The sequence below is a fragment of the Streptomyces sp. NPDC002643 genome (assembly GCF_053592555.1).
The window spans coordinates 1-115,343 of the sequence record NZ_JBSFVY010000011.1 but is presented as its reverse complement, the minus strand read 5'-3'; the positions used below and the strand labels follow the sequence as shown (position 1 = coordinate 115,343).

Genomic DNA, 115,343 nt, shown 5'->3' with positions numbered 1-115,343 from the left:
GGGACAGGACGTCAGCCGAGCGGTCCCCAGAAGGTCTCGCCGTGATAGGTGTCGGAGAGTGGCGTCAGCGACTCGGGCCACACACCGGCCTGGACCTTCCGGCGCTCCTCCTTCGGCCGCACTCGGCCGTCCCAGCCCACCTGCTCCATGTAGTAGTACAGCTGGATCACGAGGCCGTCGGGGGCGACGGCGTGGATCACGTAGTCGATCCCGGGGTGGATCTCCTGCGGCAGGTCGAGGAGCTTGACGCCCTTCTCCTCCAGGAACTCCTTCGCCGCGCGGAGCTGCTCGTAGGAACCGACCTGCACGCCGAAGGCGAGCATGGTGCTGTCCTCCCGGACACCGAGCGCGCCGCGCAACTCCAGGGGGAGCAGCGTCACGCTGTGGTGCTCGGTGTTCACCCGCAGGAAGAGGACGCGATGGCCGTCGATCTCGGCCTCCTCGCTCTTCACCATGCCGAGACGCTCGGTGTAGAAACGCTCCGCCGCGTCGAGGTCCTCGACGAAGATGCTCACCGGTCCGAGCCGTACCGGCTTGAACGGCCGGGCCAGCAGCACGCCTCCGACGTCGTACGTCTTCGGCAGCTCGTCCAGCCACTGGTGGCCCGACGTGATGTCGATACCCTCGGCGCGGGCTTCGGCGATCTCGGTCGACTCCGACTTGTACGGCAGTGGAGGGTGCTCGTTGACCCAGGGCCACATCACCTCCGGCTTGCTCAGGCCGTCCCAGCCGACCTGCTCGATGCCGTACTCCAACTCGTTGATGTGGCCGGTCGGGTCCGGGAAATAGGTGTGCCAGTTCGACCCGGGGTCGCGGCCGTAGCGCTCGATCTTCTGCCCGAGCTCGGCGAGCCAGATCCGCGCCTCGACGACCTCTCGGAGCGTGCCCACCTGCCAGGTGATCTGGTTGACCGTGATGTCGGCACGGGCCGGCGGCTCCCTGTGCTCGATCCACGGGCGCGGCATGATCACGAAGGTGTGGTGGTCGCTGTTGTGCCGAAGGAAGAACAGGCGCGTGTCGGGGACATTGTCGAGCCAGGGGCCCGGGTCGGTCTTCTGTACATCCACCACGTCGGACACCGAGAACCCGAGCACGTCCGTGTAGAAAGCGGCGGACTCGCCGGTGTTGTCGACGCTGATGCCGAAGTGGTTGAGGCGCCGGATCTTGAAGGGACGGTCGTACAGGACACCGCCGACCGGGAACTGCTTCTTGGTCATGTGCTCTTTCCTCAGTCGGTCGGCTTGACGACTTCGTTGCGGATGGTGCCGATCAGGGCGGAGGAGACCTCCACGACGTCACCGGGCTTGACGAACAGCGTGTCCGCGTGGGAACCGTCCGCCTCCTGTCGGGTCGAGTCGACCGCGGTGCCCTTGGGCGTGCCGCTGGCGATCAGATCGCCGGGCAGCAGGGTCGTGTCCCTGGAGAGGTGCTCGCCGAGCGCGGCGAAGGTGTGCACCATGGACTTCGTGTTGCCGCTCTGGCGCACCTCGCCGTTGACCCGGCATTCGACGGGGATGTCCTGCAGGTCGGTTCCCTCGTTCACGATGATCCAGGGGCCGACCGTCGCGGAGGAGTCGAAGTTCTTCGCGTACGCGAAATCGGGGCCGAAGGACACGTTGTCCCGGATCGACCAGTCGTTGAACAGGGTGAAGCCCCACACGTGCGAAGCGAAGTCGTCGCGCTTGATGTCGCGACCGGCCTTGCCGATGACGATGGCGATCTCCGCCTCGTAGTCCAACCGTTCGGTACGTGCCGGATAGCGCAGCGGATCGCCGCTCGCGGACACGGAGCGGTGGTCCTTGATGAAGAACTTCGGCCCGCCGGCGAGAAGACGGTTGATGGTGGCCTCATTGTCCTCGCCGTGAGAGTTCTCAGCCGCGCTGAGCATGTGGTCGGCGAAGTTGGCGAGCGCGCAGAGGATCCGGGACGGGCCTTCGACCGGGGCGTGCAGCCTGACCTCGTCGAGTGCGAACCGGAGTTGCTCCCCAGCCACCCCACGGTCGTCCTGCGCGTTGTCCGTCAGGTACGCCAGCGCTGCTCGGGCGCCGTCGAGGGCCCGCGCCCCCTCCTCGATGAATGCGTTGAGCCGAGCGGGTACGGCGGCGGCTGCCTCGGCGACCGGCCGGGCGGTGTCCGTCGTTTCCGCCAGGTATTTCGCGTACGCGGCGTTGATGTCGACGACGGTGTTCTCGAGCACCACACCGACCCGTCGATCCGGGCCGAATACTGCGACCTTCATGGTTCTCCTTGTGAATTGGTGGGGGGCGGCGCGAAGTGACGCGCCGGATCGCCGCGTTACTTCGCGTCGGGATCGACGCCGACCTTGTCGAAGAGGCGTCCGTCGGTGGGGGTGAGGCTGTAGATGACGAGACGCTCGATCTTCCCGTCGCGGATCGTGAAGAAGTCGGCGAGTGCCACGGCGTTCCCGTTGGCGATCAGGTCGATCTCCACGGCGACGTGCTCGCCGTCCACGACGAACCGCTTGGGCGTCGGCTTCATCGCGCCGGGCGCGAGGCCGTTCTCATACATCCGCCGGATCGCGTCGGCACCGGTCAGCGTGCCCGCGGCGTTCTGCAGTACGGCGTCCGGCGCGAACAGGTCGGCCACGGTTCCCGGATCGGCTGCGGTGACACCGTCGAAGTAGGCGGTGACGACCTCGACAGGGCTCGTCATGTCCCTTGTCCTCTCTCGTTGTTCGTCGTGGTTTCTCGCGGTCGGATCACGCCGGGAGGTACTTCGTCGAGGCGTAGACCGACTTGTACTCGAGGTACGCGTTGATGCCCTCCGGCCCGAGTTCACGGCCGATGCCCGAGTCCTTGAATCCGCCGAACGGCGCGCCGAGGTCGAGGGTGTAGTAGTTGAGCCCGATCGTGCCGGTACGGACCCGACGCGCCACGGCGAGCGCGCGGTCCTCGTCGGCGCTCCAGACGGAGCCGCCGAGACCGAAGTCGCTGTCGTTGGCGATCTTGACCGCGTCATCGTCGTCGTCGAACGGGATGAGCGCCAGGACGGGGCCGAACACCTCCTCCTGGGCGAGCCGGTCGGAGTTGTCGACATCCGCGAAGACGGTGGGCTGGACGAACCAGCCGCGGTCCAGGTGGGCCGGACGGCCACCACCAGTGATGAGCCGGGCGCTGGAGTTCTTGGCCGTCTCGATGTAGCCGAGGACGCGGTCCAGGTGGCCGCTGGTGGCCATCGGGCCCATCGTCACCGTGGGGTCGAGGGGGTCACCGATCTGGTACGCGTCCGCGAAGCCCGCGACGGCCTCGACGACCTCGTCGTAGCGGGAGCGGGCGATGAGGATGCGCGACTGTGTCGTACAGGTCTGGCTGTTGTTGAGGAAGGACGCGTTGTCCAGTCCCGCGAGCAGCGTGTCGACGCTCCCGTCCTCAAGGAAGATCGCGGCCGACTTCCCGCCCAGTTCGAGGCTGACGCGGCGGATCAGCCGGCCGCACTCCTGGCCGATGATGCGGCCGGCCGCGGTGGACCCGGTGAAGGCGATCTTGTCGACCAGGGGGTGCGACACGAGCGCGGCGCCGGCGTCACGGTCACCGAGCACGATGTTCAGCACGCCGGCGGGCAGCCCGGCCTCCTGGGCGGCGTCGGCGAAGACGTACGAGTCGAGCGCGGTCTCCGGCGAGGGCTTCAGCACGACCGTACAGCCGGCGGCGAGCGCGGGCGCGATCTTGAACATGGCCAGCGCCTGCGGGAAGTTCCACGGCACGATCGCGCCGACCACGCCGACCGGTTCGCGGCGGACGATCGTCGACCCGGCCATGCTCGGGCGCACCTCCTCCAGCGGGAGGTTCTCGATGACGTCGGCGTAGATGCGCAGCAGGACGGCGGGCGCCCCGCCGTTGAACATCTGCGAGAGCCCGATCGGCATGCCGTTCTCACGGCTGACCAGGTTGGCGGTGTCCCCAGCGCGCTTTTCGAGCGCGTCCGCGAACGCGCGCAGTATCACGGCGCGTTCGGCCGCGGTGGTACGGCCCCAGGGGCCCTCGTCCAGTGCGCGTCGGGCTGCTCGGACCGCGACGTCGATGTCCGCTTCCGTGCCGAGCGCGGCGACGCCGATGCGCTCTCCCGTGGCGGCCTCGATCTGGTCCTGCAGGCGGTCGCCACTCGGGTCGACCCAGGCGCCGTCGATGAAGAAGCGCTTGCGGTCGAGGTCACTGTGCCACTCGGCGGTGAGGGACATGTTTTCTCCTGCCTGTCACATGGCGGATATCACCCGTAAACAAAGGGTGTTGCTTTGAGTCGGAATTGGCGAGGCCGGAAATGTTGGCCCAGCTATTCATCTGGAGCATGAGGGTGTGCGCACACCGCGCGGCAGAAAGACCAGCTCGACTGTTGGTACGTCGGCTAAGGGGTCAGCCCGCGTTCCACAGAATCGCCCTCGCCCGGGCGACCACCGGCGCGTCGACCATTTCTCCGTCCACACGGGCGGCATTGCCCCCGGTGACGGATTCGACAACGCGGCGGGCCCAGCGGACCGCTTCCTCGTCGGGTCGGAACGCGGCGTGGGTGAAGGGCACCTGCCTGGGATGTATGAGGAGCTTTGCCGTGAAGCCGATCTCCTTGGCCCGTCTCAGGTCCCGCCGAAGTGCCTGGGCGTCGTCCAACGCCGTCGTGACACCGTCGACGGGACCTGGCAGTCCAGCCGCCCTCGATGCGAGCACCAGTGACGAGCGGGCGTGGAGCATCGCGCTCCAGCCGGTGTCGGCACCCAGGTCGAGTGCGTAATCGAGGTGCCCGAAGGCCAGGCGAACGACGCCGGGGGTGGAAGCGATGTCATGGACTCGGACCATGCCGGTCGCCGACTCGATCAAGGCGATCACCGGCACGCCGGCGCGCTTGGCGGCAACCGTCAACGACTCCGGTGAGTCGGCCTTCGGAAGCATCACGGCCATCAACCCGGGGACGTCGGCCAGTGCGTCCAGATCCGCGCCGCACAGCGGGCTCGACGGGTCGTTGATCCGGACGCAGGCGCGACCACCACGCGACAGCCACTCGACGGCTGACGCGCGCGCGGCGTCCTTCCGGTCTTCCGCGACCGCGTCCTCAAGGTCGATCACGACCAGGTCGGCGCCGGTGTCGACCGCCTTGTCGAAGCGCTCCGGACGATCACCGGGTACGAAGAGAAGCGACTTCGCCGACTGTACGGCGTTCTCCCGATGCGGGTGCGTCATGCTCATCGCGCCGGCCGGACCGTGTCTGTCGGGGGCTCTGCCAACGGAACCGCTCCGAACTCGGCCAGCACGGCATCGGTATGCTCGCCGACTTCCGGAACGCGGCCCATGACCGGCTTGGCACCCACGAAGGTTGCCGGCGGGATGAGCGCGCGCAGTGTCCCGGCCGGCGATTCGTAGTCCAGCCATCGGCCTCGGGCCTCCAGCTGTGGATGATCTCCGAGACCGGCCATGTCTCTCAGAAGGGCGTTCGCGATGCCCGCGGCCTCAAGCCGCTCCGCGACTTCCTCTGCCGTGCTTTCGTGGAATGCCCGCTCGATCTCGATCTGCAATTGCGCGCTGTGCTCCACTCGAGACGAGTTCCGTATGAATCTCGGGTCGGAGGCGAGCGTCGGCTCGCCGAGTATCCGCTCGCAGAACGTGACCCACTCGCGCTCGTTCTGGAGTCCGAGGAAGACCTGCCGGCCGTCACCGCAGTGGAACGGCCCGTACGGAGCGATCGCCGCATGTCGCGCGCCCGTCCGCGCCGGCGGTGTCCCGCCGTACATGGCGTAGTTGAGCGGATAGCCCATCCATTCGGCGAGAGCCTCCAGCATCGAGATCTCGATCTCGACCCCCTCACCGGTCCGGCCGCGCTGGATCAGCGCGGAGAGGATGCCGCTGTAGGCATACATACCGGAGGCGATGTCCGCGATGGATATGCCGACCTTCGAAGGCTCGTCCGGAGTACCGGTGATGGAAACCAGGCCGGCCTCGCACTGGACGAGCAGGTCGTATGCCTTCTTGCCGGCATACGGTCCGTCGCCGCCGTAGCCGGAGATCGAGACGTGGATGAGGCGAGGGTTCAGCGCCCGGAGCGCTTCGGCGCCGAGGCCGAGCCGCTCGGCCGCACCCGGCGCGAGGTTCTGGACGAAGACGTCGGCCTGGCTCACCAGAGCCGCGACGGCCGACCTTCCGTGGTCGCTCTTCAGGTCGAGCGCGACCGACTCCTTCGATCTGTTCAGCCAGACGAAGTGGCTCGCGAGCCCGCGGACCGTTTCGTCGTAGCCGCGGGCGAAGTCGCCGACATCGGGGCGCTCGATCTTGATCACGCGAGCTCCCAGATCAGCCAGTTGACGCGTCGCGAACGGCGCGGCAACGGCCTGTTCGAGGGAGACAACGACGAGTCCGTCGAGGGGGTTCATGCCGAATCCTTCGTTCATCGCCACACCGCGTTCAGACGGCGAGCAGGGACGGGGTCTCCAACGTCTTCGTGAAGTACAGGCGCTCCGCGGCGAACTCGCGGTCGCGGGACATCCGCCGGAAGACCTCAAGGTCCTGGTCGAGCTTGACCGGATCGGAGGAGTGGAAGAGCAGTCGCTTGTTCGCGGCAGCCCGCGGACTCGCCTTTTCCAGGAACGCGCGGCGGCGGACATCCGCATAGACGTCGAGAACGCTCTCGTCGGCACGCCCTTGAACCACCGCGCCGAGGGCCTCGTTCAGGACGTACGAATCGAACAGACCCATCGTCAGTCCGAGTCCGCCGGCCGGATTGGTGGCGTGCGCCGCGTCGCCGGCGAGCAGCACCCGCCCCGCACGGTAGGAGGACGCACTGCGCTGATGCATCCGGTAGGGCGAGATCGCGACGAGTTCCGTGGCCTTCGCGGCGTCCTCCCCGAACACGTTGGCGAGGAATCGCGGAAGACGCTCGGCCGCGGACTCCGCGGGCAGCGCGTCGTCCTCCATGTAGGTGTAGCGCCAGAGGCCGTGTTCGCCCGACTCGTCGATCTTGGCGATGATCGCACCGTAGACGTCGTCGACGTAGAACGTCGACTGCGCCCAGCCCGGGCGGTCGTCGGGGAAGCGGACGTTCGTCGCCACGAACCGTTCGGGCCATGTCATGCCGTCGAAGCCGAGCCCGGTCTCACCACGTACCTTGGACCCGGCGCCGTCCGCGCCGATGAGCCATGCGGCACGCAGAACCTTGTCGCCGCCTGCGGCGCGGACCGTGACCTCGACGCCTTCGGAGTCCTGGGTGACCGCGGTGACCTCGTGGTCCCAGAGGACGCGGACGTTCTCGAACGTCTCCAGCCGCCGCAGGATCACCTGCGCCAGCGCGCCCTGTCCGAGGTGCAGGTTGTAGGGATGCCGCACTATCCCGTCGAGCGCCTTGAGCCCGTACTCGATGATCTCGCCGGTCCGGTGAACGCGGTAGGCGTAGTCCTGTTTCAGGAACCCGGCCCGGCTCGCATCGTCGAGGAGATCCAGACGGGCCAGGCCGCCGAGTGTCGCCCAGTGATAGACGATCGCCCGCGGGGAATCCTGCAGGCCCGGCGCCCGCTCGATCACGGTGACGACGACACCCTGCTGAGCCAGGCCAAGTGCGTTGAGGAGCCCGGTGGGCCCCGCTCCCACCACGATCACCTGTTGTTCTTCTCCCACCAGTCCTCCAGCCTCGGAAACCGTCGGTCGACGCCGACCGCGAGCCTCAGGTCACGATGCTGGAGAGCGAGCCATTGGTCCAATGTTGTTGATTGGGCGCACCTATACACTGGATGCATGGATCTCCGCAGCATCAGGTACTTCCTCGCCGTGGCGGACGCCGGGTCCATTACGGAGGCGGCGAAGATCCTGCATCTCTCCCAGCCACCCCTCAGCATGTCCATGGCGAAGCTGGAGACGGAGCTCGGCGTCACCCTGCTGAACCGGATGCCTCGCGGCGTCACGCTGACACCGGCCGGCCGCTACCTGCAGGTCGCCGGCCAGCGCCTCATCGCCGAGGAGCAGCGGCTTTCGGCGACGTTGCGGGCGATCGGCCAAGGGCTCGAGGGAGAGCTGCGCGTCGGGGCCGAGCCCATGGGGCTGTGGCAGGTCGTGAGCACACGGGTCGCATCTTTCCTGGCCGAGCATCCCCGGGTGTCGCTCGAGCTGATGGACGCGACGCCGCAGGTTCAGCTCGAGAACCTTGCCAATGGCTACCTGGACCTCGCCGTGGTTCCCGTTCTGCCCCAGGAGCCGTTGCCGCCCGTCAACGACGTCGCTTTCACGGTGGAGATCGTTGCCACGCTGCCCTTGACCCTGATCGTGCCGCAAAGCTGGAATCTCAGCGTCTCCGAGCCTCTTCCCCTCGCGTCCTTGAGGGACAGGACGTGGATCCTGCCCGGAAGACTGCCAGGTGCGAGAAGCCTCTCCAGGCTCATCGACGACCTCTTCACCACCGCGGGCGGAAGCCCCACGAAGATCATCCCCGTCCCCACGGTGCAGACCGCTGCCACGTTGGTCGCCGCTGGTCTGGGCGTATCGGTGATGAGCGACGAGATGGCCGCGCACCACCCCGGCGTGGACCGGGTCCCTGTTGCCGGGGGCTGGCCCGAGCTGCCACTGGGCCTTGTGCGGAGGCAGGACGGGATCGTGACTCCCATCGCCGAGCGGTTTGCCGCGCTCTTCGCAGCGGACGGGGCCGGCGAGCCGGCCGGCTGAGCCGGAGCCGGGTCACGCCGACAGGAACGCAGGTGGCCCCTTGACCGGGAAACGGGCACGAGCCGCGACGCCCTGTGATCACTGAGAAGGTCAGTGCCCCGTGTGTCACCTCCGCTGCGCCTGGTCATCCGCCACGAAGCTCCGGACCTCGTCCATCAGCGCCTTCGCCGACACCGACGCACCTCTCCGCGCCATCTCCTATGCACCTGGTGAATGAAGCGGCGGAAGATCCCGGCGGTTCACACCATGCGGTCGGCACCGCACGATGGACGCACCCGGATCACGCACCGGAGGAGACCCGTGCCCAACTCCCGCACCGCCGATGACGACCACCTCGACGATGTCGTCGTAGGCCCCTTCCGACCGGGCGCCGCCTCCAGGACAGCGACCGCGACGGGGCAGCGTGGGACGCATGGCTGAGGTGCGCGGGTCGCTGTCCCGGGACGTCGTCATCGTCGGCGCCTCGGTGGCCGGGCTGCACGCGGCTCGAACCGTAGCGGAGGTCTCACCGGAGCTCTCGGTCATGGTGATCGGCGAAGAGGTGCGGCCGCGGTACGACCGGCCGCCACCGTCGAGGACAGCTCTCACCCGGCCAACGGACCTCGACGCGACGACCCTGCGTTCGTTGGGGAGGCTTCGGGACGAAGGCGTGGACCTGCGCCTGGGCACCCGCGCGGTCGGCCTCGACATCGAATGCCGGGAACTTCATCTCGGGAAGGGCACCGTCTCGTACGGAGCGCTTGTGCTCGCCTGCGGCAGCGAGTCCGTTGTTCCGGCGCTCCTGGCCGATCGGCCGAAGGTCGTCACACTCGGGCGGCGGGAGGACTTTGTGTCGCTTCGTGCCGCGCTGGCCGACACTTCGGCATCCGTCGCCGTCGTCGGAGCGGGCTTCGCCGGCGGTGAGGTGGCATCGGCTCTCGCACGGAGCGGCCGCGCCGTCTCACTGATCGATGTCTCTCCTCAGCCCCTGGGCCGATTCGGTGCGTTCGTCGCGGAGTCGTACACCGCCCTGCACGAGGAGGCGGGGGTGGCACAGTACTTCGGCGACGGGGTCGTCGACGTCCTGGAGGCCGGGCGTGACCGGTTCCTGCGGTTGAGCAGCGGAGCGGTAGTGCCGGCCGACGTGATCGTCGTCGGTGACAGGGGCCGGCCCTCGACCGGATGGCTGACGTCGTCCGGGCTCACCCTCCGCAACGGCATCGTCTGCGACGCGGAGTTGAGGGCGCGCGAAGGCGTCTTCGCGGCCGGCGACGTCGCCCGTTGGTCCAATCCGCGCTACGGCACCCACATGCGCGGGGAGCATTGGACGAACGCGGCCGAACAGGGCCGCATCGCCGGGCTGAACGCGGCGAGATCCGTCGATGGTGGGAGCACCGAGAGCTGCGCCACCGTTCCCTACCTCTGCTCAGATCAACACGGTGTGCGGATACAGTTCGCCGGTTTCCTCAGCGGGGACGAGAGAACTCTCGCCCGACGGACCGCCGACGGCTCGATCATCCTTTACGGCCGCGAGGACCAACTGGTTGGTGTACTCGCGTTCGAGCACCGCTCCCTGTTCGTCGAGCTGCGCACGCTGCTGACGGACACGGTGACGTGGGACGCGGCCATGGAACTCGTCGGAGCCGCGATCAGCACCGGCCAGGACGAGCCGCGCGACCCGCGTCTTCGACGTACCTCACCCAAGCAAGGAAGCGAGACCCGATGACGTCCACCCACGAGCTCTCCGTCGAGCAGCGCGCCCGCGAGGACGCCCTCGTCCAGCGCGTGCTGAGCTCCTTCGACAACTGCGAGAACCCCCGGCTCGACCAGATCATGCGCTCGCTCGTCGGGCATCTGCACGCCTTCGTGCGCGAGGTCCGGCTCACCGAGGCGGAGTGGTCGGCGGGCATAGAGTTCCTCACCGCCGCGGGCCACATCACCACCGACACCCGCCAGGAGTTCATCCTGCTCTCCGACGTGCTGGGCGCCTCGATGCAGACCATCGCCATCAACAACGAGGCGTACGGCGACGCCACGGAGGCCACCGTCTTCGGACCCTTCTTCGTCGAGGACTCGCCGCGCATCGACCACGGCGGCGACATCGCGTTCGGTGCCAAGGGACAGCCATGCTGGGTCGAGGGAACCGTCACCGACTCCGACGGCAACCCCGTGCCTCACGCGCGCCTCGAAGTATGGGAGGCCGACGACGACGGCTTCTATGACGTGCAGTACGACGACGACCGCGTGGCCGGGCGTGCCCATCTGTTCACCGACGAGGACGGCGGCTACCGCTTCTGGGCGGTCACGCCCACGCCGTACCCGATCCCGCACGACGGACCCGTTGGCCGGATGCTCGCCGCCGTCGGCCGGTCGCCCATGCGCGCCTCGCACCTGCACTTCATGGTGACCGCGCCGGGCACGCGCCGGCTGGTGACGCACATCTTCGTACGCGGTGACGAACTGCTCGGATCGGACAGCGTCTTCGGGGTGAAGGATTCGCTGGTCAAGGACTTCGTACGGCAGCCGGCGGGCACCCCGACCCCTGACGGCCGTCCGCTGGACGGCGACTGGACGCGGGTCAGGTTCGACATCGTCCTCGCCCCCGCCGAGGCGTCATGAGCGCGTTCGTCTACTCGACCGTACGGACGCCCTTCGGGCGGTTCAACGGCGCGCTCGCGGGCGAGCGGCCCGACGACCTGGCCGCGCACGTGATCGAGCACCTGCTCGCCAGGACCTCCGCCCTCGACCCGGCCCTCATCGACGAGGTCGTGTGGGGCAACGCCAACGGCGCGGGTGAGGAGAACCGCAACGTCGGCCGCATGGCCGCTCTTCTCGCGGGCGTCCCCGTCTCGGTGCCGGGCACCACCGTGAACCGGCTCTGCGGTTCCTCGCTCGACGCCGCCATGATCGGCTCGCGTGCCATCGAGACCGGCGACGCCACGATCGTGCTCACCGGCGGCGTCGAGTCGATGACCCGCGCGCCGTGGGTGCTCCCCAAGCCCGGCCGCGCCTACCCCGTCGGCGACGCGACCCTGGTCTCCACCACACTGGGCTGGCGGCTGGTCAATCCTCGGATGCCGAAGGAATGGACCGTCAGCCTCGGCGAGGCGAACGAACAGCTCCAGGAGAAGTACGGCATTTCACGGGAACGGCAGGACGAATTCGCGGTCCGCTCGCACACACTCGCCGCGCGGGCCTGGGACGAGGGCTTCTACGACGACCTCGTCGTTCCGGTGGACGGGCAGGAACTCCTCCGGGACGAGGGAATTCGGCCTGGCACCACCGTGGAGAAACTCGCGGCACTCAAGCCGAGTTTCCGGCCCGACGGGACGATCACCGCCGGCAACGCCTCGCCCCTGAGCGACGGCGCCTCAGCCGTGCTCCTCGGCTGCGAGTCCGCGGCAGCACAGATCGGTCTCGACCCGGTCGCCCGGATCGCCGGCCGCGGCGCGCACGCGCTTGAGCCGCAGGCGTTCGGCTACGCCCCGGTCGAGGCCGCCAACGTCGCCTTGAAGCGGGCCGGCGTCACCTGGGACCAGGTCGGTGCCGTCGAGCTCAACGAGGCGTTCGCGGTGCAGTCGTTGGTCTGTGTCGACGCGTGGCTGCGGCAGGGCCTGCGCGAACCGGAGTTGGTCAACGCCAAGGGCGGTGCGATAGCCCTCGGCCACCCCCTCGGCGCCAGCGGCGGCCGGATCCTCGGCACCCTCGCCAAGGTGCTGCGTGAGCGGGGCGAGCGCTGGGGCGTCGCCGCGATCTGTATCGGCGTCGGCCAGGGGCTGGCGGTCGTGCTGGAGAACCTGGAGACCACGAAGTGAGAAAGCAAGCAGGTCCGCGAGGAGCCCGTGGAGCCTCCCGGTCCCACGGACGGAAGAGAGCGCGGACATGAGCAGAGCACAGGTGCTGACGACCGTCGACGAGGCGGCCGCCGGGATCGAGGACGGCTCGACCGTGCTGGTCGGCGGCTTCGGGTTGGCCGGCATGCCCTTCGATCTCGTGGACGGGCTGATCCGGCACGGGGCCAAGGACCTCACGGTCGTGTCCAACAACGCCGGCAACGGCGAGGTCGGCCTCGCCGCACTGCTCGCGGCGGGCTTGGTACGAAAGGTGATCTGCTCCTTCCCGCGCCAGGTCGACTCCTACGTCTTCGACGAGCTCTACCGCGCGGGGAGGGTCGAGCTGGAGGTCGTCCCGCAGGGCACCCTCGCCGAGCGGATACGCGCGGCCGGCGCCGGCATCGGCGCCTTCTTCTGTCCCACCGGTGCGGGCACACCACTCGCCGAGGGCAAGGAGGTCCGGGAGATCGACGGCCGGATCCATGTCCTGGAGTACCCCATCAAGGGCGACGTCGCGCTCATCAGCGCCCACCGTGCCGACGAGATGGGAAATCTGGTCTACCGCAAGACGGCCCGCAACTTCGGCCCGATCATGGCCACCGCCGCCACCACGACGATCGTCCAGGTGAGCGAGGTCGTGCCGGTCGGCACGCTGGACCCGGAGGCCGTCGTCACCCCGGGCATCTACGTCGACCGGATCGTCCCGGTCGAGGCCCGCCACTACACCGTCCAGGGGGCACGATGACGATCACCCACGGTTCGAGGACCGTCGAGCACACTGACCGCGCACCGCTGACCGTCGACGAACTGGCGGCCCTGGTGGCTCGCGACATCCCCGCCGGTTCCTACGTCAACCTGGGCATCGGCAGGCCCACCAAAGTGGCGGACCACCTTCCCGAGAAGCTGGGCATCGTGCTGCACACCGAGAACGGCATGCTCGGCATGGGCCCCGCCGCCACCGGTGACCATGTCGACGCCGACCTCACCAACGCCGGCAAGGTCCCCGTCACCGAGCTCCCCGGCGCGGCGTACTTCCACCACGCCGACTCCTTCGCGATGATGCGCGGCGGCCATCTCGACGTCTGTGTGCTGGGGGCGTACCAGGTCTCCGCCACCGGAGACCTGGCCAACTGGCACACCGGCGAGCCCGACGCCATCCCCGCGGTCGGCGGTGCCATGGACCTCGCGACCGGGGCAAAGGACGTCTACGTGATGATGACGCTCTTCACGACGTCCGGCGCGCCGAAGCTGGTGCCCGAGTGCACCTACCCGCTCACCGGTGTCGGCTGCGTCAGCCGGCTCTACACCGACCTCGCCGTCTTCGAGCTCGGTCCTTCCGGCGCCAGGGTGCGGGAAACGTACGGCATCTCCACTGCCGAACTTCGCACCCGACTCGACCTACCGCTGATGCTGGACTAGCCCGGCAGCTTCACTTCTTGCCCTCGAGCGCCTGGGCCGCCCATACGCCCGCCTCGGTTCGCGAGCGGAATCCGAGCTTGGCCAGGATGTGTTCGACATGGACCTCGACCGTCCTCGGGGAGAGCACGAGCTTGGTGGCGATGGAACGATTGCTGAGGCCCTCCGCGAGGAGCAACGCGACCTCCCTCTCCCTCGGAGTGAGCAGATCGGACGCTGGCACCGCGTCCTCCTGATCACTGCAAATGGCGGCGGCTCCGCCGAGTGCGAGGCTCCTGCGCCGGCCGGGTTCCAGACGCCGCCCGCTCTCGTGCAGACGTTGGAACGTGCTCTCCCCGAGCCGGCCCTGGACGGCGCGTGTGATCGCCTCGTAGCGCGCGCCCACCAGAGGCCCGAGAGCCTGGGTCTCGAGCGAGGTCCACAGCGCGGAGGCGACTCCCAGCAGTTGAGCCGCCTTCTTGGGGTCGCCGTTGTCGAGGGCTATGCCGGCCATCAGGTTGACGACGAGTGCTGTGCCGAGGTCGTCCCGGAAGCCGAGTTTGAGTTCGAGGCTCTCCTCGGCCAACTCACCGGCGACGGTCAGGTCCTGCCGTGTCCATGCGTCGAAGGCCAGCACCCACAAAGCGTAGGAGCGGCCCCACGTCTCGCCCAGGCTCTCACTCCGTACGACGGCTTCCCGACAGGCCTCCGACGCCCCCTGGTGGTCTCCCAGCGCGCTCCTGAGGAACCCGAGCAGGAACAGCGTCATCATCAGCCCTTCCGCGTCCGACAGAGCCGTATGCCCTGCGCGGGCCACGTCGAAGGCTTCCCGGGCAGTCTGGATGTCCCCCGACGTCATGGCGTACTGGCCGGTCCACGTGGCAATGTGCGCGGCCAGTCTCGGGTCCCCGGTCTTGCGCGCGATCTCGTCGGCCTTCCTCAGGAAGCCCTCAGCACTGGGCAGTTCACCGAGGAGCGATGCGACGGACGCCGCCGCCCAGAGTGCGTTGCCGAGTTCGAGGGAATCGGTCGGGTCCGTCGCCAGTGCCCTTTCCAGCCACTGTCGGCCTTCGCGGAGATGGCCGGTGATCCAGTAGAAGCGAAGACTTGACGCGAGCTCCAGCGCGTCACGGGAGCGGTCCGGGTCCTGGAGGAGCCCGTTGAATGCCAGTTCGAGGTTGGTGAAATCCGACTCCAACCGCTGCAGGGAATCGGCCTGGCCGAGGCCGAAGAAGTCCTTCGCCGTCTGTGTCGCCCAGGCCCGGTAGTGCTCCACGTGCGCGTTTCGAGCGTGGACGTAGTCATCGCTCCCCCGGGCGCGCTCCAGGGCGAACTCCCTCAGCGTCTCAAGGAGCCGGTAGCGCATTTCTCCCCGGGTGAGCTCAGGGAGGAGGATCGATTTGGACACCAGGCCGTCGAGCGCGTCGAGGAGTTCAGTGCCTTCCAGGGGCGGAAACCCGCACACGGCTTGGATCCCCGCGAGATCGGGGCTGCCGCTGAACGCAGCCAGCCTCGCCCAGAGCAGCTGCTCCTCCGGGGAGCATAGGTCGTAGCTCCACCGCACCAGCGCGTCGAGCGAGTGGTGGTGCGGTGTCGCGGTGGGGTCGCCACGATTCAGGAGCGCGAATCGATCGTTGATGCGGTCCAGGAGCTCGTTGACCGGCAGGGACCTCAGTCTCGCCGCGGCCAGCTCGATGGCCAGCGGCATCCCGTCCAGGCGGGCGACCAGTTCCGCGACCGACGACATCTCGTGCTCGGTGATCTCGAACTGGGCGTTGACGGCCTTGGCTCGTGCTTCGAGCATCGCCACGGCCGGATAGTCACGCAGCTCGCCCACGGTGATGTCCCGGCTCTTCGGAGGTACCGGAAGAGGACGGACGACGATCACCCGCTCACCCCTGATCCCCAGCGGCTCTCTGCTGGTGGTCAGCACACGCAGCTCGCCGGAGGCGGTGAGCAAGGTCGAGACGAGTTGTCGGCATCCGGGGAGTACGTGCTCGCAGTTGTCCAGGACCAGGAGCATCGAGCGGCCGGCCGTATGACGGCGGAGTTGTTCCTCGGCGTCCATGGTCGGTGCCGCACTCAGTCCGAGGTTCGTCGCCACCGTTTCCGCGATGCTGTGCGGGCTCCGCTGGGCGCCCAGCTCGACGAACCACACCCCGTCCGGGAACGCCCGTTCGAGGTTGGTCGCCATCGCGGAAGCCAACGAGGTCTTGCCCACCCCGCCGGGGCCGGTGAGCGTCACGAGGCGGCTGGAAGAGAACAGGTCACGGGCAGTGGCGAGCTCGCCTTCGCGCCCGAACAGATCGGTCGAAGGGGTCGCCGACGGTCGAGAGGGGACTGCGTGCCTGCTCATGGAGGCCATTCTCCGCCGCCGCGCCACCTGGGCAAACCCATCTGCGCCTACCGGCCACCGCCCTGCGCCCCATCCGTTGCACAGGACGCCGGATGCCGCCGACCACTCGCGTCGGCGGCATCCGGCCCTACCGGATCGAGAGGCGGAACCACCCCGGCGTCTCGCTCCGGACGGTGGATCCCAAGCTGACCTGCACGGATCAGGGGTTACCCGCTTGCTGCAAGCACTCCGCCCGGAGCTCCCTCGCCCGGCGGCAGCTCCGCCTGCGGCGCACGCTGCGCGCTCCTTGAGACGAACCTCAGGAAGCGTCGCGCGGCCTGCCCGCTCGGGCCGCCCCGCCGGGTGACCGCCCCGTAGTGGCGGAAAGCGGGGTCACTGAACGGAATGCTGGGGAGCGGGGGTCCCGGGGTGTGCCCTGGCCTTGATGCGGGCACGACAGCCACACCCATTCCCGCCGCCACCAGAGCGCGGAGGGTGGAGAGTTCTGTCACCTCGATCGCGACACGGGGACTGAACCCCGCCTCTCGGCACAGGCGGTCCGTTACCTGGCGCAGGCCGAACCCGGCCCCGAGTGCGACCATCGGCTCGTGCGCCAGGTCGGCGAGCGCCACATGGTCGCGGCCCTCGAAGGCATGCCCCGGAGGAACATCGAGGCACAGTTGCTCCCGCCCGAGCGGAAACCAGTCCAGGTCGTCCGCGGCCGGCTCGGGAGCGACAAAGCCGATGTCGATGTTCCCTCGGCGTACGTCGTCGACAACGGTGTCACAGGCACCACCGCACAGCTCGAAGGACGTACTCGGCGCGTGCTTGCGGTAGCGGCTCAGGAGGTCAGGTATCAGCCAACCACCGAATGAATGTACGAATCCGAGCGACACCGAGCCTCGATCCGGATCGACCAGGGTGGCGATCCGTTCCTCGCCTCTGTCGATCTCGTCCATGGCCCGCAGAGCGTGGGCCCGAAAGATCTCCCCGTACTTGTTGAGCCGCAGCCCGCTCCGGTGGCGGTCGAAAAGCTTCACGCCCAGCTTGCGCTCAAGCCGGGCCAACGCCCGTGACAGCGTCGGCTGGCTGATGTTCAAACGCAATGAGGCTTCCGTCATGTGCTCGACCTCGGCCAAGACGGTGAACCATTCGAGTTCGCGCAGTTGCATGGTTACCCTCCATAACCAGACGTGGCGGCACCAGACATGACACTGCGCCCCTGCATGACCGCGAACGCGGTCTCGGCGGCCCGTCGGACTGCCCACGGCAGTCCCTCTCCACGGCTATCGGAGTCCCAGCCGATCATCGTGGTCACATCATTTCTGCATGAGTGCCTGTAGATGCACTCCACGCTCCGCCCTCCGGTTGCCATCCACATTCGGATGAACACGTATCCACTACGTAGTTCGGGGAACTACGTAGTCCGCTCCGCTCCCGGGGTGCGAACCGCCGGTTACCGCTGGTGAACACCGGGGCCACCCGTGCGTCGTCCCGCTTGTCCACAGGGCCCGGCGTGCGCCACGGCTCGGGCCACGGGTTTCGGCGGTATTCCTGTCAGACCGGGCCTGAAAGCTGCTTCAGCGCCAGGTGCGGGCTTCGGCCGGCACGTCGCCGATGGTGAGCACCGACCCCGCGGTGATGATCTCGAAGGCGTCCGGGACGAGATCGGAGACGGCCTTCTTGAGCCGGAATCCGCTGCAGTGCATGGGGGCGACCAGCTGCGGGGCGTAGGCCGCGAGCGCCTTGGCGGTGTTCTCGATCCGATTGGCGCTGATGCCGGGGTGCCCGGTGTGGAACCCGCCAAGGACGCCGTAGAGCGTGTCGGTGCCTGAGAGGGCCCGCATGTGTTCGATCGAGCTGACGACGCCACGGTGCCCGCACGGGTCGATGACGATCAGCCCGAGGCCCTCGACGTCGATACCGAGCACCTGGTGGTCGTTGATGTCGTCCACCTCGACACGGCCGTCCGCGTGGACACACAGCCGCCCGGCGGGGGCTTCGGACTCGAAGTCGGCGGTGGTCCGCATCTCGCCCGAGGTGAACAGGCCCGGCCCGAGGGGGAGGGAGTCACGCGCCTCCATGAGGTGCCCGCCGGCCTGCCGGATCCCCTCTCGCGTCAGCCCGATGTTGATCATCGGCAGAGTGGTGTGCGGTTTGACGATCATCCGTGGGTCGAACGCGTCAGGATGAACGATCACCGGGGTCGGATGGCCGATCGCCTCCAGTACGCCGTTGATGCCGCCGAAGTGATCGGGGTGGCCGTGGCTGAGCACCACAGCCTCCACCTCCCGCAGGTCCACCCCGAGTCGGTGCGCGTTGTGCAGGACCACGTCGGCGGTCAGCCCGGCGTCGAACAGGATCGTCGTGGAGCCCGCCTCGGTGAACGTCTCCACGAGAAAGCACAGCCCGTTCTCGGCGAGCAGTTCGCCGTACCGGGAGTTGAAGTGCTGATCCATGTTGTAGCGGCGAACGCGGGGCGTGGAGGGCAGCAGGATGTCGATGAAGTTCTCGTCGAGAACGGTGATGCGGGCTCCGGCGCAACGTGTCATGGTGTCACCTCTCTGTGGTCATGGACGGGCTGCTGGAACGATGACGACCCGGCCGGGAACCTGGTCCGCCACCGCGGAGCAGGCCTTGTGGCCGTCGTCGGACCGACGATGCCTTCGCCAACACCGGCATCGCCCCGGACGCCTCCTACGAGGTTGCCGACCACGTGATCACCGCTGATCTCGTCTGCAACCAGCTCGGCGTCACCCTGCACCGCCCCGGGTCGCACGGAAGCTCGATGGTGATGGGCAGCCGGGAGTTGGCGGCGTCGGGAACGGCCCGTCCCGCCGGGCGCAGCTGGACATTGCCGACGGCGAAGTCCTCGAACCGCCGGCCCTCCGAACCGTTCACCGCCGGGGCGGCGTCACCCGAAACTGTTGTCCTCGCCGATGGCCCTGCCCATATGCGAGGCGAGGCTGTCCGCCGGAACATCCTCCAGTGCGGTGGGCGACATCTGAATAGGCAGGATCTTCACCATGCCTATGCGTGGGGCGCATCAGGATGCACCGTGCTGCTTCGCACGAACCTCACGAAGCGCCGTGCGGCGTGTCCGCTCGGGCCACCCCGCCGAGTCACCGCTCCGTAGTGGCGGACGGCGCTCGGCTCGCTGAGAGCGACGGCAAGGATCGTGGGCGCCGGCCGGTTCCCGGGCTGCGGCGCGGGCACTACGGCCACTCCGATCCCCGCTGCCACGAGCGAGTAGACGGTGGACAACTCGGTTGCCTCGATCTCGATCCGTTGGGTGATCCCCGCTTCTCGGAACAGGCGGTCCGTGACCTGGCGCATGCCGTACCCGACCTTGAGTGCCACCATCGGCTCGTCCACCAGGTCGGCAACCGCGACCATGTCGCGGCCCGCGAGGGCATGGCCGGGTGGAACCCCGAGGCACAGTTCCTCGCGACCCAGCGGTATCCAGTCCAGGTCGTCCGCGACGGGCTCGGGTGCCACAAAGCCGACGTCGACGCGGCCTTGGCGCACGTCGTTCACCACGGCGTCAGAGGCTTCACCGCGCAGTTCGAAGGACGCGCTCGGGGCGCGAGTGCGATATCGGTTGAGCAGGTCGGGGACCAGCCATCCGCCGAAGGAGTGCACGAATCCGAGCGAGACCAGCCCTTGCTCCGGATCGACCAGGGTGGCGATCCGCTCTTCGCCTCGGACGATCTCGTTCATGGCCCGCACAGCATGGGCCTGGAAGATCTCGCCGTACTTGTTGAGCCGCAAGCGGTTCTGGTGACGATCGAAGAGCTTCACCCCGAGCTTGCGCTCGATTCGGGCCAGGGCTCGAGACAGGGTCGGCTGGCTGATGTTCAGACGCAGGGAAGCGGCCGTCATGTTCTCGGTCTCGGCCAGGACGGTGAACCACTCGAGTTCGCGCAGTTGCATGACCTACTTATTCATATAACGCATAGGGAACCTGAAGGTCGGTCAGTTCTCATCGCCCAGGCCGTGCCACACATCGGCTCCATGGAGCTTCATGCCATTCCTGCCAGGTGGTTGTCGTGGTTCTGAACCTCTCCGGAAATCCAGCTCGGACGCGTACCGCCCGACCGGGCCCGAACCACCACTCGCTGCCCTGGAAAGCCGCCCACTCATCACCACAACCGACCTGACGACCAGACAAACCTTCCGTCAGGTCTCGCCACGGGCGGCGGCGAGCATGCTCCCGACGGTGATCAGCTTGGTGCGGAGGCGGCCCGCGGTTCTGCCTTCGGCGCGCTCGGTCTTGTCGATACGCTGCCAGCCTCGGTAGTCGACGACGTCGAGCGCGCGCTCGGCGATGAGCCGGTCCATGCCTTCCCGGTCGCCGGGGTCGTTGAGCCGCCCGGCGGCGAAGTCGTCGGTCAGCATCCTGACGGTCTCCGCGGAGCAGTACTTGTTGGTGCCGATCACTCCCGTGGGTCCGCGCTTGATCCAGCCGGCCACGTACACGCCGGGCACGCGGGTGCCGGTCTCCGGATCAATCACCCGCCCGTTCTCGTTGGGGACGACCCCGCGCCGGTCGTCGAAGAGCAGCCCGGTCATCGGTTGCCCGCGGTAGCCGATCGAACGCAGCACCAGGCCGGTGCGCAGCGTCGTGGTGGTGTCGGACGGTTCGGCGCTGAGCCTGCCGGACGCATCCGCGACCATTTCGTTCCTGGCGACGCGCACGGATTCGACGGCGTCGGTGCCGAGAATCTCGACCGGCGACGTGAGGAAGCGCAGAACAATCCGCTTGTTCGCCGGATCGGGGCTACGCCGGGCGAGGTCAGCGACCTGCTTCACCTTGTGGCGTTGCGACGGCTCCGCCTCCTCGCCGTCGATGAACGCGCGACTGGCGGCGTCGAGCACCGCTTCTTCCGGGTCGACGACGATGTCGACGTTCGGTATGTGGCCAAGTGCCAGGAGTTCGGAGTTGGAGTAGGCCGCCTGGGCGGGGCCCCGGCGGCCGAGAACGACGACCTCCCGGATGTTGCTCACCCGCAGAGCCTCAAGCGCGTGGTCCGCGAGATCCGTCTTGGCCAGGACCTCCGGATCAGTGACGAGGATGCGGGCCACGTCGAGTGCCACGTTGCCGTTGCCGACGATGACGGCCCGCTCACCCGACAGGTCGAACGTCCGGTCGGCGTAGTCAGGGTGGCCGTTGTACCAGCCCACGAACTCGGTGGCGGCGTGGCTGCCGGCGAGATCCTCACCAGGAATGCCCAGCGCGCGGTCGCCGGCCGCGCCTACCGCGTAGATGACGGCGTGGTGGTGTGCGAGCAGTTCCTCGTGGCTCACCTGTCGGCCCACTTCCACGTTGAAGTGGCAGCGCACCGTGGGCTTGCCGAGAACCGCGTCGAACTGGTCCGTGACGCCCTTGGTGCCCGGATGGTCCGGTGCGACGCCCGCGCGCACCAGCCCGTACGGGGTGGGCAGACGGTCGAAGATGTCGACCTCGACGTGCGGGTTCGCGGTGAGTTCCATTGCGGCATAGCAGGCGGCCGGACCGGACCCGACGATCGCGACGTGGAGGGTGCCAAGGGTCTCATCGATCTGCGGGCGCTTGACAGGCTCCGGCCAGTCGGGGCCGATGGGGTGTTTGGTGTAGTACTCCGCATTGATGTCGAGGTAGGGCTTGTCTACCTCGTCGAGGTCCTTCTCCCATTGAATCGCCTCCACCGGGCACTCCTCGGCGCAAGCCCCACAGTCGGTGCAGGCGACTGGGTCTATATACAGCATTTCCGTTGTCACAAAAGGCTTCTCGTCCGGCGTGGGGTGGATGCAGTTGACCGGACAGACATTGACGCACGCAGCATCGTTGCAGCACGGCTGTGTGATCACATAAGCCACGATTCTCCCTCTCCAACAATGGGTGTCCGCTGCGCGCAACCGTCCCCGGGCGGGTAGCAGGCCAGACTGCGTCAGGTCGCTGGTGGTGGACCGGCTGCACGTCATGTTCGGCTCGCCGCGTGACGAGGAACCGCCATGCGGCGTCCGTCACTTGTGCGGTTCGAGTCGAACCGGAATGGCGGAGAAGCGCGGCATCGCGTTGATCGGCTCGATGTGGTTGTCGCTACTGACCAGCAGGTTCGTTGAGGAGCCGACCTCCTCGTAGTCCTGGTCCTCGTCCGGCATGCCTCCCCACGAGTGAGTCATCGACACCACACCGGGCTTGACGGTGGCATCGCTTTCCACGATCGCGGGGATGCGGCCGTTCTCCGACACAATGGAGATCTTGTCGCCGTCGCTCAATCCGTGACGGGCGAGGTCGTCCGGATGGATCCAGGCAGGGTTGTAGGGGGTGTGCGATCGGATCGAGGGGGATCCCTGCAGCACGGAGTTGACGACGTTGCGCATGCGCCGGCTGATGAGGCGATGGGTGAACCGCGTGCCGTCCGCCGCGACGTCGCCGTCGACTGGTTCCGCCGCGACGTCCCGCACATCGGCGACGACATCAGCGGGCGCCACTTCGAACCGCGCTGCGGCAGCCTCTGGTCGACCGGGCCCCACAGTGGCATCGATCGCGTAGACCCGGCCGCTCGGCGAGGCCTTCAGCTCGTCCAGCGGAACCTGGGCGTGCCGCGTCAGTATGTCGATCAGCTCGTCGGTGGTGGGTGCGCGGTCGAAGCCGAGCGAGACACCGGCGTAGGCAAGGGGCTTGCCCAGCCGCTTCGCCAGTGCCCAGAACGGATACCAGTCGTCCACGACGTCCGCGCCATGTGGTGGCTTCACTATGGCCGGCGTGTACTGCGAGAACGGTTCGAGAAACGGCGCCGGAAAGGCGTACGTGATGTCGGCGTGCTCGTACTGGGTGGTGGTCGGGAGAATGTAGTGCGCGTACTTCGAGGTGGCGGTCATGAACGGGTCTATCGACACCAGAAGTTCCAGCGATCTGAAGGCGCGGACCGTCTTCCGCACATCCGGGAGCGCCGCAACGGGGTTGCCGGCGGCGACGATCATCCCTTTGATCTGCCCCTTGCCCGGGGTGAGTATCTCGTCGGCCATCGCACCGCTGAGCATTTCACCGAGGATGCGTCCGGTGCCGCGGACGCGACTCTTCGGTCCGGTTTCCCACGATCGTCTCGGCGGAACGACTTCCGCCCGGACCTCAGGCCGGGGCCCGAGCGGGTGAACGCTCCAGACGCGATCACCCTCCTGGAGATATCGACCGCACAACACGTTCAGGCATTCGTAGAGGTGTTCCGAGAGGTTACTGCGTGCGGCCATGTCCGGTCCGGTCCCGGTGCTCGCCACGCCCTTCCTGGATTCGAGCGCGAACATCCGCGCGGCGCGGTAGAGATCGGCGGCCGACACGTCGGCGCGTTTCTCGACGTAGTCCGGCGTGAATGGTGCCACGGCGGTGCGCAGTTCCTCCAGGCCACTGACGTGAAGGCGGCAGAACTCCCGGTCCTCCCAACCCTCGGACAGGATGATGCGGAGCAATCCCGCCGCGACGGTCGGATCCTCTCCGGGGTGCGGTTGGAGGTGTAGGTCGGCCTGGGCGGCCAGCTCGGTCCGTCGTGGATCAATAACGATCATGCGCAGGCCTCGCGCCTTCGCCGCTCGGAGCTGGAGCGCCGGATTCGAAGCGATGCTGCCGAGCGAGAGGCCGAGTGAGACCGGCAGGTTCGTACCGGCCCACAGCCACAGGTCGGCGTCATGGAAGCGCGGCTTTCCCGCTGCCCACGTGCCCATCCGGTCAGCGCACACCACCTTGGCGGACTGGTCGATCGTCAGGGTCGAGAAGAAGGACGTCGATCCGATCGCGTCCATCCAGGCGGGCAGCATGTGGAAGGGCGCGGCTCTCGAGAAGTGCGGCGTGCCTCGGTAGCACGCCATCGCGTCCGGGCCGTCGCGACGGATGATGGTGTCGACGCGTGCCGCGATCTCGTCGAGAGCCTGCTCGCTGTCGATGGGTTGGAAGCTACCGTCGGCCTGGCGCTTGAGCGGGTGCAGCAGCCGCCTGTCGCCGTTCTCCACGTCGCCCTTGCGGCCCTTGACACAGATGTAACCGCGAGAGAGCGGACTCTGCCGGTCGCCGACCACTTTGACGAGGCGTTCGTCGTCGTCAATCGTGAGCCGTACGCCGCACGTACCGGGGCACGTCCGGCAGAATGAGACCGCTTCGCGCATGATCCGTCCTTTCCTTACAAGAACACCGGCAGCGAGGGGTCCGATCCCTGATCTGTCGACGCTGTGCTGGGCAATCGATGTGAATCGTCAAGTGAATCGGCGTCAGCGTGCTCGTGAAGCGCCGGCCGGCCCCCTGGAATCCCATCCGCCCGGCGGTGCCGTTGGTGAGTGAGAAGCCGAGCTCATTTGACGTCACCAGGCTGACCGTGCCCGTCCATGACCTCTTGGGTCAGACTTGGCCGCGCACGAGGCGGGGAGTGTTTCGGGGGCAGCGCGCCACCAAGGGGCGTTGGCCCCGGCGCGTTCCGCACAGCAGTGGATCTTCCCATCGCCGCGGCCGGTAGTGGTGCGCTCGATGAGCAGGACCTTCGTCGACGGCGCCGACCGGCTCACGACGCACGATCATCGATCCCGGCGGGCTCGTCCGCACCTCCTCTGGCGGGGAGTTCTCGATCACGTCGGCGTACATGCTCGTGAGCGCGGGCGGCTCCCCACCGTTCGTTCGGCATGTGCGAGACCCTGATGGACATGCCGTTCTCCTGACCGCCCAGGACGGAAGCGTCCTCGGCGCACGCCTCGTGCGTCGGCGAACCGGCGCATCGTCCCAGCGCGCTCAGTCGCCGGCGTGCGGCTCCAGTGACCGTGACCATGTACGTGCCACGCGGTTAGGAGGCGTCGCTGTCCTCGTCTGCCGGCGCCCAGGGCCGCGGTGCCGAGGAGCTCTCCGGTGGCGGCCCCGTTCGCCCGGTTGGTCCGGCCGCTGCGAGCATCGACCCGTTTCCCGTCGATGAGCAAGCGCTGACGGTCATGGTCTCCGTGTCGCTCGACGGTGAGAGACATGCGTTCTCCTGGATGGGCCGCGGGTAGGGACAAATGTTCCGGGGGCCGACGGTCGTTTCCGTTGGCGCCAGCATGCGGATTCGCCTGGTGACGTGTAAAGACCAGGAACTTCACCAGGAATTTCATGCCGGTGATGCACAGAACGCATGAACCCCGTTCCCGAAGAGGTCCGAGGAGCAGGCCATGGTGGCCTGCACGGCCACCTCCGATTCCCGAGGAGTTCACCTCCTGCCACCTCAACTCGTCGGTCGCGTCGAAGAGGAAGGCCGTCAGGCCGAACCAGGTACGCCGTGTTCCTAGGCCTTGACGTCGGCTGGGACGAAACCCATGCCCGAGGAACAAACACCACGCCTGCGGTCTCGCCCCGGACGGGAAGAGGCTGGACACTGCGGCACCAGTCGGCTGAGCGTCGATGAGGTTCGTCGATCAACGCAGCACGTCGGTCCACACCCTGCCCTCCGGGGTCTGCGACGGGGAAAGGGTGGAGTGAACTTCACCGGGCCGTAGCCGCGCGACCGAGAAACCCCTCCTCCACGGCCTCCAAATCGTGGACGGAACCCCTCCGAGAACTGGGTCATGCGCTTACTGCATCACCGGCATGAAGTTCTTGGTGAAGTCCCTGGTCTTTACACGTGACCTGAGTAATCCGCATGCTGGCGTGGTTTGGATCGCTGGGAGATGTCGGAGACGACATTCATCAAACCCCGCGGCGGTTATGGGAGAGGCATTATGACAAAGTCGATGAGCGCCACTGCGGCAGATATCGACAACCCGGATACCGAGTTGGTGGGCCGTGCCACGAGTCTGGTTCCGCTGATCCGCGAGCACGCGGCGCAGGTCCATCTGCTGCTGCCCATGCGGTACGGCGGCCACAAGACAACGTCAGTGGTTCGGCAGCACCTGGCGAAACAAGCACCATGATCCACCTGCGCCCCGAACCCCACATCCCCCGGGGCCCGGGGACCGACTCAAGACCCACTTCACAGACGTCCGACGCCTCCCGCCCGGGACACCCGACTGCCGGTCCGCCTGACCGGCCCCGGCGTCAAAGACCCCAGCATCTACCCCGCTCCGCACCGGCCGGGAACGACTCGAAAACCCCACCGAGCTCTTCCCCCTCCCCGGCCGGACACCACGGGCCAAAGCGCTCAGCGAAACGCTCGTGCCGCACGCACACCCCACCGCCGAGCCGCAGGTCCTTCCTTCCACAGAGCAGGACAGCGGTCACCGCCGCTCCCTCTCCCTGTAGCGGGCCGGCGGAAACGCGAGCACCAAGATCACCCCAGAGCCGCCACTCACTTTCGTGATGCCCGCGGCACCGGCCTTGCCTGACGACGCAGGCGACGGGCGATGCCGGCTCGCATTGATTCCGAGGCAGCTGCGACTCGCAACTGCTCATTGCCCACCGCAAGTTGATCGACTCTGAAGGAGCCGCATGAAAATCGCAGTGATCGGCCACACCGGAATGGGCGGCGAAGCCATAACCAACACCCTTGTCGAACGCGGCCATGAGGTTGTCGGGCTCTCCACTCACGGCGAAAAGATCCCGTCGCGCCCCGGCCTCACCAGCCGCACGCTCGACATCTTCGACAGCGAGGCCTTGACCGAGGCGCTCCGCGGACAGGATGTCGTCGTGTCCGCTTTTGCCGGCGGCCACACGATGGACCCGGCCGTCTTCTACCGTCACACGGAAGGGACCCGTCGCGTCATCAAGTCGTTCCGAGACGCGGGAGCCGGCTACCTCCTCTATGTCGGCGGGGCGGTCAGCCTGTACGTCAAACCCGGCGTGCAGATGTTCGACGACGGGCGTTTTCCGCACTGGTACTTCGGAACGGCACCTGCGGTCTTCCTCCACTGGCTCGGGGACATCACCGGGCAGGAGTTCTTCCACGAGGCCGCGGCCCGACGTGAGCGAGGCGAAATCGGAGAGTACGAACTCGACCCCGCCGTCGAGGAGTACACAAAAGCCTGGGCCAACGTGCCGCTGCCGGAGGCGTGCCGCTTGACCCTGGAGCTGTTCGCAGGACGCACCGACTTCACGTGGAGCTTCCTGTCGCCGCCGTGGCTCTACCGCCCCGGAAAGGGCAGTGGCACCTACCAGGTCGGCGTCGACTACATGATCTTCCGCGAGGGCGGCAGGCCGTCCGGCATCAACCTTCCCGACCTGGCCCTGGCAGTTGCCGACGAAGTCGAGAACCGCCTTCTCGTGCACAAGCACTGGACCGTGGCCGGCGATCAGGACGACAACTGAGCCCTGGCCGCTGCGTACCACTTCTCGATCAAACGCTCGAGGCCGCCTGCACAGCAGGCGGCCCGACACCCTCCACCGGATTCAAGTCCGCTGCACAGAAGGGATGTTGAACGATGGTGAGCCAGTCATGTGCGGTGGCATACACGCGCATCCTGGCGGCCCGGTGGTTGGCACGACCCCGACCGATTCAGCCTCACCCACGGCCCTTCGGGCCACGTCGGCTGCGGCGTGGGCCTGCACCAGTGCATCGGCCAGCACGTGGGTCCGGTTGGAGGCACCTGAATGGGCAGGCGATGCTGCGTTCCCTCGGGTTGACCTGGAGGCAGGCGTAAGTGGATTTCGCAACCCAAAGCCAGCACACCCGTCAGACATCTGCGAGTGTGCCGCCGGGTGTCGGACTCGCGGGTACCCGCAGGGCCGTCGGCAGCGCGAGGATGGCACTGCCCGGTCTGATCCCCTCACACGGCACCGTGATCGTGGGGGTACTGAACGTCACCCCGGATTCCTTCAGCGACGGGGCGCGCTATGTGGAGACCGGCCGCGCTGTTAAGCACGCCCACGAACTGGCCCAAGCGGGCGCCGACATCATCGACATCGGCGGCGAGTCCACTCGGCCTGGCGCGGACCCAGTCGATCCGCGCCTGGAGGCGGAGAGGATCATGCCGGTCGTCGCCGCTGTCGCCGCAGCAGGCATCACGGTGTCAGTGGACACGATGCACGCCACGACGGCGCGTGCCGCGCTCCAGGCAGGTGCGCGCATCGTCAACGACGTCTCCGGCGGCCTGACCGACCCCGACATGCACGCTGTCGTGGCCGAGTCCGGCGCCCAGTACATCGTCGGTCACCTGCGCGGCACGCCCAAGACCATGAACGACCACTCACACTACGACGAGGTCACCGCGGAACTCGTCGCCGAGCTCTCGCAGCGCATCTTGGCAGCGCGCACCGCGGGGATAGATCCAAGCCGGATCGTCGTCGATCCCGGGCTCGGCTTCGCAAAGACGGCCGAGCACAACTGGATGCTCCTACGAAACCTGCCCGCATTGACTGCTCTTGGCTACCCACTGATGGTGGGGGCCTCCCGAAAGCGCTTCCTCGCCTCGCTTCTGCCCTCCGGAGCGGCTATGGCCGACCGCGACCTGCCGACGGCACTGCTCAGCGCTCTCCTGGCCGACAGGGGTGTGAACGCCCTCCGTGTGCACAATGTGGCCGCGACAAGGATCGCGCTCGACATAGTGCACTTCCTCGCGAGGCGAGAGGCTCAACCCCACAGCCTTTGATGAGGGGGCACGAGGCGACACAGCCGCAGCAGCATTCACGCGACTTGGCTCCCGCAGCTGCGAAGGCCGGGGTCCGGAATCAAGTGCTACCCAGCGCATGCGACTCAAGCCCATGCCGTCGGCTAGGAAACCGACGCCATTCGCCGAGCACGCTGGACGCGCGGCTCCGGATGGAGTGCGGTGGTTCCTGGCCTGCTCGACCTGGCTCGTGTTCCACGAGGCGCTGATGGTAGCCGCCGCCCGCGGCGCCTTTCGCAGAGCTGGATGGGCGGCGGCCTGTGCGAGCCAGCGTGTTCCGGCCCACGCCCCCACCGCACCGCGCGCCTCCAGCAGGTCAGTCTCGTCTGCCGGGACAGCAACCAAGTGCCCGATGGACCCGCTGGAGCCCGCCTAGGGCGAAGATCCGGACCATTCACGGGCCAACGACCCGCACCCCACCGCAACTCCGGCTGATTTCGCTGGTCAGCGAGGTGTGACCGGTGTGCCACCAGCAGAGGAAGAACATGCTGGGCGCTCTGCGCAGGACGCAGCACATGTGACTCCCAAAGAAACCCAACCCGGTTCCGGCCGATATCGCTCCGCCCGACAGGGGGTACACGCCGGACAATACTTTCGAGTGCGTCCAAGGCTTCCCGACCCGCTGTCCGCCGCCTTCCGACTACACCTCACACCAACCGATCGCCCAATATGTCCCGTCTGTCAACCTGTCGGTTAGACGGGGCGGACGATACGCAGGCACAGATTCGACCCGGATTCGACCCGGACAGTTTGTTCAGCGAGTAAACATGGCCTCTGACCTGCGGAAATAAAGAGCGGCAGACGAGTCAGGCTGTACGCCGGGTATTCCTGAGCACCCTTCTGACCTGCGCTTTTGTGAGCCGTATCGGTTGTGACCTGCTAGGACGGGTTGCAGAGGCGATCGGAGGCAGTCAGAGGAAACCGCTCTGATTCGACCCGGGTTCGACCCGAGCTGCTCGGAGCCAGTCAGAGGCAATCGCCCTCTGTTTGGCCCCGAATCGGCCGAGGTCAGGACCGTGTCGAACCGGTGAGGACTCCTCTGGCGGCCCTCCGAGTCGTTCTCGGTCGAGCCGCGATGGGGACGCCTGCCTCTGATGCGGGGCCAGGCATACGAAGGCCTCCAGGACGGCAATCCTGGAGGCTTCGCTTGGCACCGATTGGAGGTCGGTACCGGACACCACCCGTGGTTTTAGCGGGCCCAGGTGGCGTCCACGTCCTTGCGAGACGACCCCACAGTGCCACACCACACCCACCAGGCAGACCCATCCCAACGACCCATTCACCCGAGCGAGCGACTGGGGCTTCACCGGCTGTCTCCGGCTGCGGCTGACCTGGTTCTGCTCGGAGACCTCACCGGCCGCTACGCGGCGGGAAGTTACAGCAGGCTCGGCTCCGACCGCCGGAGCGTGGTCCTGCGCGCTGACCGTCAGGGCGCGGCCGAGCACGGTCACCGGATCACCTCGGCCATCGCCTGCCACGTGGCCCGTGCCGGCGGCAGCGTCGACCAGCTCACGCAGCTCCTGCTGCACCCCGACCACGAAGGCGGACGGCACACCCGGCACATCGCGCTGCGATCCGGGCAGTCGCGCGCCCTGGACTACATCCGCCGGGTGTGGGCCAGCGCCTCGGACGCGATCAGCAGCACCAGGGCGCTGGGCTCCCGGCACGAGGCGTACGAAGTCCTCGCCGCACTGCGCGACCGGATCGAAACGACACCGTGGCGCGGGGAACGAGGACGGACAGCGCTGCGGGTCCTGAGAGCGCATCTGAACTTCGCCGAGATCGCCGGCGGCCCGCTGCACCACGCCAGTGAGCGGCAAACCGCGGAGGAAGCGGGGGTCTCCCGCACGACACTGCGGGTCGTCTACGAGACGGTCCTCCGGCCGCGTGGCTGGCTGCGGCGTCTGCGGGTGGGTCATGGCCGGGAGGGCTCCACCTGGTACCTGGGCGACGGCAAGATCCACGACCACGGTGGCCCGGCTCTGTTGTCTCGTTTCCGGTCCACTCAGTTCCCCCCCGACCCGGCACTTGAGGAGTGGACCACCCCTGAGACGGCCACGACCGCCGACATCGACTCCACCGTCCTCGGCCGTCTGATGGCCCACGACGCCTTTGCCCACCACGGCCTCGGCAGCGCTGCCCTCATGATCATCAGCGCTCTACGCGTACGCCAGGATCAGACCGTTGCCGAGCTCGTCGGTACCTCCTCGGTCTCCCGCGCCACCACCTACCGGACCCTGAAACGCCTCGCCGACCACCACCTCGTCCAGCACACCGGGCAGACCTGGGCCCTCGCGCCACGTGCTCTGGAGGGCTTCGGTATCCGCCTCCCGGACGCCGACAGCGGCCACACCGCAGCGCCGGCACAGGGCTGGGACAAGGTCGCCGAGCAACACGGCACCTGGGGCATCGCGGCCCGGCGGAAGGCCCTGCACGCGGCCGAGCGGGCGGCCTACCAGGAGGCACTGAACCGGCTTGCGGAGCACCGCAGCAGGGCTCTCGTGATCGTCCGCGACGGCCGTCAAGTCCTGGTGCCAGTGCCGCGTCCCGACGAGATCCCACCGCCGTGGCACGCCCCGGGCGGGCGGGTCATCGACCCCGTCACCGGTCGTCCGGCCGCCGACTGGCGCATCGCCACCGACGGCCGCCTGATCCTCATCACGCCCGCCGACCAGCGCAGTTACGACGAGCTGGCCGCTGCCCATGCCGAAGCCCTCAGCGAATGGGAGTCCGTCGCATGAATCCACATCCCCCGGTCACGTCCGACGCCAGCAAAGCGGTGACGCCCCAAGCCCTGCGCGAGCAGTACGAGTCCGGTGCCACGGTCGACGAACTTGTCACCGCCAGCGGCCTGTCCTACGGCACCGTCCTCAACCGGCTGCACGACGCCGGAACCGTCATGCGCACCTCCTGGCAGACACGCCGGATGCGGCAGAACCCACAAGCCCGCCAGCGACTCGCGGCCCGTCTGCGCACCCTGTACGAGCAGCACGGCGCAACGCTCACCGAACTCGCCACGGCAGCAGGAGAGACGAGGCGCGGTGCCCGGCGCCTGCTGATCGAGGCCGGCGGCACCGTGCGCACCACCCAGCAGACCCTGCGGATGCGCGCCGCAGCACGGGCCGCCGAACGGCACAAGGTCGCGCTGTCCCTGCGCGCACGGTACGAGGCCGGTGAAACGGTGCCGGACCTCGCCAGGGAGCACAGCTACTCCGTCGCCACCGTCTACCGGCTCCTGCACCAGGCAGGCACCCTCATGCGGCCCCAGCACGCCCACGGACCCGCCCAGGACGCGAGGAAGCTGCCATGAGCCACCACATCCTCGTGGATATTCCCCACCCTGCCTGGCAGATCAAGAAGGCGGCCGTGCGCCATTCCGGCCACCACAGGGCAGCACGGGCACCCCCGTCGCCGGCCCGCGCACCAACCAACATCCCTTCCCCCTTCCAGGAGATCAAGCACACGTGAACGAGAACACCCGTCACAAGACCCTGGCCGCAGCCACAGAACACGTCTGGGACGCCTTCGTCATCGTCGTCGGCATGCTCAAGGGCGGCACCGGCAAGACCACCTCGGCCTGGTTCATCGCCCTCTACTACGCCGTCGTCCTCGGCCTGCCCACGTTGCTGCTGGACGCCGACGCCACCAGCCAGTCCGCCTACGACTGGTTCAAGGTCGCCCAGGCCGCCGGCTTCGAAATTCCCGAGAACCTGGTTGTCGAGCGGTACCCGTTCGACGACATCGCCGAGCACATCCGTGCCAAGCGCGCCGAGTTCGGCGCGATCGTGGTCGACGCCGGCGGCGGCAGCGCCCGCATCTTCCACGAGGCTGTTACCGAGGCGAACCTGCTGCTCGTCCCGGTCGCCCCCACCAAGATCGAGCGCCGCAAGCTCGTGGCCACCTTCGACGAGGCCGAGCGCGCCGCCGCCCGCAACGAACACGGTGTCACCGCCCATGTCGTCATGGTCAAGGCCGACGACCGCACCAACCTGCCCGGCCGGGCAAAGGACCAGCTGCTCGACCCCGCCGAGGGCGAGGGCATCGGCCCGGACCGCGACGAGGCGTTCCCGCTCGCCGAGACCACCATCCACTCCTGGGTGCACTACATGGAGGCCTTCGGCGAGATCCCGACCGAACTGAGCGAGTACGCCGAGCTGATGAAGGAGCTGACCGCAGCATGACCGAACGCATGAAGCCCCCGGCCCGCCGCACTGGGCGCACCCTGGGCGGAACCAAGAAGACGACCCCTCCGCCTCCTCCCCCGGCCGCCGAGCTCACCCCCGAGCAGTACGCCGCCGAACAGGCCGCCGCCCCGGGCGAAGGCCGTCCCGCGGCCGGCGAGCCGCAGGTTCAGCCCGCTCCTTCCGCTGTTCCCAACCCCGAGGGGGCGGCACAGGGCCGGGCCGGGGCGATGCCCGAAGTGGCACGGTCCTCCGCCCAGCCGACTGCCGAGGCACCAAGCGGCCCCCCGGAGCCAGCCGCCAGTCAGCCAGTTCGCCCGGCCGTCGCCGCCACCGAGGCGGGGACGGAATCCGCCGGTCAGCCGGTGGAGCGGCAGGTATCGCCTGCACTCCCGGCTGCCGAGCCCGCAGCACCTGCCATCCAGCCCACACAGCCAGCCGCACCCGATGTGCAGCACGGCACGTCCGCGGCTCCCGGCGCAGCCTGGGGCGCCGAGGTGGCGCTTCGCCCTGCAGATTCCCCGACGGCAGGCGGCAACGGGTTCCCGGTGAGGACCGATGTTCCACGGGCTCACCAGGAACAGGAGGCGCAATCACAGGCAGCGCCCAGCGAAGGAACACCGTGGGCTCAGGGATCCGGCCGTCCCAAGGACATTCCTGAGACCGCCGTCGTCCTCAACCAGCGCATCATCACGCGCGAGAGTCTCGACTCGTCAGTCCCCGCCGCGCTGAAGCTGAAGAAGCGGCTCAAGCGCTTCGCACTCGACAACGAACTCGACCACCTGCCCATCGGCGACATCGTCTCGGTCGCCCTGGACGAGTGGCTCACCACCCGCGGGTTCTGACCCGACCGCAAGGCACAGGGCGGCCACCCTCACGCAAGGGGGCGGCCGCCCCGTGCCGACTATTCCAATAGCCCAGTAGGCGGATAGCTATCCGCCTAGCCGGACCGACCGGAGCAGCTCTCGTGCCTGATCACTCCCCCTACGCCCGCCGACTACGTGAAATCGCCGACGCCCTCGACGCCGAGTTCCAGCCCACCGACGACGCTCTTACGCCGCACCCCGACACCCTGAACGTCATCAAAGACCGGCACACCAAACGAGGGCAGCTCAACCACGCCGTCCCTGAAGTTCTTCAGTTCCAGCGCCGGATCCGCCGGTGCAACGCCGACACCGACATCCCTAACGGTGACATCGTCGCTCTCGCCCTTGACGCCTGGCTCCGTGCAAGGGGCTACCCACCGGACCTCAAACCACCGGGGACAGAGTTCCGTTAACCAGCCGTCTCATAGCGGAAGACACTGGGCAACGTACTTCACAGTGAGGGTGGACTCTGCCCATCACTCCAGGTCCCGTTCAGTCCGCTGCGGGGTGCCCTGGCGAATCTTCATGTCCGCCCCAAGCCGGGCGATGACACTCGATTCGACGTAGGGGTGTTGGCCCTGGTGGTAGTCGTCTCGCAGCTGCATTCGTTCGTACCAGTGCCACACGATCAGCTCAAGGTTGTGCTCCATCAGGAAGCTCCGGGGGCCTCCCCCAAGGCCGGGTAGTTAACGTTTTCGCAGGTCACGCAAGGGAGTTGAAGGATTCCCGACGCAGAGCAACGGAGCTCGTTGGTACAGGCAGTCGACCAAGACAGCTTGTCCCGAAGGAGCTCCGTTGCCCCGTCATTGTGTCCTGCCGTCTGCGCTGACGGCCATCACCCGTACGGTCACCGTGGCCGCGGGCCGGTTCGCTCCCGGGCATCTGGGGGAGCTGACGGCGATCGTGCCGTTCGAGCTCGTTGACGCGGTCTTGTCGGAGACGAGGACCGTGCAGCGGCGGCTGCGTGATCTGCCCTCGCGGGTGGGGGTCTACTTCCTGCTCGTGATGTGCTTGTTCCCCGAGGTCGGCTATCGGCTCGTCTGGGACAAGCTGTCGCCCGTGCGTACGCCGCATCGTCGTATCAGGAACAAACTGGAGGCGGGTCTGCCCGTCTTCGGCATGACGATCCAACTGCCCTGCCCGGAGATCGCGGAGATCGCCGGCTACTCGGGGCTGGACTACGTGTGGATCGACGCCGAGCACGGCACCATGGACCTCGGCGACATCAGCGGCATCATCCGTGCCGCCGACGCCTCCGGAGTCGACGCGATCGTCCGCGTCCCGGATCACAGCGTCAGCTTCATTCAACGCGTCCTCGACTGCGGCGCCACCGGAATCCTCGCCCCCCACATCCGGACCGTCGAGGAGGCCGCCGCGGTCGTGGCCGCCGCCAGGTTCGCGCCGGCCGGTGTCCGGGGAGCCTGCCCGTCCACGCGCGCGGTCGGCCATCTCTCCGACGACTGGATGACGGACTGCCTCCGGGCCGATGCCGATGTCCTCGTCTTCGGCCTGATCGAGGACGTCGAGGGCGTGGAGAACGTCGAGGCGATCGCCGCCGAATCCGGCCTGGACGGCCTCGCGTTCGGTCCCTTCGACCTCGCCCAGGCCCTCGGCCTGCACGGCGACATCACCCACCCCGACATCGCGGCGATGCACCAGCGCGTCACCTCGGCCGTTCGCGCGACCGGCATCGAGTACCTCTCCATCCCCGGATGGGACCCGGGAGACCTCGCGTCGATCGCCGAGTACTCGCGCGTCTTCAACATCTCCGGCGACCGAGGCGTGCTCTCCGTCGCCGTCCGCACAGCCCTCACCGAGGCCGTCGAGGCTCTGACCGAGGCGGGCAAGGGAGGGGCGGAATGAGCGGCACGCCCACCGCCGAAGAGGTCATCGGCTACTTCGACAAGCTGTCCAACTGGGGCCGCTGGGGCGAGGACGACCGCCTCGGCACCCTGAACCTCATCACCCCCGAGGTCCGCCGCCGGGCGGCCTCCCTCGTCCGCACCGGGGAGGCCGTCTCCCTCTCCCGCGACATCGACCCGGCCGACCCCGATCCCCTGGGCTCCGGCATCGCCGCCGTGCAGCGCTTCATGGGGATCGGCGAGGTGTCCCACCACATGGGCGACGCCTGCAGGTTCGACGCCGTCACCGAGCATGTGCAGATCGCCGCGCACGGCTCCAACACCCACCTCGACGGCCTGGCGCACTACTCGTGGGACGGCAGGAACTACAACGGCTTCGCCATGTCCGAGAACACCTCGATAGGCGGCGCGCGGAAGCTGTCGGTGCACCACGCGAGCGACGGCATCGTCAGCCGGGGCGTCCTGCTCGACATCTGCGCGCTGCACGGCGTCGAGTGGCTGGAACCGGGCCGGGCGATCTCGCCGGACGAACTGGTCGCCGCCGAGGAACGCCAGGGCGTCACCGTGGAGCCGGGAGACGTCCTGCTGATCCACACCGGGCACGTCGCCCGCACCCTGGCACACGGGCCGACGCGCGGACCCGACGGCATCCAACTCCACGCGGGGCTCGGCGCGGCGTGCCTGCCCTTCCTGCACGAACGGGGCGTCGCGACCCTCGGCAGCGACGCGATCCAGGACGTGCAGCCCTCCGGCTACCCCGACTTCGACCTCTTCAGGCCCGTCCACGCCGTCGCGCTGGTCGCCCTCGGGCTGTGGCTCATCGACAACACGGAGCTCACCGAACTGGCCCGCGCCTGCGCGGAGAAGGAGCGCTGGTCCTTCTTCTTCACGATGCTGCCCTGGCGCATGGTCGGCGTCACCTCGAGCGCCACCAACCCCCTCGCGATGTTCTGAACAGTGAGCCGGCGTACCGCGTCGGTGTCCCCCTCATGAAAGGAAGGACGGATAATGGCGTCCGTCGACTCCCCCGCTTCTCCCGCCCGGGAACTCAGACCGTACCCCCTGGTCCTGGCCGCACTCGTCGCCGCGGAGGCGACCGGCGCGTTCGAAGCCTCGATGCTCATCTCCGCGGTGCCGAAACTGATCGCCGAGTTCCACCTCAAGACCACCGACGTCGGCTGGGCGTTCACCGGATTCCTGCTCATGTCGGCCGCGGCCGCCGCGATCGGCGGCAAGCTCGGTGACCTCTTCGGCCGCAAGAAGGTCCTGCTGATCGTCCTGCTCCTGTCCATCATCGGCTCGCTCGTCAGCGTCACGGTCGGAACCTTCCCCGCCATCGTCGTCGGACGGACCGTCCAAGGCGTCTCCGGTGCGGTACTGCCTCTCATCATGGGCATCTCGCGCGAGGCCGTGGCGCCCAAGCGGGTGCCGGTGACCATGGCAGTGGTGGCCGGCACGGTCGCCGTGGCCGGGGCCTTCGGCTACTGGGCGGCGGGCCAGCTGGTCGAGCACTTCAGCTGGCACGGCATCTTCATCGTGGCCGGGGCCCTGGCCGTGGTGGCGACCGTCCTGTGCCACTTCGCTCTCAACCCCTCGCCCAGGACCCATGTCAAGGGTGAGAAGGTCGACGTCGTCGGTGGCGTCCTGTTCGTCCCCGCCCTGGCGGCGATCCTCTACGGCGTGACGTCCTCGCAGACCAAAGGCTGGACCAGCGCCGTGGTGCTCGGGTGCATCGCCGCCGGAACGGTCATCGGCGCCTTCTGGGTGCGGTGGGAGCTGCGCGTCCCCCGGCCGATGCTCAACCTCCGTCTGCTCGGCCGCCCCAAGTACACGCTCACCATGGGCATCGTCGCGTGCCTCGCCTTCGGCGTGATGGGCGGCATGCAGCTGGTGCAGCCGCTGCTGTTCCAGTCGCCCGAGCGCGCGCCCGTGGGGCTCGGGATGAGCCCTTCGGCCTTCGGTGACATGGGGCTCGCCATTTCGGTGGTCGTGTTCCTCGTCGCGCCGCTGTCCGGCATGCTCGCCGCACGGTTCGGCGCCAAGCGCCCGATGCTGGTGGGAGTGGTCGCCCTGACGGTCTTCATGCCGTGCTACTACCTGATGCGGGAAAGCCTGCCCCTCCTCGTCGCGGTACTCGTACTGACCGGCCTCGGCACCACGTTCGTGCTGACGTCGATCCCCACGCTGCTCGCCGAGGTCGTTCCGACGGAGAACATGGGCGAGGCGATGGGATTCGCCGTGGTCATCCGGAGCCTGCTCCAGGGTGTGGGAATCTCGGTGTTCTCGGTCGCGCTGTCGAGTTCGGTCGTGCCGGGTACGCAGCTCCCGCGACTCGGTGCCTTCGGTCTCACGATCGCCCTGGCGAGCGCGGGTGCGGTGGCCGGACTCGTCCTCACCCTTCTCGTACGCGGTGGTACGCGCCCGCCGGAGAAGACGGCCCAAGACGAGGCGGCGCCGGTCATGGCCCCCGAGTGACGCCGTCCTCCTCGGGGCGCCCCGAGGAGGACGCAACCGGCACCGTCGGCAGCACGGAACTGACCGTCACCTCGTGAACCCGCGTCGGCCCCGCCACGTGAGCGGCGGGGCCGACGGTACGTCCCGAGTGAGGCCTTCGCGGGTACCGGGCGAACCGTGACGACGCCGAGTCACGGCACCGTCCGGCAGGCCGCCGCCTCGCTGATGGCCGCACCGGCCCACCCCCCGTCTCCCACGGCATACGCCGGGCCACCGGAAGAACCGTGGATCCCCCTTCCCCCTTCACGAGGGACATAGGCGCCGTTGCCTAGACTCCGGACATGATCGGACGCACCTCCACCCCCCTGGCCGTCACCGCTGTCGACGCCATCGAACACGTCAGCGGCACCTATCCCGGCCACCGGCGTGTGCACGCCCGCGGCCTGTGCTTCGACGCCGTCTTCACACCCTCCGGTGAAGCCGCGTCCCTCACCACCGCGGCCCATCTGCAGTCCGCTCCGACGCCCGTCGTCGTGCGATTCTCCAACTCCAACACCAACCCGACCGTGCCCGACGGCATCCGCGCCGGCCGCGGACTCGCCGCACGCTTCTTCCTCCCGGACGACACCACCACCGACCTCGTCTCCGTCAACATCCCGGTGTTCTTCGCCGCCACCCCCGAGCAGTTCCTCGAACTGCTCGACGCCCTGGAGAAGGACCCCGCCACCGGAGCCCCCGCCCCGGCGAAGGTCCAGGCGTACGCCATGGCCCACCCCACGGCCGCCGCCGGCCTGCAGGAAGCGGCCCGGATGCCCATCCCCGTCAGCTACGTCACCGCCCGCTACTGGGCCATACACGCCTTCGTCTGGGTGGACCCCCACGGCAGGCGCCACCCGGTCCAGTACCGCTGGGAGCCCGACACCGGGCTGCGGGAACTGTCGGAGCAGGAGGCGGCCGGCAAGAGCCCCGAATACCTCGCCGAGGAACTGCTCCACCGCCTCGCCGACGGCCCCGTCGGGTTCACCCTCCGCGTCCAGCTGGGTCACGACGACGACCCCACCGACGATCCGACGAAACCGTGGCCGGCCGACCGCACCGAGATCGTGGCGGGACACCTGGAGATCACCGGCCCGGTCGCCGACCAGGCCCACTGGGCCGCGCAGGTCTACGACCCCACCCGCGTCACGCCCGGCATCGAGCTCTCGGACGACCCGGTCCTGGCTTTCCGCAGCCACGCCTACTCGGTGTCCTACGAACGCCGCGCCGAAGGAAAGTGACCCGCACGTCGGTGACGTCGGCGGAGACACGGGTGGGCGAACGGAGTTCGCCCACCCGGCCGGCCCTCATGCCACGCCCTGGCTCCGCGGGAGTCGGGACAGCGGACCATCGCCCGTCGTTCAGAGCGGCGGAACCCGAACGAACCGTCCGGCCAGGTGCAGGTCCGTCTCCGTCCGGGCAGCCGTGGCACGCAGTTCCGGCAGGATGAGCTCGACGCATTCCTCCGCCGAACGACGGCTGCTGTGCATGGTGACATTGATCGCCGCGACAAGCCCGCCCTCGCGGTCACGCACCGGTACGGCTATCGACCGCAGGCCGGCTTCGAGCTCCCCGTCGACCAGGGCGTAATCCTCCTCACGCACCTGTGCCAGGATCGCCCTGAGGTCGGCGGGCCGCGTGACGGTGCGCGGGGTCAACGCCCCCATCCGCGCGTGGGCCAGTCGGCTGGAGCACTCCTCGGCCGGCAGACCCGCCAACAGGACCCGTCCTGTGGAGGTCGCGTAGGCCGGCATGCGCGAACCCACGGCGATGTCGGCGTCCATGATGCGCCCCGCGGCGACGGAAACCCCACACTGGACGTCGTCCCCCATGAGCACTGCCAGGGACGTCGACTCCTCCGTCCTCCGGGTGAGAGCGCTGAGATGGGGATGGGCGATCCGGGCCAGCGTCGTCCTGGACAAGGGGGGGAAGCCGAGGGCGAGAACCCGTGGAGTGAGCCGGAAGACCCGACGGTGCACCGTGACATGGCCGAGATGCTCCAGCGTTATCAGGGCACGGCGGGCCGTGGCCCGTGGCAGGCCGGTGCGCTGGGCGACCTCGGAGAGTGTCAGTTCCGCACGTCCTTCACCGAATGCCGTGATCACGGTCAGACCACGAGCCAGTGACGCGATGAACTCCCCACCCAGTTCCTGCTTGGACGCGCTCGTCCAGACGGCGAGGTCCGAGGGCGCGTCAAGGGGTTCGGGCGGTGGGGCGTCGGCGAGTTCCCGCTCCATGGCGGTCGCCGCGGCACGCAGTCTGGGCAGAATCGAGTCGCGCAACGAGTCCGCGCTGTGCCTGCTGGTATGACTCACGGCACTCGCCACACAGGCGATACCGCCGTCCGGGGCGCGCACCGGAACGGAGACCGCCACGAGGCCCGTCTCGATCAGCTGGTCGTCCAGGGCCCAGCCGTGCACACGCGCACGTTCGACCCGTGTTTCGAAGTCCTCGGCGACGGCTCCATGAGTCCGAGGCGGGATCGCCGGGAAACCGAGATCCTCCGGGTCGACCACCCGCCGCTCCCGCCACCGCGTCCAGTCCTCCGGACTCCACTCGGTTGCCAACAGCGGTCCGGGGGCGGTGCGTTCGGCAGGCAGCAGATCGCCGATACGGAAGCTCAGGGACAGGGTACGGCGGCGGATCGCCTGGTGGATGAAGCGGATGCCGTCACCGTCCGCCACCGCGAGGGAAACCGACTCGTCGAGTTCGTCGGCGAGCCCGTCGGCATGTCCGCCCAGCAGGCCGGGCAGACGCAGACCGCCCAGATACGCGTTGCCCAACTCCATCAGACGGGGCTCCAGGACGACGCTGCTTCCGTCCAGGCGCACGTACCCCATGTGAGCGAGTGTTCCGGCGACCCGGTCGACGGTGGCGCGGGCGAGACCGGTGACCCGGCCCAGATCGCTCAGGCCGGCCGCCCCTCCGACGTCGGTGAGCCCACGCAGCACGGCGATGCCGCGTATGAGGGGTGCGACCGCCTCCTCCGGCGGTGCGGGCACCGTTCCCGGAGGGGTGGGCGGCACGGCGTGGGTCGATGTCATGGGCTCTCCGCAGCGGCTGTCTCGTCACTGTAGTGAATGATGCCTGGCGGGTGCGGAGTTCCGCTCGGCGCCACCGAGGCGATGAGACCGCGCGAGCGGTTGCCGCGAATTCGGGCTCGGAGAAGGGGAGCGCGGCCGGGAGGTGCGGCGACCGCCTGCCTGCACAGGGCCTCCGCGAGGGATCCTCGCGGCCCGGTGTCTTTCGTACTGTCGTCCCTGCCAGGCGGCGTGCTACGCCTCGGAGTTCTGCAGGGCGAGGTCGCCGCCGGGGTCGGCCGTCTCCGTCCGTTCGCTGTCGCCGTTGTGGTGTTTGGCGCGCTGGATCTGTTCGTAGACGTGCGCGCGCAGTTCCGCGAAGCGGGTGCCGGAACGGGTGTGCAACTGGTCGCGCTCGTCGGGCAGATCGATGGCCAGGTCCTCCAGCACCACCGTCGGTGACGTGGACAGGATGATCGTGCGCTGGCCGAGGTAGACGGCTTCGTCGATGTCGTGGGTGACGAACAGGACGGTGACGCCGAGTTCGTGCCACAACTTGCGGATGAGGTCCTCCAGTTCGGCTCGGGTCTGGGCGTCGACGGCCGCGAAGGGCTCGTCCATGAGCAGGACCTTCGGCTCGAAGGCGACGGCGCGGGCGATGGCGACACGCTGCTGCATACCCCCGGAGAGCTGCCAGGGGTAGGCGTGGTGGGCGTCGGCGAGCCCGACAACGTCCAGGGCGTGCTCCACGAGCTCCCGTTCGCGGACCTTGCCGAGCTTCTTGCGGCGCAGCGGGAGGGCGACGTTGTCGCGTACGTTCATCCAGGCGAACAGCGAGCGGCCGTACTCCTGGAAGACCACCGCCATGCCGGGCGGGGGCCCGCTGACCGGCCGGCCGTCCAGCATCACCTCGCCGCTGGTGGGGTCGAGCAGTCCCGCCATGCACTTCAGCAGGGTCGTCTTGCCGCAACCGGACGGGCCGACGAGGCAGACCAGTTCGCCGGCACCGATGTGAAACGTCAGGTTCCGCAGTGCTTCGACGTTGCGGTTGCGTCCGGTGTAGATCTTCTGAAGGTTGCGTACGTCGAGCATCGGCGTCTCCTTGTTCAGGGGGTGCGCTGGGCGCGGCGCAGGCCGTGGTACCAGGCCAGGACCCGGTTCTCGGCGAGGCGGAAGAGCAGGGACAGCACGAACCCGAGCAGGCCGAGCAGCAGCACACCGCTCCACATCTCGGGAATCGCGAACGACCGCTGGAACTGCACGATCGTGAAGCCCAGCCCGTTGCTGGCGGCGAACATCTCGCTGATGACCATGAGGATGATCCCGATCGACAGCGACTGTCGCATGCCCGTGACGATCTGCGGACTGGCCGAGCGCAGCACCAGGTGCCACAGGCGGGCGGGGCCGTCGATGCCGTACGAACGGCAGGTGTCGCTCAGCACCTCGTCCACGGCACGGACGCCCTCGACCGTGTTCAGCAGGATCGGCCACAGGCAACCGCTGGCGATGACGATGACCTTCATGGTGTCGCCGATGCCCGCGAACAGCATGATCACCGGCACCAGCACGGGCGGCGGGATGGCCCGGAACAGCTCCAGCACCGGTTCCAGGACGTCCCGTACGACGCGGCTCAGGCCGACGAGCAGACCCAGCCCGACGCCGATGGCGACCGCGAGCAGGTAGCCCGCGCCGAGGCGGAGCAGACTGGGCAGGACATCCGACTCCAGCCGCGCGCCCGTCCAGACCTCCCGGAACTTCTGCAGGATGACGGAGAGCGGTGGAACGTAGAAGTCGGTGCTGCCCGCGGTGGCGAACCACCACACGGCGAACAGGACCGCGGGCAGCCCCAGCAGCAGCGATACCCGCTTCCCGATGGTGAGGACGGTCGTCCGGAGCATCCTGTCACCCCTCCCTGCGCGCGGACGGGTGCCAGTGCAGCGCCCGCCGCTCGACGGCTCGCGCCATCAGGTTGACGGAGACCCCCAGCAGCCCGGTGACCAGGACCAGGGCGTATACCTGCGGTACAGCGCCGGAGGTCTGTGCGACGGCGATCTCGTGGCCCAGGCCCGGGGCTCCGATGACGAGTTCAGCCGTGATCGTGAGCACCAGCGCCACGGTGGCGGCCAGCCGCACACCCGTCATGACGTAGGGCAGCGCGGTGGGCCACATCACGTACCGCACCCGCCCCCAGCCGCCCAACCGGTAGCTGCGGGCGGTGTCCTCGGCGACCGGGTCGACGTCCTGCGTCCCGGCCAGCACCTGGACGAGCACCTGCCAGAACGAGGCGTAGACCACCAGCAGCAGCACCGACCTCAGATCGGTGCCGTAGAGCAGCACCGCCACCGGGATCAGCGCCACGGACGGGATCGGCCGCAGGAACTCGACCGTGGAGGCGGTCACCGCCCGCAGGACGGGCACCGAACCGATCACGATCCCGGCGACCAGGCCGGCCGCCACGGCGACGGCCAGCCCCAGGCCCCATCCGGTCAGGGTGTCGCCGAGGGCGGTCCAGAAAGCGCCCTCCGCGAGCAGGTGCCACAGAGCCCGGGCCATCTCCGAGGCGGGCGGGAGGTAGTCGGCCGACACCAGGCCGCTGTGCGGCAGTACTTGAAGGACCACCACCAGCCCGGCCAGACCGGCCAGACCGCGCAGCGCAGCGGCGGCGGTGCCCAGGCGGCTCGGGTTTCGGGCACCGCCGGGACCGTTCTCGGTCCCGGCGGAACGCGGCGTCACGGACGCGGTTGCCGTCGGTGTCATGAGAACAGCGCGTCCAGGTCCGGCTTCTTGTCACCGAAGATGCCGTCCTCCTCGCCGAGCGAGGCGAGCTTCTGCAGCGAGGCCATGTCGATCTCCGTCGGCCAGCTGGGCAGGGTGAGGTCCTTCAGCACCGTGCCGCTGATCTTGGTGTAGCCGGTGAGTATCTGGCGTGCCTCGTCCGGGTGTTGGGAGGCGTACTCCAGCGACTCGGTCATGGCCGCGGTGAACTTCTTCACCAGGTCCGGATTCTGCTTCAGGAGCTTCGTGGAGGTGAAGTACGTCGCCACGGTGAGTTTGGGATCGGTCTCGGCGAACGGCGAGGCGATCACACGGGCGCCCTGGCCCTTGGCGATGGTCAGCGCGGGCTCGGCCATCCAGGCTGCGTCCACCTGCCCACCGTCCAGTGCGGCCGGCATCTGGTCGAACGCCATCTCGACGAACTCGACCTTCGCCGGGTCGCCCCCGGCCTTGCGGACCGACTCACGGACCGTGGTGTCCCCGATGTTCTGCAGGGTGTTGACCGCCACCTTCTTGCCGACGAGGTCCTTGGCGGACTTGACCGAGCTGTCCTTCTTGACGGCGACCCCGGTGACATCGGCCCCGACCTTGCCGGTGGTGGCCACTCCGTTGACCACGGACTTGATCGGCACGCCCTTGGTCTGAGCGAGCATCAAGGAGGTCACGTTGCTGAACCCGAAGTCGAACTGACCGCTGACCACACCGGGAACGATGGCCGCACCGCCCTGCGCGGTCTCCATCTTCAGATCGATGCCGCGCTTGGTGAAGAAGCCCTTCTTCTGCCCCAAATAGAGCGGGGCGACATCCACGATGGGGATGACCCCGACCTTGACCTGCGTGGTCCCGCCGCCGGAGGAGGCCGAGTCACCGGCCCCGGACGACGAGGATCCACATCCGGCCGCGGCCACGACCGTCGCCACAGTGACGGCAAGCCCAAAAACGCGCCTTTGCATAGGGCCCCTCCTGAGGGAGCAATGCGTGCGCCAAGCGCACAAAGTTTCGTGTGCCGAACACGACAGGCCGGACGCTAGGCCTCTGCACGCGCTGAGGTCAATAGGCCGTACGTCAGTGGTTACAGAAGCTCGGCTTCCGGTGTACGGCATCGGCGGACACGCGACCGAGGCGCGGGACATCCGGTTCATCACGACCCACGGCGGACCGGGGTCGCCCTGGCCGACCGGTCACCTCCCGGCCGGCCAGGGAACGGAGCAACCCCGACGTGTTCGGCTTACGGCGCCGTCAGAGGCAGCGCGGCGAAGGCGTGGTCTTCCCAGATGCGGCGGGCGGCCTCTTCGGGGTACGCGGTGACCGTCGGTTCGGCGTCGAGGAGTTGGACGAGGCGGCGGTCGGTGTCGTACGCGGGCCAGCCCGGGTCTCCCGTGGCGGCGAAAGCGGTCCAGGCGGAGCGGAAGCGGGCGGAGAGCGCCTCGGTCTCGGGCGAGGGTACGGGACCGGTCAGCATGGCGCCAAGGCCGCCGTACACGCCGAAGGTCAGGGGTACGTCGAGTCCGTGGCAGGCGCCCAGAGCACCGCCGTTGGCGGGTGCGGCCCAGGTCAGTTCGTACACGTGGGCCCGGCCGCCGCCGGCCACCTGTGCCTCCGCCAGGTGAAGGGAGGGCATGCGGAACAGCCAGTCGGACTGCACCAGTTCGAACAGGTACTCCGACGGGGCGTCCGGGAACGCGGCGCGGTAGGCGCGTTCGCCGTCGGGCGCCGGTCCGAACAGCCGCAGCGCCATCGAGGCCAGCCCCTCGTCCACCCGTCCCAGCAGCCCGCCGAGCATGAGGAAGAGGCGGTACTCGTCCCGGTTGTGCCCGGCGATCAGCTCCACGTCCCGCGCGGCGCCGCTCGCGAGGGCCTGCCACGGCGTGGTGGGCAGGACATCACCGTCGACGACGGGCGAGAAGGGGGTCGGGGTCAGCGCGACCGGGCCCCAGCGGTCCACGTACCCGCGCATCCCGGCGGTCAGCGCGGCCCCCGCCTCGGGCAGCTTGCGCGGGTCGACACCGGACAGATCGGCGACCGTAGGGCGCAGTCCCAGCCCGCCCGCCAGGGCTTCGGCGATGTCACCGGCCAGCGCGGCGGAGAAGAAAGTACCCGGCACACTCTGGGCGATGGCCCTCCGGAACAGCCCCCGCGCTCGCGGCATGGCCATCAACGCGGCGATGGACCCGGCGCCCGCGGACTCACCGAAGACGGTGACCTGGTCGGGGTCGCCACCGAAGGCGCCGATGTTCTCGCGCACCCACTCCAGGGCGGCGACCTGGTCGAGCAGTCCGCGGTTCGCGGGTGCGCCGTCGATCAGGGCGAACCCCTCGATGCCGACTCGGTAGTTGAGGGTGACCACGATCAGGTCTCCGTCACGGGAGAGCCGGCCGGCGTCGTAGGCCGGGTCGTCGGCGGACCCGAACTTGTAGGCGCCACCGTAGATCCAGACCATCACCGGTCGGCGCGCCGCCGGGTCCGTAGCCGGCGTCCACACGTTGACCGTCAGCCAGTCGTCACCGGCCGGAAGGCCGGCGGGGAGTTCCGCCTCGGGTCCCATCGGTTCCTGCGGGGGCGGCGGTCCGAACGCGAACGCCTCACGCACTCCGTCCCAGCGCTCCACCGGTCGTGGCGCGGCGAAACGCGCCACGCCCACCGGGGGCTGGGCGAACGGAATGCCACGGAAGACCTCCAGGCCGCCCTCGCGGCGACCGCGCACCGCGCCCACCGCCGTCCTGACCTCGGGGAACTCGCCACTGCTCATAGATGACTCCTCAAAGGACCGGCTGCCGGGCAGACAGTCTGCGCACAGGATTCGGGCCGGGTGATCGAGACGGAATACCGCCCGGTCCCATTGACACCGGGCGACCGCCGTTCGAGACTCATCCCCATCTTGAAGTGAACCATATTTCACCAGGCGAACCAATGTATCGATGGGCTCGCGCTTCAAGGTCCCCCACATCTCCAAGGACGCAGATGCTCTCTTCCCCCACGTCCACCGCGTCAGCTCCCTCGCACACGTTCCGCACCGTGTTCCCGGTGCTGGCCCTGTGCTGGCTGGCCGTGTTCTTCGACGGCATGGACGTCAACATCTACGGCGTCGTGATGCCCCACATGCTCGACGACGCGGGACTCGGCCTGACCCCGGCGAGTGCGGGCACCATCGGCAGTTGGACCACGTTCGGCATGCTCGTCGGCGCGCTCACGGCCGGAAACCTCACCGACTGGCTGGGCCGGCGGCTGATGCTCGTATCCAGCGTGACGCTGTTCTCATTCGGCTCGGCGATCTGCGCCGTGGCCGGAGGAGTAGGACTGTTCGGGTGCGGCAGGTTCGTCGCCGGCCTCGGGCTGGGCGGGCTCATGCCGCTGTGCCTGGCCATGGCCATGGAGTTCGCGCCGCCCCGTAGAGCCGCCCTCACCACTGGCCTGCTCATGACCTCGTACCACGCCGGCGGCATGGCGGCGACCGGGCTCGGGCTGACACTGGCCCCGGCCGCGGGCTGGCGCTGGGTCTTCTGGGCAGGTGTGCTGCCGGCCGTGATCGCCGTACCGCTGCTGCTCAGGCTGCTTCCGGAGTCACCCGGCGTGCTGCTGGCCCGGGGTGAGCGGGACAAGGCCCACGCGGTGGCGGACCGCTACGGCTTGCCCCGGCCCACCGCCGTCGCGGCACCGGCCGCCGGAGCCAGGGGGCGCCTGGCCGCGGTGCGAGCACTGTTCCACCCCGACGCTCGCTGGGCGACCCCGCTGCTCTGGCTGGCCTCCTTCTGCGGTCTGCTGCTGGTGTACGGCGTCAGCACCTGGCTGCCGCAGATGATGCGGGCCTCCGGTTACGGTCTGAACTCCTCCGTCAGCTTCCTCCTCGTCATCAACGCCGGCGGTATCGTCGGCCTGCTCATCGCCGGCCGTACCGCCGACAGGTTCGGTCCCGTGCGCGTGTCGGCGATCTGGTTCGTACTGACGGCCGCCGGAGCTCTCCTGCTCAAGTCCCACCTGCCACTCGGCGTCACGTACGTCGTGGTCGCCGTCACGGGGGTGTGGCTCTTCAGCGCGCAGGTCATGGTCTACGCGGCCACCGACACCGTCTATCGCGACAGCGAACGCGCCGCGGGGCTCGGCTGGGTCACCGGAGTCGGGCGAACCGGCGCGGTCGTCGGACCCTGGCTGATCGGCGCGCTCGCCACCAACGGAAACGAGAGCTGGGGCTTCACCACCTTCGCACTGGCCGGACTCGTGGGCGCCGTCGCGATCACCCTCGTACCGGTGGCCCGGCGCACCGGTCGGACCCCCGCACCCGCCCCGTCGGCGGTAACGGCCCCGGCGGCTGCGGAGATCACCGGCAACTGATGCTCGAACTTCGTTCTCTCATTCCCACCCCGCACCCGAATCGAAGAGGAGTCAGCACAGTGCTTCCACGTATACGGCTGCACATACGGCGACCGCGCTCAAGACGCGTTCCGCTGGCGCTTGCGGTGGCCGCCGCAGGTGCGGCTCTGTTCATGGCCGCCGGGACCGCCGTCCCCGCCCCCGCCCCCGCCCCCGCCCCCGCACGGGCGGATACGGATGTCCAGGTCACCAAGGACCTCGCCTACGCGCCCGCCCAGCCGGCCGGAACCCAGGGCCACCTGCTGGACCTCTACGTTCCGCGGTCGAAGGAGCCGCTCCCGCTGGTCATCTTCACCAGCGGCTCGGGCTGGCTGGCCGACAGCGGTCGCAGCGGCGCCGACAAGGCGGCCGCCCAGCTCAACCCGCACGGATACGCCGTCGCGGGCGTGGCGATCCGCTCCAGCGGGCAGGCGCAGTTCCCGGCGCAGCTGTACGACATCAAGGGCGCCATCCGCTGGCTGCGCGCGCACGCGGCGGCGTACCACCTCGACCCGAACCGGTTCGCCATCATGGGCGACTCCTCCGGCGGCTGGACGACGGCGATGGCGGCCGTCACCGGGAACATCCCGGCACTCGAAGGCGATGTCGGCGTACAGGGCCCCTCCAGCGCCGTTCAGGCGGCCGTGCCGTTCTACCCGCCCACGGACTTCCTCCAGATAGACGCGCACATGCCGGACAACTGCGCGGTGTTCAACGCGGCGTTCGGGCTGACGGACTGCCACTCCGACGCCCGCTCCCCCGAGTCACGGCTCCTCGGCTGCACCATCACGGCCTGCCCGGACAAGGTCGCCGCGGCCGATCCGCTCAGCTACATCGGGACCCGGCGCACCCCGCCGTTCCTGATCCTCCATGGCGAGCAGGACACGATCGTGCCCTACCACCAGAGCCGCATCCTCTACGACAAGCTGGCCGCCGCGGGCGACGAGGCACACCTGATCTCCTTCCCGAAGGCCGGACACGGCACGGACTTCGCGATGCTCACCGACGACGCGACCCGCCAGGGTGCCTACCAGGAGAGCACGAAGAAGGGGCACAGCGCACCGCCCCACCCGGTGACTCCGACGTGGCAGACGGTCCTCTCCTTCCTGGAGCACCAGCTCGGCCGCCCTTCCCACTGAGGCGACCACCCTTGCCGTCCGACGGATCGCCTTCGTCGGACGGCAAGGGACGCACGTGATCGGCGCCTCCGGTTCCCGTCTCGGCGATTCCGTGGTGCGACTCGACACAGGTGCCCGGAGCCGGTCTCGGAACTGTCTCCACCGGCGCGGCTCAGAGCGTCGCCGCCTCATCGAACGCCGGGTACCCCGCTCGCCCTGACGCCGGTGCGGCCGTGTCCTCCGCGTGCCCCTTGGTGCCGGACGTCATCCGGGCAGATCCGCGCACCGCGCCGCCGGAGCACTCCGGCGCGACGCCTACGCTCACTCGCCGATCTCATCGCCTCTACCCAACAATCATCCAATGACTGCTGCTTCCGAGCGTGTCGCCTTCTGAACCAGGCTCTGCACTTCTCATCGAAACGATCGCATTGCACCTTCATCGATCCGGCGTCCACGCTCCGACGGCCATCGCCGCACTTGCCCGACTGCGCATGGGAGTTGGCCGTGAGGGCGCGACCGGCCGGGCGGTTCGACGATGCCTGGAGCGTCGCAAGTTTCGATACGAGATTCGATCGATGCGAAGAGTATTGACGGTACTTGTGAGACCCCTATTATCCAAGACATCCGAGCAGTCGTGTGGTGTCCAGCGATCCAGCCGTCGCCGGCTCGGGGAACACGGTCCGCAGGCCGCGCGGATCGGGCACGACGGCACCCGCATCACCCCGTACCGGCAGGCCAGCCCCGCACGCCACCGTGCGGGAACTCCGCAACGTCGAACACGGTGACCGCGCGGAGGGCCTCGCCGCCTCCCTAGGAGCCCGCATGCCCACATCCGAACGGACGCACCCCTGCCGTCACACCCGACTCCACCCGGCAGCCCCCTCCAAGGCCACCGTGCGTTAATCCATACGGCCGCCGATTCCCCCTTCGGGCCGGTCGTCGACGGGTGGGGTCGGTTGCGTGCACGGGATGTGTTCGCCACACAGCCCTTCGAGCGTCAGCGCGCTCGGCGACCACCGCGCCCTCAAGGTCGTCCCCCGTCCGTCACGTCTTCCAGGCCCGCCCCTTCCCCGGCCCGCACAGGCGATCCACGCCGTCGCCGACCGCGCGACTCGGACGGCGACGGTGAACAGCCTGACCACGAACATCGACGGACGGTCCCTTCACACAAAGCAACTCGACTTGCTGACAAGGGAGTTCAGATGCGATTCCGCTGGAAGAGGCTTCTGGCCACGGGGGCCGCCATCCCCCTCCTGATGGCCGGCATGTCGGCGGTCGACGGACCGTCCGCCGTGGCCGCCACGAACACGACGGCCTGGCAGAACGGCAGGTTCGTCGTCGACACACCCAACGTGGTCCGCCGGTCGGACATCATCCTGAACCGGGCCAACACCGCCGCGAGCGAGTTCGTCCCCCTGGGCAACGGCACACTCGGCGCCGCAGCCTGGGCGGCGAACGGTTTCACCGCCCAGCTCAACCGCAACGACACCTTCCCCAACCGCAAGTCACCCGGCTGGGTCGTCATCCCCGGCCTCTCCAAGCTCACCGGCGCCTCCGACTTCACCAGCCGCCTCGACCTGTACGACGGGACGCTGTACCAGTCCGGTGGCGGTATGACCCTGCGGGCTTACGTGCGGGCGGACACCTCCCAGCTCGTCGTCGACGTCACCGGCGCCGACCCGGGCAGTACACAGACGGCGCAGGTGCAGCTGTGGAGCAGCCGCACTCCCAGCGCGCAGGCGTCCGGCGCGGTGGCCACGCTGTCGGAGACCTGGACCGACAGCGGTGTGACCGGCGCCTCCGGGCGGACCTTCGGCACGCTCGCCGGGATCAGCGCGGGCGGACGCGACGTCACCGCGTCCACGCCCGACTCCCGCACCGGACAGGTGAGTTTCCGACCCAACAGCGACGGGTCGTTCCGGGTCATCGCGGCGTCCCCCGCCTGGACCGGCGGCGACGCGATCAGCACCACGAGAACCGTGCTGGGGAACGATCTGACCCGCACTTCCGCAGACCTCGCCGCAGGTCATCTCGCCTGGTGGCACGCCTACTGGAACTCGGTGGGCCTCATCAGGATCTCGTCCGCCGACAGCTCCGGCGAGTACTTCGAGAACATGCGCACCCTCTACCTGTACAACATCGCTGCCTCCAACCGCGGTGGCCTGCCCGGCAGCCAGGCCGGCGAGGCGAACCTGTTCAACCCGAGCCAGGACAGCCAGCCCTGGTACCCCGCGGGCTACTGGTTCTGGAACCTGCGCATGTACGTCCAGGCCGACATCTCGGCCGGCGCCTTCTCGCTCAACACCCCGGTCTTCGACCTCTACCGCACCAACATCGACAACATCGCCGCCTGGACCAAGGCCCACTACCCCGGTCGGCAGGGGCTGTGCGTGCCGGAGACGATGCGTTTCAACGGCAACGGCTACTACGCCCCGGGTCAGGCGGAGAGCAACGCCTCCTGCGACTCGCTCATCACCCCGTCCTACAACTCCCAGACGGTCACCACGGGTGCCGAGATCGGCCTGTGGGTCTGGCAGACGTACCTGATGACCGACGACAGGTCGTTCCTGACGCGGTACTACCCGCTGATGAAGGGCGCGGCGCAGTTCCTGCTGTCGCACGCCACGACCGGGGCGGACGGTCTGCTGCACACCACCTCCAACGCGCACGAGACGCAGTGGGCGGTCAACGACCCGACCACGGACGTGACCGCGATGCGGGCGCTGTTCCCGGTCGTGGTGTCGGCGGCGCAGACACTCGGCGTCGATGCCGACCTGGTCTCGGCGCTGCGCACCGCGATCCCGAAGATCCGTCCACTGCCCAGGACGGACACCGCGACCAAGACCCAGGTGCTGGGTCCGTCCTCCGACGCCTCGGGCACGAACATGATCGCCCTGTCCGCCCAGCCGACGGCCACGCAGCACAACTCCGAGAACCTGGGGCTCGAACCGGTCTGGCCCTACGGCCTGACCGGGGACAGCGGCAACGACACCGATCTGGGCAAGAGGACCTTCACATACCGCAGTTACGTCACGCGCAGCGACTGGAGTTTCGACGCGCTCCAGGCGGCCCGACTCGGCCTGGGAGACGAGATGCGCACCGCGATGACGGCCAACGTCGCCAAGTACCAGGTCTTCCCCAACGGCCTGGCCAGCTGGAACGCCCAGCCGCAGACGCCGTATCTGGAGCAACAGGGCGTCAACGCCGCCGCGATCGCCGAGGGACTCGTGCAGAACTACGACGGGCTCCTTCGCATCGCGCCGGGCTGGCCCAGCGCCTGGGACGCCGACGGGACGGTGTACATCCAGCACAAGGGCAGGGCTCATGTGCAGATCCGCGGCGGGACGCTGGTGACGGTGGCGGTGCAGGCCGGCGCGAGCGGTGACATCACCGTACGCAATCCGTGGCCCGGTCAGAACGTCATGGTGGTCAACGGCTCCGGGGGGACGGTGCTCTCCGGCCAGAACGGCGCGACGCTCACGATCCCGGCCACGTCCGGGACGTCGTACCTGATCCAGCGCCCCTCGGCCCCCACCACGTCCCTGCCCTTCGCCGCGGTGAGCGGCAGTCCCGCCACCGCACCGAAGAGCCTGGGCGGCAGGGTCATCGGCCTGTCCCGCTGAGCTTCCCTTTCACGGACATTCCGTTATCGACCCTCGTCAAAATCTCCTCATTTCTCTGGAACAACGGTGATCAGCCTTGGTTAACATTAAAGCAGTCACTGTCGAGAGAAAAGGATCTCCGCATGAAGCGCTCGGTCGTGAACCCCGTCAAGAGAATCTGCATAGCCGGACTTCTCGCCGTCGCCGCCCTCGGGCTGACGACACCGACCGCGTCCACCTCGTCGCACTCCACCGCCGGGTGCGTGTACGACCCCGCGAACGGCGGGCGCTGCTCGATAGTTGAGCCTCCCGCCTAAACAGTAGATACCGGCCGGCGGTGAGAATAACTTCTCGCCACCGGCCGGTACTCACATCCCGCCACGAAACAATGCGCGAGCCGATCAGAAAATCGCAGACAAATGCGCGGCTCATGGCAGTACTCAGAATTCCTACGCCCATCGACCGGGGCGCGCTCCTCGGTCAGCCCTGCACCGTCCTGAACAACCTGCCGGTCTCCTCGCCGGGATCCCTCGGGACGGTGTAGCCGGTCTCGTCACGGATCTCGGCGAAGTGGTCACGGACGTCCTCCATCGACAGGGCCGGGTTGAAGTAGCCCTCTGTCCTACCGATGAAGAACCGCGCGACATGGCCCGCGCCCACCGTGTACATCTCGCCGGAGACGGGGCAGTCCTCGTGTGCCAGGTAGGCGACGACCGGCGCGACCAGCGCCGGATCGAGCTTGTCGACGAAGGACTTCATACGTTCCACGGTCATCGACTGCTCGGCACCCTCCTGCTCGCGTGCGGGTTCGGGGGCCTTCCCCTGTGCTCCGGTTCGTGTCATGGACTGGGTGAGCATGCGGGTGAGCGCGATCGGGGCCACGGCGTTGGCCTTGATACCGTGTGCGGCCCCTTCGGCGGCCAGGACACGGGTGAGTCCGATCAGCCCGGTCTTGGCGGCGCCGTAGTTGCTCTTGTTCACGGTGCCGAGGAGTCCGGCCGCCGAGGTGGTGTTGACCACGCGGCCGTAGCCCTGCTCCCGCATGATGTCCCACGCCGGCCGGGTGACGAAGAAGGCACCCTTCAGGTGCACGTCGAGGACGGGATCGAGCACGTCGGCCGTCATGTCGTGGAAGGGCGCGTCCCGCAGGATGCCGGCGTTGTTGACGACGATGTCCACGCTGCCGTAGGCGTCCACAGCGGTGCGGACGACGGCCCGCCCGCCCTCGGACGTCGCCACGCTGTGCGTGTCGGCCACCGCCTCGCCGCCCAGGTCGCGTATCTCCCGGGCCACGCTCTCGGCAGGACCCTCGTCCGTCCCCTCCCCCGCTGTCGAGCCGCCGGTGTCGTTGACCACGACCCGGGCTCCGCGCGAGGCCAGCAGCAGCGCGTACTCCCGGCCCAGACCTCCGCCCGCGCCGGTGACGACCGCGACCCTGCCGTCGAATCCGAGGTCGCTCATGCGCGGTCCCAGGTGACCGGCATCCGCTCCGGACCGCGCGTGGAGACGCCCGACTTCCACACGACGTCGTCGGCGGAGTCCGCGAACCGCAGACCCGGCAGCCGGGTCAGCAGGGTGTGGAGGGTGACCTGGAGTTCCATCCGGGCCAGCGGGGCGCCGAGGCAGTGGTGGGCGCCGTGCCCGAACCCGATGTGGGGGGCCTCCTTGCGGGTCAGGTCGAGTGCGTCCGGATCGGTGTAGACGGTCTCGTCCCGGTTGGCCGAGGACCTGTCGACCACCACGGGCTCGCCCGCGCGCACGGTCACACCGCCCAGTTCCACGTCCTCCAGGGCGTAGCGGGGCTGCGAGCTGCCCGCTCCGGCGGGGATGTAGCGCAGCAGTTCCTCCACCGCCCTGGGCACCAGGGCGGTGTCGGCGCGCAGGGCCGCGAGCTGGTCGGGGTTGGTGAGCAGCAGGTAGACGAAGTTGGGGATCTGGGTGGCGGTGGTCTCGTGGCCGGCGACGAGGATCGTCTCCGCCATCGTCAGCAGTTCCTCCTCGGAGAGGCGGTCCTCGTCGTCACGGGCGGCGACGAGGGCGGACAGCAGGTCGTCCTGCGGTTGCTTGCGTCGCTCGGCGGTGAGGGCGGAGACGTACTCCCTCAGCTGTGCGCGGGAGTCGGCCACCTGCTCCCGGGTGAACTTGCTGGTGGACAGGTAGGCGTCCGCCCACCGCCGGAAGTCGCTCCGGTCCTCGAAGGGCACCCCGAGCAGTTCGCACATCACGGCGATCGGCAGGGGCAGCCCGAAGGCCTGCACGAGATCCGCGGGTGCGCCCTCGGCCACCATCGTGTCGACGAGTCCGTCGGCGATCTGCTGCACGCGCGGCCGCAACTGCTCGATGCGCCGCATGGTGAACGCCTTCGCCACCAGTCTGCGCAGTCGGCTGTGCTCGGGCGGGTCGAGGCTGATCATCGCTCCGGCGCCGGCCGGATAGGGGCGGGAGCGGGGCTGGTCCCGGCCGACGGCGGCGGCGCGGCTGAAGCGCGGGTCCCCGAGGACGATCTTGACGTCCTCGTAGCGGGTGGCCAGCCAGGCGGGCTCTCCGTACGGCAACTTGACACGGCACAGGGGCTGTTCGCGCCGCAGCTCGGCGTACAGCGGGTCGAAGTCCAGCTTCTCGGTGTCGAACGGATAGGGCCTGGGTTCGGTGACGGTCATGCGTGCCTCTCGGTACGGTCGCGGTTCACCAGGTGACGGGCAGTTCGTGGACGCCGTAGATGCTCATGTCGCCGCGGAACCTCAACTCCTCGAAAGGAACCGCCAGTTGGAGGCCGGGCAGTCTGCGCAGCAGGGTGGGCAGCGCGATCTCCAGTTCCGCGCGGGCCAGGACCTGGCCGATGCACTGGTGGGTGCCGTGGCCGAATGCGACGTGTCCGCGGACATCGCGGCCGATGTCGAACTCATCGGGGTCAGGGATGAATTCGGGGTCCCGGTTACCGGCGGGCAGGTTCATGACCAGGCCCTCTCCGGCCTTGACCAGCTGTCCGCCGATGGTGACGTCCTCGACGGCCACCCGGGCGACCAGGCTGTGCACGATGGTCAGGTGGCGCAGCAGTTCCTCGACCGCGCCCGCGACCACCGCCGGGTCGTCGGTGTCCCGGATCCGCGCGAGGTCGTCGGGGTGACGGAGCAGGAACAGGGTGCCCAGGGCGATCATGTTGGCCGTGGTCTCGTGGCCGGCGTTGAGCAGGAGGTGACCGTTCATCGCCACCGTGTCGCGGTCGATGTCCCCGTTCGCGACGTGCTCGCGCAGCAGACGGCTGATCAGGTCGTCGCCGGGCTCCGCCTCCTTCCGCGCCACCAGTTCCCGCAGATAGCCGAAGAGGGCCCGGGTCGCGGCGGTCCGCTCCGCCTGCGGGCGGTGCAGGCTCATCATGACCGCCGTGTGCTCCTGGAAGATCTCGTGGTCCTCGTACGGCACTCCGAGCAGCAGGGAGACCACGAGGGAGGGCACGGGGAGCGCGAAGTCGCGCACGAGGTCCGCCGGCGGGCCCGCCGCGATCATCCGGTCGAGGAAGTCGTCCACCATTTGCTGAATGCGCGGACGCATGGCCTGGACCTTCTTGACCGTGAAGTCCTTGGTCAGCATGCGGCGTAACCGGGCGTGCTCCGGGTCGTCCATCCGCGGGAAGATCGGCGGTGCCCCCTCACCGCGCTCCTCGCCCTGCAGCCGGCCGACGATGTCCGCGCTGATACGCGGATCGGTCATGGCGGTCTTGATGTCCTCGATCCGGCTCACCACCCAGACCGTGTGACCGCCCCACACCACCCTGCGCAACCCCTCCGCCTCGCGCCACTTCGCGTAGTCGGCCGGCGGGTCGAAGGGGCAACTGGCCGAGCGCTCACCGGGAAAGAAGGGGAGGTCGGCTGTTTCGTTCGCGTCGGTCACCGTGCTCATCAATGCTCCTGGGTCGGTCCGGACGGGTGCACACCGCTCTGGACATTCGCCCGCAGCCCCGCCAGCCAGTCGCGCTCCGCGTCGATCCGCTCGATCCCGTGGTCGAGCGCCAAGCGGCTCCACTGCTCCACCCGCACGGACGCCAGCGCGGCGACGCGGTCGCCGTTGCGGGCCAGCACGTGGTCCCGGGCGTCGAGCACGCGGAGTTGTTCCTCGGGGTTCAGCCAGGCGAAGTTCACCAGCCGCGCGTGGAACTCGCGCGACTGGTCGACTCCCTCTTCGGGGAGCTCGGCCAGCATGTCGTGCAGGACTTCCCGGCCGACGTCGGTGATCGAGTAGACGTGCCGCGGCGGTTTGGCCTCCTGCTCCTCCGCACTGCGCAGTACCGCCCCGCCATCGACGAACTGGCGCAGTCGGGGATAGAGCGAGTTGTTCGACAACGAGTGCCCCGTCGCCGCCTCCACCTCTCTGCGCAGTTCGTATCCGTGGCGTGGTCCGCGGGCCAGCTCGGCCAAAAGGAGGATGTCGATCCACATAGCGGTTACCGTAACCTAGGTCACCATAACCTAGCAATCGACACTCGCCCGTCTCCGCCGAGAACAAGGACGAAAACCATGCGTGTGGAAGTGGAACTCGACGAGCCCAAATGCGTCGCCGCCGGTCAGTGCGTCCTGGCCGCTCCGGAGGTGTTCGACCAGCGTGACGAGGACGGGGTCGCCGTACTGCTCGCCGACCGGCCCGATCCGAGTCTCCTCGACGGCGTGAAAGAAGCTGCGGCGCTCTGTCCCGCGGCGGCGATCCGCCTGGTGGAGCGGTGAGGCGGATCGCGGTCGTCGGCGCCTCGGCAGCGGGCCTCGCGGCGGCCGAGACGCTGCGCCGGGAGGGCTACGACGGGACGCTGACCCTCATCGGGGAGGAACTGCTCATGCCGTACGACCGGCCTCCCCTGTCCAAACAATTCCTGACCGGGCAATGGGAATCCGGGCAACTGGCGCTGCGCAGCACCGACGATCTGCGCGCACTCGGCCTCGATCTGCGCCTTGGCACCACCGCGACCGGGTTGGACACCACGGCACGGACCGTGCGCCTGGCGAACGGCGGGACAGTACCGTACGACGGACTGGTCATCGCCACGGGCGTCCGCCCGCGTCGGCTGCCGAGCGAGGGCGCTCACGTGCTGCGGACGCTGGACGACGCCCTGGCCCTGAGGGAACGGCTCGGGCACGGACGCCGCCTCCTCATCGTCGGCGCCGGGTTCCTCGGTGCCGAGGTCGCGGCCACGGCCTCCGCGCTCGGCACCTCTGTCACCCTCCTCGAACCCGCGGCGGTTCCGCTGGCCCAAGTGGTGGGTACGGACGTCGGCCAGGTCCTCTCCCGAGCCCATCACGAGCGCGGCGTGAACCTGCGCACCGGGGTGACGGTGTCGGAGGTGACCGAGGTCGGCGTGTTCCTCTCCGACGGCGAGTTCGTCGAGGGCGACGAGGTTCTGGTCGCCGTGGGGTCACAGCCCAACACCGAGTGGGTGGCCGGCAGCGGGCTCGCTGTCGAGGACGGCGTGGCGTGCGACGCGTACTGCGAGGCTGCCGCCGGCATCTACGCGGCCGGGGACGTGGCCCGCTGGTTCAACCCGCTGTTCGGTACCTCGATGCGGATCGAGCACCGCACCAACGCCGCCGAGCAGGGCATGGCCGCCGCCCGCAACCTGCTCGCCCGGCCGGAGGCACGCAAGCCGTTCGCACCGGTGCCGTACTTCTGGTCCGACCAGTACGACATGAAGATCCAGGCATACGGATACCTGCGTGGTCATGACGAGGTCGCCGTGGTGGAGGGCGATTTGGACGAGCGCCGTTTCGTGGCGGCGTACCGCACCGGTGACCGTCTGACCGGTGTCCTGGGCGTGGGCGTGACGCCGAAGATCCTGCGCGGTTGGCGACAGGCACTGGCCGCAGGCACCCCCTGGCACGAGGTCGCGGTGAACGAGGCCTGCGCGCCGTCCACCACCGAGAGGACCGCGACCGGAGTGAGGCGGTGAGTCACCGCAGCACGCGCGTCACCTCTGTGTGACCACCGCTCCCGGTCGTCCACGAAGTACAAGCGACATCGGCTCTTGCGCTCCTGTCCCCCACACCCCGGAGGCCTGCCCCATGTCCTTCCCATCGCCCCTCATGTCCGAGACCGCCCCATCCGGCGGACGACGCACCAATGTCCTGGTGACGGTTCTCGCCTTCACCGGAATCGCCGTGGCACTGGTACAGACGCTCATCATCCCGGTCATCCCCCACCTTCCGGAGTACCTGCACACCTCCGCGGCCGATGCCGTCTGGGCACTCACCGCCACCCTGCTGTGCGGTGCCGTCGCCACCCCCGTGCTGGGACGGCTCGGCGACATGTACGGCAAGCGCCGCATGCTGCTCATCGGCGTCGCCGTACTCGTGGCGGGCTCGGTGATCTGCGCGCTCAGCGACTCCCTGGCACCGATGGTCGTGGGCCGCACGCTGCAGGGGCTGGCGAACGGGGTCATCCCCCTCGGCGTCAGCATCCTGCGCGACGAGGTACCCACCGAGAAGCTCCCGGTCTCCACCGCGGTGATGCTCGGCTCCCTCGGTGTCGGCGGCGCCCTGGGCCTGCCCGCGTCCGCGATGATCGCCGACACGTTCGACTGGCATGTGCTGTTCTGGACCTCGGCCGCGCTGGGTACGCTCGCTCTCCTCCTCGTCCTGCTGCTGGTGCCCGAGTCAAAGGCACGACCCGGCGGGCGCGTCGACCTCACGGGCGCCGCGGGCATGGGCATCGGCCTGGTCTGTCTGCTGCTCGCGATCTCCAAGGGCACCGACTGGGGCTGGGGCAGCGGCACCACTCTCGGCCTCCTCGCCACAGCCCTGCTCGCCCTGCCTCTGTGGGGCTGGTTCGAGCTGCGCACCCCCCAGCCCATGGTGGACCTGCGCACCAGCGCACACCCTCAGGTCCTGTTCACCCATCTCGCCGGACTGGCCTTCGGGTTCGCCCTGTTCGCGCTCAACCTGGTCCTGCCCCAGGTGCTCCAGCTACCGGAACCCACGGGCTACGGACTGGGCGAGTCCCTCACCACAGCGGGCCTGGTGATGGCCCCGCAGGGCCTGGTCATGATGGCCGTCGCCCCGCTCTCCGCCCGCGTCACCAGGACCCGGGGGCCGAAGACCACCCTGATGATCGGCGCCGTGGTCGTGGGGGTGGGCTACCTCCTCATCATGGTGCTGATGTCCGCGACATGGACGCTGATCATGGCCTCCTGCGTGGTCGCCATGGGCGTCGGCTTCGGCTACGCCGCGCTGCCGACCCTCGTCATGGCCTCCGTTCCCGTGTCGGCGACCGCCGCGGCCAACAGCCTCAACACCCTGATGCGGTCAATCGGGACCACCACCTCCAGCGCCCTGGCCGGAGTGCTCCTCGCCCATATGACGATCGACTTCCACGGTGTGGAGGTGCCCTCCGAGAACGGCCTGCGCGCCGTGCTGGCGATCGGCGTCGGTGCCGCCGCCGTAGCCCTGGCCGTCGCCTCCTTCATCCCACGGCACCAACCCGATGCCCTGGTCACTCCGGTGGATACGACGGTCGAGAAGGCGGGTCTGCGCCCTTCACCCGACGCCGACTGATCCGTCACGGGCCGGTGGCCGCCAGAGGCCGGCCGCCGGCAACGGAGTGGTTCCGACCGATGTCCGTGTGCCGGGCAGACCACGGACAGCGGGGCGTCTGTGCGCCTCCCCACCGGGCGGGGCATTGTTCAGGACGGCCGTACGAGACCGGTGTCGTAGGCGAAGATGACGGCCTGCACCCGGTCGCGGGCACCGATCTTGGCCAGGATCCGGCCGATGTGCGTCTTGATGGTCGACTCGGACAGGCCGAGGTCCTCGGCGATCTCGCTGTTCGTCAGCCCGAGCGCGATATCGGTCAGGACCTGGCGCTCACGCTGGGTCACACCCGTCAGGCGCGGATCTCCGTCGGGGTCTCGCGGCGGGAGGTGCGTGGTGAAGACCTCCAGCAGGCGTCGGGTCATCGCGGGCGCGACCACCGCGTCGCCGCCCGCGACGGCCCGGATTCCCGCGAGAAGTTCGTCGGGGCGGGCGTCCTTGAGCAGAAAGCCGCTGGCGCCCGCGCGCAGCGCGCCGTAGGCGTACTCGTCAAGGTCGAAGGTGGTGAGCACGAGCACCCGGGAGCGGCCGCCGGACGCGACGATCCGACGCGTGGCCTCGATGCCGTCCATACCGGGCATGCGGATGTCCATCAGCACCACGTCCGGGTGCAGCTGCGCCGTCCGGCGCACCGCCTCCGCGCCGTGCTCCGCCTCCCCGACCACGGTGGTCTCCGGGCTGCTGTTCAGCAGCATCTTGAAGCCGATGCGCTGCAGAGGCTGGTCGTCGACGATCAGCACCGTGGTCACGAGCGCTCCTGAACTCGAGGCCGGTCCACGGGAGCAGGACGGAGGCTCCCGGCCCGCGGCTCGGTCCTCGCCCGAGTGTCATGGTTCATGGGCAGCACGGCCCGGACGGTCCAGCCGCCGGCCCGGCGTCCGGAGACGGCGCTGCCGCCCGCGAGTGCGGCGCGCTCCCTCATGCCGATCAGGCCCTGCCCGGACGCGTGGCTCCCGCCCGGACGGTCCGCTGCCACCTCTCCCGCCGGCGGACCCGTGTCGTCGACCTGCACCAGGACGTCACCGGCGCGGGTGTCCGCCGTGACAGCGACCCGCACGCGGGTGCGTGGTCCGGCGTGCTTGAGGCTGTTGGTCAGGGCTTCCTGGACGATCCGGTACACGGCCAGTTGGAGGCCGGCACCGAGCGCGGAGAGGTCACCCTTGGCGGTGTAGGTCACCGTCGGCCCGGCGGCCCGGATCCGCTCGCACAGGGCGGGGAGTTGGGCCGTACCCGGCTGCGGATGCAGTTCGGGGCCCCCACCGTCCTCGGGCAGTTCGGCACGCAGCGCGCCGAGGGCGCGGCGCAGTTCACCCAGCGACGTACGCCCGGCCTCGGCGATCGTCTGCAGGACTTCCGGACCCCGCTCGGGTTGCAGCCGGGCTTCGGCCGCGCCCCCGTCCGCCAGACCGACGATCACCGCCAGACTGTGCCCCACGATGTCGTGCAACTCGCGTGAGACCCGCGCGCGTTCGTTGGCCGCGGCCAGTAGCTCACGCTGCTCGCGCTCGACTTCAAGAGTCGCCGCCCGCTCGGCCAGCGCCGCCAACTGTGCCCGGCGCATCCGGCCGGCCACTCCCAGAGCCGCCGCCGCGGTGGCCGCACACAGCACGAAGAACAGGGACACCCACGGCTGGGAGTCCAGCGGCCGGACCCGGAAGGCCAGCAGCGCGCACACCGGCACCGTGGCGATCGCGACGTTCCGCAGCGAGCGCGGCGAGGCATAGCTGCCTGCCCCGTACAAGGCGATCATGAGGCTGAGGTCGCTGCGCAGCGCCAGTCCAGCCGCCCACTGCACCGCGCAGACCCCGAGCACCACACCGAAGACCGCCAGCGGGGCACGCCGACGCCACACCAGAGGCAACGCCAGCGCCAACGCGTTCATCACGACCACCCATGCCGACGCGCCCTGCACCCCGAACAGACCGCGCTCCTCCTCTTCGAAGAGGTCGGCGATCGCGGCCGCCAGGACACCTGCCGCGAGCAGCGAGTCGAGTATCTGCGGACGGCTCCGGTCCGCGGCGCGGAAGCGGATCCAGCCACTTTCCAGCGGCTGGGCCCACACGGGTTCGGCTACGGAGTTCATGATGCTGCCTCGGGCAGGGTCGGTGGAGAAGGGGGTACCGAGCGGAACGTCTGTCAGCTGTCGGAGTGCTTCACACGGTACGCCGCCCCCACCAGCACCGCCGTCACCCAGCCGAGCAGGACCAACAGGCCCGTACCGGGGCTGAGCATCGTGCTGTCCGTGTGCAGGGTGAAGATCGACTGGCCGGCGTTCGCCGGCAGGTACGGGGTCACGTCCGTCTTCCAGTTGCTGGGCAGCAGGTCGAGCAGGACCGGCATCAGCATCAGCGCGCCGACCAGCAGACAGATGCCACCCGCCGCGGAGCGCACCAGCATGCCCAGTCCCGCACCCAGCACGGCCACCATGGCCAGGTACAGCGCGGCACCGAACAGGCAGCGCAGCACGCCGGAGTCGGACAGGGTCAGAGCGATCGGCTTGCCGGAGAGGAAGCCCGCGCCCGCCAGAAAGGAAGCGATCACGCCCGCCGCGCCGACCACGAAAACCACGCCGAAGTAGATCAGGCACTTGGACCAGAGGACCGGCAGGCGCCGGGGCACCGCAGCGAACGTGGAGCGGATCATGCCGGTGGTGTACTCCCCTGCCGTGCTCAGCACACCCAGGACACCCACCACGAGCTGGGTCAGGGTGATGCCGTCCAGTGACAGCGCGACCGCGTCGTGCTGGTCGGCGTGGACCGGGTCGTACCGGTAGGCCGCCACCATGCCGATGACCACCGTGGCCAGCACGGCGACCGCGAGGGTGATCCAACTCGATCGCAGGGAAAGGAACTTGGACCATTCCGAGCGCAGCACTCTCGGGAACGTCACCTTGTAGCGGGGGTTCGCGGTCGTCGCCGGGGTGGATGTGGCCTGGACGCTGGTCATGCGGCGGCGCTCCCGTTCGTCTCGGTGTCAGTGGTGCTGCGGTACTCGACGGCGTCGTGGGTCAGGGCCATGAACGCCTCCTCCAGGGAGACCGTCTGCTGGGTGAGGTCATAGACGGCGATGCCCGCGTCGGCGGCCCGGCGGCCGATCTCGCGCGCGCTCAGTCCCGACACCTGCAGGGTCTCCGTACCGACCTCGCCGGTGACGGTCACGTCGGGGCCGGCCAGCAGCAACCGCAGCCGCTCCGGGTCGGAGCAGGCGACCTTGACGCTCTCGCCGCCTGCCTGCTCGACAAAGGCATCCACCGTCGTGTCGGCCAGCAGCCTGCCCCGGCCGACGATGACGAGGTTGGTCGCCGTCAGCGCCATCTCGCTCATCAGGTGCGAGGACACGAAGACGGTCCGCCCCTCTGCGGCCAGGCCCTTGAGGAGGGTACGGATCCACAGCACGCCCTCCGGATCGAGACCGTTGACCGGTTCGTCCAGCATCACCGTCTGCGGATCGCCCAAGAGGGCCGCGGCGATGCCCAGACGCTGCCCCATGCCCAATGAGAAGGACCCGGCACGCATCTTCGCGACCTTGCCGAGGCCGGCGAGCTCGATCACCTCGTCCACCCGGCGGCGTGGGATGCCGTGGGTGTACGCGAGGGACAGAAGGTGGCTGTAGGCGGAGCGGCCGGGATGGACGGACCTGGCCTCCAGCAGCGCCCCGACCTCCTGCAGGGGTGCGGTGTGCTGGGCATAGCGCCTGCCGTTGACCGTCACATGGCCGCTGGTGGGCGCGTCGAGTCCGATGACCATGCGCATGGTGGTGGACTTCCCCGCCCCGTTGGGGCCGAGGAAGCCCGTCACCACTCCCGGCTCGACAGTGAAGTCAAGGTCGTCGACTGCGGTCTTGTCGCCGTAGCGCTTGACCACATGGTGGATCTCTATCATCGGCGGGTTTCCCTTCACGATGCCCGGCCGGGTGCGCCGGCGATCCCGGCGGCCCTGCCAAGAACGCTAGGTGCGCCGCGGCTTCCGTCGACGGCACCACGATGCCGACCGGATCACGGTCGTTCATACCGCGGTACTAAGGCAGCGTCGTCCGCGAGTAGCACGCGGTATGCCGGCTGCCCTCCCCACCGGACTGGGGTGACCGGTCGGCCTCGGCCCCTGTCCGTACGACGCGCCGGCAGCACATGGCTTCGCCGGCCCATCGCCGGTCGGCCAAGCGACCGAGGCCGACCGGTCACTCGGGTCCAAGGCGCGGCCCCCGTGCCAACTCCGCCGAAAGAAGGATGTCCATTCTTATAACAGTTACGGTAACTTAGGTCACCGTAACCTTGTAACACGCACTGACCCCCTTGCGTCAGAGCCCGGCCCGTCCGGGTGTGCCCCAACACCGGAGGTGTTCATCTCTCCGGGCAGGCACAACGGTCTCCGGCCGATCCCGGATCGGCTGTCCGCCTGGTGTCAGGCGAGCCGGACCCGCCTCGCCTCCCTGCCGCTGCAGGGTCACACCGAAGTAGCCGTGCGGTTCCACCGATGCCGCCCGTACCGCACTCGTTCCCTTCCCACTGGAGGAAGCCCCCATGACGCCCCATATCACTCTGGACCCGTTCGTGTCCGACCTCGATGGGGAAAACGCCAAGTTGCGTGAGGCCGGTCCGCTCGCCGCCGTGGAACTGCCCGGCGGCGTCCCGGTGTGGGCGGTGACCCATCACGCCGAGGCCCGGGCACTGCTCACGGATCCCCGGCTGGTGAAGGACATCAACGCCTGGGGTGCCTGGCAGCGCGGCGAGATCCCCCCTGACTGGCCGCTGATCGCTCTGGCCAACCCCGGCCCCTCGATGCTGACCGTGGACGGCGCGGACCACCGGCGACTACGGGCCCTGGTCGCACAGGCGCTGACACCGCGCCGGGTGGAAGAACTGCGCGAGCGCATCACACAACTCGCGAAGAGCCTGCTGGACCGGTTGCCCACGGATGGCTCCACCATGGTCGACCTCAAAGCGGAGTTCGCCTACCCGCTGCCCATGTACGTGATCGCCGACCTGCTGGGCATCGAGGAATCCCTTCTTCCCCGGCTGAAAGAGCTCTTCGAGAAGTTCTTCTCAACGCAGACACCTCCCCAGGAGTTCGTCGCCACCCTCACTGAGCTCACGCAGATCGTGGAGGAGACGGTGGCGGCGAAGCGGGAATCACCGGGTGACGACCTGACGTCGGCTCTGATCCTGGCGTCCGAGGACGGTGACCAACTCACCGACGACGAGATCGTCTCCACGCTCAAGGTGATGGTGGGGGCGGGCCACGAGACGACGGTCTCACTGATCGTCAACACGGTGGTGAACCTCTCCGCCCACCCCGAACAAAAGGCCCTGGCCCTATCGGGGCAGGCGGAGTGGTCCTCGGCGATCGAGGAAACCCTCCGCTACTCCCCACCCAGCTCGCACGTGCTCATCCGCTTCGCGACGGAGGACGTGCCGGTGGGCGGGACGCTGATCCCCGCGGGTGACGCCCTCATCGTCTCGTACGGCGCGATCGGCCGCGACGAGGAGGCCCACGGCCCGACCGCCGGATCGTTCGACATCACCCGCGCGACAAGGAACCGGCACATCTCCTTCGGCCACGGTCCGCACGTCTGCCCCGGTGCGGCCCTCTCCCGCCTGGAGGCAGGAGTCGCCCTGCCCGCCTTGTACGCCCGCTTCCCCGGTCTCTCCCTGGCCGTCTCCCCCCGCGAACTCCGCAACAGGCCAGTAGTGACGCAGAACGACCTCTACGAGCTGCCGGTCTTCCTGGGATAGGTCTTCCGCCCTCTCGACTCGCGCCGCGAAAACCCGTGCCGATCACCGGAATCCGCCAAGAGGAGGATTCCGATCCGGATACCGCATGGTTACAGTGACCTAGGTTTCCGTAACCTAAGACACCATAACTCTTGAGGCCCCACGCCCCCACGCCCCCACGCCCCCACGCCCCCACGCCCCCACGCCCCCACCAGGAGTATCGATGAGCACCGCGACCGGAACTCATGGCGGTACCGACCTTCCCTCATTCCCTGGCGCACGCTCGCTCCGCTGCCCCTTTGATCCCCCGGCCGAGTACGCGCAGTGGCGTCTTCACGACGGCTTATCGCGCGTGCGGACGTCGCACGGCAAGACCGCCTGGGCGGTAAGCCGGTACGAGGACGTCAAAGCGGCGCTGAGCGACCCACGGATCAGCGCGGACGTCCGCCGGTACCCCGTGCTGATGGTCAGTACCGAGGATCTGAGAATGCCGCCGGTGTTCCCGCGCCAGGACGACCCCGAGCACGCCCGCACCCGCCGCATGCTCACCGGCGAGTTCACCGTCAAGCGCATGGAGGCGATGCGCCCGCAGTTGCGGCACATGGTCGACCGCATCCTCGAAGAGATGATCAGCGAGGGACGACAGCCGACCGATCTCGTACGCGCCTACGCGCTACCCGTGCCCTCGCTGGCGATCTCGCTGATGCTGGGGGTGCCGTACGAGAGCCACAAGTTCTTCCAGGAGCGCTCCTCCGCCCTTGCCTGTGTCGACACGCCTGAGGACGAAAGGACGGTCGCACGGCGAGAGCTCTTCGACTTCATCGTCGACCTGGTGAAACGCAAGGAGAGCGAACCCGGCGACGATCTCATCAGCCGGCTGCTGACCAACCGCGTCGCCACCGGGGAACTCACCCACGCGGAAGTGGCCATGATCGCCCAGATCCTGCTGCACGCCGGGCACGAGACCACGGCCAACATGATCGGGCTGGGGATGCTGGCCCTGCTGCGCCATCCCGACCAGGCCGCCCGGATTCGCGACACCGACGATCCCGATGTGATCGCGGGCGCCGTCGACGAACTCCTGCGCTATCTGACCATCGCCCAGGACATGGTCTGGCGGGTGGCGACCGAGGACCTCACCATCGGGGGCCAACTCGTGCGCGCGGGAGACCTGTTGACCATCAACCTTCCCGCTGCCAACCGGGACCCCTTCTTCCAGGACCCCGACGACCTGGACATCGACCGCAATTCCCGCGGTCACCTTGCCTTCGGTCACGGCATCCACCAGTGCCTCGGTCAGTCCCTGGCCCGCGTCGAACTCCAGGAGGCATTCCCGGCGTTGCTGCGCGCGTTGCCGAACCTCCGTCTGGCGGTACCGCCGGATGAGATCAGATACCGGCACGACATGGCCACCTTCGGAGTCCACGAACTGCCCGTCGCCTGGTGACCTCAACGCGGCGTCTCCTCCGCACGTCTTCCCCGCGCGTCTTCCCCGCGCGTCTTCCCCACGATCGCCCATTCCGTACGGCCGTCGCAGGCGGTTCCCCCCACACGGAGGCCCGACCCATGTCCCCCACGCACCCCGCTCCCGCCGACGCCGGGCAATCCGCCCGCTTACGCACGAACATCCTGGTGCCGGTTCTCGCCTTCGCCGGGATTACCGACGCGCTGACGCAGGCACTGGTCTTCCCGATCGTTCCTCACCTTCCGCAGTACCTGAACGCCTCGGCGTCGGACACCGCCTGGACAGTTACCGTCATCCTGCTGTGCGGTGCCATCGCCACACCGGTGATGGGACGGCTCGGCGACATGTACGGCAAGCGCCGCATGCTCCTGCTCAACATGGGACTGCTGGTGGCGGGCTCGATGATCTGCGCCCTGAGCGACTCGCTCGCCCCGATGATCCTCGGTCGAGCACTGCAGGGCCTGGCGAACGGGATCATCCCGCTCGGCGTCAGCATCCTTCGTGAGGAGACGCCCACATGGCGGCTCCCCATGGCGACCGCCGTGATGCTCGGCTCCCTCGGAGTGGGAGCCGCCGTGGGTCTGCCCACCGCCGCGGTCATCGCCGACGAGGTCGACTGGCATCTGCTGTTCTGGATCGGCGGCGCTCTGGCCGCCCTCGCCACCGCCCTCGTGGCCCGGGTCGTACCCGAATCCAGGGTGCGCACAGGGGGACGTGTCGACATCGCCGGCGCCCTGGGTATGACCGCAGGCCTGGTCTGTCTGCTCCTCGCCGTCTCCAAGGGGGAGGACTGGGGCTGGGACAGCGGTACCACCCTCGCGCTGTTCGGCGCAGCCGTCATCGTCGTACCGCTGTGGGGCTGGTACGAACTGCGCACCCCGCACCCCGTGGTGAACCTGCGCACCGCAGCACGTCCCCAAGTGCTGTTCACCAACCTGGCCGCGGTGGCGATCGGATTCACCCTCCTGGCCATGCAACTGGTCCTGCCGCAGGTTCTCCAGCTGCCGGAGGCCACCGGCTACGGGCTCGGCACCACCCTGGTCGTGACGGGCCTCGTGCTGGCCCCCCAGGGATTGATGCTCATGGCGGCCTCACCCCTTTCCGCCCGCGTCACCAAGGCCAAGGGGCCGAGGTTCACTCTCATGCTGGGCTCCACGATCATCGCCGTCGGCTACCTCCTCTGTATGGTGATGATGTCCGAGGTCTGGCAGCTCATCGTGGCCTCCTGCATCGTCAGCGTCGGTGCAGGACTCGCCTACGCCGCGCTGCCCATGATCATCATGGACGCGGTCCCCTTGTCCGAAACCGCGTCCGCCACGAGCCTCAACGCACTGATGCGGGCCATCGGCAACACGGTTGCCAGTGCCGTGGCAGGTACTGTCATCGCCCACATGACCATCGACTTCCATGGTGCGGAACTGCCGTCGGAGAACGGGCTGCGCGCGGTGCTGGCCATAGGGGTCGCGGCCGCGGCGGTGGCCTTCGCCGTGGCGATCCGCATCCCCCGCGCGAGGGCGGGGGGCATCGTCCCGGACTCCCGCCGTGTGGTGGAGACGACCGCGGGAGGGCCGGTCTCCGACGCCTGACGGCCGGGCAGCCCGCTAGGTTTCAGCGTCGGTTGATAGCTCGCGCGGTGACAGCTCCCGAACCGCGCGGCGATGCGGGAGCGTTCGCCGGGTTCCGAGCAGACATGGGGACCGGAACGGCCGAGTGCCGCGTTCCCTCGGCATCCCTGGCCGCGATAAGGCGACCACCCGCGCACCGTCAGGCATACGTGCCGGATGCCCCGCTGATCCAGCAGAGGCACCTTCACGACGGTTTTCCTCACGCAGCGCCCTGTCGGTTCAGCGCAGCGCCCGGGGCGGCGACCTGCGAAGCTCAGGCTGTTTCGACCACTCGGGACCTACGTGTCGCAGCCTGTCCCCGTGGGCGTGCTCTGTCCTCAGGCGATCGGCTCTGCGGCTCTCGTCGACAGGAGTCTTGACACCGTGCGTTCCCTGGCGTGACGGCCCGTGGCATCGGGCTGCGGACCTCCGACCGGGCGAGCCGCCGAAGGCATCGACATCGATTCGATGCTCATATCGATTCGATGCTCCTGTGGGACAATTGCCCCATGCTGGAACTCGCGATACTGGGCTTCCTGGCCGAGGGCCCCTTGCCGGGTCACGAGCTGCGCCGCCGGGTCTCCCACCTGACCGGCTACACCCGTCCGGTCAGCGATGGCAGTCTCTACCCGGCCATCAACCGCCTCGCCGGGGCGGGCCTGCTGGAGCGGCGGGCCGACCCGCGCGCGGGTGCCGCCCGCTACGTGCTCAGCCTGACCGAGGCAGGCCGTGCCGAGATGCTGGAACGCCTACGCAAGCCGGCCGATCACGAGATCACCGACCAGACCCGGTTCACCACGGTCCTGTCGTTCCTCTCCCTCCTCCCCGACATAGCCGAACAGCACGCGGTGCTTCGCCGACGCCTCGCCTTCCTGGAGGAGCCGGCGAGCTTCTTCTACGACGGTGAGCGGCCCCTGCGCGCGGAGCAAGTAGCCGACCCCTACCGGCGGGGCCTGCTCCTCACCGCCCGCGCCACCAGCCGCGCCGAACGCGCCTGGCTGCGCGAGGTCCTCGGCGAGGAACTGCCCGAGAACCCCTGAAAGACACCGGAGGAACCCCCATGCTCGCGTCCTGGTACGACCGGCAGGGCCCCGCGGCCGATGTCCTGCATGTCGGCGACCTGCCCGATCCCCACCCCGGCCCCGGTGAGGTGCGGGTCCGTGTGGCCGTGTCGGGTGTCAACCCCGGCGACACCAAGAAGCGGCGCGGCTGGCTCGGCTCCTCGATGTCCTACCCCCGCGTGATCCCGCACAGCGACGCGGCCGGCGTCATCGACGAAGTGGGCGACGGAGTCGGCGCCCGGCGCGTGGGAGAGCGGGTGTGGGTCTACGGTGCCCAGTCCTACCGGGCTTTCGGCACCGCCGCCCAGTACACCGTCGTACCCGACCAGCAGGCCGTACGGCTTCCCGACCACCTCGGCGACGAACTCGGCGCGTGCCTGGGCATCCCCGGCATCACGGCCCACCGCGCCGTTTTCGCGGACGGTCCGGTCGACGGGCGGACCGTGCTCGTGCACGGGGCGCTCGGTGGCGTCGGTTCCCTGGCCGCGGAGCTGGCCCGCTGGGGCGGCGCCACCGTCATCGGCACCGTCCGCCGCAGCGCCGACCTGAACGGCGTTGACGCGACCGTCGTCTCCCACGCGGTCGCCCTGGACACCGATGCCCCGGCGAAAGCGATTCGCTCGTACGCGCCCGAAGGCGTGCACAGGATCGTCGAAGTGTCGCTCTCCGCCAACGCCGACCTCGACAACGCCGTGGCCGCGCCCGACGCCGTGATCGCCGCCTACGGCACCCGCTCCGATCGCACCGAACTCCCCTTCTGGCCACTGCTGTTCAACAACGTGACGGTGCGCCTGCTCGGCAGCGACGACTTCCCCGTCGATGCCAAACGGCAGGCCGCCCGCGACCTGACCGCGGCCGCCGCGGTCGGCGCTGTGACCGTCGATGTCGGAGAGCGTTACCCGCTGGAGGCCATCGCCAAGGCCCACGACCGGGTCGACGCGGGCGGGCGGGGCAGGGTGGTGGTCACCGTCCCTGGCTGACCAGCGCATCGCCGGCCACCGCGCTGTGAGGAGGAGAGGCATTAGTACTGCGGTACTAGTCGCGGCCCGTCGATTCGGTTCCACAGGGGGCAGGGAGCGCGGGAAACCGCACCTAGCTTGAGATCAGGGGTCGATCAGGCCCTGCTCACGTACTGACCTCTTCTCCTGGTGGGAGTACCCCGTGGCCACCTTCCTCTATCGACTGGGACGGCTCGCCTTCCGGCGACGACGCCTCTTCCTGATGTTGTGGATCGCCGTCCTGGCCGCCGTAGGCATCGGCGCGATGAGTTCCACCGGCTCCACCTCGGACAGCTTCACGCTTCCCGGCACGCAGTCCCAGAAAGCCATCGACCTGCTGCAGAAGGAATTCCCGCAGGCTTCCGCCTCCGGCGCCACCGCCCGGGTCGTCTTCGAGGCTCCCTCCGGCCAGAAGCTCACCTCCGCCGCCAACAAGGCGGAAGTCACCTCGCTCGTGGCCGAGCTGAAGACGTCGCCGCAGGTGGCAAGCGTCTCCGACCCGTTCACCAGTGGCCTGGTGAGCAAGTCGGGCAGCATCGCCTACACCCAGGTGTCCTACAAGGTCGCCAAGTCCGACGTCAGCAGCGCTGCGCACGACGCTCTGAACAAGGTCGCCGCGGAGGGCGAGAAGGCCGGGCTCACGGTCAGCATGGGCGGTGACGCGGTCGAGGACAAGGCGGCCAGCAAGGCTGCCGAGCTGATCGGTCTCGCGGTCGCCGCGGTCGTCCTCGTGATCACCTTCGGCTCGCTGGTCGCGGCGGGGCTTCCGCTGCTGACCGCGATCCTCGGCGTGGGCGTGGCGGTCATGTGCATCACCATCGCCACCCAGTTCGTCGACATGGCCTCGGCCGCCTCGACACTGGCTCTGATGCTGGGCTTGGCGGTCGCCATCGACTACGCCCTGTTCATCGTCTCCCGCTACCGCAACGAGATCCGGGACGGCCATGATCCGGAAGAGGCCGCGGGACGTGCCCTGGGCACCGCCGGATCGGCCGTCGTCTTCGCCGGCCTGACCGTGATCATCGCGCTGGCGGGCCTGAGCGTCATCGGCATCAAGATGCTCACCTCGATGGGGCTGGCCTCGGCGTTCGCCGTAGCGGTCGCGGTCCTCATCGCGCTGACCCTGCTGCCCGCGATGCTGGGCTTCACCGGAAAGCGGATCATGAAGGCCAAGCTCCTCAGCCGCCGCATGCGGGCTCTGGAGGAGCGCGGCGAGGGCGAACCGATGGGTGTGCGCTGGGCCCGCTTCGTCACCCGCAACCCGGTCAAGGTTCTCGCGGTCTCGGTGATCGGTCTGGGCCTGCTGACCATCCCGGCCATGTCCTTGCGCCTGGCCCTGCCCGACGACTCCATGAAGTCCCCCGACAGCACCCAGCGCGTCGCCTACGACACCCTCAGCAAGGGCTTCGGCCCCGGTTTCAACGGTCCCCTGACCGTGGTCGTCGACGCTCGCGACAGCAAGGACCCGAAGGCCGCCGCCTCGGACGCCGTCGCGCGGATCAAGAAGCTGCCCGACGTCGCCACGGTGCGCGACGCCGCGTTCAACGAGTCCGGCGACGTGGCCCTGATCGGCGCCATCCCGAAGAGCGCGCCCAGCAGTCAGGCCACCAAGGACCTGGTCAAGGACATCCGTGACCAGAGCGGCACGCTGCACCGGGACACGGGCGCCGACCTCATGGTCACCGGCACCACCGCCGTCAACATCGACGTCTCCACCAAGCTCGCCCAGGCCCTCATCCCCTACCTGGCGATCGTGGTCGGCCTGGCGCTCGTCCTCCTGCTGCTGGTCTTCCGCTCGATCCTGGTCCCGCTCAAGGCCGCGCTCGGCTTCCTGCTCAGCGTCGGTGCCACCCTCGGCGTGGTGGTGGCCGTCTTCCAGTGGGGCTGGCTGAAGGACCTCTTCGGTATCCAGGAGACCGCACCCATCGTCAGCGTCCTGCCCATCCTCCTGATCGGCGTCGTCTTCGGACTCGCCATGGACTACGAGGTCTTCCTCGTCACCCGGATGCGGGAGGAGTACGTCCACGGCGCCGAACCCACTGAGGCCATCGTCCAGGGCTTCAGGCACAGCTCCCGCGTGGTCACCGCCGCGGCGATCATCATGATCTCCGTGTTCTCCGGCTTCCTCCTCGACGACGTGGCGCTCATCAAGTCCATCGGCCTCGGCCTCGGCTCCGCCGTGTTCTTCGACGCCTTCGTGGTCCGCATGACAATCGTCCCGGCGGTCATGGCCCTGCTCGGGCGCCGTGCCTGGGCCCTGCCGAAGTGGCTGGACCGGGTCATGCCCAACGTGGACGTCGAGGGCGAGAAGCTGCGCCACGCACTGACCGCCGAAAAAGCGAGCACCGCACCCGAGCCCATGCTCGCCGGTGTCCATGCGGGAGCCAACCAGGGATCGGACAACCATGGTGCCCCGTCGGTCCTCACCAGTGGGTCCGGTTCCGACACGTCGAACACGGCTGCGTTCACCGCACCGCTTCCCCAGCACCACCGCGGCAGGGTCGGGTTCTCCGGGCGCAGGCAGCGCCACGCACACGACGGGGACACCGACGCACACACCGACACGGACACCGGTATCCCGACCGTCTCCGACAGCGGCCTCACCAGCCTCAACGGCTCCGGCGACACGGAGGAGCGCGGTAAGAAGCGAGGACTGGCAGGGCTCAGGTCGCGCCGCCCGAGCCGGGACGACGCCGCCCCGCCCGCCGGCACGGCCCAGCAGAAGGCAGCGAGAATGAGGGAGCTTCGGAACAAACTGTTCCGCAAGAGCTGACGAAGACGAGTCGCAGCAGCCGCTGCCGACCACCGGCCGGAACGGCCGCCTCCCACCCGGCCGATTCCCCCGACCCCGCCTGCCGGTCCGATCCCCCCGGGACCGGCAGGCGGCTTCCCGACCCGCGAAGGACCCCCGTGACCGCACCGAGCGCTCCGTCGCCCGCCCCTCGCCCGGACGACAGCCGGTTCCTGGAGACCCTGACCAGCGATTCCGAGCAGCGCGTGATCGCGTCCATAATCTTCCGGCTGGCCGCCTTGCGACGGGCGGACCGGGCGCATCCCAAGGTCCGGCACTGGGGGGTACCCGCCTTGTGCGCCGCACTCGGCATCAACTCCTACCTCAACCCCTACAACACCGGCGACGTCCCGGCGCAGCTGGCGCTGATCGCCGCGTTCACCGTCCCGCTCCTTTGGCGGGAACGCCGGCCCATGCTGGTCTTCGCCCTGACCACCGCCGCCTCCGTGGTGGCCCTCCCGCTGGGCGTCCTGACCGGAGCCGAGTCCGCGCGGGTCGTGGCCCTGTTCAACGTCGGCCGCTACAGCACCCCTCGGCAACTCGCTCTCGCCGTCGGCATCACCACCGTGCAGCTCGGAGCGTGGGCCGCCGTCTTCTGGAGGGGCGGCCAGTTGGAGCACGCCACACGCCCCGAGGTGGTGACCCTGATGGCGATGACCGCCCTGGCGGCGTTCGCCGCGCTGGGTCTGCTCAGTCGGCTGGCCAGTGCCTACATCGACGCCCTGCGGAAGGAGCGCGACCAGCAGGCCCGTCTCGCCATGGCGCAGGAACGTGCCCGAGTCTCCCGGGAGATGCACGACATCCTCGGTCACACCCTCGCCGTGATCGTCGGCCTCGCCGACGGCGCCGCCGCCCTCACCGAAAAGAAGCCGGAACGCGGGGCCCAGACTCTCCGCATCATCAGCGCCAGCGGCCGTGACGCACTGGCCGAACTGCGCCGCCTGCTGTCCGTCATCGGCGAGCAGGATGACCGGCCGGGCGACATGCCGCTCGCCCCGCAGCCCGGCCTGACCGACCTCGACTCGCTGCTGGACCGCGTCCGCGCCGCCGGTCCCACCGTCACCCTGGACGCCCACGGCAGCCTCACCGACCTGCCGCCGGGCCTCCAGCTCTCCGTCTACCGCATCATCCAGGAGGCCCTGACCAACACCGTCAAGTACGCCGCTCCCGACACCTCGGTGCGCGTGACCCTCGCCGCCGGCCCGGACGCCGTCCACGTCAGCGTCGAAGACACCGGACCGCGCCGCTCCCCCTCCACGGGCCGTCCCCACGCGGGCGGCGGCCGTGGGCTGGTCGGCATGCGGGAACGCGCCGCGCTCTACCAGGGCACCGTCACCGCGGGCCCCAACGCCGACGGCGGCTGGACCGTCCGCGCACTCCTCGTCCCCGATCCGCAGCCCAACTCCCCGGAGAAGCACGCCTCATGACCACCGTACTCATCGTCGACGACCAGGCCCTGCAACGCATGGGCTTCAGCATGCTCCTGGAGGCACAGTCCGACATGAACGTCGTCGGTGAGGCCACCAACGGCGGCGAAGCAGTCCGCATGACCGCCGAACTCCGGCCCGACGTCGTCCTGATGGACGTCCGCATGCCCGGCATGGACGGCATCGAGGCCACCCGCCGCATCGTGCAGTCCGGCGGCCGTTCGCGCATCCTGGTGCTGACCACCTTCGACCTCGACGAGTACGCCTACGAGGCCCTGCGAGCCGGAGCCAGCGGCTTCCTGCTCAAGGACGCCCAGCCCGAGGAACTCGTCTCCGGGGTTCGCGCGGTCGCCACCGGCGACGCGGTGATCGCCCCTGGCCTCACCCGCAAACTGATCGACGCCTTCAGCGACCGCCTCCCCGGGCACTCTCCGCAGCAGCAGCGTCGGCTCGACGACCTGACCCAGCGCGAGTGCGAGGTCCTCACCGCCATGGCCACCGGCTGGACGAACCAGGAGATCGCCGAGCGTCTGCACCTCGCCGAATCCACGGTCAAATCCCACATCAGCCGCATCCTCACCAAGATCGATGCCCGCGACCGGGTCCAGGCCGTGATCTTCGCCTACGACACAGGACTCGTCCGTCCGGCGTAGCCCGCCCCTCCCCGGTGGCCTGTCCCCGAGGGCCACACCATCGCCGCTCCGTGCTCACCGAAACGTCCCCGCAGCCCAGCATCCGCGACGAAGAACAGGACAAGTAATGGGACCGTTGGCGCGAACCGGCATAGGCGTGGCCCTCGCATGCGGGGTACTGGTCACCGCAGTCAGCATCGGACAGAACTCCGACAACAGCGAGAAGAGCACCAAGAGCACCAAGAGGGCGGCGCCGAAGGGGCCGTACGTCGCACTCGGCGATTCCTACACCTCGGGGCCCAAGATACCCCCGCAGAGCGGCACTCCGGTCGGCTGCGACCGCTCCGGTCGCAACTACCCGGCCCTCGTGGCCAAGGAACTCGGTCTCAAGACCGCCGACTTCCGTGACGTCAGCTGCAGCGGCGCCACCATCTCCGACCTGACCGCCCCTCAGTCCACCGACAACGGCACCAACCCCGCGCAGTTCTCCGCGCTGACCACCGACACGAGGCTGGTCACCCTCGGCATCGGCGGCAACGACATCGGCTTCAGCTCGATGATCACCAAGTGTGTCGGCACGGGAACTCTCTTCAAACTGGCCGACCGCATCACGGACATCACCGACAAGGCACCCTGCAAGGAGAAGTACACCTCCGGCGGCACGGACGAAGTGGCCCGGAAGATCCGCGCCACGGGCGACCGCCTCACCCGGGCACTTAACGAGATCGAACGCCGCGCGCCCGAGGCCCGGGTCTACGTCGTCGGCTACCCGGCGATCCTGCCCGCCAAGGGCACACACTGCGGCCGGGGCCTGCCCATCGCCCCCGGCGACGTCACCTTCCTGCGCCAGAAGCAGCAGGAGCTCAACACCATGCTCGGCGAACGCGCACGAGCCGCAGGAGCAACATATGTCGACACCTTCACCCCGTCCGCCGGCCACGACGCCTGCTCCGCGGCGGCCACCCGGTGGATCGAGCCCCTCAACCCCAGCAGCCCCGCCGCCATGGTCCACCCCAACGAACGCGGCGAACGGGGCATGGCCACCGCCGTCCTGAGCGCCATCAGAAGCTGAGGAGACCACAGCCGGAAGCCGCGGGGCCGCCGGGCAGAGCGCTCCGGTCCGCCTCCCGCGTCTACGACTCCGGTCGCGCGCGCTCCGGCGGAGCGCGCGTCCGGTCCGCACCGGCCGTCCGTGGGGACAGGCGCCCGGTGCGGGTGAAGGGCCTGGCCGCGATCCGGAACGTCCCGGGATCCGTGGCCAGGTCCACGCCCCCCACACACACCGTCCCCGCCTCGAACATGGGCGGCCGCACGCCCTCCAGGGCCCGGTCCGCCGGGAGAACACCCGCATGAGCACCGTACTCATCGTCAACGACCAGGCCCTTCAGCGTCTTGGCCTGCGGATGTTCCTGGAAGCCCAACCCGACCTCACCATCGTGGGTGAGGCGACCGGATGCGACCAGGCAGTCCGACTCGCCGACACGCTCCGGCCCGACGTCGTCCTCATGGACATGGGCCGACCGGACGAGATTCACATTCAGGCCATACAGTGCATCACCCGGCCCGACCGCCATTCTGAGGCGCCTCACACCGATCGAACAGGCAGGCGCCCCCCGCGGGTCCTGGTGCTGACCCCCTTCGACGCCGACGAGTCCGCCTGCGCCGCCCTGCGCGCCGGCGCCGACGGGCTCCTCCTCAAGGATGCCCTCCCCGACCAGCTGACAGCAGCCCTTCGCATCGTCGCGCTGGGAGGTGCCGTCCTGTCACCTCGCCTCACACGCACACTCGTGGACATAGTCCGCGACCAGGGCCCAGCCGACCTTCCGGAACGCAGACACAGGCTGTCCCATCTCACAGAGCGCGAATGCGAAGTGCTCGCCGCTCTGGCCTCCGGCTGGAGCAGCACAGAGATCGCCGAGCGCCTGTCGATAGCCCCGACCACGGTCAAGAGTCACATCAGCAGCATCCTGACCAAGATCGGCGCCCGCGCCCGGGTCCAGGCGGTCGTGTTCGCCTATGAGACCGGTCTGGTCAGGCCTCCAACGCAGCGTCCACGTCCGAGCAGCACGGACTTCTCGGATCAGCCAGGATGAGGTATCCGTCCGCGTCGCGCACGGCTGGCTGACCCAGCGCCAGCGCCGACCGCTGCAGGGGCGCGTGGGTTTGTCATTCCCTGCGAGGCCGAGACCGGCTACCGCCAAGTCCGCCCCAGTGCGACTGCCCGTCCCCCGTCCAATGCCACGGTCGCAGGACGATGCGCGGCTCCACATCGGACGCGGTCTCGGCCAGGGCAGGACGGCGCGTGATGGCGGTTGCAGAGGCGCCCGAAAGACGAGAACTGGCTCCGGTGAGGCGGTTACCAAGGCATGCAGGACCGTGCCGGATGGGCCAGGGCGAAGGTGAAGCGGTGGACCGCGAAAGCGGACCCGGACAGCCGAGGCGGGACACGGTTTCACCTTCACGATAGGACGCGGCAACGACGTCCAGGTCGCGGCGATCGGAGCCCTTCGTCCCCATCTCCTGGGCCGCTCCGTTCAGGAGCTGTGCGCCGATCCGGGCTCGCTCAACCGCGATCTGATCGGCGACAGCCAGCTGCGCTGGCTCGGTCCCGAGAAGGGCGTGATGCACATGGCGATCGGGGCCGTGGTGAACGCGGTGTGGGACCTGGCCGCCAAGCGGGCCGGGCAGCCGCTGTGGCGCCTGCTCGCCGACGCCGAGCCCGAGTGGCTGGTCTCCCAGGTCGACTTTCGCTACATCGCCGACGCCCTCACCCCCGAGGAGGCACTCACCCTGCTGCATGAGGGGCGAACCGGTCGGGCGGAGCGCGAGGCGGTACTGCTGGAGCGCGGCTATCCCGGGTACACCACTTCACCGGGCTGGCTCGGCTACTCCGACGAGAAGCTGACCCGGCTGGCCAAGGAGGCGGTCGCCGACGGCTTCACGCAGATCAAGCTGAAGGTCGGCGGCGACCTGGAGGACGACATCCGACGGCTGCGCACCGCCCGCGCCGCCGTCGGTGACGGCATACGCATAGCCATCGACGCCAACCAGCGCTGGAACGTCGGCGAGGCGATCGAGTGGGTCCGGGCCCTCGCGGAGTTCGAGCCGTACTGGATCGAGGAGCCCACCAGCCCCGACGACATCCTCGGCCACGCCTCCGTCCGCAAGGGCGTCGCGCCCGTGAAGGTCGCCACCGGCGAACACGTCCAGAACCGCATCGTCTTCAAGCAGCTCCTCCAGGCCGGCGCCCTGGACGTCCTGCAGATCGACGCGGCCCGCGTCGGCGGCGTCAACGAGAACCTCGCCATCCTGCTGCTCGCCGCCAAGTTCGGCGTCCCGGTGTGCCCGCACGCCGGCGGTGTGGGCCTGTGCGAGCTGGTGCAGCACCTGTCGATGTTCGACTACCTGGTGCTGTCCGGCACCACCGAGAACCGGGTCATCGAGTACGTCGACCACCTGCATGAGCACTTCACCGCACCGGTGGTGATCCGCGACGGCCACTACACGGCCCCGCTGGCACCCGGCTTCTCCGCCACCATGCACGCCGAGTCCATCGCCGAATACACCTACCCGGACGGCGCGTTCTGGGCAGCCGACCTCGCCGAAGGGCGGGAAGTCTCTTGACCGGCCTTTCGGGTCTCACGGCCGTGGTGACCGGCGGCGCGTCCGGCATCGGGCTGGCCACGGCGCGGCTGCTGGCCGAGCAGGGCGCCGAGGTCGCCGTCCTCGATCTCGATCCCTCCGGGGTGCCCCGGCCGTTGCTCGCACTCAAGGCCGATGTCACCGACGACGCCTCAGTACGGGCCGCGACGGAGGAAGCAGCCAGACGGCTCGACGGTCTGGACATCCTGGTCAACAACGCTGGCATCGGTGCCGCCGGAACCGTCGAGGACAACCCCGACGAGCAATGGCAGCACGTCCTCGACGTCAACGTCCTCGGCATGGTGCGCACCACCCGGGCCGCCCTGCCGTATCTGCGGCGTTCGTCGCACGCCGCCGTGGTCAACACCTGCTCGGTCGCCGCCACGGCAGGCCTGCCGCAACGCGCCATCTACTCCGCCAGCAAGGGCGCCGTACTGGCACTTACCCTGGCCATGGCCGCCGACCACGTCCACGAGGGCATCCGCGTCAACTGCGTCAACCCCGGCACCGCTGACACCCCCTGGGTCTCCCGGCTGCTGGACGCCACTGGCGACCCCGAGGCCGAACGCGCCGCTCTCAACGCCAGACAGCCCATGGGCCGCCTGGTCACCGCGGCCGAGGTCGCCGCCGCCATCGTCTACCTGGCGAGTCCCGCCGCCGCCAGCGTGACCGGCACCGCGCTCCCGGTCGACGACGGTATGCAGGGACTCCGGCTCCGCCCGGCGGCCGGCTCATGAGAACCCGACGGCTCGGTGGCACCGACGTCCAGGTCACCGAACTGGCCTTCGGCGCCGCCGGCATCGGCAACCTCTACCGCCCGATCGGGGAGGAGGACGCCGTCGCCGCTGTTGACGCCGCCTGGAACGCGGGCATCCGCACCTTCGACACGGCACCGCACTACGGTCTCGGTCTGTCCGAGCAACGGCTCGGCGCCGCACTGTGCGGGAGGCCCCGTGACGCGTACACCGTGTCCACCAAGGTGGGGTGGCTGCTGGTACCCGACGACGCGGAAGGCGACGACCTGGCCAACGGCTTCGCCGTCCCGGCCACGCACCGCCGGGTGTGGGACTTCAGCCGACGGGGTCCTGCGCTCCCTGGAGGCCAGCCTCAACCGCCTCGGTCTGGACCGTGTGGACATCGCCCTGCTGCACGATCCCGACGACCATGCCCAACAGGCGCTGAGCGAGGCCTACCCGGCACTGGAGCGCATGCGCGACGAGGGCGTCGTCCGGGCGATCGGCATCGGCATGAACCGGTGCGCGCTCCCCGCCCGATTCCTGCGCGAGACCGACATCGACGTCGTTCTGATGGCCGGCCGCTACACCCTCCTGGAGCAGGAGGCACTCGCCGAACTGCTGCCCGAGGCCACGGCCCGTCGCAAGAGCGTCGTCATCGGCGGCGTTTTCAATTCCGGGCTGCTCATCGATCCGAAGCCCGGGGCGACATACGACTACGCCCCCGCGCCGAAGCCCGTACTTGCGCGGGCTCTGCGCCTGAAGGAGGTCACCGAGCGCCACGGCGTGCCTCTGCGCGCCGCCGCCCTGCACTTCCCGCTCGGCCACCAGGCGGTGGCGAGCATCCTGACCGGGGCGCGCTCCCCGCAGGAGGTGCGCGACACCGTGGAGCAACTGCGGCGCCCCATCGCCGCAGCCCTCTGGGACGACCTGCGCGGGGAAGGACTGTTGGCCCCGGGAACCCCCACCCCTTCTGACGCCGCGCTTGCGAGAGTCCCGTCACTGGAGGAGTCGCCGTGAGCGTCGCCCTTCACGCCAGGCTTCGTCTCGACCGCGTCAAAGGGGACGAGGCTGAGCGTCGTGAGATTCCCGCGCCGCAACCTCACAAGTACAGGGCGCGCCGCCCCCCTGTTGGGTGATGCGCCGGGTACGTGCCGAAGGACCGACCGCGTCGCCGTCGGTCTTCCGCGGTACGGCCGTGCGCGCGTACGGCCCGGTCATCGCCGCTCCAGCCTTCTTCTGCCGCACCGACACCGGGCAGGACCCGGGGCGGCCCAGCCTAGGAACCACCCATGCGTATAGCTCTCTTCATCACCTGCTTCAACGACAGGAAGTTTCCCCGCTGGTGATGAAGGCGGGCAGCGTGATCCTGTCCTCCCCGCCGGCTCTCGGCGATGCAACGGCTGGCCGCCCTCTGGGGCAGGCTGGTGGGCCGCGACGGACGGATCGGCGCGCTGCCCAGCCCGTTCACCCGCTGGTCCAGCACACCCGCGACACAACTGCGCCGCTGGTGGCGCCGTACAAGACAGGACGGCGGTACGACGACGGAAGGAGAGGGACGTTGAGCGGACGCGAGACCGTTCTGCGCGCGGTTTGCAGCGCGCTGACCGAGGTACCTGGTGACGAGAATTCCTCGCACCCTGAAGCACTGCGGCGAGTTCGTCGTCGTTCCGAACACACCGGGGCGGACCTTGTCGCCCTGTTCGTCGAACGCGCCGCCGACTACCGCACCCACGGTGGTCCACGTTCCGCCGCCGATGCCGCGGCGGGAATCGGGAGCGCGCTGGTACGCGCCGGCGCGCTCGCTGGTCGTGGCTGGCGGACGACCGGCGGCTGACGGTCGTCCAACTGGACGCCGTGGACGCCGCGGTGTCCTGCCCGGACCCAGTGGTCGGTTCCAGGACAGCGACGCACTCCAAGTGATGCGTCATCGGGAACTAGCCCATCGAGCAGCACGAGATCCAACCCGCCCCTCCGGGCCGACATTACTGACTTCCTCGGGTTGTTGTCGGCTGCTGAGTGAGGGGCAGTCTGTTCGACGACCCTTGCATCTTGTGCTGCGTCAACTCGCGGAAGCGCCCTTGCTCCCACGGTGTCCAAACTTCCACGTCGAGGCCACACGGGCCTCCACGATGTCGGTTCAGCCCGACAGTCCGCTACGGGCTGACCTCGGGTGTTCTGACCAGCGGCGCCCATCGTGGACCGGACATCGCTCGCCGTCTCGAGGCGGGGATGGCGCATGTCAACGACCAACCGGTCAACGACGAGCCGAACATGCCCTTCGGTGGTGTGAAGGAGAGCGGCCGGGGCCGCTTCGGCACGGGCTTCGCGGCGGAGGAGTTCAGCGAACTCCGCTGGATCACGCTGCGCGGTGAGCCTCGCGACTTCGCGTTCTGACAGAGCCGCGGCAGAGTATGACACCACGCCCGGCCGGGCCGCGGGGTGTGCCCGCGGTCCGGTCGGGTGCCGTCCGCCCCGTCAGCCTCCGCTGGAGACCGACCACTTCTGGTTGGATGCGCCGGTGCAGCTCCACAGCTGGACCTTGGACCCGTTCGCCGTGGCCGTACCGGTCACGTCGAGACAGAGTCCGGACAGGTCGTTGGTGACGCTGCCGTCAGCGTGGAAGGTCCACTTCTGGCTGGTGCCGCCATTGCAGTCCCAGGTGATCACCTTCGTGCCGTTGGTGGTGCCGTTCCCGGACGCGCCAAGGCACTTGCCCGCGACCTGGAGTTCACGGCTCGCCGAGTAGGTGTAGGCCTGGTTGGCGGTACCGGACACACAGTCCCAGATGTACTGCTGGACACCGTTGGCCGGGTTGCCGGTGTCGTCCAGGCACCGGTTCGAGCCCTGGCCGACGATCTGGGCGGCGGCCGTCTGCGCGCCCCGGGTGAAGGTCACCGTGGCGCCGGCGGGCAGGGTGTACTGGAAGGATCCGGCGTTGTTCCAGGTGACCGTGAAAGCGGTACTGCTGGTGTTGTTGTTGTGCGCGACCAGCACCTCACCGCCGTCGGGGTTCTTGTAGGCCTGGGCCCAGACGTTGCCGCCATCGCTGTAGCCGATGCGCGTGGCACCGGGAACGACGAACTTCGAGAACTGACCCAGCTGGTAGTAGTTGTTGGTGTAGGTGGCCTTGCCTGTCGCCTGGTCGACGGTGACCAGGCCGGTGCAGTTGTCGCAGCCCACGCCCATCTTCGGTCCGCCGTTGGTGTCGAGCGCCAAATTCCACAGAAGGGCGCCGCTGGCCCAGTTGAAGGTGGACTCCAGGGCGAGCTGGGCGGCGTTCATCGGGGCGATGCCCGGCCCGGTGGAGCACTCGCTCTCGTAGAGCCGCTTGTCCGGGTAGGAGTTGTGGATCGTGGTCATCCTGCCGAGGTCGTTCTGGTAGCAGTGCCACGCCGTGCCGTACATCGCGTCGTGCGCCGCCTGGTTGCCCATCAGCGTGTTCGCGTAGCTGGTGTCCACGTGGTCGGCGTCCCCGCCGAGGATCTTCGTGTCGGACAGGCCGGCCTGCTGCAGTGCCGGGGCGAGGTTGTCGGCGATGAAGTTCGCCTCGTCGCCCGCGGCCCACAGCATGGCCGAGTACGTGGACGGCGAGATCGTCGGCTCGTTCTGCGGGGTGATGCCCCAGACGTTGACGCCCTTGGCTTTGTACTCCTGCAGGAACTTGACGTAGTACTGCGCCAGCGTGCCGTACATGTCGGACCTGAGGGTGCCGTTGCCCTGGCCCAGCATCGTGTTGGTGGTCTTCATCCAGGCCGGCGGGCTCCAGTTGTTGGCGAAGAGCTTCATCGACGGGTTGAGCGCCTGGGCCTGCTTGATGATCGGGATGACGTAGGCGTCGTCGTGCGCGGTGGAGAAGTTGGCCAGGGTCGGGTCGGCGGTCCCGCCGTTGTCGTCGTAGGAGTAGGTGGAGGGGTTGCTCGCCGGGGTCGCCGTGTAGTCGGAGGAGCCCATGGGCACCCGCATCAGCGACAGGCCGATGCCGGATCCGCGGGTGAACAGATCGCGCATCACCTGGTCACGGGCGGTGGTGCCGAGCTTGTTCTGCAGGAGGTAGGCCGAGGTGTCGGTGAAGGCGGCACCGAATCCGTCGATGGTCTGGTAGGACTGCGTGTCGTCCACCGTGAGGTTCACGCTGCCCGAGGACACCGCGCCGAGCGCGATGCCCGGCTGCGGGGTCAGGGCCTGACTCAGGTCCGACGTGGTCAGGGTCACGCCGATCGTGGCGCTCGCGGCCTGCGCCGACGACGGGGCCAGAACTGCCGCCCCGCCTGTGACGGCCAGCGTCAGCGCGGCAATCTGCGCGCTCAATCTGCGGAGCGAATGTCTCACATGCATGGAAGCGTCCCTCTTCCTTGTGGTCAGATCGTCTGCCTGGGCGCGGGACGGTCCGAAGCCGCTCTTCGGGGCGGTCGGCCCGCGCAACCCAGCCGCGGCCGCGGTGCGTGGCTGCGGCGAGGGGCCTTGCCTGTTCGCATGGCCTGGTGCGGGCCGGGGTTCAGCACCGCACCGGGCCATGGGCTCTGGGGAACGGGTCAGACGGGGCTGATGGTCCACTGCAGGTTCGTGCTGTTGCCCCAGTCCCACTGCTTGGTGACGGAGCCCTCGGAGACGTTGCCGCCGCCGTCCAGGAGCTTGCCCGTGGTGCGGTTGACGATGTTGTACTGACCGCCTCCGCGGTGTGTGATCTTCCACTGCTGGTTGGTGTGGCCGTTCCAGGCCAGCTGCTTGCAGGTGGCGCCGTTGCTGGTGGCGCCCCAGCTGTCGGCGACCATGCCGTTGGTGCGGTTGACCAGCTTGTAGTAGCCGTTGCCGACCTCGACCGCCTGCCACTGGAGGTTGGCGCTGTCGAAGTAGTGCCACTGCTTGAGGTCGGATCCGCCTGCGACGTTGCCGCCGCTGTCCAGGGCCAGGCCGTCGGTGTAGTTGATGATCTTGAGGTAGGTCGACGGGTTGAACTGCACCTTCAGCGAGGTGATCTGGTCGTTCTGGCCGGTGACCCGCAGGTCGGCGTTGTCGGCGGTGAACGTCCACTGGGTGCCGGTGAAGTTGTCGCCGGAGTAGGCGACGACCTGCTGACCAGGGGCGAGTTTCAGCGAGGAGATGCTGAGCGCGGGCATCCCGTGCAGGACGAGCTGGTCGGCGGTGTAGTCGCCCAGGCCGAGTGCGGCGGAGGTACCGGTGTAGTTGACGTCCGTGCAGACCAGGGCACCGTCGACCGGCTGCAGCGTGGGAATCTGGCCGGAGAAGGTCAGCTTCAGCACGTACATGGGGGCGGAGAACGGTGCCGACGACGGCAGGGTCACCGTGAGCCCGGACGCGTTCTGGGTCCGGTTCGGGAGGTCGATGTAGGTGCCGGCCGTGCTGTCGAGCAGCTTCACCGAGGTCAGCGAACCCAGGTTGATGCGGCTGGAGCTGAGCGTCCTGACGGTCAGCGAGCTGCCGGGATAGCCGAGGACCGTGGCGTACAGGGTGGTGTTCGCCTTGTTCCGGGTGAAGCGGATGTCCTGGGCGGTGCCGGTCGTGGGGTTCATGAACGTGCCGCCGCCCATCTTCGTCGGGCCCTCGCCGTAGGCGGTCCAGGCCCGGGTCGAGTAGACGGACTCGCCGAAGCGCCCCAGGTAGTCGCCGATGCCCAGCAGGATGTCGCGCTGGCCCTGGGGGATGGTGCCGTCGGCCATAGGCGCGATGTTGAGCAGGACGGTGCCGTTCTTGCTGATCCGGTCGATCATCGCGTGCAGCAACAGCTGTGCCGTGTAGTAGCCGATGCCCACCGTGTAGCACCAGCTGGTGCTGGAGACGCTGTCGTCGGTGAGCCAGTAGGGCGAGGTGACGTCGGCCGGGCCGCCCCGCTCGTAGTCGAAGACCTCGCCGTGGCTGTTGAAACCGTCCTTGTAGGTGGCGATGACCTCCCGGCCCCAGGAGTTGGCCTGGTTGTAGTAGTAGGACAGGAAGTTCAGCAGCTGCGTCTCGGCGATCTGGTCCAGGTGGACGTCCTGGTAGAGGATGTCCGGCTTGGCCAGGTCGACGACCTCCTTGAGCTTGTCGTACCAGAGCTGGTCTTCCGTGGTCTTGTCCAGCTGCCCGTAGAGCTTCTTCAGGCTGGGGTCGGACTGCGCCGGGACGGCCTCGTAGTAGCCGAGGTAGTTGTAGGCGTGGTGCATCGACACCAGCAGCTTGAGGTTCTTCGCCCGGACGGCGTCGGTGAACAGCTTCAGCAGGTTCAGCTTCGGCCCCTTGGCGACCGAGTTCCACTCGTTGACCTGGCTGTCCCACATCGAGAAGCCGTCGTGGTGCTCGGCGACCGGCCCGGCGAACTTCGCACCGGCGTCCACGAACAGCTGCGCCCACTCGGCGGGGTCGAAGTTGCCGCCGGCCGACTTCAGCCTGGGCGCGAACTGCGTGAAGTTGCCCGCCTTGTCGTTCGCCCCGTTGATGAAGTTGTGGTATGGCCACACGGACGGGTCGCCGTACGTGGCGATGTGGTGCTGGTTCACGCCACTGCCGCTGAAGTACATGTTGCGCGGGTACCACTCGCTGTCGTAGGCGGGGACGCTGAAGACGCCCCAGTGGAAGTAGATGCCGAACTTGGCGTCCTGGAACCACTCGGGAGACGCCGGGTGCTGGTTCACCGAGTCCCATGTGGGCGTGTAGGTGGATGGTGCGGCCAGGGCGGGGCCGGCGCCGAACAGTCCGCCCGCGACCGCGGCCGCCGCGACGGCCGTGGTACCGGCGAGGAACTGTCGTCTGTTGATCGCTCTCGACATTGAGAGGCCTCCAAGGCAACTGAGTGTTCCGATGGTTGACAGTGAGAAGCGCGGGAGGGGGCTCCGGCGCGGGTGTTCGGCGCCCGGGCGGGGCGGGGTCTCCGACATGGCGAGGCCACGCGGACGTGGTGGTCATGGCCGGGTTCGAGCCCTGGTACCCGGTCTGCCGACGTCCACCGGCGGACGGTCGGTTTCGGGCAGGCTGTCCGCCAGCCACCGCTCGACGGTGCAGATGTGGACGGCGGCGGCCGATGCGGCGAGAAGGGCGTCGCGGGACTGCAGTGCGTGAAGGATCTCCTCGTGGTCCTGGTGTGCGCTGTCCAAGGAGCGTTCGACATGGCTGCCTCGCAGGATCCGGACCCGCTGGGTCCGGCTGGAGAGCACCCGGAGCAGCATCGACAGCACGGGGTTGTCGACCGCTTCGACGATCCGGAGATGGAAGGCCGTGTCGTGGAGCACGAACTCCTCGACCGTGGCGGCGGCGCGGCCGCGGTCCAGGATTTTCCTGAGTGCCCTGAGGTCCTTGGCGCCGAGTACCGCGGCCGCCGCCCCGGTGGCCGCCGGCTCCAGCATCCGGCGAACCTGGAGCAGTTGCAGCGCGGTACGGCCATGGGAGACGTCCGCGGCGAAGGACAGCGACTCCAGCAGAAGGTGGGGCTCGAGACTGGAGACGTACATCCCGGAGCCCTGACGGACCACGAGGATCCGCATGGCGGCAAGGGCTCGCACCGCCTCACGAAGGGTGCTGCGCGAGAGACCGAACTGCCCTGCGAGCACTTCCTCGGTCGGCAGGCGGGAGCCGGGGGCGAGCTCGCCGTTGAGGATCATCGCTTTGATCCTTTCGATGGCCTCGTCCGTCAGGGACACGGGATCGCCTCTCCGCGCGCCTACTCCTGCTTCTCGCCGGAGGCGAAGCGGGAGATGATCAGGGCGACGATGATGATGGCGCCGTTGAGGAACTGGTTCCACAGCGGGGGCACACCCGCCAGGGTCATCACGTTGACGACCAGTTGGAGCGTCAGTACGCCGGTGAGTGCGCCGAGGACGGAGCCTCTGCCGCCGTTGAGGCTGACGCCGCCGATGACGGTCGCGGCGAACACCTGGAAGATCCATCCGCTGCCCTGGGTGGCGGAGATGGAGCCGTAGTGGCCGCTGTAGAGGATTCCGGCGAACGCGGCGAGCAGGCTGCCGACGATGAGGACGATCCAGACGATGCGGTCGACACGTATACCGGCGGTGCGGGCGGCCTCGGCGTTGCCGCCGATCGCGTACAGCGCGCGGCCGTGGCGCAGCCAGGACAGCGCCCCCGCGCCGAGTGCGAACAGCGCCGCGCAGATCCAGATGGCCGCCGGCATGCCCAGCCAGGACGCCCGGCCGAGGTAGGTGAAGGAGGAGGGGAGTTCGACGATGGACTGGCCCTCGGAGAGGGCGACCTGCAGTCCGCGCAGCATGGTGAGGGCGCCGAGGGTGACGATGAAGCCGTTGAGCCGCAGCTTGAGGATGAGGAAGCCGTTGACGGCGCCGATGACCGCGCCGACGGCCAGGCAGAGGGGGACGGCCATCCACTCGGGGAACAGTCCGAGGCCGTTGAACCGGCCGCCGCCGGCGGGCAGGACGAGCCACACGGCGATGACCGGGGCCACGCCGATGGTGGACTCCAGCGACAGGTCCATGCGTCCGGCGACGAGGATCAGGGTCGTCGCGAGGACGAGCAGGCTCAGCTCGGTGGACTGCTGTGCCACTCCGATGAGGTTGTCGGAGGTGAGGAAGGCGGGCGAGACGATGAAGCCGATCACGCCGAGGACGAGGATGGCCGGGATCAGTGACAGGTCACGGAAGCGGCCGAGACCGAGGCTGCGGCGGGCTGCGCGGGCCGGTGCCTCCGCCGCGGTCACGTGGGGTTCGGTGACATCTGTGGTGGCGGACATGACTACCTTCCGTGCTGTTCGGTCTGTTCGGTCTGTTCGGCGGGGGATGCCGGCGACGACTGTGCGACGCCTTCCATGGCGGCGACCAGGTCGCGGTCGCTCCAGCCCCGGTCGAACTCCGCTACGGCTCGTCCGTGGAACATGACGACGACGCGGTCGCACACCTTGAGGTCGTCGAGTTCGTCGGAGACGATCACTGCGGCCTTGCCGCCGTCGGCGACCTGCCGGATCGTGCCGAGCAGGAACTCCTTGGACTTGACGTCGACACCGTTCGTGGGGCGGATCGCGACCAGTACATGGGGGTCGGTGGCCATCGCGCGGGCGATGACGACCTTCTGCTGGTTGCCACCTGACAGCGCGGAGACCGGCGTGCCGCCTCCGGGGGTCTTGATGTCGAGCTTGTGGATCATGCGTCCGGCGAAGGTCCGCGTGCGGGAGGGAAGGACGGTCCCGTAAGGCCCCAGCTGGTCGGTGACAGTGAGCGTCGCGTTCTCGGCGACGCTGCGGTCGGCCACCAGCCCCTGGAGGTGACGGTCCTCCGGCACGAAGCCGACGCCCGCGGCGAGTGCGGCGGGAATGTCGCCGGTGCGCAGGGGGCGCCCGGCGATCTTGACTGTGCCGCTCTCCGGGCGGTGCAGACCGGCCAGTGTCTCGCCGACCTGGACGTTGCCGCTGGCGGTGGCCCCCGCGAGGCCGACGACCTCGCCCGAGCGGACCGACAGGGAGAGGTTCTCGATGGTGCCCGGCAGGGTGAGCGCGTCCACGGCCAGCAGTTCCTCGCCCGTGCCGCTCGCGACGGTCGGGCCGGGCCCGGTGACGGGCGTGACCGTCGCGGACTCGCCGGTCATGGCCTCGACCAGGGCCTGGTGACCGAGCTGGGCGACGGGCGCGGTGAGGATGTGGGTGGCGTCACGGTAGACCGTGACGGTGCTGCAGAGGTCGTAGACCTCCTGGAGGTGGTGCGAGATGAAGAGGAAGGCGACGCCCTGGTTCCGGAGGTCACGCAGCTTGTCGAAGAGTCTGCCGATGCCGCGTGCGTCGAGCTTGGCGGTCGGTTCGTCCAGGATGATGAAGCGTGCGCCGAACGACAGTGCCCGCGCGATCTCGACGAACTGACGCTGCTCGACGGTCAGGTCCTTCGCGGCGGCCGCGGCGTCGACGTCGACGCCGTACTCGCCGAGGAGTTCCTCCGCCCTGCGGCGCAGACCCTTCCAGCGGATGGGGGTCAGGGCCGCGGGGCTCTGCCGGTTCAGGAAGAGGTTCTCGGCGACGGTGAGCTCACCGATGATGGTGGACCGCTGGTAGACGCAGGCGACCCGGGAACGCCAGGCGTCGGTGTCCCCGAACGCGGGAGCCGCTTCCCCGGAGAACCTGAGCGTTCCGGTGTCGGGCTGCTGCAGCCCGGTCAGGATCGAGACGAGAGTGGACTTGCCGGCGCCGTTGCGTCCGACCAGGGCGTGCGACTCGCCCGCGGCGATCGCGATGCGGGCGTCGCGCAGTGCCACGGTGGCGCCGAATCGTTTGGAGACGCCGATCGCCTCGGCCACGGGGGCCCTGTCCCCGGCGCTGTTCGCCGGGGCGGCCGCGGTGTCCGCCATGGGGGTACCGTCCTTCGTTGCGGAGGGGAGAGAGCGTGGCGGGGGGGGACGGGGCCACCCCCGTCCGCCGCGCGCCGTGCGACCAGTCGGTCACTGACCGACGTTGTTGCCCCACAGGGTCTTGTCGTCCACGTTGTCCTTGGTCACCAGCGGTGCCGCCAGCTGGTCCTCCAGGCCGTTGGGGAGCTTGATGATCGTCGAGTCGTGGTCGGTCGGACCGGGCTTGAAGGTCTTGCCCTCGGCGGCGGCCTGCGCGTAGTAAAGCGCGTACTTCGCGTAGAGGTCGGCCGGCTGGGAGACGGTGGCGTCGATCTGGCCCTTGCGGATGGCGTCGAACTCCTGCGGGATGCCGTCATTGGAGACGATCGTGATGTGACCCTTCTGGCCGGTCGGCTTGAGCAGGCCCTTCTGCTCCAGCAGGGCCAGGGTCGGCTGCAGGAAGGCGCCGCCGGCCTGCATGTAGATGCCGTTGAGGTCCGGGTGCTGGGCGAGCAGGCTCTGGAGCTTGGCGGAGGCCACGTCGCCCTTCCAGTCGGTGGGCAGCTCGAACACCTTGATCTTCGGGAACTTCGTCTTCATGCACTCCGCGAACGCCTCGGAGCGGTCGCGGCCGTTGATCGAGTCCAGCGCGCCCTGGAACTCCGCGACCTTGCCCTTGCCGCCGAGCTGCTTGCCGAGGTACTCACAGGCCTTCGTGCCGTAGGCCCGGTTGTCGGCGCGGACGACCATGTAGACGTCGCCCTTGTCGGGACGGGTGTCGACGCTGACCACGGGGATCTTCTTCGACGCGAGGGTGTCGAGGGTGGAGGCGATGGCGCCGGTGTCCTGGGGTGCCATGACGATCGCCTTGGCACCGGTGTTCTCGAAGACCTGGACGTTCGACACGAGCTTGGTGACGTCGTTCTGCGAGTTGCTGATCGGCAGCGCGTTGGCTCCGCCGGCCTTAATGTCCTTCTTCAGGTACTCGGCGTAGGAGTTCCAGAAGTCGGTGTCCGACCGGGGCAGGTCGATGCCGATGGCGGGCTTGTCGCCGCCCCCCGCCGAGGTGGAGGCGCCGCTCTCGCGGTTGCAGGCGGTGGTGAGGGCCAGCACCGCGAGAACGGCGGTGGCGGCGGTGGCGGTGGAACGGGTGCAGGGAAGCTTCATGGCCTGGATCTCTCTTCTTGGCCGGAGTGCGAGCCGTGGGGAGGGGCGGGGCGGGGGAGGGTGACGGGAGACGGGAGACGGCCCTCGTCTTCTTCCGGGCGGAACGCCGTGCAGGCACCGGAACGGCGTCATGAAAGAGACGAGGTCTCGGTGGATTGCTCCCATGTCTCCTGAGCGGTGAGGACGTTACGGCGACGTTGCCGACGATGACAAGAGCCGGTTCACCGTGATTCACGCGATGTCGGGCCGCGGAATGCCGCGTGAACGCCCGCAGGGGCTGTCGGGGGCGCCACGGCACGCTTCTGAGCTGGCCATTTACCTGGATCTTCAGCCGAGAGGGCGCCAGCGGGAGCACCTTACGATTTAGCAACGCCTCGGACGGAAAACACCAGATCCATCCCAGGAATTGATCGAGAAAGTAGATGCTCTGGCCACCAAGACGTCTCGCCATATCGGCTGCATTCACCCAAAGTCGGTCACCTGAACGAGAAGCGAGGGCTCATACATCCCATCACTGCATTGCCAGGTGGCCTGCTGGCTGCCTACAGTCGTCCCTGGCGTCAGTCGTCCCATGTATGTCGATCACTGACGACTGCACCGCATCCGCACCACCTCACGAGGGAGCTGCTCCCGTTGAAACTCCTCCGCCTCGGCGCTCGTGGCGAAGAGGTACCGGTTGTCCGTACCGATGACGGCCGGTTCCTCGACGCTTCCACGATCACCACGGACTTCGATGGTGTCTTCCTCGCCTCCGGTGGCCTCGACCGGCTCCGGGCGGGGCTCGCGGCCGGCGCGCTCGCGGAATTCGACGCTGAGGGCCTCAGAGTGGGCGCCCCCGTGGCCCGCCCCGGCAAGGTCGTCTGCATCGGCCTGAACTACCTCGACCACGCCGCCGAGACCGGGGCGGCCATTCCGTCCCGTCCGGTGGTTTTCATGAAGGACCCCGGCACGGTCGTCGGCCCGTACGACGACGTCCTGATTCCCCGTGGCTCGGCCAGGACCGACTGGGAGGTGGAACTCGCCGTCGTCATCGGCCGACGGGCGCGCTACCTGACCGGCCCCGAAGAGGCCGCGGACGTCATTGCCGGGTACGCGATCAGCCACGACGTCTCCGAACGCGAGTTCCAGCTCGACTTCTCGTCCCAGTGGGACCTCGGCAAGTCCTGCGAGACCTTCAACCCGCTCGGCCCGTGGCTGGTCACCGCCGACGAGGTCGCGGACCCGCAGGGCCTCGGACTGCATCTGAGCGTCAACGGTGTGAAGCGGCAGCAGGGCAACACCAGGGACATGATCTTCCCGGTGGCGCGGATCGTCGCCTACCTGAGCCAGTACATGGTCCTGGAGCCGGGTGACGTGATCAACACCGGAACCCCCGCAGGCGTCGCCCTGGGCCTTCCGGGCACGCCGTTCCTGCGGCCCGGCGACACGGTCGACCTCTCCGTCGACGGGCTGGGCGGACAGCGCCAGACCTTCGCGCAAGCCTGAAAGGCAGCTCCCGTGACTGCGGACACACATCGGATCATCGCGGTCGGTACCTACGGCATCCGGTTCCCCACCTCCCGTGACCTGGACGGCTCGGACGCGATGAATCCGGACCCCGACTACTCGGCCGCCTACGTGGTGCCGCGCACCGACGCGGGTGACGGACGCAAGGACTCGGCATGAGTGCGCTGACAGGTCTGAAGGCCTTGGTCACGGGCGGCGCGTCCGGCATCGGGCTGGCAACGGCCCGGATGCTGAGCGCCCAGGGCGCGGCCGTCGCCGTCCTGGACCTCGATCCGTCCGGTGTGACGCGGCCGCTGCTCGGTGTCACCGCCGACGTCGCCGACGACACGTCGGTGCGGGCGGCCGTCGCGGCGGCCGCCCGGGATCTCGGCGGCATCGACATCCTGGTCAACAACGCGGGCGTCGGAGCCATCGGCACGATCGAGGACACCTCCGACGACGCGTGGCATCGCGTCCTGGACGTCAACGTCCTCGGGATCGTCCGCACCACGCGCGCCGCCCTCCCGCATCTGCGTCGCTCGTCGCACGCGGCCGTGGTGAACACCTGCTCGATCGGCGCAACGGCCGGGCTGCCGCAGCGCGCCGCGTACTGCGCCAGCAAAGGGGCCGTGCTCTCCCTGACGCTGGCCATGGCAGCCGACCATGTCCGGGAAGGCGTCCGGGTGAACTGCGTCAACCCGGGTACGGCGGACACGCCCTGGGTCGGCCGTCTGCTGGACGCGTCCGACGACCCGGCCGCCGAGCGTGCCACGCTCAACGCCCGTCAGCCCATGGGCCGGCTGGTGACACCGGACGAGGTCGCGGCGGCCATCGTGTACCTGGCGAGCCCGGCCGCGGCCTCCGTGACCGGCACCTCACTCGCCGTCGACGGCGGCATGCAGGGGCTTCGGGTGCGTCCGGCGGCGGGGCCGTGACGTCCGTGCCTCTCGCGGGTGCACGGCGTCCGTCATGCGGCGCACCCGGCGCCCCCTGGGGCCACCGATCCTGCAAATGACCAGTTCAAACCCTCTCTCGAAAGGTAGGGCCGTCATGAGAATCGCCCTGCACACCAAGGTGCGCGCCGACCGCATCGAGGAGTACGAGGCCGCGCACCGCGAGGTCCCCGAGGAACTGACCGACGCCATCCGAGCCGCAGGCGTGAGCGAGTGGACGATCTGGCGCAGCGGCACCGACCTCTTCCACCTGCTGGAGGTTCCCGACTACGGGGCGATGATCGCCGAGCTGGAGAAGCTGCCGGTCAACATCGCCTGGCAGGCACGGATGGGCCAGTTGCTGGCCGTCGCGCACGACTACTCGGCGGACGGCACCGACGCCTCGCTCCCCGTGGTCTGGCAGCTGTGAGCCCGGGCCCCCCTCGCCGGCGAGGGGGGCCGCCAGGCGCTCCCCTGACCGTATGGAGGGAGTACACGGACCACGCGTCCTCGACGTCGTCGTGATCGATGACTAGCTCGCAGCTCTCTCATATACATCCCATCCATGGTGCGAGAATTTCGACATTTCTCACTAAAGTTTCCCGCTAGTGCATCTAGACATGGGATGTATGTCGATCTAATGTCGCATCGACTGGTTGACGCGGTGTCCCCGACGCCGCCGCTCGTCCCGCAGGCGGCCTTCGTTCCCGCCAGCCTCTTCACAGGAGTTATGTCATGTCGTCCGCCGCATCCTCATCCCCCCGCATCACGGCCCTGGACGTCCTGGACGTCCGTTTCCCGACGTCCGAGCACCTGGACGGCTCGGATGCCATGAACCCCGAGCCCGACTACTCGGCGGCCTATGTCGTCCTGCGCACCGACGCCGGCGACGGGCTGGAGGGCCACGCCCTGGCCTTCACCACCGGGCGGGGCAACGACGCGCAGGCCGCCGCCATCTCGACGCTCGCCCCGCATGTGGTCGGCCTGTCCGTCGACGAGATCTGCGCGGACCTCGGAACGTTCGCACGCACCCTGGTCCATGACCCCCAGCTGCGCTGGCTCGGCCCGGAGAAGGGCGCCATCCACATGGCGACCGGCGCGGTCGTCAACGCCGCCTGGGACCTCGCCGCGAAGCGGGCGGGCAAGCCCGTCTGGCACTTCCTGGCCGACATGTCGCCCGAGGAGCTCGTGGCCCAGGTCGACTTCCGTTGGCTGAGCGATGCCCTGACCCCGGACGAGGCTCTGGAGATCCTCAAGCGCGCCGAGCCGGGCCGCGGGGAGCGCATCGCCCGGCTGCTGGAGCGCGGTTACCCCGCCTACACCACCACTCCCGGCTGGCTCGGCTACTCGGACGAGAAGCTGGCCCGCCTCGCCCGGGAGGCAGTCGCGGACGGCTTCACCCAGATCAAGCTGAAGGTGGGCGCCTCGCTGGAGGACGACGTGCGGCGGATGCGCGCCGCCCGTGCGGCGGTCGGCCCGGACATCCGGGTGGCCGTGGACGCCAACCAGCGATGGGACATCCAGCCCGCGATCGACTGGATGACGGCCCTGGCGCCCTACGATCCGTACTGGATCGAGGAGCCCACCTCCCCCGACGACATCCTCGGCCACGCGGCCGTCCGCCGGGCCGTGGCCCCCATCAAGGTCGCCACGGGTGAGCACGTGGCCAACCGGGTCGTCTTCAAGCAGCTGTTGCAGGCGGGCGCGGTGGACATCGTGCAGATCGACTCCGCGCGGGTCGGCGGCGTCAACGAGAACCTCGCGATCCTGCTGCTCGCCGCGAAGTTCGGGGTGCCGGTCTGCCCGCACGCCGGCGGTGTCGGCCTGTGCGAGATGGTGCAGCACCTGTCGATGTTCGACTACGTCGCCGTCTCCGGCACCACCGAGGACCGGGTCATCGAGTACGTCGACCACCTGCACGAGCACTTCGTCGACCCGGTGCGCATCGCCGACGGCCACTACCTCGCGCCGACCCTGCCGGGGCTGGGCGCGCAGATGCACCCCGAGTCGCTCAAGGAGTACACCTACCCCGACGGCCCCGTCTGGGCGGCTCGTGTCTGACACCGCGCGCCCCGGCCTCGTCGACGCCCACCACCACGTGTGGAACCTCGACCGACGCCGCCAGCCCTGGCTGGACGACCCGGGTCACGAACCGATCCGCCGCTCCTTCAACACCGGACACCTGCGCACGACCGCCACCCGGACGATCACGGGACGCCGTCTGGAGCGAACCGTGGTGGTCCAGTGCCTGACCTCCCTGCCCGAGACCCGTGAGCTGCTGGCCCTGGCCGACGCCGATCCGCTGATCGGCGCGGTCGTCGGGTGGGTGGATCTGACCTCCCTCGCCATCAACGACATCCTGGACGGGCTGCGCACCAGTCTCGGCGGCACCCACCTTCGCGCCGTCCGGCACATCGTGCAGGCGGAGCCGGACCCCGACTGGCTGCATCGCCCCGTCGTGCGGTCCGGCCTGCGCACGGTGCGCGACCACGGGCTCGGCTACGACGTCCTGATCCGAAGCCACCAGCTTCCCCAGGCGATCCGGCTCGCCGAAAGCATCCCCGACCTGCCGATCGTCCTCGACCACGCCGGGAAGCCACCCATCGCGGGCGGCGACCTGGCCGACTGGGAACGGCAGATCCGCCTTCTGGCCAGACACCCACAGGTGCGCTGCAAGACGTCAGGCCTCGTCACCGAGGCCGACCACGAGAAGTGGACCATCGCCGACATCCGGCCGGTGTGGGACGTACTGCTCTCCGCCTTCGGTCCGTACCGGCTCATGTTCGGTTCCGACTGGCCGGTCTGCGTGCTCGCCGGCGGCTGGAACCTCTGGGCCGCCACCGTGGAGGAACTTCTGGCCGACTGCTCCGCGAGCGAGACCCAGGCGATCCTCGCCGGCACCGCGACCGACTTCTACCGGCTGCGGCCCGGCTGAGCACGCCGTCCGGGAACGAACCGGAAGCGCCCGCCTCGCAGGCGTACCCCTTCCACCACCCGCACCCGCACCCGCACCCGCACCGAAAGGACTCCACGACGATGACACGCGCAGTCCGCTACATCGCGGCCCGCACCCTGGACACCGCCCCCGCGGAAAGTTCCCCGCCCGGCCGCGGCGAGGTCGAAGTGGCCCCCGCCTACGTCGGCATCTGCGGCACCGACCTGCACATCTTCCACGGCGACATGGACACACGGGTCCACGCGCCGGCCGTCCTCGGACACGAGATGTCCGGCCGGATCGTACGGGTGGGACCCGGGGTGGAGGGCTGGCAGCCCGGCGACGCGGTGACCGTGATGCCGCTGCGCTGGGACGACACCTGCCCCGCCTGCCGGGCCGGTCATCAGCACATCTGCCAGCACCTCGACTTCATCGGCATCGACTCCCCGGGAGCGATGCAACAGCGCTGGACCGTACCCGCGGTCACCCTCCTGCGGCTACCGGACTCCGTACCCCTCGACCGCGCCGCACTCGTCGAGCCGACGGCGGTCGCCGTGCACGACGTGGGCCGGGCCGAAGTGCGCAGCGGCGAACGGGTCGTCGTCGTCGGCGGCGGACCGGTGGGTGTCCTCATCGCGCTGGTCGCGCGCGCCGCCGGTGCCGAGGTCCGGGTCGTCGAGCTCAGCGCCCACCGCCGCCTGCTCGCCGAGAAGCTGGGCCTGGCGACCTGGAACCCCGCCGCGGCGGACGTGCCCGAGCTGGTGCGTGAATGGACCGGCGACGCGGGGGCGGACGTCGCCTTCGAGGTGTCGGGTGCCGCCGCCGGGATGGACACGGCCGTCGACGTCCTCGGTGTCCGGGGCCGGCTGTGCCTGGTCGCCATTCACCCCCAGCCTCGCGAGGTGAACCTGCACCGCTTCTTCTGGCGCGAACTCACCCTGGTCGGCGCCCGGTTGTACGACCGGTCCGACTTCGAGCGGGCCGTGACCCTGGTCGCGGACGGCACGATCCCCGCCGAGCAGCTCATCAGCAAGGTGGTGCCGCTCGCCGAGGCGCCCTCGGCGTTCGAGGCCCTGGAAGCGGGCGGCGACGTGATGAAGATCCTCGTGGACTGCACCGACAAGGCCGAGGAGAACCTCGTATGACCGCCTTCGACCTCACCGGCAGGCTCGCCGTCGTCACCGGTGCCCGGCGTGGCATCGGCAGGGCCATGGCCCGCGCGCTCGCCGAGGCCGGCGCGGACGTCATCGGCGTCAGCGCCTCACTGAAGGAGTCCGGCAGCGGCGTCGAGAAGGACGTCGTCGCCACGGGCCACGGCTTCGAGGCGATCCGCACCGACTTCGCCGACCCCGAAGCCGTCCGCGCCCTGGGCGCGGACCTGGCCGGGCGGGAACGCCCGGTGGACATCCTCGTCAACAACGCCGGCACCATCCGCCGAGCCCCGGCTGCCCAACACGCGGATTCCGATTGGGAGTTGGTGCTCCAGGTCAACCTGAACGCGCAGTTCGCGCTGACCCGGGCGGTGGGCGCGGCGATGGTGGCCCGCGGCCAGGGCAAGGTCATCTTCACGGCGTCACTGCTCAGCTTCCAGGGCGGGATCACCGTGCCCGGCTACACCGCCGCCAAGCACGGGATCGCCGGGCTGACCAAGGCGCTGGCCAACGAATGGGCCGCGCACGGCGTCAATGTCAACGCCATCGCGCCGGGCTACATCGCCACCGACAACACCCAGGCCCTGAGAGAGGATCCGGTACGCGGCAAGGCGATCCTGGACCGCATCCCGGCCGGCCGCTGGGGCGACGCGGACGACCTGGCGGGCGCCACCGTCTTCCTCGCCTCGGACGCCGCCGCCTACATCCACGGCACCGTCCTGCCCGTCGACGGCGGATGGCTCGGCAGATGAGCACCGACCTGACCGCCGCCCTGTCCGGGGCCCGGATCCTGCCCGTGCTGACCCTGCCGGACGTCGCCACGGCGGCGCCACTGGCCGAGGCGCTCGCCGCGGGCGGTGCCCGGTGCGCCGAGGTCACCTTCCGCACCCCGGACGCCGAACAGGCGCTGCGGGCGATGGCAGCCCATGGTGGCCTCACCGTGGGCGCCGGCACGGTCCTCACCCCCGAGCAGGCGAAGCGGGCGGTCGAGGCCGGCGCCCGCTTCGTGCTCTCGCCCGGCTTCGACGCGGAGGTCGTGGAGACATGCCAGGAGCTGGGTGTCCCGGTCGTGCCCGGCATCGCCACCGCCACGGAACTGATGCAGGCCCTGCGAGCCGGACTCACCACCGTGAAGCTGTTCCCGGCCGAACCTCTGGGAGGCACCTGGCTGCTCCAGGCTCTCGCGGCGCCGTTCCCCCAGGCCCGGTTCGTGCCGACGGGTGGCATCGGGCCCGCGCACCTGTCCACGTACCTCTCTCATCCGGCGGTCCTCGCGGTCGGCGGCAGCTGGATGGCCGCCCCCGGCCACCTGGAGCGCGGGGACTACGCGGAGATCCAGAGGCTGACGGCCGAGGCCGTGGAGAGGAGCGCGGCGTGACCGGGCGGGGACCCGAGGTGGTCGCCCTCGGCGAGGTGATGCTGCGCTTCGACCCGGGCGAGGGCCGGATCCGCACCGCCCGCACCTTCCAGGTCTGGGAGGGCGGCGGCGAGTACAACGTCGTCCGCGGCCTGCGCCGCTGCTTCGGTCTGCGGACGGCCGTCGCCACGGCTCTCGTGGACAACGAGGTGGGCCGCCTCACCGAGGACCTCATCCTGCAGGGCGGGGTCGACACCTCACTCATCCGCTGGGTTCCCGCCGACGGCATCGGCCGCGCCGCCCGCAACGGCCTCAACTTCGTCGAACGCGGCTTCGGCATCCGGGGAGCCCTCGGCGTCAGCGACCGCGCGAACACCGCAGTGTCCCAGCTGCGGCCGGGCGACATCGACTGGGACTCCGTCTTCTCCACGGGCGCTCGCTGGTTCCACACCGGCGGTATCTTCGCGGGGTTGTCGGACACCACGGTCCAGGTCGCCGAGGAGGCGATGACCGCCGCCCGCCGGCACGGTGCGACCGTCTCCTACGACCCCAACTACCGCCCGAGCCTCTGGGCCGGCCGGGGCGGCCCGGAACGGGCACGCGAGGTCGACCTCCGGCTGGCCCGGCACGCCGACGTCGTGGTGGGTGCCCTGGGCCTGGCGGGCGTACATCCCGGAGCGGTACGCGTCGGTGCCGACGAGGTGTCACAGGCACTGTCCGAGGTGGCGGACCGGCTGCCCGGGGTGAGGGTGCTGGCGACGACCCTGCGGGGCGTGCCCTCGGCCGGGGTCAACGACTGGACCTCGGCAGCCTGGTCGGCGCAGACAGGGTTCGTCGCGGGCCCCGAGATGCCCGGCCTGCACGTGCTGGACCGCATCGGATCCGGTGACGGGTTCGCCGCCGGCCTGATCTACGGCCTGCACACCGGGACCGGCCTCGAGCGTGCCCTCGCGTACGGCACCGCCCATGGAGCGCTCACCATGACCACCCCCGGCGACGTCTCCATGGCATCCCTCGCCGAGGTCGAGGCACTTGTGGGCGGAGGCTCCGCCCACGTCCGGCGCTGAGCGCCTGTCCGCGACCGGCAACACACCACCGACGTCCCGAGGAGGGCGCCTTGCGCCGCAGAAAGATCACCAACACGCCCGTCGAGCTCACCGAGCTCGGCTTCGGGGCCGCCGTCGTGGGCAACCTCTACCGGGTCACCCCGGCCCACGACGCGGCGGCCGCCGTCGAAGCCGCCTGGGACTCGGGCATCCGGTACTTCGACACCGCCCCCCACTACGGCCTCGGTCTCTCCGAGCGCCGGCTGGGGGCGGCCCTGCGGGACCGTCCGCGCGACGAGTACGTCATCTCCTCGAAGGTGGGGCGGCTGCTGGTCCCCAACGAGCGGCCCCAGGGCGTCGACAGCGAGGGCTTCGTCGTACGGGACGATCTGCGGCGGGAGTGGGACTTCAGCCGGGACGGAGTACTCCGGTCCATCGAGGGCACTCTCGAACGCACGGGGCTGGACCGGCTGGACGTCGTGTACGTGCACGATCCCGACGACCACTGGAAGCAGGCGGCCGAGGAGGCCATGCCCGCCCTGGCGGACCTGCGTGACCAGGGTGTCATCGGGGCCATCGGGGCCGGCATGAACCAGTCGGCCATGTCGGCCCGGTTCCTGCGCGAGACCGCCGCCGACGTGGTCATGCTGGCGGGGAGGTACAGCCTTCTCGACCAGTCGTCACTGGACGACGTCCTGCCCGCGGCAGCGGAGCATGGCAAGAGCATCGTGGCGGTCGGCGTGTTCAACTCGGGACTGCTCTCCCGCGACCGACCGGCGGAGGGCATGAAATACGACTACAGGGACGCTCCGGTCGAGCTTGTCGCGCGGGCACGGGCCATCGCGGACGTGTGCGAGGAACACGGTACGACCCTGCCCGCGGCAGCGATCGCGTTCCCCTTCACCCATCCCAGTATCATCAACGTCACCCTCGGCATGCGCGACCGGGACCAGGTCACGCGGAACGTTGGACTGCACAGCCGACCCGTCCCCGGTGGTCTCTGGGCCGATCTGCGTGCCCGGGGGCTCATCAGACCGGACGTGCCCGAAACGCACACGCACGAAGAGGGAGCACGGTGTCCCTGACGGACAAGGCCATCGAGCGGATTCGTGAGCTGATCCGGACCGGCGCGCTGCCTCCCGGTTCGAAGCTGCCTCCGGAACCGGAGCTGGCGGCTCAGCTGGGGCTGTCCCGCAACCTGGCGCGCGAGGCGGTCAAGGCACTGGCGGTCGCCCGTGTGCTGGAGGTCAAGCGCGGCGACGGCACGTATGTCACCAGCCTGCAGGCGAGCGTATTGCTGGAGGGCCTCGGCGGTGCCGTGGAACTGCTCCAGGCCGACGCGGGCGCGCTGCTGGACCTGATCGAGGTGCGGCGGCTGCTCGAACCGGTCGCCACCGGGCTCGCCGCCACCCGTATCACCGACGAGCAACTGGCCGAGGTCAAACACCACCTCGACGCGATGCGGCAGGCCCGCGACGACGTCGAGCTGTTCAACGCGCACGACGCGGTGTTCCATCGCGCCGTTGTCGCGGCCACGGGGAACGAGTCCCTGCTGGCACTGCTCGAAGGCGTCTCGGGTCGCACGCTTCCTGCCCGGATCCTGCGCGGTCGGGGCGACGCCCGTGTCGCGGCCAGGACCGTCACGGAGCACGAGGCGATCTTCGAGGCGCTGGCCGGCCGCGACGCCCCACTCAGCCAGGCGGCCGCACTGCTGCACGTCAGCAGTACGGAACGGTGGCTGCGGGAACACATCGAGTCCGGCGGCTCTCCTTCCGGCAACCCCGCGAACTCCGGATGAGAGCGAGATCAGAACTCGCTCTCATCCGGAGGCACAATGCTGCCCGCGGCCCGGTGCGCTGCGTGCCGCATCGCCGGGTTCTCACCTCGTAGCCGAGGAGGGGCGCCGCCCGGCTGGTGGTGTGCCTGACCGTCGCGGGCGACGCCGGAGCGCCCGACCTGATCCACGAGGGCGGCGTCCGCTGAGGGGCCTCGCGTTTTCCGGACAAGCGTCGGCCGTTGATTTCACGCGGCGATTCGCAACTTCTGATGTTCGGCGTGAACTTCGCGTGGGGGTCGGTAACCCACCGCCGAGTGAAGGCGTTTGTGATTGTACCAGAACTCGATGTAGCGGGTGATGTCCTGCCGGGCCGCCTCCCGGGTCAGGTAAATCACCCGCGATACACGCTCGTTCTTCAGGACACTGAAGAACGATTCGGCCATTGCGTTGTCGAAACAGATTCCGGTACGGCCGGCAGATCTGCGGAGCCCGAGCCGATTCAACTCCAGGGCGAACTCCACTGACATGTAATTTCCAGGTTCAACCAGTGGATGCAACACGAGCTTATGTGATCGATAGTAGATGGTCGTTGAGAGCTTCGGCGGGTGTCTTCCAACCGAGGCTCTTGCGAGGGCGACTGTTGAGGGTGGCGGCGATCGCCTCGATGTCCTCCGCCGCCCACCGGGAAAGGTCAGTGCCCTTCGGGAAGTATTGGCGCAACAGGCCGTTCGTGTTCTCGTTGGTGCCGCGCTGCCAGGGACTGTGCGGGTCGGCGAAGTAGACCGGGACGCCGGTCTCGATCGTGAACTGGGCGTGTGCCGACAGCTCCTTGCCGCGGTCCCAGGTCAGCGACCGCCATAGTTGCCCGGGCAGAGTGCCGACTGTGGCCGCAAGCGCATCTTTCATCGTCACCGCGCCATAGCCGGGCAGCGGCGGCCCGTTCTTGGTACGCGGGACGATGCCGTAGCCGTCCTGGCGGGGCAGGTGGACGAGCAGCGTGAATCGGGTTGTCCGCTCAACCAGCGTGCCGATCGCCGATCGCTCGAGTCCGATCAGGAGGTCGCCCTCCCCATGTCCCGGTACGGCTCGGTCGTCGGCCTCGGCTGGCCGCTCGCTGATCAGTACCGCGGGTGTGACGTGGGCCCATGACTTCTGGCAGGGCTCAAGGCCCAGCTCGCGCATGAGCCGGCGCACCAGCTCCAGGCCCGCGGTGTGGCCCCAGCGGCGCAGCTGGGCGTGGATGCGCCGGTAGCCGTAGGTGCTGTCGGACTCCTCGAATGCCTTCTTGATGAGCAGTTTCAGTTCCTCGCGCCGCTGGCCCGTCGCGGATTCCGGGCGGCCGCGCCAGTTGTAGTAGCCGGACTTGGAAACGCCGAGCCGATCACACATGAACTCGACGCTGTACGCGTACTCCACCGTGTCGAGCCGCATCTCATCGATGAACTCGTACTTGCTCGCTACCGGGGATCCTTCGCGAAGTACGCCGCGCATTTTTTCAGGAAGGCGTTCTCCATCTCGACTTCGCGAATGCGGCGTTCGAGCTCCTTGAGACGGGCCCGCTCACTCACCGATAGTTCCGCATCAGCGGGAGGCTCGTGCTGTTTCTGATGCTTCTTCACCCAGCCCCGGAGGGTCTCCGGATTCAGTTCAAGTTCACGAGCTGTCTCGGAGATGGTCTTGCTGGACCGGAGCGCGATCTGGATGGCTTCCTCGCGGAACTCCGGCGAGTACTTACTGGGTGGCGCCACTTCTTCCTCGTTTCCTTGTTCAGGACAACCCTATTGGGTGCCTGTCCGGAAACTTCGTGGCCCCTCAGTGACAGGCGCAGGCCCATCGTGGACAGGGCCCCGGCGAGCTCGTCGCGCAGGGCTGCGGCATCGTCCTGGGTGCCGTGGACCATCAGGCACCAGTCGTCCGCATACCGGGAAATCCGGTAGTTGGGGAGACCTTGGCGGCGACGTCTGGTCCGTTCCCAGGGCGTGGACCCCGGGCCTCCCGGAGCCTGGGCGATGTATTCGTCCAGGACAGAGAGGGCCACGTTGCTGAGCAACGGCGACAAGATCGATCCCTGCGGGGTACCGGCAGTGGTATCCCGAAGCCGACCGTCCTCACCGAGGATGCCCGACTTCAAGAACGCCTTGACCAGGGCCAGGACACGTTTGTCCCCGACGCGAGCCCGCACCCGGTCCAGAAGAGCGGGATGCGAAATCTCGTCGAAGCAGGCTTTGATGTCGCCCTCCACGATCCACTCGTACTTCTTGGACGTGAAGAACCGCACCTCGGCCACCGCGTCATGAGCCCGGCGGTTCGGGCGGAACCCGTAGGAACACGGGAGGAATTCCGCCTCGAAGATCGGCTCCAGCACCAGCTTCAAGGACGCCTGCACCACCCGGTCAGCGATCGTCGCGATCCCCAGACGACGCATCTTGCCGCCCGTCTTGGGGATCAACCGCTCTCGGCTCGGCAGCGGACGGAAACTGCGGTCCCGAATGCTGGACCGCAGCGTGTCGAGGAACTCCTCGACACCCGTCCCCGCCGCGACGGACGCCACCGTGGCACCGTCCACCCCGGCGGTCTTCGCGCCCTTGTTGCCCCGCACCCGATCCCACGCCACCAGAAGGAACGCGGGATCGGCACAGAGGTTGAACAGGTCATCGAACCTGCGATGAGGATCATCACGGGCCCAACGGTGCAGCTTGGCCTGGATCTACAGTACCCGGCGCTCCGCCACATACGTGGCGGACTCCAGCTCGTCGGTATTCACCGGCGTCCTCCTCCTGGCATTCCATACGCTTCCACTGCCGACTTGCTGGCCCCCTTCGCCATGTACGCGCCGTTAACGCGCTCGGACTACTACGGGGCCTCCGCCACGCACCGGAGCCGTCAGCCGACGACGGACCTTGCCCCCCAACTGGCTGGCTGCCAGCCGGGAAGGCGACCCCGACACGCTTCCCACGTTCACCACCACACCGATCGACGAACGAGCCGCCCAGCTCTACCCCGACAGCATCGCCACGGTTACGCCGCAGGCATTCACCGTGGCCTCCCCACCGGCATCGAAAGACCGGCTTCGAAGTCGCCGCCCTCCGGCGGCGTGCGCTGCACCCGGCCCAGATCCTCCAGATTGGAGCCGGTGGAACCGTTACGGGACGTCAGACACTGGTTCCTCTCGTACGGCGTCTCGTCTTGCTTGCCGGACCCGCGCCGTCTGGAAGTACCGACGCGTCCCGTCGTTGTCAGGACTGCTCCCACCTCACCGCACGTCTCTGCGGTTCGGCTGTCCTCAGCTTCACCGGCCTGCTGCGACAGGTCGGCGGCAGGGGCCTTCCACCCCCACTCGGTATGGCAGCGCCTCGTGGCGCACCTCGATCTTGTTCCACTTCGAAGTACCCGGCGGTAGGTGACAGACCGTGATCTCCAGGCCGCTCTCTCGTGCGAAGGCGGCAAGGTTGCTTTTCCAGGTCCAGCGGCGGGGGTCGTTGGAGCCGCCGGAGTCGGCGGTGATCAGGAGCCGGCCGGCAGTCGGGTGGTCCGGCCGCCCTCGATGCTGCCACCAGCGACGGATGGACTCCACCGCGAACGCGGCAGTGTCGTGGTCGGTGCCGACGTTGACCCATCCGCTGTTGTTGGCGATGTCGTAGATCCCGTAGGGGATCGCCATGGGCTGGTCGTTGGTGGTGAACGTGTGGCAGTCCACCTTGATCGCGTTCTTGCCCGGCCGCCAGGTGCGGCCCGGCCGGTCCCGGTTGCCGAGCCATTCCTTGGCCTTGGTGTCGACGCTGATCACCGGCTGGGCATCGTTGAGGAACGCGGCGGCGGTGGTATTCAGGTGGGTGAACTGGGCATCGCGGTCCGGATGGTTGATGCCCTCTGTTGTCTTCGCGGTTCCCTGCAGGCTGTAGCCCAGGGCGTGCAGCAGGTGTCCGACGGTTGAAGCGCTGATCGGGTGGCCCTGCGTGGTGAGGGTCAAGGCCAGGGCCCGTAACGACAGCGTGGTCCACCGCAACGGGGAGACAGGGTCTCCTCGGGTGTGCGGCTCGAGCAGCGACTCCAGCGCGGGCAGCAGACCAGGGTCGGTGTCTGTCAGCCGCTTGCGGCCCGCACCTGGAGCCCGGACCCGCAGGGTCGGTGAGGAGCAACCGGCCAACTCGGCCAAACCTCGCGCGATGGTTGCAGTGCTGGTCCCGGAGGCGGCAGCGACCCGGACGATCCCGCCGCGGCCGAGGGCCGCTGCCTCACTGGCCAGGTACAACCGACGGCGGCGCTCATCGAAGTGCGGCAGGATCTGATCGAACTTGGCCCGCAGAGCACAAGCGGCAACGCGGCCTGACAGACACGGGGTCATATCTCAAACTCCCACCAACACCCCTCTGCCGAGCACTTATTGAAATACGGGCCCCGGCGGTGCCGGAGTACTGGCGCTGCACTCCGGCCGAGACCGTGCCTTTCTTGATGAACCCGGTGTCGTCGATGATCAGTACTCCAGCCACGTCCCCGAGCTTCTCGGCGACGTATTCCTGCAGGTCGTCGCGTACGTCGTCGGGATCCCAGCAAGCCCGGCCCAAGAGGTGCTGCAGCCCCGCAGGAGTGCGGTGACCGGCATGTTCGGCCAGCTGCCAGCTGTTCTTCCGACCCACCGGACCGATCAGGCCGTGCACGTAGGCACGCATCCTCCGCCGCAGATCCACCCGACCGAACCGGTGGCCGACCCGCACGAGTACTTCTTCCAGTTCCGCGGACCAGGCATCGAGCTGTACATCGTCTTGCACGACAAGCACAACGGCCCGCCGCAGCCGAGGTCACGAACTTCCGCAACCTGACGCAGCGTCAGCCCAGTACACTCAGAAACACGGCCCTGACCAGCAGTGATAGCGAACTGCGACTGGAGTACTAGGGCCTGTGTGGAGTTGTGATCAAGGCTGTGATCCGAGGTGTCGGATCCAGAGGAGGCCGGCGCATAATTCGAGTCCAGCCTGGTAGCTCCTCGCCGGCACCGTTGGCGTTACCGAGGAACACGTCGTCGATCCGGGCCGGATCGAGGTCGGGTGTACGGGCCAACAGCTCACGAATGGTGTGCGCGGCCAGGTCGTCCGGGCGGACGGAGGCGAGGCCGCCGCCGTACCTGCCCACCGGAGTGCGGACGGCATCGACGATGTAGACGTCGCGCAGACGGGCGTCGGTCATGGGGCGTCGCTCCTTCCGGCGGCCTTCAGCGCCCGCAGGGCTCTGAGTTCCTCCAGGGTCGGTGGTTCGGTGGTGACGACCTCGTCGGCGACCTTCAGCTCCCAGCCCGTGGCGGCACACACCTGCTCGACCGTCACCCCGGGGTGGACCTCGGTCAGGAAGAGTTCGGCGGTGGAAGCATCGGGACGCAGGATGCCCAGGTCGGTGATGAGGGGACACGACTTTCCCACCCCGGGCAGTGGTGTCCCACCCTGCGGCCGGGAGCTTCTCCCGGGCCCCGGGCAGCCCGAAGACAGCCGTCCGGCGCCTTGCGCCGCCTCGGGCCGCTCCCGCCGGTGCCTCTCCCGCTTCCCGTTTCTTGCGCTTTTCCTGCAGCTCCGGCAGCGCGATCGTGCAGGAGATCTCCCTCGCGTCGGGTGACGACCCGCCCCGGCGGGCGTCAGCCGCTCGCTCCAGCGGCCGGTGACGATGCCGTACAGCGGTGAGGCGCCGTGTTGCCTGCGCGGATGTCGTGCCCGACGGAAGCCGCAGACGAGGTTCAGAGGCATTATGGGGTTAGTCGGGGTAACGGCATCATCAAGAGTGAGCGGTAAAAGATGCGATACCGAACCACTTCCGGCGGTAGGCCGGACGACGCCCTCAACGCCGCATTCGCAGCCACGGCCACCGCTGACGAGTGGGGCACCGTAACGGGGTGGAGTGAGGGCGCCCAGGTGATGCTCGGCTACGCCCCTGAGGACATCGTGGGCAAGCCGGCGGCCGACCTGCTCGCCGAGGACATGAAAGAGCTGGTCCGGCAGCCCCGCAACGGGCAGCCAGAGCGCTGGAGCGGAAAGGCGACGCTCCGGCACCGGGACGGCCACCGCGTGGAGGCGAGGCTGCTCGCGAACCGCCGGGTGGCGCAGGACGGAGCCGCCGAGTGGTTCGTGGTGTCTGCTATGCCGCGCCCGCCGCGCCCTTACCACAGCGACGCGCTGGTGCAGTGGGCATTCGCCCAGTGGCCCTATGCCCTGGCCATCTACGACACGGATCTGCGGCTGGAGCGGGCGAACACCGATATGGAACGCGTACTCGCCCTCCCTGAGGACCAGATCCGCGGGCTGCGCGTGTCCGAGATAGCCACGGGCCCCGAGGCCGACAGGACCGAGGAGGCCATGAGACTGGCACTGGCCACCGGCGAACCGCAGCACCTGGAGAGCTACTTCCGTGCACCTGGCGAAAGCCGCATGCACGCCTGGTCGGTGTCCGTCGCTCCGCTGAAGGACCGGACCGGCGAGCTGCGCGGTGTATGTCACGTTGCACGGGACATGACAGAGCAGTACGAGGCCCGGCAGCGGCTGATACTGGTCAACGAGGCCGGCACCCGCATCGGCACCACCCTCGACATCACCCATACCGCTCAAGAACTGGTCGACGTGGCCGTCCCCCGGCTCGCGGACTACGCATCCGTCGACCTGCTCACGTTCCTGCACGGCAGCGATGAACCGTCTTCGGGCCCGCCGACCGCCACCCTGCGCCACACTACCCGGCAGTCCGTCCTTCCGGGTTGTCCCGAGGTCCAGACCCAGCCCGGAGCCATCACTGCCTATCCAGCGTTTTCAGCGCCGGCCGAATGCCTGGCCACAGGCCGCGCAGCGACATACGACATGACCGACTCCGCCATTACCCGGTGGGCGGCCGGCGACCCTGCCGTATCCGCCTGGGCCGACGTGTACGGGATGCATTCGATGATGGTGGTGCCGATACGTGCACGCGGCATCACACTCGGCATAGCCTTCTTCGCCCGACATCAGCGCCCGGATCCCTTCGAGCGGGACGATCTGCTGCTGGCCGAGGAGATCACCGCCAGAGCGGCCGTCTGCATCGACAACGCCCGCCGCTACACCCGCGAGCGTGTTACCGCCGAAACCCTGCAGCGAAGCCTGCTCCCACGGACCCTCCCCCGGCAGGCCGCGGTAGAGGTGGCTTCCCGCTACCTTCCCGCCGGCGCCCGGACCGAGATAGGAGGCGACTGGTTCGACGTGATCCCGCTCTCCGGTGAACGAACGGCCCTGGTCGTCGGCGATGTGGTTGGCTGCGGCCTTCAGGCCTCCGCCACGATGGGCCGGCTGCGCACGGCCGTGCGCACCCTGGCCGACATCGACCTCCCACCCGACGAGCTGCTCACCCACCTCGACGACATCGTCACTCGGCTCTCCTCGGAAACGTGCACCCCCGAGGACGCCGAGATCGCCGGCGAGATCGGTGCCACCTGCCTGTACGCCGTCTACGACCCGGTCTCCCGCCGCTGCACCCTGGCCCGGGCAGGCCACCCACCACCGGCTGTTCTCATCCCGGACGGGACCGCCTACCTCCTCGACCTGCCGGCCGGCCCACCGCTCGGCCTTGGGGGCTTGCCCTTCGAGGCCAGCGAGATCGAACTGCCCGAGGGCAGTCTCCTCGCCCTGTACACCGACGGCCTGGTCGAAGACCGGAACCGCGACATCGACGAAGGCCTCGACACGCTGCGTGCCTCCCTCGCCCAGCCCGCCCCGTCCCTGGACGCCCTCTGCGACGCCGTACTCACAGCCGTGCGTCCCGCGCGCTCCGACGACGACATCGCGCTGCTTTTGGCCCGTACCCGTGCCCTCCACGACGACCAGGTCGCCGCCTGGGACCTCCCCAGCGACCCCGCCATCGTCGCCCAGGCTCGCCAAAACACCGCCGCCCAGCTGACCGCTTGGGGACTGGACGAGGCCGCCTTCGTCACCGAGCTGATCGTCAGCGAACTGGTCACCAACGCCATCCGCTACGGCCAACCTCCCATCCAACTGCGACTGATCCACGCCGGCACCCTGATCTGCGAAGTCTCCGACGCCAGCAGCACCGCACCACACATGCGCCGGGCCCGTATCTTCGACGAAGGCGGCCGCGGCCTGCTCCTTGTCGCCCAGCTCGCCGCACGCTGGGGCACCCGCCATATGCACACCAGCAAAACCATCTGGGCCGAGCAGCTGCTCCCGGCTAGCTGACACACACGTTTCACCTGCCGAGGGCGACCAAAGCCATCTGCGCAGCCGACGACGGGTCTGTCAAACGTACCGTCCCACCCTGCACTGCGCAGGATCCGTGGACAGGGTCAACACCTGCATCGAGTGCTCTGTGCTCCGATGACCGGCACCCGGGGCCTGAGCGACCTGCCCACACCCAACCCGACAAGTAACGCACATCACATCAATCAACTGAAATATCCGGAAAACAAGATGAGGTTGCCCTGATCAGCGAGCAGGGGACGCCCAACGCGTCCCCTCAAGTAACACGTCTCTGACTGGTCAGGAGCCTGCCGTGAGTCCGTCCACCCCCGTTAGGAACGGTGCGTCCTCGTCGCCGGGCATGGTGAAGCAGAGCGCCCGACGCGTCATACCGCTGTGGGAAGCGGCCGGCGCACGGCGGCTGAGCCCTGTCTCCGCTGACCTCGCGACAAGCGGGCACGACTCGGCGCTCGTGACCGGGGTGGCCCGGTGAGCTGCGTCGCCTGCTGTGCCCATCGCGCCCGCCGCCGTCTCCTGCGCAAGCCGGACGCCGACCGGTCCCCGTCGCAAGAGGTACAGGTGCGGCGCGGCGCGCGGCGCGCGGCAGCCGGGGTGGCGGCGACCACGTTCGCCTACGTCGCGCTCCTCGCGGTGCCGGACCACGTAGGGTCCTCGTTCGGCACCGGCCTGACATCGGCCTCCGCCCGACGTCTGCGCCCATACGGGGCCGCCGTCGCCGAGCAGGTGACGTCGGCCGGGCAGGTCGGGGCCCAGCTGCTGGAGCGGGTCAGCGCCTTCGCGCCGTGGCCCCTTGCCACGCTCGGCCTCATCTGGCTGGCCCGCCGGGACCAGACGCTCTATGTGCGTCTGGCATCCGCTCTGCTGCTGTTCGGCGCGGCAGGTCTCGTCGTCTTCGCCTCCGTGCGGGGCCTGTCGGTGCGCGAACTGCCCCTCGTCCACGGCTACCTGTCGCTGCCCGCCGTACGCGCGAGCTGGTTTGTGCTGTTGGGCCTGGCGGTCGTCGCCACCACCACGAAGGCCTGGCCTCGGGTCACTGTCGCGCTGGTCGCGGCGGGCGAGGTGGTGGGCGCGGTGTCGGCCACGGACCCGGAGCTGCTCGCCGTCCTCCTGGCGGCGGTGGTACCGGTCGTGGCGTGGAACGCTGCGGGACGTCTGTTCCCCCGTGCGGAGAAGCAGCGGCACCGGGCCGCGGGCACGGTGGAGTCGGACGCGGACGTGGTCGTGCTCCAGCAGCCCCGCACCCGGGCACCGCAGACGCACGCCGGCCCGGCGCCGACGCCGGTGCCGTTGCGACGGGCGGGCTGACGGCCATGCGGGTCGACTCCCTGATCGAGGCCGCCGGATGGTGGTCCTACCTCGTGGTGTTCGCCATGACGGCCGCGGAGACCAGTGCCTTCATCGGTCTGCTGGTGCCCGGCGAGGCCGTTGTCCTGCTCGCATCCGCGATCGCGGGCCGCGGCGACCTCGATCCGCTGGTGCTCTGCGCCGTCGTACTGGCCGGTGGCATGACCGGCGACAACCTCGGCTACGCGCTGGGCAGGCGGTGCGAGCGGTGCCCGCGCGGACGGCTGACCCGCCGTTTCCGGTCCGCCGACGGCGGCGGGATCGACCGGGCCCGGGCCTTTCTGGCGCGCCACGGCGGTGCGGCGGTGATCGCCGGACGGTTCATCGGATTCGTGCGGACCTTCGTGCCGTTCGCCGCCGGCGCGGCCGGAATGCCGTACCGTCGCTTCTTCGCCTACAGCACGGCCGCGTCGCTTGTGTGGGGTGTCGGCAACGTACTCCTGGGTTACTTCGCCGGTGCCGCCGCCACCGAGGCCCTGCACTCGGCCGGTCTGATCGGCGCCGCAGCGCTCGCTGCCCTGGCCGTGGGGCTGCTGTGCGGCGTGCTGATCCTCAAGCGTCACCACCGCCGCAGCACGCGGACAGCGTCTGTCGTGGTGGCTTTCGGTGGGACTGACCGGGCCGCCGTACAGGATTCGATGCACGTCTCGTCGCGCCTGACGGAGGAGTAGCCGTGTGCTTCGGGCTCCGCGCACGAGGACACCGAGGAGTCCTCCATGGCGGGCCGCTTCGAGTCGAAGCTGGACGTGCGAGGCCGGGAGGAATTCATGACGCGGTCCGGTCGGTACTCGACTCCGCAGTCCGCGCACGGTCCCCGCGCCCGCCCGAGGACAGCACGGCTGGCGACAACGGGATGCAGCCGATGCTCGTCCCGGCCGTCGGCGGGGTGGTGTTCGGCGCCGACCCGGTCGAGGGGTGCCGTGACCGGATCCTGGTGAGCACGGTGCGCGGTGGAACCGACCAACTGGTCACCTGGTGCGGGCCGCTGCACGGGACCGGCCTGCGGATCCACCGGTCTTTCGAGCGTGCGGCAACCGAGTCGGCGGCGGGGCCTGGTACGCCGGAAGGTCACGGCCGTCGCACCCGATGTGCTGTGGTGCGGGGACGTGACGCAGATCGACACCGCCGAGGGGTCGCTCTCGGCCGCCGCTGTCGCTTGCGGACGGTCTGCGGCTCGAAGATGCCGTCGCGGTCCTTCGACACATCGATCTCGACCATGGTCGGCATCGGTTGGCACGGTCTCGAACCACCTGCCGTTGCGCGAGTTGCCCCGCCCGGCCCGAGATTGCTTGGTCGGTGGCCGTCGCCAGACCCGAACGGTCAGGACCGTGACGGTGCCCGTCGCAAAGGCACCTACCGGGACCCGGTCTGCGGCCCGGCGGCAGCATCGCTCCAAGGCAGCGCCGACAGATCGAACACATGGCGCGAAGAGCGCGGACTCCAGTAGTCGCTTCGTCAGCAGCAGTCCGCCCTCGCCCGTCAGTTGCAGGTCCTCGGGCCGGGGCCGGGGGACGAACTCCTCGATGAGGGGCACCCGTTCATTGACTTCAAGCGGGCTTTGCTGCGGCTCTAATCGGGCGGGCTCGGCATGTTGGGGGTCTCGAACATCGCCTGCACATCGAGCTCGACCTTCACCGTGGGGCCAACGATGTTGATGCCACGCGCGAGCATGCTTCGCCAGTTGAGGCCGAAGTCGTCCCGGTGCAGTTCAGCGGTGGCGAATGCCGCGCAGCGCAGTTCCCTGCCGTAGCCCCCCTCGGTCGTGCCGCGGTAGACGGTGTCCAAATGCACCGAACGACTGACTCCATGCAGTGTCAGGACGCCTGCCACCGTCCACCGCGAGCCGTGGCGCGGGACGAAGCGCTCGCTGGCGAAGTGGATGTACGGGTACCTCGCGGTGTCCAGGAAGTCCGAGGATCGCAAGTGGTTGTCACGTGTCTTGCTGCCGGTACTGATGCTGGTGGCATCGATCGTGACGTCGATTTTCGAGTCCTCCATGCATTCGGCTATGGCGATGCTGCCGTCGAATCGGGTGAAGCGTCCGTGCACATGGGCCCGGCCGATGTGCGTTGCGATGAAGCGGACGGCTGTGTGCGGGGGATCAAACACCCACGTCCCGGGCGTCGGCAACTGCTTCAGCGGAGCAGCCAGCAGCCGCACCTCCCCGAGCCCGCAGTGTGACCCGGCGACTATGTCGGCCCCTGCGCGGACCGGCTCCATGCCGTCCGCGGTGATGAGCACGGAATACCCACCAGGCGGCAAAGCGGCCATGAACCCGCCGTAGGGGTCGCTCGTGCCGGTCATCACCTCCTGGCCTGTCGGGTGGTCGGCCACGGTGATGGCAGCGCCCGGCAGCGGCAGGCCTACTGGATCCACCACCGTGCAGCTGACGGTCCCAGCGCCCGAGGGCACGGGAGGGAAGGCGCCATGATTGGAAAGGACACCACGAGTATGGCGGAGCAGCCCAAAGATCACGGTTGTCTACGGCTCCTTGATGAGATGTATGCGTGATGCGGTTTACGTCGGAGTCAGTCAGCCGGCAGACGCGGCAGGAGGAGATCGTCCGCGAGGGTGTGAAGGCGGCCAGGCCGGTCCCCGTCACCGACGGCAGGTTTGTTCTGGCGATCCGCTTTTGCCGGCCGGACTGAGAAGACCCGACCCGTCAGCCCAGCAGCAGAGGCTGTGGTGACCGACAGGTGAGCCCTACGGGGTGGTCCGGCATGGACCGGGGACGGCGCCCGAACGGAGCCGGATGGGAACTCCAGAACTGCAAGGGGCGACGCCATGCATCGCCGTACGGCCGAGGGGGCATGGCGCCGTAGCCAACCCGAACCGCCGCGGTACCCGTGCCAGGCCTCCAGTCCCCTCTCGCGCCCGGAGTCCGCACTGGCCGATGTCTCCAGACCGTGAGCCCGGGCTCACTTCCAGCGGCTTGAGGGCATGCGAGATGTAAGTGGGCGGTTCGTAAGGTGATGTCCGTTTCTGGCTGGGGTTGGGGCAAGGTCGCTGGTGGAGGGTGGGTCGGCTATTGCTTCCTGGCGAAGTTG

The 115,343-nt window shown here is 68.9% G+C and carries 92 protein-coding genes and 11 pseudogenes; 59 read left to right on the top strand and 44 right to left on the bottom strand.

Translation table 11 applies throughout. From position 1 onward, the window contains the following. Nucleotides 1–11 precede the first annotated feature (11 nt). The 7 genes from ACWD4G_RS18540 to ACWD4G_RS18510 form a co-directional block, all read right to left on the bottom strand. Nucleotides 12–1,217, bottom strand: coding sequence for a VOC family protein (locus tag ACWD4G_RS18540; RefSeq protein WP_451294596.1), 1,206 nt, complete (start codon nt 1,215–1,217; stop codon nt 12–14). 11 nt (nt 1,218–1,228) lie between these two features. Then, nucleotides 1,229–2,239, bottom strand: coding sequence for a fumarylacetoacetate hydrolase family protein (locus tag ACWD4G_RS18535; RefSeq protein ID WP_451294594.1), 1,011 nt, complete (start codon nt 2,237–2,239; stop codon nt 1,229–1,231). A 56-nt stretch (nt 2,240–2,295) separates the two neighbouring features. Further along, nucleotides 2,296–2,673, bottom strand: coding sequence for a nuclear transport factor 2 family protein (locus ACWD4G_RS18530; protein ID WP_451294592.1), 378 nt, complete (start codon nt 2,671–2,673; stop codon nt 2,296–2,298). Between the two features lie 46 nt (nt 2,674–2,719). Continuing rightward, nucleotides 2,720–4,198, bottom strand: a complete 1,479-nt coding sequence (locus tag ACWD4G_RS18525; protein WP_451294590.1) for an aldehyde dehydrogenase — start codon at nt 4,196–4,198, stop codon at nt 2,720–2,722. A gap of 172 nt (nt 4,199–4,370) precedes the next feature. Continuing rightward, nucleotides 4,371–5,195 (bottom strand): HpcH/HpaI aldolase/citrate lyase family protein, encoded by an 825-nt coding sequence (locus ACWD4G_RS18520; protein ID WP_451294588.1) that lies wholly within the window; start codon nt 5,193–5,195, stop codon nt 4,371–4,373. Continuing rightward, nucleotides 5,192–6,373: a CaiB/BaiF CoA transferase family protein gene (locus ACWD4G_RS18515; protein ID WP_451294586.1), complete on the bottom strand. Its 1,182-nt coding sequence runs from the start codon at nt 6,371–6,373 to the stop codon at nt 5,192–5,194. Before ACWD4G_RS18515 ends, ACWD4G_RS18520 begins: the two co-directional genes overlap by 4 nt. A gap of 31 nt (nt 6,374–6,404) precedes the next feature. Further along, nucleotides 6,405–7,610: an FAD-dependent monooxygenase gene (locus ACWD4G_RS18510; protein ID WP_451294584.1), complete on the bottom strand. Its 1,206-nt coding sequence runs from the start codon at nt 7,608–7,610 to the stop codon at nt 6,405–6,407. Between the two features lie 117 nt (nt 7,611–7,727). Here ACWD4G_RS18510 and ACWD4G_RS18505 point away from each other — a divergent pair, with 117 nt between their 5' ends. The 6 genes from ACWD4G_RS18505 (at nt 7,728) to ACWD4G_RS18480 (ending at nt 13,879) form a co-directional block, all read left to right on the top strand. After that, nucleotides 7,728–8,648, top strand: coding sequence for a LysR family transcriptional regulator (locus ACWD4G_RS18505; protein WP_451294582.1), 921 nt, complete (start codon nt 7,728–7,730; stop codon nt 8,646–8,648). A 412-nt stretch (nt 8,649–9,060) separates the two neighbouring features. Then, on the top strand, nt 9,061–10,353 hold the full coding sequence (locus tag ACWD4G_RS18500) for an NAD(P)/FAD-dependent oxidoreductase (protein WP_451294580.1): 1,293 nt from the start codon (nt 9,061–9,063) through the stop codon (nt 10,351–10,353). Next, nucleotides 10,350–11,246, top strand: a complete 897-nt coding sequence (locus ACWD4G_RS18495; protein WP_451294578.1) for an intradiol ring-cleavage dioxygenase — start codon at nt 10,350–10,352, stop codon at nt 11,244–11,246. The genes ACWD4G_RS18500 and ACWD4G_RS18495 overlap by 4 nt, the downstream gene beginning before the upstream one ends. Beyond that, the gene (locus ACWD4G_RS18490) at nt 11,243–12,442 is read left to right on the top strand and encodes a thiolase family protein (protein WP_451294576.1); all 1,200 of its coding nucleotides are present in this window, start codon (nt 11,243–11,245) and stop codon (nt 12,440–12,442) included. Before ACWD4G_RS18495 ends, ACWD4G_RS18490 begins: the two co-directional genes overlap by 4 nt. A 67-nt stretch (nt 12,443–12,509) precedes the next feature. Next, complete coding sequence (locus tag ACWD4G_RS18485) at nt 12,510–13,205, top strand: 3-oxoacid CoA-transferase subunit A (protein WP_451294574.1); 696 nt, start codon at nt 12,510–12,512, stop codon at nt 13,203–13,205. Continuing rightward, nucleotides 13,202–13,879, top strand: coding sequence for a 3-oxoacid CoA-transferase subunit B (locus ACWD4G_RS18480; RefSeq protein ID WP_451294572.1), 678 nt, complete (start codon nt 13,202–13,204; stop codon nt 13,877–13,879). Before ACWD4G_RS18485 ends, ACWD4G_RS18480 begins: the two co-directional genes overlap by 4 nt. 10 nt (nt 13,880–13,889) lie before the next feature. On the opposite strand, the gene ACWD4G_RS18475 is transcribed toward ACWD4G_RS18480, so the two are convergent. The 6 genes from ACWD4G_RS18475 to ACWD4G_RS18450 all read right to left on the bottom strand — a co-directional run bounded on the left by ACWD4G_RS18475 (nt 13,890) and on the right by ACWD4G_RS18450 (nt 24,332). Beyond that, nucleotides 13,890–16,211: an ATP-binding protein gene (locus tag ACWD4G_RS18475; RefSeq protein ID WP_451294570.1), complete on the bottom strand. Its 2,322-nt coding sequence runs from the start codon at nt 16,209–16,211 to the stop codon at nt 13,890–13,892. A 206-nt stretch (nt 16,212–16,417) separates the two neighbouring features. Further along, on the bottom strand, nt 16,418–17,362 hold the full coding sequence (locus tag ACWD4G_RS18470) for a LysR family transcriptional regulator (RefSeq protein WP_451294568.1): 945 nt from the start codon (nt 17,360–17,362) through the stop codon (nt 16,418–16,420). 408 nt (nt 17,363–17,770) lie between these two features. Next, entirely contained in the window at nt 17,771–18,742 is a 972-nt protein-coding gene (locus tag ACWD4G_RS18465) for an MBL fold metallo-hydrolase (RefSeq protein ID WP_451294566.1), read from the bottom strand. A 478-nt stretch (nt 18,743–19,220) separates the two neighbouring features. Next, nucleotides 19,221–20,123, bottom strand: coding sequence for a LysR family transcriptional regulator (locus ACWD4G_RS18460; RefSeq protein WP_451294564.1), 903 nt, complete (start codon nt 20,121–20,123; stop codon nt 19,221–19,223). A gap of 246 nt (nt 20,124–20,369) precedes the next feature. Beyond that, nucleotides 20,370–22,049 carry an FAD-dependent oxidoreductase gene (locus ACWD4G_RS18455; RefSeq protein WP_451294562.1) on the bottom strand — a complete coding sequence of 560 codons (1,680 nt, stop codon included), beginning with the start codon at nt 22,047–22,049 and terminating at the stop codon, nt 20,370–20,372. A 147-nt stretch (nt 22,050–22,196) separates the two neighbouring features. Next, nucleotides 22,197–24,332: a molybdopterin-containing oxidoreductase family protein gene (locus tag ACWD4G_RS18450; protein WP_451294560.1), complete on the bottom strand. Its 2,136-nt coding sequence runs from the start codon at nt 24,330–24,332 to the stop codon at nt 22,197–22,199. Between the two features lie 1,581 nt (nt 24,333–25,913). On the opposite strand from ACWD4G_RS18450, the gene ACWD4G_RS18445 reads away from it, so the two are divergent. The 9 genes from ACWD4G_RS18445 to ACWD4G_RS18405 all read left to right on the top strand — a co-directional run bounded on the left by ACWD4G_RS18445 (nt 25,914) and on the right by ACWD4G_RS18405 (nt 34,181). Next, the gene (locus ACWD4G_RS18445; RefSeq protein WP_451294558.1) at nt 25,914–26,093 is read left to right on the top strand and encodes a hypothetical protein; all 180 of its coding nucleotides are present in this window, start codon (nt 25,914–25,916) and stop codon (nt 26,091–26,093) included. 514 nt (nt 26,094–26,607) lie between these two features. Continuing rightward, the gene (locus ACWD4G_RS18440; RefSeq protein WP_451294556.1) at nt 26,608–27,423 is read left to right on the top strand and encodes an NAD(P)-dependent oxidoreductase; all 816 of its coding nucleotides are present in this window, start codon (nt 26,608–26,610) and stop codon (nt 27,421–27,423) included. A gap of 434 nt (nt 27,424–27,857) precedes the next feature. Further along, nucleotides 27,858–28,703: a dihydropteroate synthase gene (gene folP / locus ACWD4G_RS18435; RefSeq protein WP_451294554.1), complete on the top strand. Its 846-nt coding sequence runs from the start codon at nt 27,858–27,860 to the stop codon at nt 28,701–28,703. 1,424 nt (nt 28,704–30,127) lie between these two features. Continuing rightward, nucleotides 30,128–31,462: a helix-turn-helix domain-containing protein gene (locus tag ACWD4G_RS18430; RefSeq protein WP_451294552.1), complete on the top strand. Its 1,335-nt coding sequence runs from the start codon at nt 30,128–30,130 to the stop codon at nt 31,460–31,462. Then, nucleotides 31,459–32,031, top strand: a complete 573-nt coding sequence (locus ACWD4G_RS18425) for a helix-turn-helix domain-containing protein (protein WP_451294550.1) — start codon at nt 31,459–31,461, stop codon at nt 32,029–32,031. Before ACWD4G_RS18430 ends, ACWD4G_RS18425 begins: the two co-directional genes overlap by 4 nt. Then, nucleotides 32,028–32,189, top strand: coding sequence for a hypothetical protein (locus ACWD4G_RS18420; protein WP_232646733.1), 162 nt, complete (start codon nt 32,028–32,030; stop codon nt 32,187–32,189). Before ACWD4G_RS18425 ends, ACWD4G_RS18420 begins: the two co-directional genes overlap by 4 nt. Further along, nucleotides 32,186–32,902, top strand: coding sequence for a ParA family protein (locus ACWD4G_RS18415; protein WP_451294548.1), 717 nt, complete (start codon nt 32,186–32,188; stop codon nt 32,900–32,902). The genes ACWD4G_RS18420 and ACWD4G_RS18415 overlap by 4 nt, the downstream gene beginning before the upstream one ends. Further along, entirely contained in the window at nt 32,899–33,747 is an 849-nt protein-coding gene (locus tag ACWD4G_RS18410) for a hypothetical protein (protein ID WP_451294546.1), read from the top strand. The genes ACWD4G_RS18415 and ACWD4G_RS18410 overlap by 4 nt, the downstream gene beginning before the upstream one ends. Nucleotides 33,748–33,869: 122 nt before the next feature. Beyond that, nucleotides 33,870–34,181, top strand: coding sequence for a hypothetical protein (locus ACWD4G_RS18405; RefSeq protein ID WP_451294544.1), 312 nt, complete (start codon nt 33,870–33,872; stop codon nt 34,179–34,181). A gap of 63 nt (nt 34,182–34,244) precedes the next feature. Here the strand turns inward: ACWD4G_RS18405 and ACWD4G_RS18400 are convergent, their stop codons facing one another. Next, nucleotides 34,245–34,418 carry a hypothetical protein gene (locus ACWD4G_RS18400; protein ID WP_451294542.1) on the bottom strand — a complete coding sequence of 58 codons (174 nt, stop codon included), beginning with the start codon at nt 34,416–34,418 and terminating at the stop codon, nt 34,245–34,247. Nucleotides 34,419–34,581: 163 nt separating this feature from the next. Here ACWD4G_RS18400 and ACWD4G_RS18395 point away from each other — a divergent pair. From ACWD4G_RS18395 to ACWD4G_RS18375, 5 genes and pseudogenes are all read left to right on the top strand, one after another. Continuing rightward, a pseudogene (locus ACWD4G_RS18395) lies at nt 34,582–34,848 on the top strand (transposase domain-containing protein); the annotation flags it as partial. Between the two features lie 39 nt (nt 34,849–34,887). Beyond that, complete coding sequence (locus tag ACWD4G_RS18390; protein WP_451294868.1) at nt 34,888–35,631, top strand: HpcH/HpaI aldolase family protein; 744 nt, start codon at nt 34,888–34,890, stop codon at nt 35,629–35,631. Next, nucleotides 35,628–36,584, top strand: coding sequence for a cyclase family protein (locus ACWD4G_RS18385; protein ID WP_451294540.1), 957 nt, complete (start codon nt 35,628–35,630; stop codon nt 36,582–36,584). Before ACWD4G_RS18390 ends, ACWD4G_RS18385 begins: the two co-directional genes overlap by 4 nt. 54 nt (nt 36,585–36,638) lie before the next feature. Next, nucleotides 36,639–38,105 carry an MFS transporter gene (locus ACWD4G_RS18380; protein WP_451294538.1) on the top strand — a complete coding sequence of 489 codons (1,467 nt, stop codon included), beginning with the start codon at nt 36,639–36,641 and terminating at the stop codon, nt 38,103–38,105. 320 nt (nt 38,106–38,425) lie between these two features. Continuing rightward, nucleotides 38,426–39,361, top strand: coding sequence for a catalase family peroxidase (locus ACWD4G_RS18375; RefSeq protein ID WP_451294536.1), 936 nt, complete (start codon nt 38,426–38,428; stop codon nt 39,359–39,361). Nucleotides 39,362–39,481: 120 nt separating this feature from the next. Here ACWD4G_RS18375 and ACWD4G_RS18370 read toward each other — a convergent pair whose 3' ends face one another. The 6 genes from ACWD4G_RS18370 to ACWD4G_RS18345 form a co-directional block, all read right to left on the bottom strand. After that, nucleotides 39,482–41,164, bottom strand: a complete 1,683-nt coding sequence (locus ACWD4G_RS18370) for an IclR family transcriptional regulator domain-containing protein (RefSeq protein ID WP_451294534.1) — start codon at nt 41,162–41,164, stop codon at nt 39,482–39,484. Nucleotides 41,165–41,395: 231 nt separating this feature from the next. Then, on the bottom strand, nt 41,396–42,232 hold the full coding sequence (locus ACWD4G_RS18365) for an ABC transporter ATP-binding protein (protein WP_451294532.1): 837 nt from the start codon (nt 42,230–42,232) through the stop codon (nt 41,396–41,398). Nucleotides 42,233–42,246: 14 nt separating this feature from the next. Then, on the bottom strand, nt 42,247–43,038 hold the full coding sequence (locus tag ACWD4G_RS18360) for an ABC transporter permease (RefSeq protein WP_451294530.1): 792 nt from the start codon (nt 43,036–43,038) through the stop codon (nt 42,247–42,249). A gap of 4 nt (nt 43,039–43,042) precedes the next feature. Continuing rightward, nucleotides 43,043–43,897 carry an ABC transporter permease gene (locus ACWD4G_RS18355; RefSeq protein WP_451294528.1) on the bottom strand — a complete coding sequence of 285 codons (855 nt, stop codon included), beginning with the start codon at nt 43,895–43,897 and terminating at the stop codon, nt 43,043–43,045. Next, on the bottom strand, nt 43,894–44,868 hold the full coding sequence (locus ACWD4G_RS18350) for an ABC transporter substrate-binding protein (RefSeq protein ID WP_451294526.1): 975 nt from the start codon (nt 44,866–44,868) through the stop codon (nt 43,894–43,896). The genes ACWD4G_RS18355 and ACWD4G_RS18350 overlap by 4 nt, the downstream gene beginning before the upstream one ends. 275 nt (nt 44,869–45,143) lie before the next feature. Beyond that, nucleotides 45,144–46,664 carry a carboxylesterase/lipase family protein gene (locus ACWD4G_RS18345; RefSeq protein ID WP_451294524.1) on the bottom strand — a complete coding sequence of 507 codons (1,521 nt, stop codon included), beginning with the start codon at nt 46,662–46,664 and terminating at the stop codon, nt 45,144–45,146. A gap of 212 nt (nt 46,665–46,876) precedes the next feature. On the opposite strand from ACWD4G_RS18345, the gene ACWD4G_RS18340 reads away from it, so the two are divergent. The 4 genes from ACWD4G_RS18340 (at nt 46,877) to ACWD4G_RS18325 (ending at nt 53,299) form a co-directional block, all read left to right on the top strand. After that, entirely contained in the window at nt 46,877–48,244 is a 1,368-nt protein-coding gene (locus ACWD4G_RS18340) for an MFS transporter (protein WP_451294522.1), read from the top strand. 152 nt (nt 48,245–48,396) lie between these two features. Next, nucleotides 48,397–49,401, top strand: a complete 1,005-nt coding sequence (locus ACWD4G_RS18335; RefSeq protein ID WP_451294520.1) for a prolyl oligopeptidase family serine peptidase — start codon at nt 48,397–48,399, stop codon at nt 49,399–49,401. A 1,181-nt stretch (nt 49,402–50,582) separates the two neighbouring features. After that, on the top strand, nt 50,583–53,003 hold the full coding sequence (locus tag ACWD4G_RS18330; RefSeq protein WP_451294518.1) for a glycosyl hydrolase family 95 catalytic domain-containing protein: 2,421 nt from the start codon (nt 50,583–50,585) through the stop codon (nt 53,001–53,003). A gap of 122 nt (nt 53,004–53,125) precedes the next feature. Further along, nucleotides 53,126–53,299, top strand: coding sequence for a hypothetical protein (locus ACWD4G_RS18325; RefSeq protein ID WP_451294516.1), 174 nt, complete (start codon nt 53,126–53,128; stop codon nt 53,297–53,299). 163 nt (nt 53,300–53,462) lie between these two features. Here ACWD4G_RS18325 and ACWD4G_RS18320 read toward each other — a convergent pair whose 3' ends face one another. The 4 genes from ACWD4G_RS18320 to ACWD4G_RS18305 are packed head-to-tail and all read right to left on the bottom strand — an operon-like array spanning nt 53,463 to nt 57,418. Further along, the gene (locus ACWD4G_RS18320) at nt 53,463–54,443 is read right to left on the bottom strand and encodes an SDR family NAD(P)-dependent oxidoreductase (protein WP_451294514.1); all 981 of its coding nucleotides are present in this window, start codon (nt 54,441–54,443) and stop codon (nt 53,463–53,465) included. Beyond that, nucleotides 54,440–55,642: a cytochrome P450 gene (locus ACWD4G_RS18315; protein WP_451294512.1), complete on the bottom strand. Its 1,203-nt coding sequence runs from the start codon at nt 55,640–55,642 to the stop codon at nt 54,440–54,442. The genes ACWD4G_RS18320 and ACWD4G_RS18315 overlap by 4 nt, the downstream gene beginning before the upstream one ends. A gap of 25 nt (nt 55,643–55,667) precedes the next feature. Continuing rightward, entirely contained in the window at nt 55,668–56,882 is a 1,215-nt protein-coding gene (locus ACWD4G_RS18310) for a cytochrome P450 (RefSeq protein WP_451294510.1), read from the bottom strand. Beyond that, nucleotides 56,882–57,418, bottom strand: coding sequence for a PadR family transcriptional regulator (locus ACWD4G_RS18305; protein WP_451294508.1), 537 nt, complete (start codon nt 57,416–57,418; stop codon nt 56,882–56,884). The genes ACWD4G_RS18310 and ACWD4G_RS18305 overlap by 1 nt, the downstream gene beginning before the upstream one ends. 84 nt (nt 57,419–57,502) lie before the next feature. On the opposite strand from ACWD4G_RS18305, the gene ACWD4G_RS18300 reads away from it, so the two are divergent. The 3 genes from ACWD4G_RS18300 to ACWD4G_RS18290 all read left to right on the top strand — a co-directional run bounded on the left by ACWD4G_RS18300 (nt 57,503) and on the right by ACWD4G_RS18290 (nt 60,514). Further along, nucleotides 57,503–57,700 (top strand): ferredoxin, encoded by a 198-nt coding sequence (locus tag ACWD4G_RS18300; RefSeq protein WP_451294866.1) that lies wholly within the window; start codon nt 57,503–57,505, stop codon nt 57,698–57,700. Further along, nucleotides 57,697–58,914 (top strand): NAD(P)/FAD-dependent oxidoreductase, encoded by a 1,218-nt coding sequence (locus tag ACWD4G_RS18295; RefSeq protein WP_451294506.1) that lies wholly within the window; start codon nt 57,697–57,699, stop codon nt 58,912–58,914. The genes ACWD4G_RS18300 and ACWD4G_RS18295 overlap by 4 nt, the downstream gene beginning before the upstream one ends. A gap of 133 nt (nt 58,915–59,047) precedes the next feature. After that, on the top strand, nt 59,048–60,514 hold the full coding sequence (locus ACWD4G_RS18290; RefSeq protein ID WP_451294504.1) for an MFS transporter: 1,467 nt from the start codon (nt 59,048–59,050) through the stop codon (nt 60,512–60,514). A 128-nt stretch (nt 60,515–60,642) separates the two neighbouring features. Here the strand turns inward: ACWD4G_RS18290 and ACWD4G_RS18285 are convergent, their stop codons facing one another. Genes ACWD4G_RS18285 through ACWD4G_RS18270 form a run of 4 tightly spaced genes read right to left on the bottom strand, consistent with a single transcriptional unit; the run spans nt 60,643 to nt 64,431 of the window. Continuing rightward, entirely contained in the window at nt 60,643–61,299 is a 657-nt protein-coding gene (locus ACWD4G_RS18285) for a response regulator (protein WP_451294502.1), read from the bottom strand. Beyond that, complete coding sequence (locus ACWD4G_RS18280; RefSeq protein WP_451294500.1) at nt 61,296–62,633, bottom strand: sensor histidine kinase; 1,338 nt, start codon at nt 62,631–62,633, stop codon at nt 61,296–61,298. The genes ACWD4G_RS18285 and ACWD4G_RS18280 overlap by 4 nt, the downstream gene beginning before the upstream one ends. A 53-nt stretch (nt 62,634–62,686) precedes the next feature. Continuing rightward, a complete protein-coding gene (locus ACWD4G_RS18275; protein ID WP_451294498.1) occupies nt 62,687–63,496 on the bottom strand; it encodes an ABC transporter permease in 810 nt (269 codons plus the stop codon). Then, nucleotides 63,493–64,431, bottom strand: a complete 939-nt coding sequence (locus ACWD4G_RS18270) for an ABC transporter ATP-binding protein (RefSeq protein ID WP_451294496.1) — start codon at nt 64,429–64,431, stop codon at nt 63,493–63,495. The genes ACWD4G_RS18275 and ACWD4G_RS18270 overlap by 4 nt, the downstream gene beginning before the upstream one ends. 638 nt (nt 64,432–65,069) lie before the next feature. Here ACWD4G_RS18270 and ACWD4G_RS18265 point away from each other — a divergent pair. From ACWD4G_RS18265 to ACWD4G_RS18190, 16 genes and pseudogenes are all read left to right on the top strand, one after another. Further along, entirely contained in the window at nt 65,070–66,281 is a 1,212-nt protein-coding gene (locus tag ACWD4G_RS18265) for a cytochrome P450 family protein (protein WP_451294494.1), read from the top strand. Nucleotides 66,282–66,612: 331 nt separating this feature from the next. Then, complete coding sequence (locus ACWD4G_RS18260; protein ID WP_451294493.1) at nt 66,613–67,707, top strand: cytochrome P450; 1,095 nt, start codon at nt 66,613–66,615, stop codon at nt 67,705–67,707. Between the two features lie 119 nt (nt 67,708–67,826). Next, nucleotides 67,827–69,311, top strand: a complete 1,485-nt coding sequence (locus ACWD4G_RS18255) for an MFS transporter (protein ID WP_451294491.1) — start codon at nt 67,827–67,829, stop codon at nt 69,309–69,311. 527 nt (nt 69,312–69,838) lie between these two features. Then, nucleotides 69,839–70,369, top strand: a complete 531-nt coding sequence (locus ACWD4G_RS18250) for a PadR family transcriptional regulator (protein WP_451294489.1) — start codon at nt 69,839–69,841, stop codon at nt 70,367–70,369. A gap of 20 nt (nt 70,370–70,389) precedes the next feature. Beyond that, nucleotides 70,390–71,370 carry an NADPH:quinone reductase gene (locus tag ACWD4G_RS18245; protein ID WP_451294487.1) on the top strand — a complete coding sequence of 327 codons (981 nt, stop codon included), beginning with the start codon at nt 70,390–70,392 and terminating at the stop codon, nt 71,368–71,370. A 181-nt stretch (nt 71,371–71,551) separates the two neighbouring features. Next, nucleotides 71,552–73,747, top strand: a pseudogene (locus ACWD4G_RS18240) (MMPL family transporter); the annotation flags it as partial. Nucleotides 73,748–74,298: 551 nt separating this feature from the next. Next, entirely contained in the window at nt 74,299–75,606 is a 1,308-nt protein-coding gene (locus tag ACWD4G_RS18235) for a sensor histidine kinase (protein ID WP_451294485.1), read from the top strand. Continuing rightward, a complete protein-coding gene (locus ACWD4G_RS18230; RefSeq protein ID WP_451294483.1) occupies nt 75,603–76,259 on the top strand; it encodes a response regulator in 657 nt (218 codons plus the stop codon). Before ACWD4G_RS18235 ends, ACWD4G_RS18230 begins: the two co-directional genes overlap by 4 nt. A 106-nt stretch (nt 76,260–76,365) precedes the next feature. Further along, nucleotides 76,366–77,310: an SGNH/GDSL hydrolase family protein gene (locus ACWD4G_RS18225; RefSeq protein ID WP_451294481.1), complete on the top strand. Its 945-nt coding sequence runs from the start codon at nt 76,366–76,368 to the stop codon at nt 77,308–77,310. A gap of 277 nt (nt 77,311–77,587) precedes the next feature. Beyond that, the gene (locus ACWD4G_RS18220) at nt 77,588–78,331 is read left to right on the top strand and encodes a LuxR C-terminal-related transcriptional regulator (protein ID WP_451294479.1); all 744 of its coding nucleotides are present in this window, start codon (nt 77,588–77,590) and stop codon (nt 78,329–78,331) included. 349 nt (nt 78,332–78,680) lie between these two features. After that, nucleotides 78,681–79,862, top strand: a pseudogene (locus tag ACWD4G_RS18215) (enolase C-terminal domain-like protein); the annotation flags it as partial. After that, nucleotides 79,859–80,617, top strand: a complete 759-nt coding sequence (locus ACWD4G_RS18210; protein ID WP_451294477.1) for an SDR family NAD(P)-dependent oxidoreductase — start codon at nt 79,859–79,861, stop codon at nt 80,615–80,617. The pseudogene ACWD4G_RS18215 and the gene ACWD4G_RS18210, both read left to right, overlap by 4 nt. Beyond that, nucleotides 80,614–81,634 (top strand): annotated as a pseudogene (locus ACWD4G_RS18205) (aldo/keto reductase). The gene ACWD4G_RS18210 and the pseudogene ACWD4G_RS18205 overlap by 4 nt, the downstream one beginning before the upstream one ends. A 374-nt stretch (nt 81,635–82,008) precedes the next feature. Next, nucleotides 82,009–82,179, top strand: coding sequence for a hypothetical protein (locus ACWD4G_RS18200; RefSeq protein WP_451294475.1), 171 nt, complete (start codon nt 82,009–82,011; stop codon nt 82,177–82,179). Further along, a complete protein-coding gene (locus tag ACWD4G_RS18195; protein WP_451294473.1) occupies nt 82,176–82,451 on the top strand; it encodes a hypothetical protein in 276 nt (91 codons plus the stop codon). Before ACWD4G_RS18200 ends, ACWD4G_RS18195 begins: the two co-directional genes overlap by 4 nt. Nucleotides 82,452–82,633: 182 nt before the next feature. Beyond that, nucleotides 82,634–83,011 carry an aldehyde dehydrogenase family protein gene (locus tag ACWD4G_RS18190; protein WP_451294471.1) on the top strand — a complete coding sequence of 126 codons (378 nt, stop codon included), beginning with the start codon at nt 82,634–82,636 and terminating at the stop codon, nt 83,009–83,011. 81 nt (nt 83,012–83,092) lie between these two features. Here the strand turns inward: ACWD4G_RS18190 and ACWD4G_RS18185 are convergent, their stop codons facing one another. From ACWD4G_RS18185 to ACWD4G_RS18160, 6 genes are all read right to left on the bottom strand, one after another. Beyond that, on the bottom strand, nt 83,093–84,925 hold the full coding sequence (locus ACWD4G_RS18185) for a ricin-type beta-trefoil lectin domain protein (RefSeq protein ID WP_451294469.1): 1,833 nt from the start codon (nt 84,923–84,925) through the stop codon (nt 83,093–83,095). Nucleotides 84,926–85,149: 224 nt separating this feature from the next. Then, nucleotides 85,150–87,381 carry an alpha-L-fucosidase gene (locus ACWD4G_RS18180; protein WP_451294467.1) on the bottom strand — a complete coding sequence of 744 codons (2,232 nt, stop codon included), beginning with the start codon at nt 87,379–87,381 and terminating at the stop codon, nt 85,150–85,152. A gap of 132 nt (nt 87,382–87,513) precedes the next feature. Then, entirely contained in the window at nt 87,514–88,248 is a 735-nt protein-coding gene (locus ACWD4G_RS18175; RefSeq protein WP_451294465.1) for a FadR/GntR family transcriptional regulator, read from the bottom strand. Between the two features lie 20 nt (nt 88,249–88,268). Then, a complete protein-coding gene (locus tag ACWD4G_RS18170) occupies nt 88,269–89,309 on the bottom strand; it encodes an ABC transporter permease (RefSeq protein WP_451294463.1) in 1,041 nt (346 codons plus the stop codon). A gap of 2 nt (nt 89,310–89,311) precedes the next feature. Next, entirely contained in the window at nt 89,312–90,907 is a 1,596-nt protein-coding gene (locus ACWD4G_RS18165; RefSeq protein WP_451294461.1) for a sugar ABC transporter ATP-binding protein, read from the bottom strand. Between the two features lie 90 nt (nt 90,908–90,997). Next, a complete protein-coding gene (locus tag ACWD4G_RS18160) occupies nt 90,998–92,053 on the bottom strand; it encodes a sugar ABC transporter substrate-binding protein (protein ID WP_451294459.1) in 1,056 nt (351 codons plus the stop codon). 633 nt (nt 92,054–92,686) lie between these two features. On the opposite strand from ACWD4G_RS18160, the gene ACWD4G_RS18155 reads away from it, so the two are divergent. The 12 genes and pseudogenes from ACWD4G_RS18155 (at nt 92,687) to ACWD4G_RS18100 (ending at nt 102,757) form a co-directional block, all read left to right on the top strand. After that, nucleotides 92,687–93,538, top strand: a complete 852-nt coding sequence (locus tag ACWD4G_RS18155; protein ID WP_451294457.1) for a fumarylacetoacetate hydrolase family protein — start codon at nt 92,687–92,689, stop codon at nt 93,536–93,538. A 12-nt stretch (nt 93,539–93,550) separates the two neighbouring features. Continuing rightward, a pseudogene (locus tag ACWD4G_RS18150) lies at nt 93,551–93,709 on the top strand (fuconate dehydratase); the annotation flags it as partial. A 5-nt stretch (nt 93,710–93,714) separates the two neighbouring features. Then, nucleotides 93,715–94,473: an SDR family NAD(P)-dependent oxidoreductase gene (locus tag ACWD4G_RS18145; protein ID WP_451294864.1), complete on the top strand. Its 759-nt coding sequence runs from the start codon at nt 93,715–93,717 to the stop codon at nt 94,471–94,473. A 115-nt stretch (nt 94,474–94,588) separates the two neighbouring features. Further along, nucleotides 94,589–94,900, top strand: a complete 312-nt coding sequence (locus ACWD4G_RS18140; protein ID WP_365406105.1) for an L-rhamnose mutarotase — start codon at nt 94,589–94,591, stop codon at nt 94,898–94,900. Nucleotides 94,901–95,205: 305 nt separating this feature from the next. Then, entirely contained in the window at nt 95,206–96,531 is a 1,326-nt protein-coding gene (locus ACWD4G_RS18135) for an L-fuconate dehydratase (RefSeq protein ID WP_451294455.1), read from the top strand. Further along, nucleotides 96,524–97,405, top strand: coding sequence for an amidohydrolase family protein (locus ACWD4G_RS18130; RefSeq protein ID WP_451294453.1), 882 nt, complete (start codon nt 96,524–96,526; stop codon nt 97,403–97,405). The genes ACWD4G_RS18135 and ACWD4G_RS18130 overlap by 8 nt, the downstream gene beginning before the upstream one ends. A 101-nt stretch (nt 97,406–97,506) precedes the next feature. Further along, nucleotides 97,507–98,550, top strand: coding sequence for a zinc-dependent alcohol dehydrogenase (locus ACWD4G_RS18125; protein ID WP_451294451.1), 1,044 nt, complete (start codon nt 97,507–97,509; stop codon nt 98,548–98,550). Further along, nucleotides 98,547–99,308: an SDR family oxidoreductase gene (locus ACWD4G_RS18120; protein ID WP_451294449.1), complete on the top strand. Its 762-nt coding sequence runs from the start codon at nt 98,547–98,549 to the stop codon at nt 99,306–99,308. Before ACWD4G_RS18125 ends, ACWD4G_RS18120 begins: the two co-directional genes overlap by 4 nt. After that, nucleotides 99,305–99,934: a bifunctional 4-hydroxy-2-oxoglutarate aldolase/2-dehydro-3-deoxy-phosphogluconate aldolase gene (gene eda / locus ACWD4G_RS18115; RefSeq protein ID WP_451294447.1), complete on the top strand. Its 630-nt coding sequence runs from the start codon at nt 99,305–99,307 to the stop codon at nt 99,932–99,934. Before ACWD4G_RS18120 ends, eda begins: the two co-directional genes overlap by 4 nt. Further along, a complete protein-coding gene (locus ACWD4G_RS18110) occupies nt 99,931–100,980 on the top strand; it encodes a PfkB family carbohydrate kinase (RefSeq protein ID WP_451294445.1) in 1,050 nt (349 codons plus the stop codon). Before eda ends, ACWD4G_RS18110 begins: the two co-directional genes overlap by 4 nt. Before the next feature lie 50 nt (nt 100,981–101,030). Further along, nucleotides 101,031–102,044, top strand: a complete 1,014-nt coding sequence (locus ACWD4G_RS18105) for an aldo/keto reductase (protein ID WP_451294443.1) — start codon at nt 101,031–101,033, stop codon at nt 102,042–102,044. After that, on the top strand, nt 102,035–102,757 hold the full coding sequence (locus ACWD4G_RS18100; RefSeq protein ID WP_451294441.1) for a FadR/GntR family transcriptional regulator: 723 nt from the start codon (nt 102,035–102,037) through the stop codon (nt 102,755–102,757). Before ACWD4G_RS18105 ends, ACWD4G_RS18100 begins: the two co-directional genes overlap by 10 nt. A gap of 224 nt (nt 102,758–102,981) precedes the next feature. Here the strand turns inward: ACWD4G_RS18100 and ACWD4G_RS18095 are convergent, their stop codons facing one another. From ACWD4G_RS18095 to ACWD4G_RS18065, 7 genes and pseudogenes are all read right to left on the bottom strand, one after another. Continuing rightward, nucleotides 102,982–103,257, bottom strand: a complete 276-nt coding sequence (locus ACWD4G_RS18095) for an integrase core domain-containing protein (RefSeq protein ID WP_451294439.1) — start codon at nt 103,255–103,257, stop codon at nt 102,982–102,984. A 43-nt stretch (nt 103,258–103,300) separates the two neighbouring features. Beyond that, a pseudogene (locus ACWD4G_RS18090) lies at nt 103,301–103,888 on the bottom strand (IS30 family transposase); the annotation flags it as partial. Between the two features lie 69 nt (nt 103,889–103,957). Next, a pseudogene (locus tag ACWD4G_RS18085) lies at nt 103,958–104,125 on the bottom strand (IS3 family transposase); the annotation flags it as partial. A 68-nt stretch (nt 104,126–104,193) separates the two neighbouring features. Further along, nucleotides 104,194–104,484, bottom strand: a complete 291-nt coding sequence (locus ACWD4G_RS18080) for a transposase (protein WP_451294437.1) — start codon at nt 104,482–104,484, stop codon at nt 104,194–104,196. After that, nucleotides 104,379–105,335: a reverse transcriptase domain-containing protein gene (locus tag ACWD4G_RS18075; RefSeq protein WP_451294435.1), complete on the bottom strand. Its 957-nt coding sequence runs from the start codon at nt 105,333–105,335 to the stop codon at nt 104,379–104,381. The genes ACWD4G_RS18080 and ACWD4G_RS18075 overlap by 106 nt, the downstream gene beginning before the upstream one ends. Before the next feature lie 755 nt (nt 105,336–106,090). Next, nucleotides 106,091–107,081 (bottom strand): annotated as a pseudogene (locus ACWD4G_RS18070) (ISAzo13 family transposase); the annotation flags it as partial. Next, a pseudogene (locus ACWD4G_RS18065) lies at nt 107,050–107,424 on the bottom strand (transposase); the annotation flags it as partial. The pseudogenes ACWD4G_RS18065 and ACWD4G_RS18070, both read right to left, overlap by 32 nt. On the opposite strand from ACWD4G_RS18065, the gene ACWD4G_RS18060 reads away from it, so the two are divergent. Then, nucleotides 107,329–107,556 (top strand): hypothetical protein, encoded by a 228-nt coding sequence (locus ACWD4G_RS18060; protein WP_451294878.1) that lies wholly within the window; start codon nt 107,329–107,331, stop codon nt 107,554–107,556. The pseudogene ACWD4G_RS18065 and the gene ACWD4G_RS18060 overlap by 96 nt on opposite strands. 160 nt (nt 107,557–107,716) lie before the next feature. On the opposite strand, the pseudogene ACWD4G_RS18055 reads toward ACWD4G_RS18060, so the two are convergent. Both ACWD4G_RS18055 and ACWD4G_RS18050 read right to left on the bottom strand, forming a co-directional pair. Next, nucleotides 107,717–107,920 (bottom strand): annotated as a pseudogene (locus tag ACWD4G_RS18055) (thiolase family protein); the annotation flags it as partial. Continuing rightward, nucleotides 107,917–108,198: pseudogene (locus ACWD4G_RS18050) on the bottom strand (CoA-transferase subunit beta); the annotation flags it as partial. The pseudogenes ACWD4G_RS18050 and ACWD4G_RS18055, both read right to left, overlap by 4 nt. 318 nt (nt 108,199–108,516) lie before the next feature. On the opposite strand from ACWD4G_RS18050, the gene ACWD4G_RS18045 reads away from it, so the two are divergent. The 3 genes from ACWD4G_RS18045 to ACWD4G_RS18035 all read left to right on the top strand — a co-directional run bounded on the left by ACWD4G_RS18045 (nt 108,517) and on the right by ACWD4G_RS18035 (nt 112,967). Continuing rightward, nucleotides 108,517–110,931 (top strand): SpoIIE family protein phosphatase, encoded by a 2,415-nt coding sequence (locus ACWD4G_RS18045; RefSeq protein ID WP_451294433.1) that lies wholly within the window; start codon nt 108,517–108,519, stop codon nt 110,929–110,931. A gap of 489 nt (nt 110,932–111,420) precedes the next feature. Next, nucleotides 111,421–112,257 (top strand): hypothetical protein, encoded by an 837-nt coding sequence (locus tag ACWD4G_RS18040; RefSeq protein WP_451294431.1) that lies wholly within the window; start codon nt 111,421–111,423, stop codon nt 112,255–112,257. 5 nt (nt 112,258–112,262) lie between these two features. Continuing rightward, nucleotides 112,263–112,967: a DedA family protein gene (locus ACWD4G_RS18035; protein WP_451294429.1), complete on the top strand. Its 705-nt coding sequence runs from the start codon at nt 112,263–112,265 to the stop codon at nt 112,965–112,967. A gap of 898 nt (nt 112,968–113,865) precedes the next feature. Here ACWD4G_RS18035 and ACWD4G_RS18030 read toward each other — a convergent pair. Further along, the gene (locus tag ACWD4G_RS18030; RefSeq protein WP_451294427.1) at nt 113,866–114,771 is read right to left on the bottom strand and encodes a YceI family protein; all 906 of its coding nucleotides are present in this window, start codon (nt 114,769–114,771) and stop codon (nt 113,866–113,868) included. Nucleotides 114,772–115,343: the final 572 nt, after the last annotated feature.

Coding starts and splice junctions, on each gene's coding strand:
- ACWD4G_RS18425 (WP_451294550.1), top strand. CDS start 31,459: ATGAATCCACATCCCCCGGTCACGTCCGACGCCAGCAAAGCGGTGACG.
- ACWD4G_RS18245 (WP_451294487.1), top strand. CDS start 70,390: ATGCTCGCGTCCTGGTACGACCGGCAGGGCCCCGCGGCCGATGTCCTG.
- ACWD4G_RS18140 (WP_365406105.1), top strand. CDS start 94,589: ATGAGAATCGCCCTGCACACCAAGGTGCGCGCCGACCGCATCGAGGAG.
- ACWD4G_RS18350 (WP_451294526.1), bottom strand. CDS start 44,868: ATGCAAAGGCGCGTTTTTGGGCTTGCCGTCACTGTGGCGACGGTCGTG.
- ACWD4G_RS18445 (WP_451294558.1), top strand. CDS start 25,914: ATGAGCGCCACTGCGGCAGATATCGACAACCCGGATACCGAGTTGGTG.
- ACWD4G_RS18200 (WP_451294475.1), top strand. CDS start 82,009: ATGCAACGGCTGGCCGCCCTCTGGGGCAGGCTGGTGGGCCGCGACGGA.
- eda (WP_451294447.1), top strand. CDS start 99,305: ATGAGCACCGACCTGACCGCCGCCCTGTCCGGGGCCCGGATCCTGCCC.
- ACWD4G_RS18380 (WP_451294538.1), top strand. CDS start 36,639: ATGGCGTCCGTCGACTCCCCCGCTTCTCCCGCCCGGGAACTCAGACCG.
- ACWD4G_RS18410 (WP_451294546.1), top strand. CDS start 32,899: ATGACCGAACGCATGAAGCCCCCGGCCCGCCGCACTGGGCGCACCCTG.
- ACWD4G_RS18305 (WP_451294508.1), bottom strand. CDS start 57,418: ATGTGGATCGACATCCTCCTTTTGGCCGAGCTGGCCCGCGGACCACGC.
- ACWD4G_RS18465 (WP_451294566.1), bottom strand. CDS start 18,742: ATGACACGTTGCGCCGGAGCCCGCATCACCGTTCTCGACGAGAACTTC.
- ACWD4G_RS18280 (WP_451294500.1), bottom strand. CDS start 62,633: ATGAACTCCGTAGCCGAACCCGTGTGGGCCCAGCCGCTGGAAAGTGGC.
- ACWD4G_RS18135 (WP_451294455.1), top strand. CDS start 95,206: ATGTCGTCCGCCGCATCCTCATCCCCCCGCATCACGGCCCTGGACGTC.
- ACWD4G_RS18360 (WP_451294530.1), bottom strand. CDS start 43,038: ATGCTCCGGACGACCGTCCTCACCATCGGGAAGCGGGTATCGCTGCTG.
- ACWD4G_RS18125 (WP_451294451.1), top strand. CDS start 97,507: ATGACACGCGCAGTCCGCTACATCGCGGCCCGCACCCTGGACACCGCC.
- ACWD4G_RS18145 (WP_451294864.1), top strand. CDS start 93,715: ATGAGTGCGCTGACAGGTCTGAAGGCCTTGGTCACGGGCGGCGCGTCC.
- ACWD4G_RS18265 (WP_451294494.1), top strand. CDS start 65,070: ATGACGCCCCATATCACTCTGGACCCGTTCGTGTCCGACCTCGATGGG.
- ACWD4G_RS18270 (WP_451294496.1), bottom strand. CDS start 64,431: ATGATAGAGATCCACCATGTGGTCAAGCGCTACGGCGACAAGACCGCA.
- ACWD4G_RS18310 (WP_451294510.1), bottom strand. CDS start 56,882: ATGAGCACGGTGACCGACGCGAACGAAACAGCCGACCTCCCCTTCTTT.
- ACWD4G_RS18390 (WP_451294868.1), top strand. CDS start 34,888: ATGACGATCCAACTGCCCTGCCCGGAGATCGCGGAGATCGCCGGCTAC.
- ACWD4G_RS18385 (WP_451294540.1), top strand. CDS start 35,628: ATGAGCGGCACGCCCACCGCCGAAGAGGTCATCGGCTACTTCGACAAG.
- ACWD4G_RS18335 (WP_451294520.1), top strand. CDS start 48,397: ATGGCCGCCGGGACCGCCGTCCCCGCCCCCGCCCCCGCCCCCGCCCCC.
- ACWD4G_RS18530 (WP_451294592.1), bottom strand. CDS start 2,673: ATGACGAGCCCTGTCGAGGTCGTCACCGCCTACTTCGACGGTGTCACC.
- ACWD4G_RS18255 (WP_451294491.1), top strand. CDS start 67,827: ATGTCCCCCACGCACCCCGCTCCCGCCGACGCCGGGCAATCCGCCCGC.
- ACWD4G_RS18420 (WP_232646733.1), top strand. CDS start 32,028: ATGAGCCACCACATCCTCGTGGATATTCCCCACCCTGCCTGGCAGATC.
- ACWD4G_RS18370 (WP_451294534.1), bottom strand. CDS start 41,164: ATGACATCGACCCACGCCGTGCCGCCCACCCCTCCGGGAACGGTGCCC.
- ACWD4G_RS18330 (WP_451294518.1), top strand. CDS start 50,583: ATGCGATTCCGCTGGAAGAGGCTTCTGGCCACGGGGGCCGCCATCCCC.
- ACWD4G_RS18045 (WP_451294433.1), top strand. CDS start 108,517: ATGCGATACCGAACCACTTCCGGCGGTAGGCCGGACGACGCCCTCAAC.
- ACWD4G_RS18035 (WP_451294429.1), top strand. CDS start 112,263: ATGCGGGTCGACTCCCTGATCGAGGCCGCCGGATGGTGGTCCTACCTC.
- ACWD4G_RS18230 (WP_451294483.1), top strand. CDS start 75,603: ATGACCACCGTACTCATCGTCGACGACCAGGCCCTGCAACGCATGGGC.
- ACWD4G_RS18315 (WP_451294512.1), bottom strand. CDS start 55,642: ATGACCGTCACCGAACCCAGGCCCTATCCGTTCGACACCGAGAAGCTG.
- ACWD4G_RS18440 (WP_451294556.1), top strand. CDS start 26,608: ATGAAAATCGCAGTGATCGGCCACACCGGAATGGGCGGCGAAGCCATA.
- folP (WP_451294554.1), top strand. CDS start 27,858: ATGGCACTGCCCGGTCTGATCCCCTCACACGGCACCGTGATCGTGGGG.
- ACWD4G_RS18505 (WP_451294582.1), top strand. CDS start 7,728: ATGGATCTCCGCAGCATCAGGTACTTCCTCGCCGTGGCGGACGCCGGG.
- ACWD4G_RS18520 (WP_451294588.1), bottom strand. CDS start 5,195: ATGAGCATGACGCACCCGCATCGGGAGAACGCCGTACAGTCGGCGAAG.
- ACWD4G_RS18490 (WP_451294576.1), top strand. CDS start 11,243: ATGAGCGCGTTCGTCTACTCGACCGTACGGACGCCCTTCGGGCGGTTC.
- ACWD4G_RS18525 (WP_451294590.1), bottom strand. CDS start 4,198: ATGTCCCTCACCGCCGAGTGGCACAGTGACCTCGACCGCAAGCGCTTC.
- ACWD4G_RS18460 (WP_451294564.1), bottom strand. CDS start 20,123: ATGCAACTGCGCGAACTCGAGTGGTTCACCGTCCTGGCCGAGACCGAG.
- ACWD4G_RS18540 (WP_451294596.1), bottom strand. CDS start 1,217: ATGACCAAGAAGCAGTTCCCGGTCGGCGGTGTCCTGTACGACCGTCCC.
- ACWD4G_RS18180 (WP_451294467.1), bottom strand. CDS start 87,381: ATGTCGAGAGCGATCAACAGACGACAGTTCCTCGCCGGTACCACGGCC.
- ACWD4G_RS18120 (WP_451294449.1), top strand. CDS start 98,547: ATGACCGCCTTCGACCTCACCGGCAGGCTCGCCGTCGTCACCGGTGCC.
- ACWD4G_RS18325 (WP_451294516.1), top strand. CDS start 53,126: ATGAAGCGCTCGGTCGTGAACCCCGTCAAGAGAATCTGCATAGCCGGA.
- ACWD4G_RS18500 (WP_451294580.1), top strand. CDS start 9,061: ATGGCTGAGGTGCGCGGGTCGCTGTCCCGGGACGTCGTCATCGTCGGC.
- ACWD4G_RS18470 (WP_451294568.1), bottom strand. CDS start 17,362: ATGCAACTGCGCGAACTCGAATGGTTCACCGTCTTGGCCGAGGTCGAG.
- ACWD4G_RS18160 (WP_451294459.1), bottom strand. CDS start 92,053: ATGAAGCTTCCCTGCACCCGTTCCACCGCCACCGCCGCCACCGCCGTT.
- ACWD4G_RS18250 (WP_451294489.1), top strand. CDS start 69,839: ATGCTGGAACTCGCGATACTGGGCTTCCTGGCCGAGGGCCCCTTGCCG.
- ACWD4G_RS18375 (WP_451294536.1), top strand. CDS start 38,426: ATGATCGGACGCACCTCCACCCCCCTGGCCGTCACCGCTGTCGACGCC.
- ACWD4G_RS18400 (WP_451294542.1), bottom strand. CDS start 34,418: ATGGAGCACAACCTTGAGCTGATCGTGTGGCACTGGTACGAACGAATG.
- ACWD4G_RS18535 (WP_451294594.1), bottom strand. CDS start 2,239: ATGAAGGTCGCAGTATTCGGCCCGGATCGACGGGTCGGTGTGGTGCTC.
- ACWD4G_RS18225 (WP_451294481.1), top strand. CDS start 76,366: ATGGGACCGTTGGCGCGAACCGGCATAGGCGTGGCCCTCGCATGCGGG.
- ACWD4G_RS18480 (WP_451294572.1), top strand. CDS start 13,202: ATGACGATCACCCACGGTTCGAGGACCGTCGAGCACACTGACCGCGCA.
- ACWD4G_RS18345 (WP_451294524.1), bottom strand. CDS start 46,664: ATGAGCAGTGGCGAGTTCCCCGAGGTCAGGACGGCGGTGGGCGCGGTG.
- ACWD4G_RS18485 (WP_451294574.1), top strand. CDS start 12,510: ATGAGCAGAGCACAGGTGCTGACGACCGTCGACGAGGCGGCCGCCGGG.
- ACWD4G_RS18475 (WP_451294570.1), bottom strand. CDS start 16,211: ATGAGCAGGCACGCAGTCCCCTCTCGACCGTCGGCGACCCCTTCGACC.
- ACWD4G_RS18290 (WP_451294504.1), top strand. CDS start 59,048: ATGTCCGAGACCGCCCCATCCGGCGGACGACGCACCAATGTCCTGGTG.
- ACWD4G_RS18355 (WP_451294528.1), bottom strand. CDS start 43,897: ATGACACCGACGGCAACCGCGTCCGTGACGCCGCGTTCCGCCGGGACC.
- ACWD4G_RS18340 (WP_451294522.1), top strand. CDS start 46,877: ATGCTCTCTTCCCCCACGTCCACCGCGTCAGCTCCCTCGCACACGTTC.
- ACWD4G_RS18450 (WP_451294560.1), bottom strand. CDS start 24,332: ATGCGCGAAGCGGTCTCATTCTGCCGGACGTGCCCCGGTACGTGCGGC.
- ACWD4G_RS18495 (WP_451294578.1), top strand. CDS start 10,350: ATGACGTCCACCCACGAGCTCTCCGTCGAGCAGCGCGCCCGCGAGGAC.
- ACWD4G_RS18275 (WP_451294498.1), bottom strand. CDS start 63,496: ATGACCAGCGTCCAGGCCACATCCACCCCGGCGACGACCGCGAACCCC.
- ACWD4G_RS18365 (WP_451294532.1), bottom strand. CDS start 42,232: ATGCTCGACGTACGCAACCTTCAGAAGATCTACACCGGACGCAACCGC.
- ACWD4G_RS18165 (WP_451294461.1), bottom strand. CDS start 90,907: ATGGCGGACACCGCGGCCGCCCCGGCGAACAGCGCCGGGGACAGGGCC.
- ACWD4G_RS18220 (WP_451294479.1), top strand. CDS start 77,588: ATGAGCACCGTACTCATCGTCAACGACCAGGCCCTTCAGCGTCTTGGC.
- ACWD4G_RS18515 (WP_451294586.1), bottom strand. CDS start 6,373: ATGAACCCCCTCGACGGACTCGTCGTTGTCTCCCTCGAACAGGCCGTT.
- ACWD4G_RS18320 (WP_451294514.1), bottom strand. CDS start 54,443: ATGAGCGACCTCGGATTCGACGGCAGGGTCGCGGTCGTCACCGGCGCG.
- ACWD4G_RS18170 (WP_451294463.1), bottom strand. CDS start 89,309: ATGTCCGCCACCACAGATGTCACCGAACCCCACGTGACCGCGGCGGAG.